Origin of the sequence: uncultured Stenotrophomonas sp., assembly GCF_963519125.1 — a bacterium.
Lineage (GTDB): Bacteria > Pseudomonadota > Gammaproteobacteria > Xanthomonadales > Xanthomonadaceae > Stenotrophomonas.
The window spans coordinates 1-115,343 of sequence record NZ_CAUQLJ010000010.1 but is presented as its reverse complement, the minus strand read 5'-3'; the positions used below and the strand labels follow the sequence as shown (position 1 = coordinate 115,343).

Here is a 115,343-nt window from a genome sequence, read left to right as displayed (position 1 = left end):
AAGAATCCTCGGCGTATGACGCCAAGGGCCAGTCCAGCACGCTGCATACCCGGCGCCCGCTCGCGGTCGCCTGAGCGGTCAACACGGATATAGTGGGCGCTCTGTTCCAGCGGCCCTGATCTGACCGTGACCCTGTCCTCTACGTTTGTCACCGCACCGCTGCCGCCGCAGCCGGTCCTGCTTGCGCTGTTCGAGCGCATCAATGAAGGCGTGCTGCTGTTCCGCGAAGACGGTACCGTGGCCGTGGCCAATGCGACGGTGCGGGCGATGCTCGGCCAGGCCGAAACCGATGGCGACGCCGGATCCAGCACCGGACTCGACCCGGCGCAGTGGCTGCGGCAACTGCTGCCGCCCGATGCGATGGAGCACGCCCGCCAGCACGGCCACTGGAACGGCAGCCTGCCGGTGGGCGAGCGCATGGTCATCGTGCACCTGTACGAACAGGAAGATGCCGGCCGCCGCCACTATCTGGCACTGTTCCGCCGCATCGAAGGCCAGGAAGACTACGAACGCGAACTGCAGCAGCGCCACGCCGAGCTGCGCCAGGCGTACCTGCGATTGAACGGCACCCAGGAAAAGCTGCTGCAGTCCGAAAAGATGGCCTCGATCGGTCAGCTGGCGGCAGGCGTGGCGCATGAGATCAACAACCCCATCGGCTACGTGCATTCGAACCTGGGCAGCCTGCAGGAATACCTGCGCAGCCTGTTCACCGTGATCGAAGCCTACGAACGCGCCCTGCGTGCGCCGGACCCGAAGGCGTTGATTCCGGAAATCGACGACATCCGTACCCGCTTCGACATCGACTTCATCAGCCGCGACCTGCCGCAGCTGATGGCCGAATCGCGCGAAGGCATCGAGCGGGTGACCCGGATCGTGCGCGACCTGAAGGACTTCTCGTATTCGGGCCGGGACGAGTCGTGGAAGCTGGTCGACCTGCACGCCGGGTTGGAGTCGACCATCAACATCATCTGGAACGAGCTGAAGTACAAGGCGGAACTCAAGCGCGAATTCGGCCAGCTGCCGCTGGTGGAATGCCTGCCGTCCGAGCTCAACCAGGTCTACATGAACCTGCTGCTCAACGCCGGCCACGCCATCGCCGAACGCGGCACGATCACCGTGCGCACCGGCGTGGATGGTGAGAATGTGTGGGTGGAATTCGAAGACACCGGCGGCGGCATCTCGCCGGAGCTGCGCCAGCGGATTTTCGACCCGTTCTTCACCACCAAGCCGGTGGGGAGTGGAACGGGTCTGGGGTTGTCCATTTCCTACAGCATCATCAACAAGCACCACGGCCGCATCGACCTCGACAGCACCCCGGGCGTGGGCTCGACCTTCCGCCTGGTCCTGCCGATCAAACAACCGCGTTGATGCGTTGCCGGGCAGAGCCCGGCACTACGGCTCAGGCGTCCGGAGATCCGGATACGTCCGGAGCAGCCACCGGTGGAGCGGTATTAGCGCGACGCTGTTCCTCATGCGTGCGGAACGCCTGGTGGATGTGCTTGCGCAGTTCGTCGTCGTTCCACGGCTTGGTCAGGAAACGATAGATCGCGCCGCGGTTGATCGCGTCGGTGACGGTGTTCAGATCGGTATACCCGGACAGCACCAGCCGGATCGTGTCGGGGTACAGCATCTTCACCCGGCCCAGGAACTCGGTGCCGCTCATGTCGCTCATGCGCTGGTCGGACAGGATCACCTGTACGTCGTTGATCGCCAGCAGGTCGAACGCGTCGCGCACGTTGCCCGCCGCCAGGATCCGGTAGCCGTCGCGCCGGAACAGGCGTACCAGCGAGCGCAGCACGTTCTCTTCATCGTCCAGCAGCAGCAGGGTCCGGTCCGGGCGGGTCTCGGCGAATGCCTCCGGGCGCAGGTAGCGGCGGCGCAGCGTCATTCCGGCCGCGTCGGCCGACATCGGTTCCCCGAACAGGTAGCCCTGGAACACGTCGCAGTCGTTGCGGCGGAGGAAGCCCAGCTGCGCCTGCGATTCGACCCCGTTGGCGATCACGGTCATGCCCAGCTGGTGGCCCATGGCAATGATCGCGCGTGCGATCGCCGCCTCGCGGTTGCCGGCCGGCGCGCTCTTGATGAAGCTGCGGTCGATCTTCAGCTTGTCCACCGGGTAACGCACCAGTGCACTCAGGCTGGAGTCGCCGGTACCGAAATTGTCCAGGCTCAGGCTGATGCCTTCGTTGCGCAGGTTCACCAGCGTTTCGTGCACGAAATTGACGTTGTTGGTCAGCGCGCTTTCGTTGATTTCCAGCGTCAGCATGTGCGCCGGTACACCGGCCGCCTGCATCAGCGACATCACCTCGGCGAAGAAGTTCGGGCGCAGCAGCTGCAGGGTCGAGACATTCACCGCAATGCTGAAGTCATCGAAACCCTGGTCGCGCCACAGTCGAGCCTGCTTCAACGCGCCTTCCAGCACCCAGGTGCCGATCTGCACGATGATGCCCAGCCGTTCGGCGGTGCGCATGAAGCGCTCCGGCACCAGCATCCCCAGGGTCGGCGACTGCCAGCGCAGCAGCGCTTCCATGCCCACCACGTGTCCATCGCGGGCGCTGACCAGCGGCTGGTAACGCAGCTTCAGCTCGCCATTGGGAATGGCGTCCACGATCTGCCGGGCGATGATGCTCTCGCTGTGCGCGCTCGACGGCGTGTTGACCGCATGGATGCGGACCGCGTTGCCGCCCTCGCGCGCGGCCTGGTAGAGCGCATCCTCGGCGTGGTCGAGCAACCGCGACACGTCGGTGGCGTGCTCCGGGCACAGGCTGACGCCCAGCTTGCCGGTCATGAACAACGTATACGGCAACACCGACAGGGGCAGCTCGAGCTGCTGGCGGATTTCTTCGGCCAGGTCATCGGGCAGCGGCATGTCGGCCGCGCGCGGCACGGCGATCAGGAACTCATCGCTGCCATGCCGCCACAGCGCGCCGCGCCCACGCAGGTGGTGCTGCAGGCGCTGCGCCACCAGCACCAGCGCCTGGTCGCCGACTTCGGCGCTCATGTTCTCGTTGACCGAGGCGAAGTGGTCGATGTCCACGTGCATCAGCATCAGCGGCGTGCCGCCCGACGCAGCCTCGGCCACCATGGCCTGCAGTTCGGGGTTTCCGGCGCCCAGGCGCGGCGGTGCGTCCTCGATGCTGACCAGGGGCAGGGAAGGGTTCCACATAACGCTAGTGTTCCAATGTGTCGGGGGTGGCCAGGCTGTCGCCGCCGTAGGGCAGGAACAGGTCGACCAGGGTGCCGGCGCCGTGCGCCGACTCGATCTTGAGGGTGCCGCCGGCGCTCTGCGCGCGTTCGCGCATCACAATCAGGCCCAATCCGCGCGGGCCGTCCGGGTCGAACCCTTCGCCATCGTCGCGGATCTGCAGGTGCAGGCCGTGGTCGTGCACGTCGTGCAGCTTGAGATGCACCTGGCTGGCACGCGCGTGGCGCAGCACGTTGGTCAGGCTTTCCTGGGCGATGCGGAAGCAGGCCTGCTCGATGTCGCCCTGCGGCCGGCGCGGCAGCGCGTCGATGTCGGCCAGCAGCTCGATTGGCGAGGAACGGAACAGTACTCCGGCCTGCCAGCGCAACGCGGCTTCCAGGCCGAGCGCGTCCAGCTGCGGCGGGCGCAGCAGGGTCGAGATGTCGCGCAGCTTGCCCACGGTAGTGTCGGCCAGCTGGATGATCTGCTCCAGGTCCTCGCCGCGCCGCTGCGGGTCGCTCTCGTCCTGCGCCGCGTACGCGGAAAGCTTCATCGCAGTGATCGCCTGGCCGATGTCGTCGTGCAGGTCGCGCGAGATTGCCCGGCGTTCATCCTCCTGCAGCGAGAACAGCCGCCCGGCCATGGCCTGCAGCTCGCGGTTGCTCGTTTCCAGCGCCTCCCGGATGCGCTCGGGCTCGCTGAGGTCGCGCACGATCAGCAGCTTGCAGTTGCGCCCGCCGTAGCGCACGTCGCCCGCCGCCAGACCGGCCTGGAAGCACACGCCATCCAGCCGGCGCATGCCGACCACCTCGCTGCCGCTGCTGGGGAGCGGAATGCTGGCGAACAGCTGCGCGCGCACCCTGGCCAGGTCGCCGGCCACGACCAGCGCCGCCAGCGGCTCGCCGAGCAGGGTGTGCTGGCCGTAGCCGAACTGCGCGGCGGCGCAGGCGTTGGCGTACAGCACGTGCTCCTCGGACAGGATCACCACGCCGTCGGGCAGCACCCGCACCAGTTCGCGGAACTGCTCTTCGCGTTCGCGCAGCAGGCGTCGCGACTGTTCGCGTTCGGTCACGTCCTGCAAGGTGCCGACCACCAACGGGCGGCCGGCGTCGTCGCTGCCCTGCTCGGCGCGCAGGTGCACCATCAGCGCGCGACCGTCCATGGCCAGCAGCGGCAGCAACACGTCGATCTGCACCTGCTCGCCGCGCATGTCCTGCAGCAGCTGTTCGGTGAGCGCGGCGGTGGCCGGGTCGGCCGGCACCAGCAGCTCCTCGAAGCGGTGCCAGCGCCGCGCCTCGGGTGGGCGCCGGCCCAGCAGCTGGTAGACCTGGTTGGAGTAGCGGCCCATGCCGGTGGCCGGGTCTACTTCCCAGGCACCGATCCGCGCCATTTCGTGCGCTTCCTCGACCCGGGTCAGGGCCTGGTCGCGGCGACGCAGCGCCTGGTCCTCGCGGGTGCGGTCGATGGCTATCAGCAGCCGTGCCGGGCGCCCGGCGTAATCCAGGTAGTTGCTGCGCATCTCGATGCTGCGCGCCGTGCCGTCCTTGAGCTGCAGGTCGGCGGTGATCTCGCAGAGCTGCCCGGGCTGGGCCCGGATCTGCTCGAGCTTGGCGGCCAGCGCGGGCTCATCGCCAGGCGGCCACAGCGCGGTCATCGGCAGCGCGGTGAATTCCTCACGGGTCCATCCGAACAGGCTGCAGGCAGCTGGGTTGACGTCCAGGATCTCCAGCGTGTCCAGGTCGTAGACCAGGATCGGCCCCGGATTGCCTTCGAACAGCTGGCGGTGGCGCTGCTCGGAGTGTTCCAGCTGCAGGTGGGTCTGCAGTACGTGGTGCGCCAGCGGGCGCAGCAGCAGGTAGATCACGGCGCCGCTGAGGATGACGAAGAAGGCGCCCTTGGCGGTCTGCCAGCGCGCGGCGGTGCCCAGGTCAGCGGTGAGCACCTGCACGGCGGCGTCGCTGCACAGGATCCAGACCAGCGCCAGCACCAGGTAGCCGAGCACCACCCGCCAGCGGTCGCGGCGCAGCGCGCGGGCGAGCGGGTGGTCACGACGGTGCTGGGCAGGCGGGCCGGGCGGGGCGACTGGCATGGGGCGCGACAGGTCCGGGGTCGAAGGGGCGGTCCATAGTAGTAGGTGCGGCCCCTCTGGCGCACGCGGCACTCAACTATCGGCCGCATCCGCCGCTAACGATTACGTTCCCGGCTGTCGGGTGCGTTATCGGAGTCATACCGCGTGGACCAAGGCATCATCGCGAGTCTGCTGCAGCACCCCCTGGCGTCGGCCCTGGTGATCCTGGACCGGAGCGGGCGCCCGCTGGCGGCCAACCCGGCCGCGCGCGAGGTCGGGTTGCCGGCCACGGTGGCGGCCTATGGCGAGCTGCTCGAGGACCTGCGCCTGCTGGCCGCCGACGGCGGCCTGGTGCCCTGCCCATTGCCGGGCGGACCGCACGGCTGCTTCGACGGCTGGATGCGCGCGGTGCATGACATCGACGGCAACCTGCTGGCGTTCACCCTGAGCGTGCCCGAGCCGGTCGCTGCGGAACGCCGCAGCAGTGCGACCGACCTGCAGTCGCAGGCGCAGATGGAAGCCCTGCTGCTCGAGCAGCAGGTGCAGCTGCGCGAAGCCCAGCGGATCGCCAGCATGGGCAGCTGGTCGTGGGACCCGGAAAGCCGCCAGTTCTGGTGGTCGCCGGAGTTCCGGGCGCTGCTTGGCGCGGGCGATGCGCCGCTGGGCGGCCGCCGGCACTGGTTGCGGCGGCTGGAACCGCGGTCGCGTGGCCTGCTGCGACAGGCGTGGCGGCGTATGCTGCGCGACGGCAAGCCGAGCATGCTGGCCCTGGAGCTGCCACGGGGTGCCGATGGCACGCTGCACCTGCGGCTGTGGCTGCAACCGCTGCAGGGCCCGGACGGGCACATCCAGCGCGTGCTGGGCCAGGTCCAGGACATCACCGAACAGCACCAGACCGACGCGCTGATCCGCTGGCGCACCGAACTGCTCAACCGCGTCTCGGCCCTCGGCCGGATCGGCGGTTGCGAAATCGACGTGCTCACCCGGCACACGCAATGGACCGAGGAGTGCTACCGCATCCACGGCCTGCGCAAGGAGCCCATTACCCTCGATCAGGCCCTGGCGCTGTACACCCAGGACTCGCGCGACGCCTTCGAGGCGGCGCTGGCGCGGATCGCGGCCGGTGGCCTGCCCGAACAGCTGGACCTGTGCTTCTACCGCCAGTCCGGCCTGCGTGTCTGGGTCCAGGTGCTGATCGAACTGGACCACCGCGACGGCCTGCCGACCCGCTACGTGGTGCTGTTCCGTGACATCACCCGCGAGCGCGAAGCCAGCGAGCGGATCGAGCTGCTGGCCCATTACGACCTGCTCACCGGCCTGCCCAACCGCATGCTGCTGCGCGAGCAGACCGCCGACGCCATCGAAGAAGCGCGGGACCGCGGCGCGGCCCTGGCGATGCTCTTCATCGACCTGGACGGCTTCAAGACCATCAACGACACCTTCGGCCACGCCACCGGCGACGCGCTGCTCAAGGCCGCGGCAGCGCGGCTGCACCAGAACCTGCGCACTGCCGACCTGTTCGGCCGCTTCAATGGCGACGAGTTCATCGTGGTGCTGCGCGACCTGGCCGACCCGGAAGATGCCGGCCACGTGGCGCGCAAGCTGATCGCCTCGCTGGCCGAACCGCTGCAGCGTGGCGACACCACATTGAAGGTGGGCGCCAGCGTGGGCATTGCGATGCTGGATGACGAACACGGCGATTTCGATACGCTGTTGCGTGCCGCCGATGCCGCGATGTACGCGGCCAAGGAAGCCGGGCGCAACACCTACCAGTATTACAGCCAGGACGCCCTGCTGCGGATCCAGCGTAGGCTGGAGATCGAGCACGCGTTGCTGGGCGCGATCGAGCGCGAAGAGTTCAGCCTGGCCTACCAGCCGCTGTTGCACGCCGCGCACGACCAACCGCCGGCCATCGAGGCGCTGCTGCGCTGGCATCGCCCGGGCATCGGCTATTGCAGCCCGGCGGAGTTCATACCGATTGCCGAGAAGTGCGGCGAGATCGTGCGGATCGGCGACTGGGTGCTGGCCGAGGCCTGCCGCCAGGCAGCGGCGTGGGACCGCGCCGGCCTGCAGTTCGACCGTATCGCGGTGAATGTATCGGCCGTGCAGCTGCGCGACCGGGGCTTTGCCGAACGGGTGATCGACACCTGCCATGCGCACGGCTGGCCGCCGCAGCGGCTGGAGCTGGAACTGACCGAATCGGCATTGATCCGCGACACCGACGTGCTGCGGCATTGTTTCGACGTGCTGGAACGGCACGGCGTGCCGTTGGCGGTGGACGACTTCGGCACCGGGTTCTCCAACCTGCATTACCTCAACCGTTTCCCGGTCGGCCGCCTGAAGATCGACCGCAGCTTCGTGCAGGGCATGCTGCACGACACCGGTACCGCCGAGGTAACCCAGGCGATCGTGCACCTGGGCCATGCCCTGGGCATGAAGGTGGTGGCCGAGGGCGTGGAAACCGAGCAGGAAGAGGCGATGCTGCGCCGCCAGGGCTGCGATGAAATACAGGGCTACCTGTATTCCCGGCCGTTGACCCCGCGGGACCTGGCGCAATGGTTGCGGCAGGGTGGGGCGCAGGGGCAATTGTCGTTGCCCGCGACCGCGGTGGATGCCGCGCGGATTCCGGTTTCTCCGTAAACAAAACGCGCACGCACGGGGACTGATCCGCGCGGCGCCGTAGCGCCGGGCTCTGCCCGGCGGCTCTCGAGCCGCGCTGGGCGCGGTTGACCACGAATTGTTACGTCACGTTCGTAGATACAGAGCCCGCAATATCGGCTCCGGACAGGCCCATGTCCCATCCGAGCAAAGCCAATGCTGGATCCAGGGGCCGTTCGGATACCGTCGCGCCCATCATCCCCACCAATTCCGCCTGCGCCATCTGTTCCAGGACCGTCAGCAATGCCCGCCCGCTTTGCGGCGCCACCGGCGCCGGGGCAGGGCGGGGCACGTCGGCAGGCGCATCGCTCGCGCCGCCTGGCATTACGTGATGGGGATCGGTGTTCAACAGCATCGGTCAATCATCTACACAAAGACGGGAAGGTCACACACACGAAAGCCCCGGCACTGCCGGGGCTTCGCGTTTCGCCGTTGCCGGCAACCCACATCAATCAGAACAGCTCCACCGCACCGGCGGCCATGCTCTGCTGGCTCACCGGCTTGTGCGGTGGGCGCTCCCACTCGCTGCGCATGTCGCGCAGGCGGTTGCCGGTGCGCTGCAGGGCAGTGGCCACTTCGGCGTCGAACACGCCGCCATTCCTGTGCAGCAGTTCCTGCAGGCCCACCGCTTCGCGGTTGATCGAGGTCAGGCGGTCCAGGTGGGTGTGCACGCCGCCCAGGGCCTGGGTGGCGATGTCTTCGAACTGCAGGGCGCGCACCGCTTCGGCGACGCTGCTGTCGATGGCGCGGCCGCACTCGGAGATCTCGCGCATGCCGTCGCCCAGCGAGGCGTTGATCTGGGCCACGTTGTCCAGCATTGCCGCCGCTTCGTGGCGCGCTTCGCGGGAGCGGTCCATGTCGCGCGAGGCCATGTTGGAGACCGTTTCACGGACCTTGGCGATGGCGTCCTTGGAGCTGTGGGCCAGCTTGCGGATCTGTTCGTTGAAGGTGGTCGAGCGCTCGGACAGGTTGCGTACTTCGTCGGCGACCACCGCGAAGCCGCGGCCGGCTTCACCGGCACGGGCCGCTTCGATGGCCGCGTTCAGCGCCAGCAGGTTGGTCTGGTCGGCGATCGACTTGACGTCCTCCAGCAGCGAGAAGATGCCGTCCAGGTGCTGCGCCATCTGGTCGATGTGCTGCACGGTGGTGCTGCTCTGGCCGCTCACCTGCTCCAGCGCTTCCACCAGCTGCTCCATGCGCTGGCTGGCGTGCTGGGCGAAGCGGGCCACGTCGACGCCGGCGCCGCCGTCTTCACCGGCACGGTCGACGATGCGGGCCAATGCCTGGCTCTGCTGGCGCGACTTGCGGTTCATGGCGTCGAAACTGCCGCCCAGGCCGGCTACCGCCTGGCGGATCAGGTCACGGGCGCGTTCGATCTCGCCGCGCGAACCGTCGATCTCGTTGCCGACGAAGGTGCGCAGCTCGGTCAGCAGCTGGTCCTGTTCGCGCATCATGCGGGCATGTTCGGGCGAACGCTGGGCCTGGGCGCGGACGGTCCACCAGGCGAAGCCCAGCCAGCTGAGCGTCATCGTGGTCAGGATGGCCCAGGTCAGGGCCGCCGGCCAGCCGAGGCCGATGGCGAAGGGAAGCAGCAGGGTCAGGACCAGCGGGGCGGCCAGACTAGCGAAAAGGCGTGAGTACATAAACGTTCTCGGGGAGGTGCACGGAGAATGTATCGGCCGTGCCCCCCGGAGCTTTAGCGTTTACCGCAACTGGCGATCCACCGCGTCGATCATCGCCTTGCGCGAGATCAGGAAGTCCCAGTACTGGCCGCCGGTCTGGCGCCACAGCACCGCAGAGCGCACCGCCGCCAGCAGCAGCGCGCGGATCTCGGCCACCACACCCGCCTGGCCCAGGTAGTGCGGGTTGCCCTGTACCATCACGCGCGGCTTGAGGTGGCTGATGGTGTCGGCATACAGGCCGCCCAGGCTGCCGAGGACATCCGGGTGGGCACTGTCGTTCAGTTCCAGCGCCTGGCGCCGCGCGCGGGCGATACCCTGGCTGACCTGCTCGACCACCGCGTGCTCGCGCACGAAGCGGCGCTCCAGCTGCAGTACCGCCAGCGCCAGCCGCGGCAGGATCTCGTCCTGGCCCTGGCTGCGGAAATAGTTGTGCAGCAGGCGCAGGCCCGGCGCCACGTTGGCCGCGCTGCCGTAAACGGCCTGCGGGCTGTCGGCGTCGATCCGGAACACGCTGTCGATCGCGGTGCGGACCACGCTGGCCTCGGAATGGCCGGTTTCGGCGATGCGGCGCACCTGCTGCAGCGCCTGGGCGATGCCAGCCAAGGCAAGGACGCGGTCGTCGATCGAAAAACTCATGCAGCAGATACCTCGAAGGGGGAAGGGGCGGTGCGCAGGCGCTGTTCCAGCGGCGCGTCGGTGGCGGCGATCACCGCGCCACCCAGGCAGACCTCGTCGTCATACAGCACCAGGGATTGACCGGGGGTGACGGCGCGCTGCGGTCGGGCGAAGCGCACGTCCAGGCTGCCATCATCGCGTACCCGCACCGTGCAGGGCTCGTCGGGCTGGCGGTAGCGGGTCTGCGCGGTGCAGGCGAACTCCCGCGCGGGCGGGGCGCCGGCGATCCAGTGCGCGGTCTCCGAGTGCAGCCGGGTCGACTGCAGCCATGGGCTTTCGCGGTCCTGGTCGACGTACAGCACGTTACTGGCCACGTCCTTGCCCACCACGTACCACGGCGCTGCCGGGCGGCCGCGCACGCCGCCGATGTTCAGGCCCTCGCGCTGGCCCAGGGTGAAATAGAACACGCCCGGATGCTCGGCAATCACCGTGCCGTCCGGGTCCTGGATCTGGCCGCTGCGGGCCGGCAGGTAGCGGCCCAGGAACTCGCGGAAGTCGCGTTCGCCGATGAAGCAGATGCCGGTGGAGTCCTTCTTGGCATGCGTGGGCAGGCGCGCGTCGCGCGCGATCCGGCGCAGGTCGTTCTTCTGCAGGTCGCCGATCGGGAACAGGGTCGCCGCCAGCTGGGCCTGGCCCAGCTGGTGCAGGAAATAGCTCTGGTCCTTGCTGCGGTCGGCGCCGCGCAGCAGCGCCCAGTGCCCGCCAATCTTGCCCACGCGGGCGTAGTGGCCGGTGGCGATGCGTTCGGCGCCCAGTTCGCGGGCCGCGTCCAGGAAGTGCTTGAACTTCACTTCGCGGTTGCACAGCACGTCCGGATTCGGCGTGCGACCGGCGGCGTACTCGGCCAGGAAGTGCTCGAACACGCCCTGCCAGTATTCGCTGGAAAAGTCGCGGAAATGGAACGGGATGTCGAGCAGGCCGCACACCGCGACCGCGTCGCGGCGGTCGTCCTCGGCGCGGCAGTCGCCACTGCCGTCATCGGCCCAGTTCTGCATGAACAACCCGGCCACCGGCTCGCCCTGCTGGACCAGCCGCCAGGCCGCGACCGACGAGTCCACGCCACCGGAAACGCCGACCATGATGCGCGGGGTGCTCATGCGATCTCCTTGACGATGGAAAGGGGGTGGCGCTGCCCGGCCAGGAAGTCGGCAACGACCTCCCAGACCAGCGGACTGCGCAGCCGGGCCGGATCGGCCCGCAGCTGGGCCGGGTCCAGCCACAGCGCACGCAGGATGCCGGTGTCCAGCGGCAGCGCCGGGTCATGGGTGACCGGTTCGGCCGCGTAGGCGAAGCGCAGGAACGGGGTGCCGTCCGGTGCGGTCCACTGGTAGGTGCCGATGAACGCGGTCAGGCGCACCGTCCAGCCGGTTTCTTCCAGGGTTTCGCGCAGCGCGGCGGCGGCCAGGCTTTCGCCAGGTTCCAAGTGGCCGGCCGGCTGGTTGAGCACCGCGCGACCGTCGATGGCTTCTTCCACCAGCAACAGCTGCCCGTCGCGTACCACCACGGTGGCCACGGTCACATGCGGCGTCCAGCGGGTGTCCTGCGCTGCGTTCACGTCAGTATTCGTCCGTTCCAGTCAGCTCGGCTTCCATTGCATCGGCGGTGTTCGTGGCAGCCTCGATGGCATCGCCCAGTGCCTGCGCACCGGCGTTGGCGTCCACCTTCACCACGAACATCGCCAGCGTGTCCTGTTTGACCCAGCCGCCCAGCTTGGCATCCTGCGAATCCTCCAGCAGGCGGTTGGCGACCTCGGCCGGGAACGCGCCGGATGCCGCCTTGTAACCGGGCGACCAGACCTCGCGGATCCGGTGCTGGCCGTACGTTTCCACCGCCGAGCGCACGAACACCAGCTGGGTACGGCCGCCTTCCACGTCGAACACCAGCTTGTAATCGCCGTCCTCGTCGATCTCGTAGGGGTATTTGAGCGTGTCCAGCACCTTGCCGATGGACGGATCCGGCGTGGCCGCATGGGCGCCGGACATGGCGGTGGCCAGCAGCAGCGCGGCGGCGGTCGATGTCATGAAAACCTTGTGAATGTCTCGTTGCATGCGGGGATTGTGACGGGGGCAGGGGGCCAACGTCCAATCCGGCGGGGCGGGCGGCTATAATGTCTCGATGCCCCGCGAGCCCTCCCAAGACCCCCATCACGACCACGGCGTAGCGCTGGAACCGGCCCGGCCGGAGGTCGCGCCGCCGCCGTTCTACCAGGTGATGCTGTTGAACGACGATTACACCCCGATGGATTTCGTGGTGACCGTGCTCCAGCACTTCTTCTCCATGGACCTTGAAAAGGCCACCCAGGTGATGCTCAACGTGCACACCCGCGGCCGTGGGGTGTGCGGGGTATTCACCCGCGAGGTCGCCGAATCGAAGGTGGCCCAGGTGAACGAGTTTTCGCGCATGAACCAGCATCCGCTGCTGTGCACGATGGAAAAGGCCGGGTAATTGAGCCTTTAGGGCGGTTCCGGTCGTTTCTAAACGTCGGTGGGATTGTCCCATCCGAGGCCATGTGGCTGCGGACGCTTGAGCCGCGCTGCGCGCGGTGTCCGGCCAGCGGCCGGACCTACGAATTCTTCCGAACGGTATAGGATCGGGACACGTCGGTACGGGCCCATCCGGATTGCGCGGCCCGCATGGCCGGTTCCATCCCCGGCGAGCGTCTTTCGGGTAACGGCACCGGGGCTCTGGGGAGCGTCCGCGTGAGTACTAACGCCGTCTGAACGCACTGATCCGCTAGGATGATGGAAATCGAGCAGGTAGGCCGCATATTGTTCACAACTGCCGCCGGAGTAGAACATGTTCAGTAAAGACCTCGAACACACCATCGGTCAGTGCTACAAGCGCGCCCGTGAGGCCCGCCATGAGTTCATGACGGTGGAACACCTGCTGCTGGCACTGCTCGACAACCCGTCCGCCCAGGCCGTGCTCAAGGCCTGCGGCGCCGACGCCGAGCGCCTGCGCCAGGAACTGGAGCAGGCCATCGAGGCCTCCGTCTCGCGCCTGGCCGAAGATGACGGCCGCGACACCCAGCCGACCCTGGGCTTCCAGCGCGTGCTGCAGCGGGCGGTCTACCACGTGCAGTCCTCGGGCAAGAAGGAGGTCACCGGCGCCAACGTGCTGGTGGCGATCTTCGGCGAGAAGGACTCGCACGCCGTGTATTACCTCAACCAGCAGGACGTGACCCGGCTGGATATCGTCAACTACCTCTCCCATGGCATCGCCAAGCTGGGCGAGGAGGGCGAAGTGCCGCCGTCGTCGGACGCCGAAGGGCGCGCCGAGGGTGGCGACGGCGAAGGCAAGGGCGACGCCCTGGCCGAATTCGCCAGCAACCTCAACGACGCCGCGCGCGCGGGCCGGATCGACCCACTGGTCGGCCGCCGCGATGAGATCGAGCGCACCATCCAGGTCCTGTGCCGCCGCCGCAAGAACAACCCGCTGTACGTGGGCGAGGCCGGCGTGGGCAAGACCGCCATCGCCGAAGGGCTGGCCAAGCGGATCGTGGAAGGCTCGGTGCCCGATGTGCTGGCCGACGCGGTGATCTACTCGCTCGACCTGGGCGCGCTGGTGGCCGGTACCAAGTATCGCGGCGATTTCGAGAAGCGCCTCAAGGGCGTGCTTACCGCGCTGAAGAAGATGCCCAACGCGGTGCTGTTCATCGACGAGATCCACACCATCATCGGTGCAGGTTCTGCGTCGGGCGGGACCATGGACGCCTCCAACCTGATCAAGCCGGCGCTGGCCTCCGGTGAGCTGCGCTGCATCGGCTCGACCACCTTCCAGGAGTACCGTGGCATCTTCGAGAAGGACCGTGCGTTGGCACGCCGCTTCCAGAAGATCGACATCGTCGAACCGACCGTGGGCGAAACCTACGAGATCCTGCAGGGGCTCAAGCCGAAGTACGAAGCGCACCACGGCGTGACCTACGCCGATGATGCGCTGCAGGCGGCGGTGGACCTGTCGGTCAAGCATATCGGCGACCGCCTGCTGCCGGACAAGGCCATCGACGTGATCGACGAAGCCGGCGCCCGCCAGCGGCTGCTGCCGGAAGGCGAGCGCAAGGAGCTGATCGACATCGAGGAAATCGAGACCATCGTGGCCAAGATGGCGCGGATTCCGGCCAAGCAGGTCAGCGCCACCGACAAGGACGTGCTGCAGCACCTGGAGCGCAACCTGAAGATGGTGATCTTCGGCCAGGACCCGGCCATCGAAACGCTGTCTTCGGCGATCAAGCTGGCCCGCTCGGGCCTGGCCAATCCGGAAAAGCCGATCGGCAACTTCCTGTTCGCCGGCCCCACCGGCGTGGGCAAGACCGAGGTGACCAAGCAGCTCGCGCTGCAGCTGGGCATCGAACTGGTCCGCTTCGACATGAGCGAATACATGGAGCCGCATTCGATCAGCCGCCTGATCGGTGCGCCCCCGGGCTATGTTGGTTTCGACCAGGGCGGTCTGCTCACCGAGAAAATCGTCAAGACCCCGCACTGCGTGCTGTTGCTGGACGAGGTGGAAAAGGCCCACCCGGACATCTTCAATATCCTGCTGCAGGTCATGGACCGTGGCGTGCTCACCGACACCAACGGGCGCGAAGCGAACTTCAAGAACGTGGTGCTGGTGATGACCACCAACGCCGGCGCGGCGCAGGCCTCGCGGCGTTCGATCGGGTTCACCCGGCAGGACCACGCTACGGACGCGATGGAGATCATCCGCAAGAGCTTCACGCCGGAATTCCGCAACCGTCTCGACGCGGTGGTGCAGTTCCAGCCGCTGGGCTTCGAGCACATCCTGCGCGTGGTGGACAAGTTCCTGATCGAGCTGGAAATGCTGCTGCAGGAAAAGCACGTCAGCCTGTCGGCCACGCCGACCGCGCGCGACTGGCTGGCCCGCCACGGCTTCGACCCGCTGATGGGTGCCCGCCCGATGGCCCGTGTGATCCAGGACAAGATCAAGCGTCCGCTGGCCGACGAGCTGCTGTTCGGCAAGCTGGTCAACGGGGGCCGGGTCAGCATCGACGTCCGCGACGACGAGCTGTTCGTGGAAACCCAGGCCGAGCCGGAGCGGTTGCTGCCGGCAACGGTGGAGTAACCGGGCTGCAGTAAATGTTGTTGAAGAACGCCCCTGACGGGGCGTTCTTCGTTTCCGGGCTCAGCGCCGCGCGCGGCTGGCGAAGGATTCGGCGCTGATCGGCTCGAGGCTGGCCACGTCGCAGCTGCCGGAATCGGTCCTGAGCTTGCTGGCGCGGGCGCCGCACAGCTGGCCTTCGTTGTTGGGCGTTTCAAACGCCAGCTTCTTCGAGAAGGCGGCCTGGCTGCAGGAGCCCTGGAAATGCACGATGTAGTGGTCGGTGCCACTGCGCAGCAGCATGCTGCGGTCAACGCCCTTGCGGATCAGTTGCTGGTCGGCGGACAGCGCAACGCAGTCCGACCCTGCGGGGGCGGGCGCGGTCTGGGCGGTCGCCGTGCCGACAACGCTGGACACCATCAACAGGCAAAGCGGAATCAGGATCTTCATGGCGGGGGCCAAGGCGGTAGCGGTCCGGAGTGGACCGGGAGCCACTGTGCGCGCTGGCCGGCTGCCGCGAATCTGCATCAAGGCAGGCTGACTGATGTCAGGGTGAAGGGAGGCAGGGTGACTCCCGGCCTACCCAGTCAGCCTGAATTGCGCCCACGCAAAAAGGCCAGCGCAGGGCCGGCCTTTGAACGCGTCTTCCGCAGAAGCCGCCCTGCCGCTTACTTCATGCGGTAGGTGATGCGACCCTTGGTCAGGTCGTACGGCGTCATTTCAACCTTGACGCGGTCGCCGGTCAGGATGCGGATGTAGTTCTTGCGCATGCGGCCGGAGATGTGGGCGATGATTTCATGCCCATTTTCCAGTCGAACGCGGAAAGTGGTGTTCGGCAGCGTCTCGCTGACGGTGCCTTCGAACTCAATGGAGTCGTCTTTCGACATGTAGTCCTGTGCAGGTCTATAAACGGCCGAGCTGGCCTTAAGAGCGGGCATTTTACGCAGGTTGGCCCCGGGATGCAAAGTTTGCGTTAACCGCCGGCCCGTTTCACCCCAATGACGCCGCTATCTGCGTGCCGAACCGGTCGCTCCAGCTGCCGGGCGCTTCGGGCGCCTGTACCTGCTCCCGCACCAGCCCAAGAAAGCGCTCCCTGGGCCAATGCTCGGCGCCCATGCTGAGTAGATGGTCGTTTTCAACCTGCGCATCGATCAGCGGCCAGCCTTGCTGATGCAGGTAGCGCGCCAGCCCGGCCAACGCCACCTTGGAGCCGCCACTCTCCTGGCTGAACATGCTCTCGCCGAAGAACATCCGGCCGATCGCCACGCCGTAGATACCGCCCACCAGCCGCTCGCCGTCCAGCACCTCGATGGAATGGGCGTACCCCAGCGCATGCAGGGCCACATAGGCCTCGACCATCTCGCGGGTGATCCACGTGCCGTCCTGCCCGGGTCGCGGGCTGCCCGCACAGGCCTCGATCACCTCCCGGAACCACGTGTCCGCGCGCAGGGTCCAGCCGCTGCCGCGCAGGCTGCGCCGGAATCGTGACGACAGGCGCACGCCATCGGTGCGGAACACCATGCGCGGGTCCGGCGACCACCACAGCAGCGGCTGGCCCTCCGAGAACCACGGAAAGATGCCGCTCGCGTAGGCGTTCAGCAGCCGCACCGGCGTCAGGTCGCCGCCCAGCGCCAGCAGCCCTTCCGGCTCGCGAAGAGCGCTTTCGGCCGGCGGAAATGGCGCGTCGGAGCGGTCTTCCAGCCGCCACGGCAGGTGTCGGGTCATGTCGGGTCGCTCTCCTTGAACGGGCTGTGCCCGGCCAGCACCTCCGCATAGCGGCGCACGTCGGCGCGTTCCTGTTCGCACCAGCCGGCCAATGCTTCGGCGAACGCCGGCTCACCGATCCAGTGGCGGCTGCGCACCGTCCTCGGCAGGAAGCCCCGGGCCAGCTTGTGCTCGCCCTGCGCGCCGGGTTCGAACCGCGCCAGGCTTTCGCGCAGGCAGTACTCGATGCCCTGGTAGTAGCAGGTTTCAAAGTGCAGGCCGGGCAGGGTGGCGCCACCCCAGTAGCGGCCGTACAGCGTGTCGGCGCCGCGCAGGCACAGCGCGCCGGCCACCGGCTGCTCGTCCAGCATCGCCAGGAAGATCACCAGCTGGCGCGGCATCGTTTCGGCCAGGTGTTTCAGGAAGGGCAGCGTCAACGCCGGCGAATTGCCGTATTCGCTGAAGGTCTGCAGGTAGAACTGGTGCATGGCCTGCAGGTCGGCGGTGCTGGCTTCGTCGCCATGCACGATCCGATAGGTGACGCCGGTGCGGGCCAGTTTGGCGCGTTCCTGACGGATGTTCTTGCGGTGCTTGTGGTCCATCGCGGCCAGGAAGCCGCTGAAGTCGGTCCAGTCGCCGCGGTTGTACCACTGGAACTGGATGTCCTCGCGCAGCAGCCACTCGGGCTCGAATGCGGCGTCGTCGTCGGCCCGATGGAAGTTCACGTGTGCCGACGACCAGCCCATCCGCCCGACCTCGTCGCGCAGGGTATCGACCAGCATGCTCGCGGATTCGCCATCCCGGGCTAGCAGGCGCGGCCCGGTCACCGGCGAGTAGGGCACCGCGCCGAGCCACTTCGGGAAGTAATCCAGCCCATGCCGTGCATAGGCATTGGCCCAGGCATGGTCGAACACGAACTCGCCATGCGAGTTGTCCTTCAGGTAGCCCGGCACCGCGCCGATCAGCTGGCCACCTTCCCACAGCGTGAAGTGGCGCGGCCGCCACCCCCACTCCGGCCGAAGGCAGCCGTGCTCTTCCAGCCCCGCCAGGAAGGCATGGCTGACAAACGGGTTGCACCCGTCATGCAGGGCATCCCAGTCGGCAGCGGGAAGGTCGGCGAGGCGATGAAGAAAGCGTGTATCGGGCATGCCCAAAGGATAGGGCATAAAAAAAGACCGGCGTTGGACGCCGGTCTTTCGGATGATTCAGGTGTAACGGGCTCAGCCCAGTTCGCCCTTCGCGTCCAGATAACGCTCGGCGTCCAGCGCGGCCATGCAGCCGAAGCCGGCCGAGGTGATCGCCTGGCGATAGTGCTGGTCGGCGACGTCGCCGGCGGCGAAGACGCCTTCCACCGAGGTCTGGGTGGCGTTGCCGCCCAGGCCCGAGCGGATGTCCAGGTAACCGTTGTTCATGGTCAGCTGGCCGTCGAACAGGCTGGTGTTGGGGTGGTGGCCGATGGCGACGAAGAAGCCGTGGGCGTCGATGTCGCGGGTGCTGCCGTCCAGGGTGGACTTCACACGCACGCCGGTGACGCCGGCCTCATTGCCCAGCACTTCTTCGACCTGGTGGTGCCACACGGTTTCGATCTTGCCGTGGGCGACCTTGGCGAACAACTTGTCCTGCATGATCTTTTCCGCCTTGAGGGTGTCGCGGCGGTGGACCAGGTAGACCTTGCGGGCGATGTTGGACAGGTACAGGGCCTCTTCCACGGCGGTGTTGCCGCCGCCGACCACGACCACGTCCTGGTCGCGGTAGAAGAAGCCGTCGCAGGTGGCGCAGGCCGACACGCCACGGCCCTTGAACGCCTCTTCGCTCGGAATGCCCAGGTACTTGGCCGTGGCGCCGGTGGCGATGATCAGGGCGTCGCAGGTGTACTCGGCGCTGTCGCCGATCAGCTTGAACGGGCGCTGCTGCAGGTCGGCGGTGTGGATGTGGTCGAAGATCACTTCGGTCTCGAAGCGCTCGGCGTGGGCCTGCATGCGCGCCATCAGGTCCGGACCCATCAGGCCGTGGGCGTCGCCCGGCCAGTTGTCCACCTCGGTGGTGGTCATCAGCTGGCCGCCCTGCTGCAGGCCGGTGATCACCACCGGCTTCAGGTTGGCGCGCGCGGCGTAGACGGCGGCGGTCCAGCCGGCCGGGCCGGAACCGAGGATGACCAGCTTCTGGTGGCGGGAAGGCTTGGAATTGCTCATGTAGACTCGCAAAGAGATGATGGGGCGGGGCGCTGGCGATGCATTGCCCGGCGTCCAAGACAGGTCATAGAGTGGCGGCTGGGGGCGGCTGATTCAAGGCGAGCAGCGGAACGCGGTGAGCCAGCAGGGCATTCGCAACCGTTGCGCCGGAGAATTGGCGCACAACCCTACCGGCGGTGGCATCAGTCGTTTATTATCAAGGACTAACAGTGCATTCCCAAGGTCTGGTCTAAGGTGGCGAAGCAGGTCCCGGAACGATCCAAGTCTGCCGACGGCAAAGCGGCTTCGCGCCGTGCCGCAGCTGCGGCGCCGGTCGACAACCCGCGCAAACAACGCCTGTGGCGTGATCTCGGCCTGATCGCGATCGCCCCGGCGCTGCTCTATCTGATTGCCAGTCTGTTCACCTATTCGGCCTCGGACCCGGGCTGGTCGCACACCGGCAGCGTAGTCGCGCCGATCCAGAACATGGGCGGGCGGGTAGGGGCGTGGGTGGCCGATGTGCTGCTGCAGCTGTTCGGCTACATGGCCTTCCTGCTCCCGATCGTGCTCGGCGCGCTGGCCTGGTTTGCGATGTTCGGGCTCAAGCGTGAGAGCAAGGGCGAGCACGACCTGGATCCAGCGCTGCGCCTGGTCGGGCTGGTCGGGTTCCTGATTGCCGGCACCGGCTTCCTGCATCTGCGCCTGTTCAACGGCGATGTCGGCCATGCCGGCGGCATCCTGGGCCGACTGGTTGGCAATTCGCTCAGTGCCGGCTTCGGCGCGCTGGGCGCGAACATGTTCGTGCTGGTGCTGCTGCTGGCCTCGATCACCCTGGCTACCGGCATTTCCTGGTTCGTGGTGATGGAGAAGATCGGTCGCGCCGTGCTGGCCTTGCCGCCGCTGCTCAGCAAGAAGAAGGAGCAGGCCAGCGAATGGCAGCAGACCCGCGCCATGCGCGAGGAGCGTCAGGAAGTGCGCAAGGTCGACGCCGAAGTGCGCGCCAAGCGCGAGCCGGTCAAGATCGAGCCGCGCCCGGAACCGGTGCTGGAAAAGAGCGACCGCGCCAAGCGCGAGACCCAGATCCCGATGTTCCGCGGCGTCAATGGCGACGGTTCCGATCTGCCGCCGCTGGCCCTGCTGGACGATCCCAAGCCGCAGCCCAAGGGCTACGACGAGACCACGCTGGAAACGCTGTCGCGCCAGATCGAGTTCAAGCTCAAGGACTTCCGCATCGACGCACAGGTGGTCGGCGCCTACCCGGGGCCGGTGATCACCCGCTTCGAGATCGAGCCGGCACCGGGCATCAAGGTCAGCCAGATCAGCTCGCTGGACAAGGACATCGCACGCGGCCTGTCGGTGAAGTCGGTGCGCGTCGTCGACGTGATTCCGGGCAAGTCGGTGGTGGGCCTGGAGATCCCCAACGTCACCCGTGAAATGATCTACCTGTCCGAACTGCTGCGCTCCAAGGAGTACGACAAGTCGGCCAGTCCGCTGACCCTGGCGCTGGGCAAGGACATTGCCGGGCGCCCGACCGTGGCCGACCTGGCGCGCATGCCGCACCTGCTGGTGGCCGGTACCACCGGTTCGGGCAAGTCGGTGGCGGTCAATGCGATGGTGCTGAGCCTGCTGTTCAAGGCCTCGCCGAAAGACCTGCGGATGCTGATGATCGACCCGAAGATGCTCGAGCTGAGCGTCTACCAGGGCATTCCGCACCTGCTGGCGCCGGTGGTCACCGACATGAAGGAGGCCGCCAACGGCCTGCGCTGGTGCGTGGCCGAGATGGAGCGCCGCTACAAGCTGATGAGCGCGGTGGGCGTGCGCAACCTGGCCGGCTTCAACAAGAAGGTGAAGGAAGCGCAGGATGCCGGCCAGCCGCTGATGGACCCGCTGTTCAAGCCGAACCCGGAGCTGGGCGAAGCCCCGCGGCCACTGGAAACGCTGCCGTTCATCGTGATCTTCATCGACGAATTCGCCGACATGATGATGATCGTCGGCAAGAAGGTCGAAGAGCTGATCGCGCGCCTGGCGCAGAAGGCACGCGCGGCCGGCATCCATCTGATCCTGGCTACCCAGCGCCCGTCGGTGGACGTCATCACCGGCCTGATCAAGGCCAACATCCCGACCCGTATCGGCTTCCAGGTCAGCTCCAAGATCGACTCGCGCACCATCCTGGACCAGTCCGGCGCGGAAACGCTGCTCGGCCACGGCGACATGCTGTACCTGCCGCCGGGCACTGCGCTGCCAGACCGTGTGCATGGCGCGTTCGTGTCCGACGAGGAAGTGCATCGCGTGGTCGAACACCTCAAGGCCAGTGGGCCGGCCGATTACATCAGCGGCGTGCTCGACGAAGTACAGATGATGGGCGATGGCGTGGTGGTGGGCGCGGGCGGCCTGCCCGAGACCAGTGCCGCGGCCGGCGACGAGTCCGACCCGCTGTACGACGAAGCGGTACGGATCGTGACCGAAACCCGCCGCGCCTCGATCTCCGGCGTGCAGCGCCGGCTCAAGATTGGCTACAACCGCGCGGCGCGACTGATCGAAGCAATGGAAAACGCCGGCGTGGTCAGCCCGCCCGAACACAACGGCGACCGCAGCGTACTGGCACCCCCACCGCCAAAGTAACGACTGTGTGCTGCGGTAGAGCCACGCCCGGCGTGGCCGCACGGCGACCATGACGCAACGGACAACCAAGGAACGACGATGATTCGCATGTCATGGATTGCCGCGTGCGCACTGGCCTGGGCGCCCCTGCAGGCCGGCGCCCAGGCTGCCGCCCCGGTGCCGGCTCCGGTCCCCGCCATCGCGCCCACCTCGGCCCCTGCGTCCAACGACACCCAGGCCAGCAACAACTTCAGTTTCGTGACCTACCGTGCCGACTACGAAGTGCGTGCCGATGCCAGCAACGTGCAGACCGAGTCCTACGACATCCTGCTCAAGACCAAGGCGGCGGTGGAGCAGTTCAGCCAGGTGCGGCTGAGCTACAGCGAGAAGATGGAAACCCTCGAGGTGCTTTCGGCCTACACGCTGACCGCCGACGGCCAGCGCCGCGACGTGCCGGCCGACCGCATCTACACCCAGGAAAGCTACTCCAGCGCGGCCGCGGCGATGTACGCCGACCGCAAGGTCAAGGTGGTGGTGTTCCCCAACCTGGCTCCCGGCACCCGGGTGGTCTACCAGACCCGTCGCACCCAGAACGTGCCGTACTTCCCCGGCTACTTCAGCCTGTGGGAGACCTTCAACGTGTTCCAGCAGTACGACGACGCGCAGGTGACCCTGACCGCGCCGGCGTCGCTGCCGATGTACGTGCAGCAGCGCGGCGTGCAGGGCAGCCAGGCGCCAACCGTGCGCGACGGCCAGGCGCGCTGGGCATGGAAATACCGTCGCAGCGAACCGATGCCGGTGCAGAACTGGACCGCACAACCCTGGGAGTTCAGCCCGACCATCATGGCCAGCACCTACCGCGACTGGGCGCAGGTGGCCTCGGCCTACCAGCTCAAGGGCGGCGAGGCCGCAAAAGTGACCCCGGGCATCCAGGCGCTGGCCCACGAGGTCACACGCGGCATCGTCGATCGGCGCGAACAGGCCGCCGCGCTGTATCGCTGGGTGTCGCAGAACATCCGTTACGTGGCGGTGTACCTGGGCAACGGCGGGCTGGAGCCGAACCCGGCGCAGAGCATCCTCGACAACCACTACGGCGACTGCAAGGACCACGTGGTGATCCTGGAAGCGCTGCTGGCCGCGCGCGGCATCGACAGTACCCCGGTGCTGATCGGCGCTGGCGGCGGGCCGACCCTGCCCGCGATTCCGATGCTGGGCCGGTTCAACCACGCCATCACCTACGTGCCCGAGTTCGACCTGTACCTGGACTCGACCAGCGCCTACGCGCGCTTCGGCCAACTGCCCGACGCCGACCTCGGTGCGCCGGTGCTGCACACCCGCCAGGCGACAGTGGCACGTACGCCGGACAACGACGCGGCGCGCAATGGCTCCGGCTTCGAGGTGACGTTCCAGTTCTCGCCCAGCGGAGACGTGCAGGGCCGCACCGTGCAGCAACCGCGCGACGTCAGCGAGATCGGCATGCGCGGCGCGTTCGCCCGCCTCAACGCGCAGAACCGGGCGCGGGTGGAGGAGTCGATCATGGCCTCGTCGGGGTTCGACGGCAGCGGCACCCTGACCCTGCTGGGCGACCCGCAGGACCTCACCCGACCGTTCAACTACCGCTACGATTTCCACGCCACCGACTACGTGGACTTCGGCGTGGTCGGCGGCATGGTCCTGCCGGACCCGCCGGGCGGCGAGTCGTTCCGCGACATCTACACCACCACCTCGGCGCCCGACAACGCCACCCCGTTCTACTGCAACGACAGCCTGCGCGAAGAGACCTACCGGCTGCAGTACCCGGCCGGGGTGCCGATCGTGGCGATGCCGCGCGACGTGGACTTCCACAACGCCGCCGGCGAATACCAGCTGCAATGGCGGCGCGAAGGGCAGGCCATCGTGGCCCGGCACCGCCTGCACCAGCGGGCGGTACGCGGCGCGCAGGCGCTTTGCCAGCCCGGCGACTATGCCTCCTTCCGTGAGCTGTACCAGCAGGTGCGGCGAGGATTCCGCGGACAGGTCGTGTACGGTGACCTGCGCAGCGTACAGTCGGCCCCCTGATCCCCCATTCAGGATGTTCCGGGCACACTGCCTGGCATCCTCCAAATTTTGCCTGGATACCCGCATGAACAGCACCTTCCGCCGCTCCCTCGTTGCCGCCACGCTGCTTGTTGCCAGCGTTGGTTCGGCTACCGCCTGGGCCGGTGCCCGCGATGAACTGAACAAGTTCACCAAGGACCTCAAGGGCCTGGACGGGCAGTTCAGCCAGCAGGTGTTCGACAGCAAGGGCAAGGTCAAGGAGTCCACCAGCGGGACGCTGGCGCTGTCGGCGCCGCGCCAGTTCCGCTGGGAATATCTCAAGCCGCACGAGCAGTTGATCATCGCCGACGGCAAGAATGTCTGGGTCTATGAGAAGGACCTGGAGCAGGCGACCAAGCGTGCGCAGGGGGCCGAAGAACAGAACAGCCCGCTGACCGCGCTGATCAATCCGAAGCTGCTGGACCAGCAGTACGACGTCAGCGAGGAAGCCGCGCCGCGCGATGGCCTGCAGTGGCTCTCGCTGAGCCCGAAGCGCGAGACCGAGACCTCGTTCCAGTACGCCGCACTGGGCTTCAACGCACAGGGCCTGGCGCGGATGGAAGTGACCGACGCGGTCAACCAGCGCACCGTGATCAGCTTCAGCGGGTGGAAGCGCAATCCGGCGTTCAAGGCGGATACGTTCAAGTTCACGCCGCCCAAGGGCACCGACGTCATCGGTAACTGACGGATAGCCGGGCAGGGCCCGGCTCTACCCCGGCTGCACGTCTTTCGGCCCTACAATACGAGGGTGGCCAGAAACCGAACGACATCCCCAGGCCCCGATCTGCTGAGCGTGGATCGGGACAACATGCGCCCGCTTGCCGAGCGGATGCGCCCGCAGACCCTTGATGAGATGGTCGGGCAGAAGCGCCTGCTCGCACCGGGCAGTGCGCTGCGGCGCGCGGTCGAGTCCGGGCACGTGCATTCGATGATCCTGTGGGGCCCGCCCGGCTGCGGGAAGACCACGCTCTCGCTGCTGCTTGCGCATTACGCCGACGCCGAATTCCGCGCAATTTCAGCGGTACTGTCGGGCCTGCCGGAAGTGCGCGTGGTACTGGCGGAAGCGGCCCAGCGCTTCGCCGAAGGGCGGCGCACGGTGTTGTTCGTCGACGAAGTGCACCGCTTCAACAAGGCCCAGCAGGACGCGTTCCTGCCCCATATCGAGCGCGGCACCATCGTGTTCGTCGGCGCCACCACCGAAAATCCCTCGTTCGAACTGAACTCCGCGCTGCTCTCGCGTTGCCGCGTGCACGTGCTCGAAGCCGTCTCGCCGGCCGACATCGTCGAAGCACTGGAGCGGGCGCTGCACGACAGCGAGCGCGGCCTGGGCGGCGAATCGTTGCAGGTCACGCCCGAGGCACTGCTGGAAATCGCCACCGCCGCCGATGGCGATGTGCGGCGTGGCCTGACCCTGCTGGAGATCGCGGCCGAGCTGGCCGGCGGCGAAGGCGGGCGGATCAGCCCGGAGATGCTGGTGCAGGTGCTGGCCGACCGCACCCGCCGCTTCGACAAGGGCGGCGAGCAGTTCTACGACCAGATCTCGGCCCTGCACAAGTCGGTGCGCAGCTCCAACCCGGACGCGGCGCTGTATTGGCTCACCCGCATGCTCGATGGCGGCTGCGACCCCTCCTACCTGGCGCGACGCCTGACCCGCATGGCGATCGAGGACATCGGCCTGGCCGATCCGCGTGCGCAGTCGATGGCGCTGGAAGCCTGGGACATCTACGAACGGCTGGGCAGCCCGGAAGGCGAGCTGGCCTTCGCCCAGCTGGTGCTGTACCTGGCCAGCACCGCCAAGTCGAATGCCGGCTACGCGGCCTTCAACCTGGCAAAGCAGGAAGTGCGCGCGACCGGCACCCAGGAAGTACCGCTGCATCTGCGCAACGCACCGACCAAGCTGATGAAAGAGCTGGGGTATGGCGCGACCTACCAGTACGACCACGACGCCGAAGGCGGCATCGCGCTGGACCAGACCGGCTTCCCGGACGCGATGGGCGAGCGCGTGTACTACCAGCCGGTGGCGCGAGGGCTGGAGATCAAGCTCAAGGAAAAGCTGGACCGCCTGCGCGCGGAGCGCGAGCAGGCCCGGGCACGCAAGGGGGAGTCGTGATCGGCGGATTCGGTACCTGGTGGCAGCAGCTCGGCCTGGTGATGCTGGGCGGCGCGCTCGGTGCAGCGTTGCGCTTCATCATCGGCGACGCCATGTGGCGCCAGTTCGGCAGCAGCTTTCCGTGGGGCACGTTGACCGCGAACCTGATTGGTGCCTTCGCCATCGGTTACATCGCGGTGTGGCTGCAGACCAGAGGCAACGCGGCGGTGTATTGGCGGGCGTTTGCCATCGTCGGCATCATCGGCGGCCTGACCACGTTTTCTTCGATGATGCTGGAAGCCGTGCTGCTGGTGCGCAACGGCAAGGGCTGGGTAATGCCAACGTACATCGGCATCAGCCTCGTCGCAGGTTTCGCACTTGTATGGCTTGGCGCCCGAATCGCCGAAGCTTCAGTCGCTCGCTGACCCAACGATAAGGGAGCCCCCTTCTTGTTGAAGGGGGCGCGCCGAAGGCGCGGGTTTAAGGTGGCATGCCCGTCAAGCCAGCGGCGTAGCCGATGGCGGGAAATCCAGCGGTTACGCTGGATTTACGTGCCGGATCACGATATTGTTTCGCCCCCGTTTGCGCCGCCACCGCCCCCGTCATGCGTGATGAAGAAGATCCCGGCACCCTGGAACTGATGCTGCCGCGCAAGCGCGGCCGTCCGCCCACGTTCGGCTACGCCATGACCGATGCGCAGCGCGCCGCCCGCTACCGCGCCCGACGGGCAGGGCAGGCCGACCATGCCGATGTGCGCACCTGCAGTGACATGGTGCTGCTGGACAAAATCCGCGCCTCGATCACCGCGAAGGACGCCGAGCTCACGGGGTTTCTGGTGCACGTGCTGTGGCAGCGCTATCCGCTGCAGTTGAAGTAAGCGCGCCGCGCACCAGTTCGGCAACGGCCGGGCGCAGGTAGCCGAGCAGCCGTTCGGCCTCGATCCAGCCGGTCGCATCGTCAAGATCCAGCTCGTGCAGGTCGTCGGCAATGGAGGCCAGGGCAGATTGCCCCAGCATGCGCAGAACCCCAGACAGGCGGTGCGCATGGTGGCGAAGCCGGTTACCGGCCTGCCGCCGCAACGCATCGTTCAGACCCATCAGCTCGTCCTGCAGCGACTGCAAGAAACGGTTCCAGAACGATTCCGGGGCCGGCGCCTGTTCCGCATCCAGATCGCTGTCGGCGTCACTATCGTCCAGTTGCAGCACGTCCAGAAGCTGCCGCACTTCCAGCGGTTTGCACAGCACTGCGTCCATGCCGCAGCTGCGGCAGCGCTCCACATGCCCCGGCGAATCGTTGGCCGACACCGCTACCAGCGTCGCCGGAGTCCGCGCATGGCGTCGTTCCATGCCGCGCAGCTGCACGGCCAGCTCGTAGCCGCTCATGTCGTCCAGCACGCAATCGAGCAGCACGATCCCGCACGGCTCGGTGGCTTGGCTGCGCAGCGCGCTGGCGCCGTCGCCGCAGGCCGTGACCGAAGCGCCCAGCACCTCGAGCTGGCGGGCCAGGACAGTGCGGTTGAGCGCGTGGTCCTCGACCAGCAGCAGGGTGCGGCCGGCAAGCGGCTGCTCGCGCGCGGCCTGGCCATCGCCTTCAACCACCACCGGCAATCGCACCTCGAAACAGCTGCCTTCGCCCGGCGCGCTGCGCAGCTGCAGCTGACCTCCCATGCCGCGCACCAGGTCCTGGCAGATCGACAATCCCAGCCCGGCGCCGCCCAGGTCGCGTGACCGCTTGTCGTGGGCCTGCGCAAACGGTTTGAACACGGTGGCATGCTGATCTGCGGGTATGCCGATGCCGGTGTCGCGCACCTCCACCACCAGCTGCGCGGCGTCCTCGCCGGGCACAAGCGCTACGGTGACCTCGACCTCGCCCACGTCAGTGAACTTGATCGCGTTGCCGAGCAGGTTGGCCAGCACCTGGCGCAGTGCGTCGCCGTCGAACCACATGCGCGGCAGAGGGTCGGTCTGCTGCAGCAGCGTCAGGGCCAGGCCCTTGGCATCCGCAGCCGGGCGAACCACTGCGATGCAGTCGCGCGCCAGCTGGCGCATGTCCTGCCAGCCCGGAAGGGGCAGGTAGCTGCCAGTGGCCGAACGCGAGTAGTCCAGCGCGTGGCCCAGCAGATGACGCAGGCCCGCACCGGCCGAGCGCGCGGCATTGACCAGCTGCCGTTGGCCTTGGTCCAGCGCCGACTGGTGCAGCAGGTCGACCGAGGTCACCAGCGCCTGCGCGGCGTTGCGCACCTCATGGCTCATGGTGGCGATGAAGCGCGCCTGTTGGCGATGGCTGCGCCGTGCCGACTGCTGCGCCCGGTACATCCATCCACCGGCGCCGAGCAGCAGTGCCAGGGTCAGGCCCATGGACAACAGCTCCCATTGGAAGTGGCGCGACATCACGCGCAGCGACGGTCCGCTCAGATAGGTGGCCTTGGTCCACCGCTGCATCAGCATTGCGTGTTCCTGGGGGCTGATCGAACGCATCGCCTGGTGGATCTGGTCCAGCATGGGGCGGTCACGGTGGCGCACCACCAGATGCAGGCTGCCGGGCAGGCTGGCCGGTCCGCCATGCAGCAGCAGGCTGTCACCGAACTCGCGGCGGGCCAGTGGCCGCATCGCCACGTCCAGTTCCATGGCCACATCGACGACACCAGCTTCCACGGCAGCGAGGGTTTCGCGCAGGGTAGGCAGGCCGATCACCTGCAGGTGCGGATGATAGGCGGCCAGCCATTCGGAAAGGCGGCTGCCGCGCACCACCGCCACCCGGCGCAGGTGTGCGAACTCAGGTGGCTGCGCATGGATATGTCGGCTGGCCAGCAGGGTCTGCCCCCGGTAATACGCCGGCGAGGCCGCCAGCGCCGTACACGGGGCATTGTCCAGCGGACCCAGCAGCAGCATCAGATCCGCACGTCCGTCGCACAGCGCCTCCAGCGCCGCGGTCGTCGACTCCACCGGTTGCTCCTGGAAGCGCATGCCGGTCTGTTCCGAGACCAGCTGCGCATAGCCGCTGATCAGGTTGGCGTCGCGCGCGGCGCGGCTGTCGACGGCCAGCAGCCGGTGTTGGGTGGGGTCGGTGGCCACGCGCACCAGGCGCGGTTCCGGCTGCGCGAACGCTACGGGCAACAGAGCAACTGAAAGCACCCCGGCCAACGTGCCGGCGCCGATGCGATCGCCGCTCACCACACCGCCAGCTGGTGACGCAGGGTGAACAGGTCGCGATCGGTGCGCAGGCCCAGTTTGCGGAACGCGGCATGCTTCTGGGTACTGATGGTCTTGATGCTGCGGTGGCGCTGCAGCGCGATATCGGTCACGGTCATCCCACTCAGGCACAACTGCAGCACTTCGCGCTCGGCCTGCGAGAGCCGGTGCTCGGCGTGCTCATCCCGGTAGTTGAGTGGCACATGGTCATGGCCGGCGGCCACCCGGCAGATCGCCCTTGCCAGCTCATCCAGCGTTTCGCCCTTGGAGATCACGCCTGCGGCGCCGGCTGCCAGTGTGTTGGAAATCATCACGTGATGGACGTTGGCCGAGAACATCAGCACCCGCACCCGGGGAAAGCGACGCCGCAGCATGCGCAGCAGTTCCATGCCCTGCAGGTCGCCTTCGGCCAGGGTGTAGTCCACCACTGCCACGTCGACCAGATGGTGCAGCAGCGTGTTGACCAGCGCCCGGGTGGTGGCATGGTTGCCGATAACGTGGAACCGTGGGTCATTGGAAAGATGGACGTAGCTGCCGTGGCGCACCACGTCGTGATCATCGAGCAGCGCGATGTTCACGACGGTGGGCTGCAGGGGTCCGTAAAGATGGCCTGGATGGCGTCGGGACAAAGGAGGCACGCAATCATGGGATTTGCGCCATTCTTACTGCTTCCCCCTGCCGCGGAGATACTCTGATGTCAGATTAGGACTATTCCTATGCTCGGTACGAGAGCTCCGTCACTTTCTGCGCGCATCCGACGGCGCCCTTCGGCGCCCGGCGGAGAAAACCTCATCAGCGGCGTTCGCGGTCGAGCAGGCGTGCGAACTGGGACGCCAGGTCGACCACCAGCGGATCGGCCGTCGGTCGGTGCAGCAGGGCTATCTCGATGCTGTCGATCGGTGTCAGTCCGTGCCTGGCAGTGAGCACGCGATGCTCCCGGGTCACCGCGCGTGCCGGCAACAGACTGATGCCCATGCCGTCGGCCACTGCGCCCTGGATGCCGCCCAGGCTGGAACTGGTGAAGCCGATCCGCCAGCGTCGTCCCAGCCCCTCCACAGCCGCGATCAGCTCGTCGCGGTACAGCCCGCGCGGCGGAAAGGTCACCAGCGGCACCGGATCCAGCGCGATGCAGGGGCTGCGCGCGCTGTCCACCCAGCGCATCGGTTCGGCCCAGCATGCTGTTGCCTGACGGCTGTTGCGGCGCTGCTTGACCAGCACCAGATCCAGTTCGCCGTGATCGTAGCCGGCGGCCAGGTCGCGACTGAGCCCGCTGGTGACTTCCAGCTTCACCTGCGGGTGGCGTCGGGTGAAGCGGCCGAGCAATGCGGTGATCCGCGGATTGACGAAATCCTCCGGCACGCCGAGCCGCACCGTCACCGCCACGGTGGCGCCGGCCAGCGCCTCGGCCATCTGGTCGTTCAGTGCCAGCATCTGCCGGGCGATGCCGAGCAGCGAGTGGCCGGCATCGGTGGGGTGCACGTCGCGGTTGCCGCGCACCAGCAGAGGCTGACCGGCCAGCTGCTCCAGGCGCCGGATCTTCTGGCTCACCGTGGACTGGGTGGAATGCAGGCGCGCGGCTGCCGTGGTGAAGCTGCCACAGTCGGCGACCGTGACCATCGCGCGCAACAGGTCCAGCTCGAACAGCGTGCGGTGCGAAGCGGCACTCGCGGGCATGGCGCTATCCAGAAAACGAATACGGAAGGTGCAGCATAGTCAGTCCGCGACCACTGCGCTTGCGCGGGCCAGGCTGCGCGCCACCCGGGCGCCGGCGTCGCGCATCATCACATGCAGCGCGGGCGGCCCCAGTACCTCGAACTCCAGCTCGAGTGCGAGCAGCCAGTACACCACTGCGCCCTGCGGATGGGCGCCGCAGCGCAGCAGGCAGCGCTGCGCGTCCAGCGCTTCGAGCACGCCGGCCGAGCCGGGCATGCGCTCGCGCACGGTTTCGATCGGCGCGTGCAGGATCACCCGCGCTTCGTCGCCGTGTGGGCCCAGTGTCAGCGACTGGCTGACGAAGGCGCGCAGGTCGCCGTTGGCCGGGGACGGGCGGGGCCGGAAATGCACGCCGACGTCGGGCGTGCTGGTCATGCGGTCGATGCGGAAGGTGCGCCAGTCGCTGCGCGTGGTGTCCCAGGCCACCAGGTACCAGCGCCGTTCGGCATGCACCACGCCCTGCGGTTCCACCTGTCGGTGGCTGGGCTGGCCCTGGCGGTCGGCGTAGTCGAAGCGCAGCTGCAGTTGATCGCGGCAGGCCCCGGCCAGTGTCGCCAGGAGCCTTGCATCGACCAGTGGTCCGCTCTGGTCGATTGGAAGGATCGCGGTGCGCAGTGCATCCAGGCGGCGACGCAGCCGCGCCGGCATCACCTGTTCCATTTTCACCAGCGCGGTGATCGCGGTCTGTTCGATGCCGCTGATGGTGCCGCTCACCGCCATGCGCAGGGCCAGTGCAGCGGCCAACGCTTCCTCATCGTCGAGCAGCAGGGGTGGCAACGCGCGTCCGGCCCGGAAGGCATAGCCGCCGGCAACGCCGCTGCTCGCCTGGATCGGATAACCGAGCTCGCGCAGGCGTTCTATATCGCGGCGCAGCGTGCGCGGGTGCACGCCGATGTCGGTGGCCAGCGTGTTGCCCGGCCAATGCGGGCGGGATTGCAGCAGCGCCAGCAGGCGCAACAGACGGGCGGAGGTCGTAAGCATGGCGGCAGGGTCGCGCCTGTCGAGGACAGGATCTGTCCGCAATGGTGGCTAGCCTGTGTCCACGGTGCAAGGGCCTTCCGGCGCACCTCTTCCCCCGACACCTACAAGGAGTACTGCATGTCCCTCGTCTTCTATTGGCACCCGATGTCCAGCGCCACCCCGGTGGCGTGCGCGCTCGCCGAGCTGGGCGTGGCGCATGACCGGGTACGGATCGACATCCGCAACGGTGAGCAGCGCACCCCGGAGTACCTGGCGATCAATCCCAACGGCAAAGTGCCTTGCCTGGTGGTCGACGGCACCCCGATCTTCGAAGGGCTGGCCATCCACTTGTGGCTGGGCGACCGTTTCGGCGTCGCACGCGGACTTTGGCCGGCGGCTGACACGCCGGAGCGCCTGCAGGCGCTGTCCTGGTGCGCATGGGCCTATGTGACCTACGCGGCGGTGATCAATCGGATGTTCCTGGCAGGCAGCGACGGCCCCCTGCGCGACGCCACCCAGGCCGCCGCCGCAGGTGAGTCGGCCCAGCAGTTGCTGGCACTGCTGGAGGACCGCCTGTCCGCGCAGCCGTGGATGGTGGGCAGCGTCTTTTCGCTGGTCGACCTGGTGGTGGCGCAGGTCGTGGGCTATGGCACCTACGTGGGCGCCAGCGTAGCGGCCTACCCGGCGGTGGCGGCGTGGCTGGCTACCGTACAGGCACGGCCGGCGATGCAGGGTGAGGTCTGAGCGGCATTTGGATATCGAATGCAGGGCATTCCTAAATTTAACTGGTGAATGGAGGCCGCCGCACCGTATGGTGCGGTGGTCCTTCCGCTAGTGCGTCCTGCCATGAAATCCATCGTGCTGTCTGCGTTTCCGCTGCTGCTTGCGCTTGCCCCTTCCGCCCTGGCGGCCGAGCAGGCCGACCTGATCATCCGCCACGCCACCGTGGTAGACGTCGAACATGCAACGACCGTGGCCGACCAGGCGGTGGTGGTGCGTGGCGACGATATCGTGGCCGTGGGCGATGACCGCGCCATTGCCAAGGCCTGGACCGCAGCGCGGAAGATCGACGGCAAGGGCCGCTACCTGATCCCGGGCCTGTGGGACATGCACGTCCATTTTGGCGGCGGCCCCGAGCTGATCGAAGAGAACAAGGCGCTGCTGCCGCTGTACATCGCCCATGGCATCACCACCATCCGCGACTGCTCCGGCGACCTGCCCGAGCAGGTGCTGCAGTGGCGCGGGCAGATTGCCGACGGCAGCCTGGAAGGCCCGCAACTGTTCAGCTCCGGCGCCAAGATCGAAGGCATCAAGCCGGTCTGGAAGGGCACGATTGAAGTGGGCAGCCAGGCTGACCTCGACGCGGCCTTCGTCAAGCTCAAGCGCGACCGGGTCGACTTCGTGAAGATCACCGACAGCACCCTGACCCCGCCGCTGTTCCTGGACGCCGTGCGCGGCGCGCGCGCCAATGGGCTGCGCGCTTCGGGCCACATTCCGATGGCGCTGACCGTGCAGCAGGCGGTGGACGCCGGGATCAGTTCGATCGAACACCTGGACTACGCGTACAAGGCCGGGGTCAAGGATGAAGGGGCCATCGCCGCCGACTTCGCCGCCAAGCGGATCGACCGCGCCGAGGCCAACCGCCGCCTGGATGCCGGCTTCGACCATGGCACTGCGATGGCCGCGTACCGCGGTTTCGCGTCGAAGGGCGTGTATGTCACCCCGACCCTCAACGGCGGGCGCATCCTGGACTTCCTGGACCAGGACAACCATGCCAACGACCCGTACCTCGCCTACATCGGTCCCAAGCTGCAGGCCACCTACCAGTGGCGCGTGGAGCGTGCGGCCAAGGCCAGCCGGGAGCAGATCGCGCAGCGCCACCAGCAGTATCATCAGGTGGCGGCCGTGCTGCCGATGCTGCAGGAAGCAGGCGTGACCGTGATGGCGGGCACCGACGCTGGCTTCCTCAATTCGTTCAATTACCCGGGCATCGGCCTGCACGACGAGCTCAGCCTGTTCGTCAAGGAAGGCCTGACCCCGGCGCAGGCGCTGTCCTCGGCGACCCGCGCCGGTCCATCGTGGTTCGGCACGCTGGACCGCTACGGTGGTGTGGCTGAAGGCAAGGCAGCGGATCTGGTGCTGCTTGACGCCAACCCGCTGCAGGACATCCAGGCCACCCGTGCAATCCATATGGTGGTGCTGCGGGGGCAGGTATACGACCGCAGGGCGTTGGATGCGCTGCTGGCGCAGACACGCGAGAAGGTTGCGCAGTGGCAGCAGGCGGCGAAACAGTAACGCCCGCCACACTGCATTGATAAGAGAGAAATCCGGCGCCCCGCATCTGCGGGGCGCTTTCGTATACGCGTTCCTGCAACAAATTGCAGTGGTGCATTGATGAAAATTGAATGTGCCGCGTTGCAGCACAAATCTACGATGCGCACCTGCTCAACGCGGACCTGCATTTCGGCATCGCAAATCACCCAATCCATCGACTTTTGCAACTTGTTGTAGTGCCACTTGAAAAAAGTTGCATGGGGCGACCGGCGGCTGACGCCTACGCTGCGCACTCGATTGAAGGCAGTTATGACAACTGGCCTTCGCATTCACCCCGTTAATCACAGGAGCATCTTCGATGAAGCGTCTGATGACCGCGCTGGCGGTAGCCATGGCTGTTGCGATGTCGGCATCGCCTCATTCGGCCCAGGCCGCCGCACCCAACATCCATGTGGGCGCGATGTACGAGTACGCCGAGCCGGGCAAGGGCGCGCTGCTGAAGCGTGTTCGCAACACCGGCGATGCCACCGCCTTCGTGCGCGTGCAGATCAGCGAAGTGCGCTATGCCGCAGACGGCAGCCACCAGGAAATCCCGGTCGACACCGCAGCCGGTGCCCAGGCCGGGCTGGTCGCCAGCCCGTCGCGGATGATCGTGCCCGCCCAGGGCCAGCAGGCCACGCGCCTGCTGGTGCAGGGCGACCGCAGCACCGAGCGCTACTACCGCGTGCGCTTCGTACCGGTGCTGCCGCAGTCCGAGGACGAATTCGCCCTGACCGACGCGCAGCGCGACGACTACCGCAAGGAGCTCTCGGCCGGCGTCAACGTGCTGACCGGCTACGGCGTGTTCGTGATCGTGCACCCGGACCAGGCCCGCTACGACGTGCAGACCGAAACCACCGGCGAGCACGTGCAGCTGCGCAACGCGGGCAACACCACGGTACTGCTGGACGACGTGCGCCAGTGCAGCGCGGCCGACAAGGCCGCCACGTGCTCGCCCACCCGGAAGATCCACCTGCTTCCGGAGCGCACCGAGCGCTTCGCGCGCAGTGCCGACCACGTGCACCGCTTCCAGATCGTTGAGGGGGACACCCGCAAGGACGTCCTGCTCAGCCCCTAGGTTCCGCCCGGAACCGCCGTCCCGTCGCCGGACTCCAGGCGACACCTTCCCCTTTGGAGATATGAAGCAATGAACCTCAAGACCACCGTCCTGGCCGCTGCGGCTGCCCTGATCCTGACCCCGGCCGCTGCCATGGCCGCCACCGAGCAGTTCCCGATCCAGGTGACGGTTGAAGCCACCGTTCCGTCGGCCAACGGCCTGCAGATCTCGCCGGTTGGCGACTGGGCCGGCCAGACCCAGCAGATGCGCTGGAACATCGCGACCCAGAGCCTGGCGCCGATCCAGCAGCAGGTCGACATGAAGAGCGGCCTGGGCGCCATCAACGCCTACCTGACCACCGAAGCCATGCTGACCAGCGCCGGCAACGCCATCGACCTCGCGGTCAATGTCGCCGGCCAGGAGCTGAAGGTCGGTGCCGGCAATGCCGTTGAAGTCGCCACCTCGACCGAAGCCGCTGCCAGCAAGCGCGCCCAGGTTGCCATCACCGCAGCTCCGGCGACCGGTGGCGGCTACGTGCATGGCACCTACCAGGGCAACGTTTTCATGATGTTCGAAAGCGGCACCCCGTAAGCGTTTCAGTTGTTACCCGAGGGGCGCTCCCGCGCCCCTCTTTTTCTTCGAGGAATGTCCATGTCGCGCCTGCTTCCGATCGCCACCGCCGTGATGCTCTACTGCAGCAGTGCTGCAGCATCCGCTGCGCCTGCCGCTCTGGAGAGCCTGACCCTGCTCGACCAGGCCGGGGGGCTGCCCGACGACTTCCGCGACCATTTCTTCGACGTCCCCCTGGTGGTACGCGTTGAACGCGATGGCCAGTTCCTGGGTGATGCCCGGGCGTTGCTGACCCGCGAAAATACCTTGTCGTTGCTGGAGTTCACCGACAGCCACGACAGCTCCGAACCGGCCGCCGAACGTGCGCGCTGGCTGCAGGTGCTGGACACGCCGCGTCCGCTGGGCGCGTGCGCCGCGTCCTGCGAGGCCGGGCTGGTGCGCCTGCACTACAGTCTTGAAAGTTCACTGCTGTCCATCGCCACCGAAAACGGCGGCCGCAGCGCGAACGACGTACGCCACCATGCGCTGCCTGAAGGTGGTAGCCGTGGCCTGATCCTGCGCCATCAGCTCAACGCCTATGCAGGGGAGGGCATGGACGCGTCTGGCCGCTACGCACTCGACCTGCAGGGCAGCCTGGGCCAATGGACCCTTGCCGGCAATTACCAGGTCGACCGCAGCGGCGATCTGGAGGGCGAGCTGCGCCACTCGGTGCAGAGCCTGTACGCACAGCGCGAATTCCGCGACAACTTCCTGCGCGCGGGTTACTTCCTGCCCAACTTCCAGGGCGTCACCCGGCAGCCGCGCGCGGCCGGGTCGGTCAACCACACCACCGTGGGCCTGATGGCTGGCTCGTCGGACAGCCTCGTGATCGACGCCCGAGCGCCGAGCCTGTACCCCGTATACGTGACCGCCAACCGCGAGGGCACCGTAGAGGTATTCCGCGATGGCAGCCTGATCCTCACCCAGCCGCTGCAGCCCGGCCTGCAGGAGCTGGATACCCGACGCCTGCCGGGTGGCATCTACGAGGTAGAGCTGCGGGTCATCGAGGATGGCCGCGAGAGCTCGCGCGAAACCACCGTGATCCACAAGCCCGGCAACTGGCGCGACCCGAGCCGCCGCTGGCGCTACAGCGTCTTCGCCGGCATGCAGCAAACGCTGCTGGACAGCATTGACGACCCGAACGCGGGTGCGTTTGCGGCGGGCGGCATCATCAATTACCTGGCGCACCCGCGAGCGGTGGTCGGCCTGTCCGCGCAACACCTGGATGGCGCTAATGCGTTCGCCGGGTCGGTGGACTGGCAGATCAACGACAGCGCGAACCTGTTTACCAATGCCTACACCAGCGACCACGGGCGCGGGGTCGATCTGCAGGGCTTGTGGCGCTATCGCAACGGCACCGTGATCCTCTCGCATAACCGTACCTGGCAGGAGCGCCGTCGCCCGTGGGACGAGGGCTATGCGCCGTACCCGCCCGATGCCGAGGTGCCAGAGACCCGTGCAGGCTGGTTGCAGACCAGCGCGCTGAGCGTGAACCATCGCGTGGGCGACAGCAGCCACGTGGCCGCACGCGTTTCGCACAACCGCGGCGTGAGCGACGGCGTTGGCGTGGATTTGTCGTTCAGTCGTCGGCAGACGCTTTTCGGGAGCGACGCCAGCTGGCGCGCTTCGGTCTTTGACCGCCCCGCCAACAGCAGCAGCGGCATGCGCCGCAACCGGGGGGTGGACTTCGCGCTGAACATTGCGCTCGGCGACGACGGCCGCCGCTACACCGGCAGCCTGGGCAGCCGCACTGCCACCGACGGCGGGCGCAGCCTGTATGCCAGCGCCGGTGCGCAGCAGAGCTTCGAGCAGGGCGTGCTGCGCAGCATCGGCGGCCAAGCCACCGCCGACAGCGATGGTCTGGGCCTGAGCGGCATGGCGCTGTTCGAGCATCCCGCGCTGCGCGGCGACGTACATGCGCAGCGTTCCTCGCTGGGCGGCCAGCTCAGCGGTGGCGTGAACCTGGAAAGCACCATGGCGATCGGCGGCGGCAAGCTCGCGATCGCGGGTGCGGCTCAGGTAGGCAGCACCAGCACCGGCATGATCGTGGACGTAACGTCCGAACTGCCGGACGTGGAGCTGCGCGCACACGACAGCCGGGGCGGCTCCTACGTATTGCATCCGGGTCGCAACTTCCTGCCGGTCACCGCCTACCGCACCGGCTCGCTGCAGATCGACTTCCATGGTCGTGCCGCGCCGGCAGCTACGATCCAGCCGGCCAGTCTGGACTACCACCTCAACAAGGGTGGGGTTTCCTACGGCAGGGTCGAGGTGCTCAACACCTTTACCGTGATGGGCCACGTGAAGGACGCCAACGGCAAGCCACTCGCCGGCGCGCATGTGATCAACCATGCCGGCCGCAGCGTTGCGGAGGCCGACGGCTTCTTCGCGCTGGAAATGAGCGCCCGTGCGCCGAGCATGGAAGTGCGCCATCCCACCGTGACCGGGTGCAGCTTCCAGCTCGACGGAACGACCACGCGCCCTGAAGGCGATACCTGGCTGGCTGGTGTTCTGCAGTGTCCGTCGACTTCCCTGACCACGGCGCAGTCGGATGCGACGGCGTCGGCTTCCGGAGCAATGCCATGATTCGCCACTCACTCTCGACCGGGTTGCAGCGTCTCCTGCGGCAAGGGCTTTGCGCGCTGGCGCTGGTCGCAGGCGTGGGCAGCGTCCATGCGGCGGACATCTACATAAGCGCCGAATTCAAGCCTGACGTCAGCGACCCGGACAAGCGCGAGTTCACCAACACGACACCGTGGTCGGGGGTGTGCGACAGCGTGCACCTGCAGGTCTGCATCAACAACGAATGGTGGAGCATCGATACCAAGGTGCGCGGTACCAAGCAGGGGGTCTACGCTCCCGACTGGGGGCCGGGCGGCTTCTACATCGGCATGCCCCCATCACGGACCGTCACCGTGGTGTCGGACGATGGATTGAGCACGTTCGACCTGGGCGTGAACATCATTGGCGCTGCCATGCGCATCACCGACCTGGACGGAGACGGTCCGAGGGAGCCCGCATCTACGGGTAATCCCAATGGCTGCAGTCTGGCGCTCAAGAACACCAATGCGTCCAACCGGTCCGTCATGCGCATGTTCCTGCGTCGCGATGGTGGCGAGGGTGTTGCGATCTGTTCGCTGCACTGGTTGCACGAAAACAACTATGCGATCCAGGAGTTCGACTTCACCTACAAGCTGACCACGCCAGCGCCGTTGGCGATGCGTAGCGGTGTGTACCGCGGCATGACCACCTACAGGGTGGGGGGTACGGGTGAGGGCGCCGACTTCGATCTGGGCGATGGTGTCGCCCTGGAGGACAACATCGTCAACGTGCATTTCGAGCTGAAGGTCGAACATGCCTTCCAGCTGGATCTCCCGCCTGGCAGCGAGCGCGCGGTGCTGGCGCCCAGAGGCGGGTGGGCGCAATGGAGCGACCACGGCATCGTGCCAAAGTCACTCGAACGCGACGTGCCATTCAGCCTGAGCAGCTCGGGGCAGTTCGAGGTATCGCTGCAGTGCCAGCATCCGTTGGCAGACGGTCGCTGTGCGATTCGCAACGTCGCCGAGGCAGCCGACGAGGTGCCGCTGGATATCCAGCTGACCCTGCCGGGCTTCCGCGACTCGGCCACAGGTGTCGATGTGGTAGGAATGCCGCTGACCACGACGATGCTGGCGCCGGTGCTGACTGCAGATGTATTCATCATCCGGCGGCCGTCGAAGTTGAATTTCGCAGTCAATGGCGACGCAGTGCGCAGCATGTTGGATCATCCCGGCAGCCATTATCGCGGTGACGTCACCGTGATCTTCGACGCAAGCCCGTAGCAGGGCGGCGTCATGCGCACGCGACAGCAGCGTGACGGTGGCGATGTCAGCGCTGAACTGTTTACCGACATGCGCGGTGCGTCTACGCATAGAGGGTTTCGCGCACGTCGTGGTAACGCGGAAATCCCTACGGTGGGGTCACCGGCCTCACTTCGATGTCGGGCACTCGGAGACACGACATGGGTAACCAGCAGAATCCGCAGCAGGGCCAGCAGAAGCAGCAGGGCCAGCAGAACCAGCAGGACCAGAAGGATCAGCAGCGCCAGGGCCAGCAGCAGCAACAGCAGGACCAGAAGCGCGAGCGCAACCAGCAGGGCGGCCAGGACGAAGAAGAATAAGGTCCTGCCCCAACGGAATAACCCAAAGCCCGGCCCTGCGGCCGGGCTTTTTGCTTGCCCGGCCAGGTTCGGCAAGTGATACCCATTCGCATTTGAGGTACACTGGGGCGATCGCCTTGCCCTGAGTCGTGCCAGCCGTGCTTTCCAGCCTGATTTCTTCGTTCTCCCCCTGGTTGCGCAATGTGGGCGCGGTAGCGGTACTTGGCATGGCTGCGGCCGCGCCGGTCGCCGCCCAGCAACGCAACCCGCTGCAGAAGGTGGGCGAGACCGTGCTGGACCAGCCTGCGCAGAGCTACCGCTTCGAACGCTTCGTGGTTGAAAGTGGCGAGCCGGCACGCAGATGGCGGGTCAATCTCGGCGTTCCGACCAAAGCGTCCACGACGCCGGCGCCGGTGCTGTACATGCTGGACGCAAATGCCGCGGCCATGGTCTTCGACCAGTCGCTTTTGAGCGACCTGGCGGCACACGCCGCGCCGGTGCTGGTGTTCATCGGCTACGACAACGACCTGCGCATCGATTCGGCCGCGCGTACGCTGGACTACACCGCGTGGGTGGACACCGCCGACGATGAGAACGGCACGCCGCAGTCCAGTGGTGGTGGCGCGCAGGCGTTTCTCAACGTGATCCAGCAGAAGATCAAACCCGAAGTGGAACGTCGCGCCCGCGTGGACACTGCGCAGCAGTCGCTGTGGGGGCATTCGCTGGGCGGGCTGTTCGTACTGAGCACCCTGTATACCCAGCCGAGCGCCTTCCAGAATTACGTGAGCGCCAGCCCGTCGCTGTGGTGGAGCCAGGGCGCGCCGCAGGGTGCGATGGAACAGGCATTCTTCGCCAAACCCAAACCGGCCAACGTGTGGCTGATGCTCGGGGGCGACGAACGCAGCGGCAACCGCGGCGTGCGCGACATGAACAACCCGCGCGTGGTCGCGCATCTGCGCCGGATTGGCGGCGCCACCCCGGACGCGGCGCACGTGCTGAGCGAACGCCTCGCCAAGCTCCCGGGTGTGCAGGTCTCCTACCGCGAATTTGCGGGGCTCGGCCATGGGCCGATGCTGCCGGCCTCGTTGAAGGCGACGCTTGCGGCGCTGTATGGCGCCGAAGATCGCAGTGGCCCCGCGCCGTCGGGCGCCGCCGATGCCGCCGCCGAGTGACCGTTCTTTCCCTTACCCAGGCGGCTACGCCAAGGCAACCCTTGTGACACGCGCCGCTGGCGCGCCCCTACAGAAGGAGTCTGCTATGTCCCGTTTCGTTTCCCTGCCGCGTCTTGCCGGCCTTGCACTGGCAATGTCGCTGATCACCGGCGCGGTGTCGGCCGAGCCGGTGTTCGACGCGCCGGCCAATGGCTTCCGTGGCCAGGTCAGTGCCCGCAATGAGAACGTGGTGCCGGGCAGCACCGCCGAAGTCACCGGCCGCGCGTTCGTGCCGGGCCAGCAGGTAACCCTGCTGCGCGGTGCCACCGTGCTCAACGACACCCCGTACGTGGTCGACGCGCAGGGCAACTTCAAGGCCAGCGTGCAGGTGCCTGCCGATGCCGTGCCGGGCCAGCAGCCGCTGGTGGTGCGCGCCAGCAATCCGGCCGCCGCCGCGGTGGTGGCGCTGCGGGTCTCGCCGCACCTGCCGCTGAGCGGGCAGCAGGCGTTCCAGCAGACCTCGGGCAAGCTGGTGCAGGGCCTGTATCAGAGCGCCTACAGCGCGGGCAGCAACGCGTTGTTCGTCACCTCGGCCGTGGGCCGTCCGCCGGTGACCCAGTCGCAGCTGCTGAAGGTGGACCCGAAAACGCTGAAGGTGGTCAAGGCGATCACGCCGGCGCAGGTGCCCGATGCCAAGGGCGGCAGCGTGTTTGCCGTGTATGGCGTGGGCGTGGACGACGCCAACGGCAACGTGTGGGTAAGCAACACCCGCCAGGACACGGTGGCGGTGTACCGCCAGTCCGACCTGTCGCTGGTGCACCAGTTCCCGGTTGGCGCGGTGCCGCATGCCCGCGACGTGGTGGTCGATGCGAAGCACGGCAAGGTATTCGCCTCGGCGGCTGGCGAAGACCATCTTTCGGTGTTCGACGCGAAGACCTTCAAGGCCCTGGAACCGATCACCCTGGCCTCTGGCGTGGACGATGAGAAGTTCGTGCCGATGAGCCTGGTGCTGGACGAGGCCAGCGGCAAGCTGTTCACGGTGAGCATCGGCACGCCGGAAGCAGCGGTGATCGATGTGGCCAGTGGCAAGGTCGACAAGGTGATCGACCTGGGCAACGCGATCAGCGCCTCGGGCGTGGCTTTCGACGCGAAGCAGAACCGCCTGTATGTGGCCTCGCAGGGCACCGACAACCTGCTGATCGTGGACGTCGCCAGCGGCAAGGTGCTGCATGACGTACCGGTGGGCGCCGGTGCGCTGAACGTGGCGTTCGAGCCGGTCTCCGGCCTGGCCTATGTGACCAATCGCGGCGCCGGTACGGTGACCGTGGTGGATGGCGACGGCAAGGTAGTAGGCAACCTGGACGGCGGCACCTTCCCCAACCACGTACGTGAAGACGGCAAGGGCAATGTGTTTGCGGTCAACAAGTCGCGCGGTGCAGAAGATCCGAAGGGCGACCGCGTCACCCGCATCACCTCGACCCGCCGTTGATGACCTGCGCGCGCAGGGCTGCGGTCCTGCGCGCGCCTGATTGGAGCGATACATGTTGAATTCCCTGTCCCTGCGGCGAAGCGCGCTGGTGCTGGCCATGACGGTTGCGCTGGTGGCGTGTGGTGGAAAGCCGGCCGAGCCGTCGGCACCCGCTGCCGCGCCTGGCGCGGCCGACGTGGCGCCGGATGCGGCTGCCGGCGCGTTGCCGACGGGCTGGCTGCGCCTGGCTGGCACCGACGTGCCGTCCAGTAGCCAGCTGAGCGCTTCGCTGCCGGTCACCGTCACCTCCGACGACGGCGAGCAGGTCACGGTGAAGGACACCTCGCGGATCGTCGCCGGTGGTGACGATGTCATCGCCGTCATCGAGGCGCTGGGCATGGGCGCTCAGGTGTACGCCGCGCCGCTGCGGTCGGCTACCGAGGCCGGGCGCAACGCGCCGAAGCAGTTCCTGTTCAACCGCACGACCGGCGTTGAGGGCGTGTTGAGCCTGGAAGGCACGCTGTTCCTGGGCAACAGCCTGCGCCGGCACACGGAACTGGCAAAGAAGCTGCGCGGCGCCGGCGAAGCCGCAGTGGTGATCGACGACCTGCAGCCGGCACCGGACAAGGTGCGCAAGGTGGCCGCCGCACTCGGCGTGGCCGACGCGGGGGCGCAGCTCGCCGCGCAGGTGCAGGCGCAGTTGGACGAAGCGGCGGCGGTTGCGGCGGCCAGCAAGGTGCACCCGCGGGTCATCCACCTCTCGGCCACCGGTGCCGGCGGCGCACCGACCGTGGCGGGCGCGGACAGCGCCTCGGGCAAGCTGATCGGGCTGGCCGGTGGAATCAACATCGGCACCGAAGCGGGCGTGGCCAACTACTCGGCGTTGAGCAATGAAGGCGTGGTTGCGGCGGCGCCGGACGTGATCCTGGTGACGGAGAACGACCTGCAGCTGTTTGGCGGCGAAGCCGGGCTATGGAAGGCGTATCCCACCCTCAAGCAGACCCCGGCGGGTGCGGCCAACCGGGTCTGGGTGATGCCGGACGTGCAGCTCAAGTCCGCCAGTGTGGGCTCGGGCAGCGGCGCGCTGGCCCTGGCCAAGGCGTTGGCTGCACTGCCGTCGCCGTGAGCCGGGGAACGTGATGCCGCGGACAACGCGTCGCCGTGCCGGCGGCTGGGTGCTTGCCGCGATGGCGCTGGCACTGCTGGGCGCGATCCTGGCTTCGTTCGCGGTCGGACCGCTGCGCCTGCCTCCATTGGAAGTGGTGCAGGCAGTAGCGGTGAAGCTGGGGCTGCTGGACCCGTCGCAGGTCAGCACGCGCGACATGGCGGTGGTGTGGAACCTGCGCATTCCGCGTGCGCTGCTGGGCGCGGTGGTAGGAGCATCGCTGGCGATGGCCGGGGCCAGCCTGCAGGGGCTGTTCGGCAATCCGCTGGCCGACCCGGGCATCGTGGGGGTGACGCAGGGGGCGGCACTCGGCGCGGTGGCCGCCATCGTGCTGGGCGCCGGCAGCGTGGGGGGCTGGACGTTGCCGCTGGCCGCGTTTGCCGGGGGTGCGGCGGCAATCGGCCTGACCTATGCGCTGGCGCGGCCGGGGCGCAACACCGGCACCGCGACGCTGCTGCTGGTGGGCATTGCGATGGCCGCATTCTGCTCGGCGGCGATTGGTTTCCTTACCTACATCGCCAGCGAAAGCGAACTGCAATCCCTGGTGTTCTGGCAGATGGGCTCGCTGGCGCAGGCGGACTGGGCGGACGTGGCGGCAGCGCTGCCGGTGTTCGTGCTGGGTACGGTGGCATTGCTGCGGCTGGCCACGCCGCTGGACATGCTGGCGCTGGGGGAGCGCCAGGCCCAGCACCTGGGATTGGACGTGAAGCGCACGCGGCTGAAGCTGATCGCGTTCAGCGCGCTGCTGGTGGGCGCGGCGGTGGCATTCGCTGGATCCATCGGCTTCGTCGGGTTGGTCGTGCCGCACGTGGTGCGCATGCTGGTTGGCCCGGGACACCGCTGGCTGTTGCCGGTGTCTGCGGTGACCGGCGCGCTGCTGATCGTGGTGGCCGACACCGCGGCACGCACGCTCGACCCGCCGGCGGAGATTCCACTGGGCCTGTTCTCGGCGGCGCTGGGGGCGCCGTTCTTCCTGTGGCTGGTGCTGCATCAGCGCCGGAGTGGCACGGTATGAGTACGCCGTTCCTGCAGCTCGACGGGGTAGGGGTGCGCTTCGGGGAGCGCCGCATCCTGCACGACATCCACCTAGGTTTCGTGCCCGGCACGGTAACCGCGCTGGTCGGCCCGAACGGGGCAGGCAAATCAACCCTGCTGGCGGTGGCGAGCGGCGACGTGGCGGGCGATGCGGGGCAGGTGATCCTGCACGACCAGCCCATCGCGCACTGGAAGGCGATGGCATTGGCCCGCGAGCGCGCGGTGATGCCGCAGGACCATGCCGTGCGCTTCGCCTTCACGGTGGAAGAAGTGGTGGCGATGGGGCGGCTGCCGCACCCCGCCGACGCGCTGCGCGATGCAGCGCTGGTGGAGCAGGCGCTGGGCCAGGCGGAGATGGTAGGCCTGCGTGCGCGGGAAGTGCAGACCCTGTCAGGCGGCGAGGCGGCGCGCGCCACCTTCGCCCGGGTGCTGACCCAAGGCACGCCGTTGCTGCTGCTGGACGAACCCACTGCCGCCCTGGACCTGCGCCATCAGGAACGCACGCTCAAAGCAGTGCGCGCACTTGCCGACGACGGTGCCTGCGTGATCGTGGTCCTGCACGACCTGAATCTGGCGGCCGGCTACGCCGACCGGATCGTATTGCTCGAACAGGGCAGGGTGGCCGCAGATGGCACCCCCGACCAGGTATTGACCCGCGAGCACATCGAACGTGTCTACCAGCAGGCGGTTCTAGTCCTGCGCCACCCCCAGCGGAACGTCCCGCTCGTAGTAGTCACGTAGCGCCGGGCTCTGCCCGGCCGCACCCGCGCCCGGTGCAATGAGCGTGCTAGCACAGCGTCTCCGCCGATGGCGGCGAAAAGCGACCGCGGTGTGCATTCCGGCCCAGGAAGTCAAACAAAACCCCTACAAATAGCCCAGTTCCGCGCAAAGCACTGGCTAGCCGTGCCGTGTCGCTTCCAGCGCGAATGCAATTTATTGCACCCCGTTTTGAACAAAGTTGCATGTGGTGTGGCGCAATCGGCCCGTAGTCTTTGCGGCGTTCCACAAGGGTCAATCAAGCACTCGCTGTCGATTGACCAAATCGATTGTTTGACAACCCACTACGAGGAATTACTCCATGAAGTTCACCACCACTCTGATTTCCCTGGCCATCGCTACTTCGGCCGCCATCGCTCCGACCGCCTTCGCGCAGTCGGCTGACCTGTCCATCGCTGGCAGGATCTTCCCCGGCGCCTGCATCGTCGACTTGGGTAACGGCGGCGTCGCCGACCTGGGCAACATTCGCAAGGACAGCCTCAACGTCGACCAACCTACGCTGCTCGAGCCTGTGATGCTGCCGGCGTCTGTCTCCTGCGAGTCGGAAGTTCGCTTCGCACTGCAGGCGATCGACAATGCTGCAGATTCGTCGGTCAGTCCGAGCCACTACGGGATTGGCATGACGCCTGCCGACGAGAAGATTGGCCGTATGACCGTCGGCTTCGCGGACACCCTGGTAGACGGCGGTCCTGCGTTCAGGACCCGCTCCTCCAACGATGGCCAGAGCTGGACGTCCGCCTCTTTCGATACCCTTTACAACTTTGACCGTGCCGACTTCATTGGCTTTACCAAGTCGTCTGGCGGCATCGTGGGGCCGGACCCGATCAAGGATCTGACTGCCAACCTCCGGGTCATTGCGCGGATCGAACCGGCCAGCACGCTGACCATCTCCGATGACGTGCCGATCAATGGCAGTGTCACCATCAACCTCCACTATCTGTAAGCACTCCATGGGCTTCGGGGCACCGCAGCGTGCGGCGCCCGAGTTGACCCTTGACCATATTGGAAACCATGACCATGAACTTCACCAAGACCTTGTTTGCCCTCGCGCTTGTCGCGACCGCTCCGGCCGCCTTCGCGCAGTCGGCTGACCTCTCCGTTGCTGGCAAGCTGTATCCCGGCACCTGCAGCGTCGACCTCGGCAACGCCGGTGTTGCCGACTTCGGCGACATCCGTTCCAACGCGTTGAACGCTGATCAGGTCACCCTGCTGGACCCGGTCACACTGCCGCTGACTGTGGCCTGCGACGGCGAAGTCCGCTTTGCCTTCGAGGGCGTGGACAACGCGAGCAGCAGCTCAACCCAGTCGGATCGTTATGGCCTCGGTTTCACCGCGGCGGACGAGAAGATCGGCAATGCCAACCTGTTCGTTGCCGATGTCACGGCTGACGGCGTGCCCGGGTACGGTACGCGTTCCGATGACAATGGCATCACCTGGGGCGACAGCAATCCGGGTGGCAATTACAGCCTGGCAATGCACGACCTGGTGGGTTTCGCCAAGGACGAAGCGGTTGGCACGGGCCCGGCGCCCATTGAGAACCTGCAGGGTAGCCTGAAGGTCTGGGCGCAGATCCAGCCGACCGATGAGCTGACCATCACCGAAGATGTGCAGATCAATGGCAGCGCGTCCCTCAACATCGTGTATCTGTAACGGCTCCACCGGCGCCGACGCATCGCACATCGCGGTGCGTCGGCGTCACTCCTTCACCATCACTTCACGGCCGCAGGCGCATGAATGCGCCAGCAAGGCAACAGCATCGCTCCGGCAACTGACCGGGGAGCTTGTGAATCGGGGGATTCATCGGCTGCGCAGTGCTTACTCCATCGCGCAAGCAGTACGCAGCCAGGACACCCTTGAGGAGCTGGTCCCATGGCTATTGCACGATTCGCTGTTCCCGCCCTTGTCGCGGGCCTGGTGGTGTTGGGCAGCGCGCAGACCGTCTGCGCCGACGGGATGAAGCCCGAAAAGTCGATCGTGATCGTAGCGACCGACACCCCCACCACGATGACGGTCACCAATACCGGCGAGACCACCGACATGCTGCTGGTGGACATCCTGCCCATTGACGAAGACACGTCTGAGATCGTCACCGTCTCCCCGCCCTCGGGCACCATGCGCCTCAAGCCGGGACAGAAGCAGCTGCTGACATTCACCGTATTGGACGGTGCCCGGGATTCCAAGGTGCAGCGCCTGCGCCGGGTCGTGTTCGAAGGCGCCAAGGGCACGCCGTCGCGCTCGAAGAAGCGCAACGAAGTGGGCGTGACCGTGCGCCAGAACCTGCCGTTGATCATCCATCCTGCAGGCCTGAAGCTGGAACGGGAGCCGTGGAAGCTGCTGAAATGGAGCGAATCCGGCGATGACCTGACCGTGAAGAACGACAGCCCCTACGTGGTGCGCCTGTCGCAGGAGTTCGAGTCGCTGCCGTCCAAGACCGTGCTGGGTCTGTCCCGCTCCTACGTGCTGCCGAACCAGCGGCTGACCGTGAAGCTGCCAGCGGCGGCGGCGAACGACAGCAATATCCGCATCCACCCGGCGACGGTGTATGGGTTCCAGACCGATCACTACGAAGCGCCGGTTACGCACGGCGACTGACGGCCGGGCAGTTGGGGATCGCATCGAAGGCGGCGCAGACACAACACCTTGCACTCATTTTTGAAAGAAGTTGCATGTGGCGTGGCGCAATCGACCCGTAATCTTTGCCGCGATCCATAGGGTCGATCAAGCATGCGCTTGCGATTGACCAACCCAATTGTTTGCCCATCTCGTTACGAGGACTACGTCATGAAACTCACTACCACACTGTTGGGCCTGGCGATGGCGTCGGCGGCCGCCTTCGCACCCCACGCATCTGCGCAGTCGACCGATCTGATCATCACCGGCAAGATCCTGCCGGGCGCATGCAACGTCGCGCTCAGCAACGGCGGGGTTGCCGACTTCGGCGACATCCGTTCGAATTCGCTGGAAACGGACACCAGCACCGTGCTCGGTCCGGTCGACCTGACCATGACCGTAACCTGCGATTCGGCGGTGCGTTTCGCGATGCAGGGCGTCGACAATACCGGCGACACCTCGTTCGTCGCCAACCGCTACGGCCTGGGTCGTACCGACAACGACGAAAAGATCGGCAGTGCGACCATCGGCCTGAAGGGCGTCAGCGTCGACAGCGCCAGCGGCTTTGCCACCACTTCCTACAACCAGGGGGAAACCTGGTCGGAGAGCGTCACCCCCAATCCGTCTCCGATCCCGCGCGACGGCATGATCGGGTTCGCGACCACGCAGGGCGTGACCACCGGGCCTGACGCGGTCAAGGACATGCAGGGCACGCTCGAGGTCAAGGCGTACATCGCACCGACCGATGGCCTGACCATCACCGGCGAGGTTCCGCTCAAGGGCAACGCCACCATCAACGTGATGTACCTGTAAGGCCCCGCACCGCACGTCCTTTCCAGCAGAGGTTGCGATGAAGCGCTCCACCCACGCCTTGATGACGCTCGCACTGCTCCTGGCCGCCCCGCGTGCCAGTGCGCAGTCTGCCGAGCTGACCATCGTCGGAAACCTCCTGCCCGGCGCCTGCACCACCGTGCTGGAAGGCGGTGGCGTGGTGGACCTGGGCACGACACTCATGGAGAAGCTGAGCACCACCGAGGAAACCTCGCTGGGCTCGGTGCGGGTCCCGATGACAGTGAGCTGCCAGGTGCCCGTGCGGTTCGCCTTCATGGGCATCGACAATACCGGCGACAGCGCGTCCGTAGCGACCCGCTATGGGCTTGGGCTGTCACCGGATGGCGAAAAGATCGGCGGTGCGGTGATCAGTTTCAAGGATCCGGACACCGCGGGGACGCCCGTCCACTACACCCGCTCGGAAGACGGCGGCCAGCAATGGGAGCCCAGCGGGAATGAAGGTTCCACCTGGCTGGGCAAAGTGTCGATCAATGGCTTTTCCGCCGCCTCGGGCGTGGTGACCGGCCCGGACCCGCTCGCGTCGCTGCAGGTCGACCTGGAAATCCGCACCTACATACAACCTACCAATGCACTCACCATCGACGACAACGTGCCGATCCATGGCAGTGCCACCATCGACCTGATCTACCTGTAAGCACTCCTACCGCAAGAGGATGCCGTCATGAAGTTGGTCACGACCCTGCTTGGCCTGGCGCTTGTTGCCGCTGCCCCGACTGCGTTTGCGCAGTCGACCGACGTCTCCGTTACCGGGGTAATTCATCCCGGGTCGTGCGACGTCCAGCTGGGCAGTGGCGGCACCGTGGATCTGGGCACGCTCAATACCGCGAACCTCAACGCCGACAAACCCACCGACCTGGCGCCGGTGTCGATGACGCTGGGGGTGACCTGCGATTCGCCGATGCGATTCGCACTGGAAGGCATCGACAACCGGAACGAAAGCTCCGCGTTTACCCAGATGTTCGGTCTTGGAGTGACCCCGGAAACGGTGCGGATCGGCGGCGCCGAACTCAGCGTCGGCGATGCCAAGGCTGACGACGTAACCGCGTACGGCACACAGTCGTTGGACAGTGGTACCACCTGGGATGCATCCAACCCGGCTCCTTTGAGCCCGATCATTCCCGACGCCCTGCGCGGTTTCACCAAGGAACAGGGGGTGTCGACCGGACCGTCGCCCATTACCACGTTGCAGGGCAACCTGGTGGTGGGTGTCAGGATCCAGCCGACCGACGTGATGCGCCTGACCGGTGAAGTGGATATCACGGGCAATGTCACGCTCAATGTGATTTACCTGTAAGCGACGGTTGCGTGGTAACGCCGCAAACCGCCATTCGAGCGCTTGCGGTGGCGGGTGAATCGGGGGATTCATGGCAGCAGGCACGGGGCGATGGGCCGGACACCGACCGTTCAAGCGGCGACATGGATGAGCGGCCTGCTGCTGTGCGGCTGCCTGCTGGTGACGCCCGCGCGCGCCCAGGACGTGCCGACCGCGGAGCCGGAGGAAGCACCCGTCGACGAAGACGAGGAACTGGTGTTCGACGCCGAGCTGCTGCGCCAGCGCGGCCTGGATCCAAAACTCGGCGAGTACCTCAGTCGCGGCGCGCGCTTCACGCCCGGCAGGCAGACCGTCACGCTGATCGTCAACAACCAGCGGATCGGCGAGGCCGGGGTCAGCTTCGACCAGGAGGGGAAGCTCTGCATGGACGAGGCGCTGCTGGAACGCGCCGGTCTGAAAATTCCCAAGGCCACGGCACCGGACGGCGCGCTCGCCTGCGACGACTTCCGCAAGGCGTACCCGGCAACGGTGATCGACAAGGATCCGGCGATGCGCACGGTGACCCTGCTGGTGCCCGGCGATGCACGCCAGCCCGGCCGCGAGGGGGTGGGTGGCTTCGTAGAGGGCGGCGTCGGCGGCCTGTTCAACTACAGCGTGATGACCACCCGCAGCGACGGCAGCAACGGCGCGAGCACGTACGTGGCCGCCATCACCGAAGCCGGCTTCAACGCTGGCGACTGGATCTTCCGCAGCCGCCAGAGTTACACGCGCTCGGAGGAAAAGACCACGCTGGATATCACCCAGAGTTACGCCCAGCGCACGTTCACCCGGTGGAAGACGGTGCTGCAGCTGGGCGAGCTGGACATGTTGACGCCGGTACTGCCCGGCACCTCGATCACCGGCATCCAAGTGCTCCCCGAAGCAGCACTGCAGGTAGGCGATGGCCCGGTGATCACCGGCATCGCCAACTCCAATGCGCGGGTCGAAGTGCGCCAGCGCGATGTGCTGCTGTACGTGACGGTGGTGGAGGCGGGACGTTTCACCTTGTCCGGATTGCCGGCGCTGTCCGCCCTTACCGACGTGGACGTGAAGGTGATCGAGGCAGACGGCAGCGAGCATGGCTTCACCGTGCCGGCCGTGGCCCTGGCGGGTCTGGTTCGACCGAAGAGCGGCTACACCTTCGCGGTGGGGGAGGTGCGCAACGTGGAACTGGCGCCGGGGCGGCAAGGGTGGGTGGCCAGCGCCAGCTGGAGCGGCGCTCTCGGCGGCTGGGGCATCGGCAGCCTCGCGGCGATGGCGGCTCAGGACTACACCGCACTGGGCGGCAGCGGATTCGTGGGGTGGCGCCATGGCACCTCGCTGAGTCCCTACGTGCTGCTCTCGCATGCGAAGGACGCGGACGGCACGCGCCGTGGCTGGCATGCCGGACTTGGGTTGCAGCAGACTCTGGGCAGCCAGCTGTCGGTCAATGCGGGCGTGGCGACGCAGTCGCGTGATTACCGCGAGCTGGTCGACGTGCTGTCGGCCACCACCGATGATGCGACCCGCGCGCGCTATCGGGAGCAGGCCCACCTGTCGCTGAGCTGGTCCACGGCCTGGCTGGGCTCGATCACGGCGGGATACTCGCGCGCCATCGTGTTCTACGGGCGCCCCACATCGCGCGCGTCGTTGTCGTGGGGGCGCAATTTCCGCTGGGCAACCGTATCGCTGAATGCCGAGCGCGACCTGGCGCAGCGCGACGTGCCGGACAGCCGCAACGACACTGTCGAGGGCGATGCGTACCGTGTGTACCTCAGCGTGAGCGTGCCGCTGGGCGAACGTCGCCGCGCGCGGACCAACGTGCAGCATGATCGCTCCGGCGAGCGGATCGGGGTGTCCTACACCGACGCGCCCAGCACCACCCTGAGCTACCGGCTGGGCGTCGACCACGATTCGTGGACCGGCAGGACCGACACCAGTGCCTCGGCGGCGTGGCTACCACGCTATCTGCAGACCAGTGTCTCGTATACCCGATCCAGCCTGGGCAATTCGTCCAGCTCGGTGCTGCTGGGGGGCGGGGTGGCGATGCACGGGCGCGGCGTGACCCTGTCCCCGTACCCCATCCAGGACACGTTCGGCATCGTCGCGCTGAGCGACCGAATCGCCGGCGTGGAGATCAGCACGCCTTACGGGCCGGTCTGGACCGACCCGTGGGGCAAGGCGGTGGTGGCGCAGCTCACGCCTTATGCGACCAGCATGGTGGAGGTGGAGACCGGGAGCCTGCCGCGCAACATGCTGTTGGACAATGGCGTGATGACGCTGGAGGCGGGGCGAGGCGCGGTGGCCCAGCTCGATCTTGCAACCCGTTTCAGTCGACGCATCCAGCTGCTGCCGATGCATCCGGATGGCAGCCCGTTGCCGCGCGGCACCACCGCCTTCCGCACCAACGACGACCTGGTCGGGATGGTCACCGCTGCGGGTTCGCTGTTCGTCTACGACGCGGTGGACGGAGAAACGCTGGAGCTGCACTTGCCCGATGAACGCGTGTGCACGCTCCGCTACCCGCTGGACGAGCAGGAGGATGAAAACGTGACGATGCCCGTTGCAACGGTGACCTGCAGGCCTGGCGCAGCGGAGGCCGCCCCATGAGCATGCAGGGACGAATGGCGTGCCTGCTGCTGTGCGCGCTGCTGCTGATGGGCCTGCCGCCGGCGCAGGCGCGGATCGACCCGCTCAAGCGCTGCACGATGACCTTGTCTCCGGGAATGATCGACTACGGGCAGCTCAGTCGCGTGCAGGCGTCCACCCGCCCGCTGGGGCCGGGGCAGGGGCCGGGCCTGGCGCGCGGGCCCGGTCTGATCCGGCCCACCGGGATGGCGCTGCCTTCGCACACGCTGTTCCTCAACCTGGTCTGCCCACAACCGATCAACCTGACCATGCTGTTCCATGCGCCGTCGCGCGACCCGTCGAGCTTCGATCTGGGCGGCGCGGGCTTCTACACCCTGCGCGTGCATGACGTACGGGTGGACGAACAGCCGGTGGAGATCGGCCTGGTGACCGTACCCGGCGAGCCGCCCAGCACCATTGCCGAACTGCTGGAGTGGGTGCCCGAACATGCGTGGGTGCCGATGCGCGCCGGCATGCAGGTACCGGGCAGCCGGTTGTCGGCGCAGATCGACGTGCAGGCCTGGGTGACTGCGGACCTGACGTCGGTACGCGACGCCCTGGCGTGGGAAGCGGAGGGCATCATCGACGCCGAGGACGCCCGCCAGTTCGTGGCGCTGGGGCTGCGCGCGCAGGCCATGCCAGGTGCGTGCACGCCGCGGCTGAGCCCGTCCACGCTCGACCTGGGCACGGTGCCGCGCGACAGCCTGCGTGCGGAGGCAGCTAGCGCCCTGGCGCCGCGCACGGTGCAGCTGCAACTGAACTGCAATGGGCCGACCCTGCTCGCCGTGAAGCTGCTGGACAACCGCGCCGGCGCTGATGCCGTCGGGTGGGCGGCTGGCTTGGCCGAACCGGCGCGCTTTGCACTGGCACCGCGCGAAGGAGGGGTGGTCGGCGTGTATGAGCTTTCGTTCGGCGCGGTCAGCAACGACGGTCAGGTGATGCAGGTGGTGCAGGGCAACGGCGAGCGGGCCAGCAACTGGAGTGCGCACGCGGAGGGTGCACCCCTGCAGCGCTTCGGTGCGCAGTCGGCCGTATACGCCTTCGCCACTCCCGGGCATGGGATGCCTGCTGCGGTGGACAACCTGAGCGCACCGTTGCAGGTGGAGGTGCAGCTGGCGCCGGCCTCCTCGCTGGAGAGCAGCGAGGAAACAGTGCTGGATGGCTCGGTGACCATCGAGATCGTTTACCTGTGACGCCATGCGGCAACTGAACGTTCCGTCCGCACGCATTGACATATCGAGAAATCCCGATACATTGACGGCATGGAACTGCTCGACATCTTCAAAGCGCTCTCCAACCGCACCCGCCTTGAGATCCTGAAGGGATTGAAGGATCCGGAAAAGCACTTCCCTCCGCAGGACGAGGGGGATGTGCGTGTGGTTGGCGTCTGCGTGAGCAGTATCCAGGAAGGGGTGGGTCTGTCGCAGTCGACGGTTTCGGACTACCTGGCAACCCTGCAACGCGCTGGATTGGTCGAGGTCAGGCGTATCGGGCAGTGGACGTACTACAAGCGCAATGAAGCAACCCTGCGGGCTCTTGCCGAGATCATCGGGAAAGAGCTGTGAGCATTTACCCAAGGATATCGGTAATTCCCGATATTGCGATGTAATCAATCCAGGATATGACATGAAAGCAGTTGTACTGACGTCGTTTGGTGGGCCGGAAGCCTTCGACCTGAGCGAGGTGCCGGTGCCGGTGCCGCCTGCTGGGCACGTGCTGGTGCGCGTGCAGGCCACCTCGATCAATCCCTTGGACTACCAGGTGCGGCGCGGCGACTACGCCGGGCTGGTGCCGTTGCCGGCGATCACTGGCCACGACGTTTCTGGCGTGGTCGAGGCGGTGGGGCCGGGCGTTTCATCCTTCAGTGTGGGCGACGAGGTCTGGTATACGCCGCAAATCTTCCAGGGCCCCGGCAGCTACGCGGAGTACCACGTCGTTGCGGAAGGCATCATCGGTTTGAAGCCGCCGTCATTGACGCACCTGGAAGCGGCAAGCCTGACCCTGGTCGGTGGTACGGCGTGGGAAGCGCTGACGGTGCGTGCTGGACTTCGGGTCGGCGAGAGCATCCTGGTGCATGGTGGCGCGGGCGGCGTGGGCCATGTGGGGATCCAGCTGGCCAAGGCCATCGGGGCGCGCGTATACACAACAGTGCGCGCAAGCCAGTTCGACTTTGCCCGCGAACGTGGCGCAGACGTGCTGATCGATTTCGAGAACGAGGACTACGTGGACGTGATCCAGCGCGAGACGGATGGCCGCGGGGTGGACGTGGTGTTCGACACGGTGGGCGGAGACACGCTCGCGCGTAGTGCGGACGTGCTTGCACAGCTGGGTCGGGTGGTGTCGATCGTGGACATCGCACAGCCGCAGAACCTGATCCAGGCATGGGGAAAGAACGCGAGCTACCACTTCGTGTTTACCCGTCAGAACCGGAGCAAGCTGGACGAACTGAGCGCCCTTGTCGAGCGCGGCCAGCTGCGCCCGCATGTGGGCGCCGTGTTTCCGCTGGCGGAGATCGCGGTTGCGCATGCGTTCCTGCAACGTCCGGACAATGGGCTGCTGGGTAAGGTCGCCATCGCAGTGGGGCCATTGGCGGGCACCGTGGGGCGTGCCGCGTGATCCACGAGATCGCGGTACTGCCGGTGCGAACGGAGGGTGTGGATGACTTTCGCGCCGCGTTCGATGCCGTTGCGCCGCTGCTGCGCCGGGCTGAGGGTTACCTTGGGCACGTGCTGGGGCAGGGGGTTGAATCGCAGCAGACGTTCACCCTGATCGTGCGTTGGCGGTCGCTGCACGATCACACGCCGGTGTTCGAAGCCAGCGAGGACCACCGTCTCTTCATGCTCGGCTTGCAGGACCTGTTGTCGGGCGAACCGACGGTGCAGCACATCGAGGGAAATTTCCTCATGTGAACCGAGCGGGGGTGCCGCGCAGTGCGTGGCACCCCAACTAGAGAACTGGTTGGTTACCAGCCGAACGTGGCGGTGGCCATTACCGTGCGGCCGCTGCCGTAGTAGCAGGACGAGACGCCGGTGCAGGTGGAGACGTAGCGCTTGTCGGCCAGGTTGCTGGCGTTGAGTGCGAGCTTGACGCCGGTGCCGCCGAACTGGCCCAGGTCGTAACGGATCGCCGCGTCGAACAGGGTGTAGGACGGTATGCGGTACAGGTTCGCGCTGTCGCCATAGCTGTCGCCGTTGTAGCGGGCGCCGGCGGCCAGGCTCAGCCCGCGCAGGGCGCCCGCCTGGACGGTGTAGTCGGCCCAGAACGATGCGGTGAGGTCCGGCACCATGGCCAGCTGTTTGCCACCGTACGCACTTGAACGCAACATTTCAGAGTCCATTCGCGAGGCAGCGCCGATCAGGCTCAGGCCGGCGATGGGGGTGATGCGGCCTTCCAGTTCGATGCCGCGCACGCGGCCTTCGTCGCCCTGGATGGAGCAGACGGCGGTGCCGGTGGCGCCGCAGTTGCGGTGGCTGGCAATCGGGTCGTCGACGATCATGTTTTCCTGGCGCAGGTCGTACACGGCCAGGGTGACCAGGCCATCCACGTTGGCCGGCTGGTACTTCAGGCCTGCTTCCCATTGTGAACCAGTGACCGGCTCGAACGCGGTGCCGGTGAAGCTGTCCAGCGGTGATTTGGTGGCCGGCAGGAACGATTCGGCATAGCTGACGTACGGCGTCAGCCCGTTCTCGAACACATACAACAGGCCACCGCGACCGGTGAACGCTTCGTTCTTGATCACGTTGTGCGGGCCCGGCTGGGAGATGCCGGTGGCGATGTTGCGGGTGGCGCTGAGGGTGTCGTCCTTGGTCCAGTCGTAGCGACCGCCCAGGGTGAGCCGCCAGTTGCCGGCCGCCAGCTGGTCCTGCAGATAGATGCCGCTCTGGCGGTTGATGCCGCTGGTCGGGGTTTCGCTGGTGATGGTGGGTGCGTACGGGGAGTACACCGGGTTGAAGATGTCGATGGGACGCGGGTTGCTCATCGCGCTGCGCACGCCTTCCCAGTCGGCCCGCTGCCAGTCCCAGCCGAGCAGCACGGTGTGGTCGACCGCGCCGGTGGCGAAGCGCGCCTGCAGGCGGGTGTCGAAGGTGTCGCCGTCCGAGTCGCCGGTGCCCTGCACGCCGCGGCGGTTCTGGGTGCGGCCGTCGGCATTGAGCGCGCCGAAGGTGACCACGCCGCGATACAGTGAATCCACGTGGGTGCGGCGCGCGTTCTGGGTGAGGGTGAGGTGCTCGTTGAACGCGTGTTCGAACATCCAGCCGGCCGTCCACAGCGTGCGGTCGAAGGTGTTCCAGTCCGGTTGGCCGATGAAGGTGCTGTTCTTCATGTAGCCGTACTGCGTGGGGTTCAACGTGCCGGCCATCGGCAAGAACTGGTAGGTCGAACCGCCGTCGTCCTTCTGGTACATGCCGAGCAGGGTGAGGCGGGTGCGTTCGGCGATCTGCCAGGTGTAGCTGGGCGCCAGGAACCAGTGTTCCTGCGCGGTGTGTTTGATCTGTGTGTTGCCGTCGCGGTAAAGACCGACCAGGCGGCCCAGGTGGGCGTTGTCATCGGTTCCGGCCCCCACATCGAACGCGGCGCTGTACTGGCCGTTTGCATCGACGCCGAGGCGCAGTTGCTGCGCTTGATCCGGGGTGGGGGTCTTGCTGACCTGGTTGACCATGCCGCCTGGAGCGACCTGGCCGTACATGACCGCAGAGGGACCCTTCAGCACTTCGACCCGGTCCAGGTTCCAGCTGTCGAACATGCTGCGGTTCCATTGGCTGCCCTGCGGGGCGCGCATGCCGTCCAGGGTCACGTTGTTGGCCCAGCTGCCGGCGTCGAAACCCCGGATGCGGAAGTCATCCACGCGGTTGTCGATGCCGCTGCTTTCCAGGCTGACACCGGCGACGTAGCGCATGGCGTCATTGAGCGACTGCACGCCGCGCGCGTCCAGCTCGGCGCGCTCGATTACCGCGATGGATTGCGGGGTTTCGGCGATGGCGGTGTTGGTCTTGGTGGCGCCGCTGGTGCTGTTGGCGGCGCGGTAGGCGTTGACCTGGACGGCGTCGAGGTCGGTGGCCGACTGAGCCAGCGCGGGCGGTGCGAGGGCCAGGCAGCAGGCGAGGGTGAGCAGGTGGCGCGGGACGCCTCGGAACGGGGCAGGGGAACGATTCATGCCGGTATTTTCCGGGACTTGAACATTCAATGCAATTGCGACCTATTCGCATGTGACGCTTTGTCGCGGGTTATGGGCAACGGTCGTTACCTGCCAGGTCGTTTCGCATGTAGATTGATTGGCGGATGCATTGCTTCAGCGTTCCATGGATGTGCGCAAAAACTGCTTGCGCCCCGCCGCCACAGGTCTAGAATGCGCGGCACACCTTCCTGATACACCGTGATGACTTCGATGCCGCTCCTGACGTTCTTTACTCGTAACCGCGCTTGCGCGGAACGGGCGCGTCTGCCTCGCGGCTCCACGGGCGGCTGATCGATCCACGATCACCGCAGGACCCCAGACAGAGCGCCCACAGGGCGCTCTTTTCGTTTCCGCTTCCCAAACCCGCTCCACAACCGTTCGAAGGAGAACGTGCCATGCACCAGATCGCCGAGCCCCAAACCTGGCCGCACGCCCGATAGCCAACGGCGGCGTGCGGCTCCCCCAAGTTGGCAGCGAGATTCAAACCATGAACACCCAGACCCGAAACCTCCGTCGCAACCTCGGCATCATTGCCCACATCGACGCCGGCAAAACCACGCTCACCGAGCGCCTGCTGTGGAAAACCGGTGAAATCCACCGCGTCGGCGAAGTCCATGATGGCGCCGCCACCACCGACTTCTCGGCGATCGAGCGCGAGCGCGGCATTACCATCGGCGCGGCCGCCGTGCAGGCGCACTGGGCGCCGCGCGACGAACCGACCCATCACCTGACCCTGATCGACACGCCCGGGCATATCGACTTCGCCATCGAAGTGGAACGCTCGTTGCGCGTGCTCGACGGCGCGGTGGCGGTGTTCTCGGCCGTGGACGGCGTGCAGCCGCAATCCGAAACCGTGTGGCACCAGGCGCGTCGCCATGGCGTGCCGCTGATTGCGTTCGTCAACAAGATGGACCGCATCGGTGCCTCCTTCGAGCGCGTGCTGGCGCAACTGCAGGACAAACTGCAGGCGCGTCCGTGGGCGATCGGCTGGCCGCTAGGCGCGGAAAGCGATTTCCACGGCTGGGTCGACCTGGTCGACCGCAGCACCGTTCTCTGGGACGACGCCGGGCAGCCGACGCGCAGTGCGTGGACGCCCGCCGAACACGAACAGTGGGAACCGCGCCGCGAGGAACTGGTGGAAGCGGTAGCCGACCATGACGAGCTGCTGGCCGAAGCCTGGCTGGCGGGTGAGGCGGTGGAGCCTGCGGCGCTACGTGCGGCGTTGCGCCGGGCCACGCTGGCCGGTGCAGGCGTGCCGGTACTGGCCGGGGCGGCGTTCAAGAGCAAGGGCATCGAAACCCTGCTCGACGCCGTTGTGGATTACCTGCCTGCGCCGGAAGACCGGCCGGCGGTGGTCGCCACCGCGGAGGAGGGCGAGGTCAGCCTGCCACCGGACCCGAACGGCCCGCTGGCGGCGCTGTTGTTCAAGATCACCCACCAGAACCATGGTGCGTTGAGTTTCGTGCGGGTGTATTCGGGCACGCTGAAGGTGGGCGATGCGTTGGCCAGTTCGCAGCATGCGCAGGGACGCCGGGTCAGCCGGCTGGTGCGCGTGCAGGCCGACCAGATCCACGACATCAAGCAGGCGGTAGCCGGCGACATCGTGGCGGTGCTGGGCTGGAAGGACGCGGTGAGCGGCGAAACGCTCAGCGCGCCGTCGCGCCCGCTGCTGCTCGATGCGATCCGGGCGCAGCAGGCGGTGCTGGCGTGGCGGTTGACCGCGGAAAAGGCGGCCGACCTGATCCGCATTGCGCAGGGCCTGTCCAGCCTGGCCCAGGAAGATCCGTCGTTCCGCGTCGAAACTGAAGCGGACAGCGGTGAAACCCTGGTGTGGGGCATGGGCGAGCTGCACCTGGAGGTGATGGTGGAGCGGCTGCGCACCGAATGGAACGTCAACGTGCGGACTGGCGCACCGCGCGTGGCCTACCAGGAAACCCTGCGGCAGGCGCTGCGCGGCGTGGAAGGCAAGGTGGTCAAGCAGACCGGCGGCCAGGGCCAGTACGCACGGGTGGTGCTGGATGTCAGCCCACGCGAGGACGGGGAGGTGCATTTCGTCGACCGCACGGTCGGTGGGGTGATTCCGCGCGGGTTCGTGGCGGCGGTGGAGAAAGGCGTGCGCAGCGCGCTGCTGGAAGGTCCGCGTGGCCATCCGGTGGTGGGCATCGAGGTGGCGCTGGTCGACGGGCAGACCCATGCCAAGGATTCGTCGGACATGGCCTTCCACCGTGCCGGTGCCGAAGCGGTGAAGGCCGCGCTGGTGCAGGCCGGGACCACGCTGCTGGAGCCGGTGATGGAAGTGGCCATCCACGTGCCGTCGGTGAATGTCGGCGACGTGGTCGGCGACCTCAATCGCCGAAGCGGTCGCATCGCGTCCATCGAGGACCAGGGCGGTCGTGCGGAAGTGGTGGGCTACGCGCCGTTGGCGCAGCTGTCCGGTTACACCACCTCGCTGCGCTCGTTGACCCAGGGCCGCGCGTCCAGCGACATGCGCTTCACCGGGTATGAAGAGGTGCAGGCCGCATGACGTTGTAAAAAGGCGAGGGGGCCGGCATTGCCGGCCCCCTTTATACTGGGCGCACCTGTTTCCGGAGCGCCGCATGAACACCCCCCATTTCTATCCCGTCGGCACGCCCGGCCAGCCGTGGGGCGATGCCGAACGCGCGACGTGGCGCGCACGCCAGAGCGTGCAGCGCAGCTACACCGACGACGTGGTGGCCGTACTGAACGCGCTGCCCGACGCATTCACCGTCGTCCAGTACGGCGAACTGCAGGCCGGCACCGACCGCTACCCGCTGCTGCTGGCCATGACCCGCAACTGGAATCCCGCGCTGCCCACCGCGCTGGTCACCGGTGGTGTCCACGGTTATGAAACCAGCGGCGTGCACGGTGCGCTGGAGTTCCTGCGCGACCACGCTGCCACCTATGCCGGCCGTTTCAACCTGATCGTGGCGCCGTGCGTCTGCCCGTGGGGCTACGAGCGCATCCAGCGCTGGAACCACGATGCGTTCGACCCGAACCGCAGCTTCCGCGACGGTGGCCTGATCGCCGAATCGGCCGCGCTGATGGCCTGGATCGCCGCCCGCAACGATGATCTGCGGGTGCACATCGACCTGCACGAAACCACCGACAGCGACGCGCATGAATTCGACCCGGCACTGGCCTCGCGCGATGGCAAGGCGTGGGTGCCTGAATCCATTCCGGACGGGTTCTACGTGATCGGCAACAGCGAGAACCCGGAACCCGCGTTCCAGCAGGCCCTGATCGCCGCCGTGGCCCCGATCACCCATATCGCCCCGGCCGATGCGCACGGCAACCTGGTCGGCCTGCCGCTGCAGTCCAACGGCGTGGTCTGGGGCGAGTCGCGTTCGATCGGCGCCTGCGCCGGTTTCACCGATGCGCGGTTTGCCACCACCACTGAGGTCTACCCGGACAGCCCGCGCACCACCCCGGCGCAGTGCAATGCGGCGCAGGTGGCAGCGGTGTGTGCGGGGCTGGATTTTGCATTGTCATCACCGTCACAACCGTAGGGTTGCTGCTTTAGGGTAGGCGGCAACGCAGAAGGATGAACCGGTGCACGAGCGAGCTGCCCCTGGCGAAACCCCGCTCACCGACGGCTTCGGTCGTCGCTTTCCCTACCTCCGCCTGTCGCTCACCGAGGCCTGCAACTTCTCGTGCAGTTACTGCCTGCCGGACGGCTACGCAGCGGAGGGGCGCCCGCGCTTCCTGGAGGTGGACGAGATCGGGCGGCTGGTCAGCGCCTTCGCCACGCTGGGCATGCACAAGATCCGCCTGACCGGCGGTGAGCCCAGCCTGCGCAAGGACCTGGACGTCATCATCCAACGCGTTGCCGACGTACCGGGCATCCGCAAGGTGGCGATCACCACCAATGGCACCCTGTTGCCACGGCGCCTGCCGGGCTGGCATCGCGCCGGGCTCACGGCGTTGAACGTGAGCATGGACAGCCTTTGCCGCGAGCGTTTCCACGCGATCACCGGGCATGACCGGCTGCCGGAGATACTGGAAGGGCTGGCACTGGCACAGGCGCTCGGCATGGAATCGGTGAAGCTCAACGCGGTGCTGCTGCGCGGACTCAACGACGACGAGTTGCCGGCATGGATGGCCTTCCTGCGCGAGCGCCCGATCAGCGTGCGCTTCATCGAGCTCATGCGCACGGGCGACAACGCCGACTATTTCGAACGCCACCACCTTCGCGCCAGTGTGGTGGTGGAGCAATTGCAGGCCGCCGGCTGGCGGCTGCGCCCGCGTGCCCCTGACGCGGGCCCTGCGCGGGAATACACCCATCCCGATCATCGCGGCTGCATAGGCGTGATTGCGCCGTACTCGAAGGATTTCTGCCAGGGCTGCAACCGCCTGCGTGTGACTGCACGCGGCGACCTGCGGCTGTGCCTGTTCGGCGAGTTCGGGGTGCCGCTGCGCGCGCTTCTGCAACACGACGACGACCGCGACGCGCTGCTGGCCCGCATCACGACCCAGCTCGGGCTGAAGGCCGCCGGGCACGGCCTGCACCAGGGCCAGACTGGCCTGGTCCCGAACCTGGCATCGATTGGAGGATGAGCACCATATGAGTGGCGATACGTCCGCAGCGTTCCACATGGCCGATGTGCGCGACAAGCGCGTGACCCGGCGGCGCGCGGTCGCTGTCGGCGAGCTGCTTGCCGGCCCGGTGGCCTACCCGCTGATCGTCGAACGCCGGCTGCCCAAGGGCGATGCGCTGGTGATGGCCGAGATTGCCGGACTGCAGGGCGCCAAGATGGCCTCGGCGCTGATGCCGCTGTGCCACCCCTTGCCACTGGAACTGGTGCGCGTGTACTGCGCGCCGGTGCCGGAGCGGCAGGCGATCCGGGTCTGGTGCGAGTGCGCGAGCGAAGCGCGTACCGGGGTGGAAATGGAAGCCTTGGCCGGCGTGAATGCCGCGCTGCTGACCCTGTACGACCTGAGCAAGCCGGTGGAACCCGCGTTGGAGATCGGCGCGGTGCGCCTGCTGTTCAAGGAAGGCGGCAAGCGTGGGCTGTGGGTCCATCCCAAGGGAATGGACGATGCCGAGCGCGCGCGTTACCAGCCTCGGGCGCCACGCGATCTGCACGGTGTGGCGTGTGCGGTGATCACCCTGAGCGACCGTGCCAGCGACGGCAGCTACGAAGACCGTTCCGGCCCGCTTCTGGTGGAGGGTCTGCAGGCGCTGGGCGGCAGCGTGAGCGCGGCCGAGGTGCTGCCCGATGGCGTGCAGCCGTTGGCGCGCCGACTGCAGGCGCTGGAAATTGCCGGGGTAAGGCTCTGCCTGTGCACTGGCGGCACCGGCCTGGGGCCGCGTGACCTGACCCCCGAAGCGCTGCTCTCGGTGGGCGGTCGCCGCGTGGAGGGACTGGCACAGATGGTGCGCAGCCTGAGCGCGCAGCACACACCAATGGCGTGGCTGAGCCGTGCCGAAGTGGTGCAGCTGGGCCAGATGCTGGTATTCGCATTGCCGGGCAGCCCGCGCGCCGCGGCGCAATGCCTGGAGATCCTGTCTCCGGTGCTGGGCCACGCGTTGGCCATGGTTGAAGGAGCCGACCACCGATGATCGAGTACGCCGAAGCGCTGCGACGAATGCTCGCCTGTGCCGACGTGCTGCCCGCTGAAACGATTCCGCTGGATAACGCACACGGCCGCGTCCTGGCACGTGATGTCACCAGTCCGCAGTGCCTGCCGCCGTTCGACAATTCGGCCATGGATGGGTTCGCGCTGCGCTGCGCGGGAGCGCCGATGCCGGCCGGCACGATAGTGCAGGTGCAGGGTTCGCAGGCGGCCGGTGATGGAGCCAGCCAGGGCGGGAGTGGCGCGTGGGAAATCATGACCGGGGCACGCATGCCTGACGGTCTGGACAGCGTGATTCCGGTCGAGCAGGTGCGGGTGTTGTCGCGCGCCGACGGGTGCCCGCAACGCATTGAACTGCTGAACGCGGTAGCGCCGGGCCAGTTCGTGCGGCAGCGCGGTCAGGACGTGCGAACCGGCGAGCTGCTGCTCGCGGCGGGCGGTACGCTGGCGACCAACGCGCTCACCGCTCTCCACGCCACGGGCGTAGCCGAGGTGGAAGTGCGCCAGCAACCGCGCGTGGCGGTGATCACCACCGGCCGCGAACTGGTGGCCGACGCCGGCCAGGCGTTGGATGACGGGCAGATTCGCGACAGCAATCGCCCCTATCTGCTCGAACGGCTGCAGCAGGCGGGGGCGGTGGTGGTCTGGCACGGCGTCGTGGGTGACGAAGCCAGCGCCTTCGGCGCCGCCGTAGAGGCCGCGCTGGCGGCAGGTGCGCAGCTGGTGGTCAGCACCGGTGCCGTGTCGCAGGGGCGTTACGACTTCATCCCGGAGGCGCTGCGTGCGCGCGGCGCCACCATCCACTTCCACAAGGTCGCGATCCGGCCGGGCAAGCCGCTGCTGTTTGCGCAGCTGTCGGGCGGCGCGTTGTATTTCGGCTTGCCCGGCAACCCGGTGTCGGCCGCCGTAGGCCAGCGTTTCTTCATCGAGCCGGTGTTGCGCCAGCAGCTGGGGATGCTGCCCGAGCCCTCGGTGCAGGTGCCGTTGCAGGCAGATACGCGAAAGCCGCCGGGCCTGCGCTTTCATGCACGGGCGCGGGTCGAACTGGACGGAACTGGCCAGGTGTCGGCACGCGTGCTGGCAGGGCAGGAGTCGTTCCGGCTGATGACAACGCTGCAGGCGAATGGCTGGGTGGTGCTGGAGATCGATGGCGACGAGGTGGCCCGCGCGGGCACGCCGGTGCAGGTTGTAGGGTGGGGGCACCGGGAGCCGGTGCAGCTGGTAGCGAGGGAGGAGGCATGAAGACGATCGAGGTGCAGCTGTTCGGCGCGTTCTCCGAACTGGTGCCTGAGCGGGTGCTGCAGGTGGACGTGGAGGGTGATCTGGTGGGGGACCTGCGCAGGGCGATGCAGGTGCAGCTGATGGAGGGCTGGCCTTCGTTCCGCAATGGACTGCTGGCCTACAGTGCGTTTGCTGATGAGCGGCGGGTGCTGCGCGACGGCGAGCGGTTGCCGGAAGACGGGCGGGTGGCGGTACTGCCGCCGGTGAGTGGCGGATGAGCGCGCATGCCCGACAGAGCCTGCACGTCGTGGAACGCGCCGACGCCGCCCTGGACCCGTCTGACGCCATCGGTTTCGTGTCAGACCCGGGTTTTGGCGGCATTGACGTGTTCATCGGCAAGGTGCGCGACCTCAATCACGGGCGCGCGGTGCAGGGCATCACCTATGATCTGTTCGTGCCGCTGGTGTTGAACACGTTCCAGCAGCTTGCCGATGAGGTCGAGGCGGAATTCGGTCCCCGGCTCAAGCTGTATGTGGCCCATGCGAAGGGCCGACTCGCAGTGGGCGATGTGGCGGTGGTGGTGGCCGCAGGCAGTCCCCACCGGGATGAGGCATTCCGGGCGTGCCGTGCCCTCATTGAAGCCGTCAAGCATCGCTCGCCGATCTGGAAGCAGGAGCATTACGAGGACGGCGACAGTGTGTGGAGCGAAGGGTGTTCCCTGTGCGACCCTGCTACGCTTCCGGAATGACGACGTCTTCCATGCTGACCCCGGGCCGTTCCGGCCGCTCCACCCCGAACCCGGCGGCGGCCGACGATGGCGATGCGCTGCATTTCTGCAGCACCTGCGCGTTTTCCGATGCGTGCATGTCGCAGGGCTACGACAAGACCGCGCTCAACGAGCTGCATGTCCTGGTCGACCACGTGGGCCCGTTCCACGCCGGCGATTACATCTTCCGTGCCGGTGAACCGTTCGATGCGATCGCGGCGGTGCGCGCCGGCATGGTCAAGACCTTCGTGGATGACAGCCAGGGCAGCGAGCAGGTACTGGGCTTCAGCCTGCCCGGTGAAGTGATCGGGCTCAACGCCATCCATGGTGCGCGCTATCCCTGCAATGCGGTGGCGCTGGACACCGTGCACCTGTGCCGCATTTCGTTCCCGAAGATGAGCCAGCTGGCCAGCCGCATGCCGGGCCTGCAGGCCAAGCTGTTCAGCCTGCTCAGCGCCGAGATCGGCAAGGTGGCGTTGCTGGCGGCCAATCACCGCACCGAAGAGCGCATGGCCGCGTTCCTGATGGACATGTCCGAACGCTACGCGCGGCGCGGCTTTTCGGCGGTGCGCTTCAACCTGACCATGGCGCGCACGGAGATCGCCAACTACCTGCGCATGGCGCCGGAAACCGCCAGCCGCGTGTTGCGCCGGTTGGTGGATGACGGGGTGATCGCGGTCAACCAGCGCGAGATCCTGCTCCTGCAACCCGAACGGCTGGCCGCGATGGCCGCGGCAGTCGATACCGATTCCAACGAACCAAGGACCGCATCATGATTCGTGCCCTGCGTAGTGTGCTTTGCCTGGCGGTGTTGGCGACCGCGCTGCCGGCCGGCGCCGCCGGGCTCACGGTCTCGGCCGCATCGAGCCTGACCGAGAGTTTCCGTGACATCGCCAGTGCGTACGAAAGCGCGCACCCCGGTACCAAGGTAGACCTGAACTTCGCCGCGTCCGGGGTGCTGCTGCAGCAGGTGGCACGAGGGGCGCCGGTGGACGTGCTGGCCACGGCGGACACCAAGACCATGGACCAGGCCGCGCAGCAGAACCTGTTGGCGGCCGACACCCGGCAGCTGTTCGCCAGCAACCAGCTGGTGGTGGTGGTGCCGAAGGATGCTCGCACTGCGCCGACCTCGCTGGCTGCACTGGGCGGGGCCGGCGTGAAGCGGGTGGCGATCGGCAATCCGGACAGTGTGCCGGTGGGTCGCTACGCGCAGGCGGCGTTGCAGGATGCCGGGCTTTGGGAGGCCATGAAAGCCAAGACCATCTCCACCCAGAATGTGCGCCAGTCGCTGGACTACGTGGCGCGTGGCGAGGTGGATGCGGGTTTCGTGTACTCCAGCGACGTGCGCGCCGGCGGCGACCGGGTGCGGCAGGCGTTTGCGGTACCGCTGAAGACGCCGATCACCTATCCACTGGCGGTCATCAAGGACAGTGCGAACGCGGCCGAGGCCAAGCGGTTCGTGGCGTTCGTGCGCTCGCCGCAGGGTCTGGCAATCCTGAAGAAGCACGGTTTCGGCGCGCCCTGATTCATGGCGCTGGACTGGACCGCGTTGTGGTTGTCGCTGAAGGTGGCGGGCTGGGCCACGGCGATCAACCTGGTGGTGGGCGTGGCCCTGGGCGCGCTGCTGGCGCGCCGCCGCTTCCCCGGGCGTGAGCTGCTGGACACGCTGCTGACCCTGCCCATGGTGCTGCCGCCGACCGTGCTGGGCTATTACCTGCTGGTGGTGATCGGCCGCAACGGGCCGCTCGGTGCGTGGTTGCAGTCCACCTTCGGCATCAACCTGGTGTTTACCTGGCAGGCCGCCGTGATCGCCGCGGCGGTAGCCTCGCTGCCGCTGGTCTTCAAGCCGGCACGCGCCGCCTTCGAAGCGGTGGACGGGCAGCTGGAGCAGGCGGCGCGCACGCTGGGTGTTTCCGAGTTCGCGCTGTTCCTGCGGGTCAGCCTGCCGCTGGCGTGGCGCGGGATCCTGGCCGGCCTGCTGCTGGCGTTCGCGCGGTCGATGGGCGAGTTCGGCGCCACGCTGATGGTGGCCGGCAGCATTCCGGGGCGCACCCAGACGCTGTCGATCGCGATCTACGAAGCGGTGCAGGCCGGGCAGGACAGCAAGGCCAACGGCCTGGTGATCCTGACCTCGGTGGTGTGCATCGTGATCCTGCTCGCCGCGGCGCGGCTGGTGGGTCGTCGGCAGGAGGTGCGCGATGTGGCTTGACCTGGACATCCGCCGCCGTTTCAGTGCCCCGGGCCAGCAGTTCGAGCTGGACGTGCAGCTGCAGTGTACGCAACGCCAGGTGGTGCTGTTCGGGCCTTCGGGCGCGGGCAAGAGCCTGACCCTGAAGGCCATTGCGGGGCTGTTGAGGCCGGAGGCTGGCCACGTCCGGTTGGGCGGAATGAACCTGTTCGATGCAGGGCAGGGCGTGAACCTGCCGCCGCAGCAACGGCGGCTCGGGTACCTGTTCCAGGACTACGCGCTGTTTCCGCACCTGACCGTGCGCCAGAACATCGCGTTCGGGTTGCGACGGGGCTGGTTCAATCCTTCGCGTCGTGAACAGGATCCCGAGGTGGAACGCTGGATGGCGGCGCTGCGCATCGAACACCTGGCGCAGATGCTGCCGGCGCAGCTCTCGGGTGGGCAACGCCAGCGCACGGCACTGGCCCGTTCGCTGGTGACGCGCCCGCAGGCCCTGCTGCTGGACGAGCCGTTCGCCGCACTCGACCACGACCTGCGCGCGCACCTGCGCCAGGAACTGCAGGAGGTTCTGGATGCCACCGACGTGCCGTTGCTGCTGATCAGCCATGACCCGGCGGACGTGGCGATGTTCGGCCAGCAGGTGGTGGAACTGGCGGACGGGAAAGTCACGCGCCCTTGAGTGGGGCGCCGCGGATCAATACAGTTCGCAGTGCAGGCGCTCCTGCTCGCGCAGGCTTGACCAGATACTGGTTCCGGTAGCTGCGTGGTCCGGATCAAGATGGTTGATGGCCTGCTGGACCGCGCCTTCCAGATGCTGCTTGTTGCCGCACAGGTACAGATGCGCGCCGCGTTCAAGTAGATCGCGTATGTGCCCGGCGTGCTCTGCCAACGCGTGCTGCACGTAGTACTTCTCCACGCCGTCGCGCGAGAACGCGGTTCGCAGCGAGGTCAATCGCCCTTCGTCGTGCCACCGCTCCAGCTCCTGCTGGTAGAGGAAGTCGTGGGCGCGGTGCTTCTCGCCAAACAGCAGGTGCACCTCGCGCGGGCTGCTGCTGGCCTGCAGCTCATGCACCAGCCCCATCAACGGCGCGATACCGGTGCCGGTGCCCACCAGCAGCAGCGGCGCGTCCGGTTCGGCCGGCAGGTGGAAGCCGGGGTTGGAGCGGCAGTAGATGCGTACGCCGTGGTCGGATGCCAGCAGCCAGCCGGTGGCCGTGCCGCGACGCTTCCGGCCGCGATGGACGTAGGCAACCTCGCGGATGCACAGGCTGACCGTGTCGCCGAACGCAGAGGCGATGGAGTACGCGCGGGGCAGGCACGGCGACAGCAGTTCGGCCAGCTGCGATACAGGCACGCTCTCGGGCGCCGCATGATCCTCCAGCACGTCGAGCAGGTCACTGCCGTGCAGGTAGCTCTCCAAGGCGTGCCGCTGACTGACCTTGAGCAGGCCCTTCAACGCATCGCTGCCACCCAGCCGGGCCAGCTCACGCAGCACGGTTTTGTTGAGCAGCCGCAGTTCCTTGTGCCGCAGCAGCTCTGTGGCCTGCGGGTCGCCGTACCACGCGGCCAACGCATCCAGCAGCGTGGGGTCGTTCGGCGCAAGCACATGCAGGGTGTCGCCGGCGCGGTAGACGATGCCGCTGCCGCGCAGGTCCAGGGTGACATGCCAGGCGGCGGGGGTGCTGCCGCTCAGCCGGCGCCGTTCGATGACCGGTGCGTTGAACGCATTGTCCTCGCCGTACGCGGTGACCTGCAGGTGCAGGTTGCGACCGGCCTCGGGTTCGCCGTTGAGCACGCTGCCCAGCACCGGCGCCCAGCGCTCGAAGAAGGTTTCGTAACAGGCGTCGGCGTCGACGCGGTTCATGATCGGGCGCGCCTGGCGCTCGCCGAGCAGCGTGTCCAGCGCCTTGGTGAAACCGCAGAAGCGCGGGTAGCCGGTGTCGCCCAGCCCGAACACTGCATAGCGCAGGCCGGGCAGGGCAGGGGCGAGCCGCAGCGCTTCGGCGAAGTGCTCGCCGTTGGCCGGCGGTTCGCCGTCGCCGAACGAGCTGGACAGGGCCAGCAGTACATCGCCGGCGCCCAGGCTGCTTACGTCGATCTCGTTGAAGGGCAACACCTGCGGCGCGTGCGCCTGCAGGGCCGGAAACGCGCCCAGGCGGTGGGCCAGGGCGCGGGCGTTGCCGGATTCGGAGCCGTAGCCCACCAGCACGCGTTGGATGGGGGTCGGGGCGTTCACGCGGCCTCGTAGAACGCGTCGAACTTCTCCTTGCTGAACTCCACCGCCTCGAAGTTGCCCATCAGGTCGTTCACCACGCGGCGGATGCTGATGTAGGAGGTGATCTGCCCGGCCTCGTCGAACAGCGGCTGCACGGTGGTGTCGACCACATACAGCACACCGCCCTTGCCCAGGTTCGGCACGATCCCGGTCCAGGTCTTGCCCGCCTTGATGGTGTCCCACATGTCCTTGTAGACGGCCTTGGGCACGTCCGGGTGACGGACCATGCTGTGCGGCTGGCCGATCAGCTCTTCGCGCTTGAAGCCGGTGAGGGTGCAGAACAGGTCGTTGGCGTAGGTGATGTTTCCCTGCAGGTCGGTGGTGGAGATCACCATCACGTTCTCGAGGGCGTTCAACAGCTGGGCGGTATCGGGGCGGTAGGACATGGTCGTTTCCAGTGGTGGTTCGGGTTCGTGAACAGCTTCCGCCTGCGTCCGCCGCCACGCCCTGACATTGGTCAAGCCGCGGGATGCATCGGGTGCGACCGGGTGTCGCAGCCGGTAAATACGGCGGCATGTCGGCAATCGGATAGTCCACCTGCGTCTCACGCCTCATTTACGAAATCCTCTCCATCCTGAACCCTCCAACCGAGCCGGGTGCAGACCATGTCCACCACCGTCGTGAAGATGACCCGGATGCAGCTCACCGCCATGGTGGTGGGCGGCATGATCGGGGCAGGGATCTTCTCGTTGCCGCGCACATTCGCCGGCGCGACCGGACCGCTGGGCGCGGTAGTGGCCTGGACCATCGCCGGGCTGGGTATGTACACGCTGGCACGGGTGTTCCAGCTGCTGGCCGAGCGCAAACCGGCCCTGGACGCCGGTGTGTTCGCCTACGCGAAGGAGGGCTTCGGCGACTATCCCGGCTTCCTGTCTGCCTTCGGCTACTGGATCGGCAGCTGCATCGGCAACGTGTCTTACTGGGTGCTGATCAAGTCGACCCTGGGCGCGTTCTTCCCGATCTTCGGCGACGGCAATACGGTGGTGGCGATCCTGGTCGCCTCGGCCGGAATATGGCTGTTCCATTTCATGATCCTGCGCGGCGTGCAGCAGGCGGCGGCGATCAACAAGATCGTCACGATTGCCAAGGTCATTCCGATCATCGTGTTCCTGGTGATCATCGCATTTGCGATGAAGATGGACGTGTTCCGCTTCAACTTCTACGGCGGCGACCTCTCCGGCAGCATCTTCGAACAGGTGCGCGCCACCATGCTGGTCACCGTGTTCGTGTTCCTGGGCATCGAAGGCGCCAGCGTATATTCGCGCTATGCCAAAGACCGCAAGGACGTGGGTGCGGCCACCATCACCGGCTTCCTGGTGGTGACCACGCTGATGGTGCTGGTGACCCTGTTGCCGTTCGCGGTGATGGAGCGTGCTGACATCGCCGGCATGCGCCAGCCCTCCATGGCGGCGGTGCTGGAGGCGGTGGTCGGGCGATGGGGCGCGATCTTCGTCAGTGTCGGCCTGCTGGTCTCGGTACTGGGTGCCTACCTGACCTGGTCGCTGATCTGCGCCGAGGTACTCTCCGCGGCGGCCCGGACCAAGGACATGCCGGCGCTGTTCGCGCGCGAGAACGCCAACGGCGTGCCGTCGGCGGCGTTGTGGGCCACCAACATCATCATCCAGTTGATCGTGATCAGCACCTACTGGTCGCGCGACGCGTTCTCGCTGATGCTCAACCTGACCAGCGCGATGTCGCTGATTCCATTCCTGCTGGTCGCCGCCTATGGACTGCAGCTCACCAAGCGCGGTGAGACCTACACCGAACGGCCGAACGAACGTGGCCGCGACATGGTGCTGGCGCTTCTCGCCACGATCTACACCGTATTCCTGCTTTACGCAGGCGGCATCAAGTTCATCGTGCTCTCGGCGGTGCTGTACGCCCCGGGCAGCCTGCTGTACTTCTGGGCGCGGCGCGAGCAGGGCGGGAAGATCTTCACCAAGGCGTCGGACTTCATCATCCTGGGCGTGGCCGTGGTTGCCGCCGTGGTCGGCGTCTACTGGATCGCGACCGGCTACATCCAGATCTGATTGGCCATGGCCAACGCTGCAGGCGACCGCAAGCTGTCCCTGCTGGAGCTGACCGCGCTGGTGGTCGGCTCGATGATCGGTTCGGGCATCTTCGCGCTGCCGGGCGCGTTCGGCACCACCACGGGGGTCTACGGCGCGCTGTTGGCCTGGGTGATCGCCGGCACCGGCATGCTGATGCTGGCGTTCGTGTTCCAGTCGCTGTCGCGGCTGAAGCCCGAGCTGGACACCGGTATTTACGCTTACGCCAAGGCCGGCTTCGGCGACTACGCCGGCCTGCTGTCCGCGGTCGGCTACTGGCTCGGTTGCTGCCTGGCCGACGTGGCGTGCCTGATCCTGATCAAGGCGACCCTGGGCCAGTACGTTCCGGCGCTGGGCGATGGCACCACGGTGATTGCGATCCTGTCGGCATCGGTGCTGCTGTGGGGCTTCCACTTCCTGATCCTGCGCGGGATCAAGGAGGCCGCGTTGATCAATACCATCGCCACGGTGGCCAAGCTGGTGCCACTGGCGGTGTTCGTGGTGTTCCTGTTCGTCGGCTTCCGCGCCGACGTGTTCGCGCTCAACCTGTGGGGGTTCGAGCTGCCCGGTGCGTCCACTTTGTGGCAGCAGACCCGCGGTACGCTGCTGTTGACGGTGTTCGTGTTCGTGGGCATCGAGGGCGCCAGCGTGTATTCGCGCTATGCGCGTCGCCGCGAGGACGTGGGCATCGCCACCGTGGCGGGCTTCCTCGGCGTGCTGTGCCTGCTGGTGATGGTCACCATTCTGTCCTATGGCGTGCTGCTGCGCCCGGAGCTGGCTGCGCTGGCCACGCCGTCGATGGCCGGGGTGATGGAGGCGATCGCCGGGCGCTGGGGTGCGTTGTTCATCAGCATCGGCCTTCTGGTTTCGGTGCTGGGCAACTATCTTTCGTGGTCGCTGCTGGCGGCTGAGGTGCTGCATTCGGCTGCGTTGAACAATGCGATGCCGCGTGCACTGGCGCGCGAGAACGCCGCGGGTGTGCCCGACGCGGCGCTGTGGCTCACCAATGGCGTGATCCAGGCGTTCCTGCTGGTCAGCTGGTTCGCCGACTACGCCTTTACCCTGGCCCTGAAGATGACCAGCGCGATGACGCTGGTGCCGTACCTGCTGGTGGCCGCCTACCAGCTGAAGCTGTCGCTGGCAGGCGAGGGCGGTCATGCGCGGATGCGCTGGATCGCCGGCATCGCCACGGCGTATGCGGTGGGCATGCTGCTGGCCGGGGGCAGCCGTTACCTGTTGCTTTCCAGCCTGCTGTACGTACCGGGCTCGATCCTGTTCTGGGTGTGGCAGCGGCAGCGGGGCATTGCCTTCCGCCCGCTCGAACTGCTTGTGCTGGCAGCCCTGTGTACGATGGCGGTGGTCGCATTGGTTGGGATGGGCAGCGGATGGTTGAGGTTGTGAAAAGGCGCGTGTTGGACCGACTCACCGCACCGTACCGGGGGCCGTTGTGCCGCACCGGGCAGGTGATTGGCGCACTGTTCTTCATCGCCTCCCTGACCCCCAGCCTGGTGCCGCGCGGGTATGTGGCGCAGGGCCTGTTGAGCGGTGTGTGCTTCGCCCTGGGCTACCTGCTGGGCGTTGCGCTGGCGGGATTGTGGCGCCGGCTGATGTTGCCCGAGCTGGGCGCCGGCCGGCTGCAGAGGTTGCTGCGCTGGCTGCCATGGGTCAGCCTGCTGGCCTGCGTACTGACCGCCTGGTGGGTGCGTCCGTGGCAGGATTCGGTGCGTGCGGTAATGGGGTTGCCGCCGATGGACGAAGGGTTCTCGCTGCGCCTGTTGGCGATCGCGCTGCTGGTGTTCGGCGTGCTGCTTCTGGTGGGTCGCGCCTTCCTGTGGGTGGCGCGGCGGGTGGGCGCCCTGTCGCGGCGCGTGATGCCGGCGCCGGTGGCGCGTCTGCTGGGGATCGTGGTGGCCGCCGTGCTGTTCTTCAATATCGCCAACGGGGTGCTGCTGCGCGGTGCGCTGCATCTGGCCGACGCGTCGTTCCGCAAGGCCGATGCCTTGATTCCACCCGACGCTACCGCACCGACGCGACCGGGCAGCACCGGCGGGCCGGGGTCGCTGGTGGCGTGGGAACAGATGGGCCGCGCAGGGCGCGACTACGTGCGCAACGCTCCGGACGCAGCGCAGATTGCCGCCTTCACCGGCAAGCCGGCGCTGCAGCCCATTCGGGTCTATGCGGGCCTGCCCTCTGCCAGCGACGCGCGTGCGCGCGCACGGTTGGCGCTGCGCGAGCTGCAGCGGCAGGGCGGTTTCGAGCGCGCGAACCTGGTGGTGATCACGCCCACCGGCACCGGCTGGGTCGACCCCGCGGCGGCCGACAGCCTGGAGTACCTGCTGCATGGCGACGTGGCCAGCGTTGCCGTGCAGTACTCGTATCTTTCCAGCCCGCTGTCCCTGCTGGTCGAACCCGAGTATGGCGAGGAGACTTCACGCCTGCTGTTCGCCGAAGTCTACGCGTACTGGCGCACGCTGCCGGCGCAGTCCCGGCCGCGCCTGTTCGTGCATGGGCTGAGCCTGGGCGCGATGAACTCGGAGCGCTCGGTCAACCTGTTCGACATGATCGACACGCCCATCGACGGCGCACTGTGGAGCGGCCCGCCGTTCGCCACGCGCACGTGGCGGCAGACCACCAACCAGCGCAACGTGGGCTCGCCCGAGTGGTTGCCGGTGTTCCGCGACAGCCGCTCGGTGCGGTTCATGAACCAGCACGGCGCGCCGGTACCTGCCGATGCGCCGTGGGGCCGGATGCGCGTGGTGTATCTCCAGTACGCCAGCGACCCGATCACCTTCTTCACGCCATACGATGCGTGGCGGCAACCGGACTGGATGGCCGAGCCGCGCGCGCCGGACGTATCCAGCGAGGTGCGCTGGTATCCGCTGGTGAGCATGCTGCAGCTGGCACTGGACATGCTGCTCGCCGACCGCGCGCCGATGGGGTATGGCCACGTCTTCGCGCCGGCGCACTACGTGGCCGGCTGGCAGGCGGTGCTGGGACAGGGCGACTGGAACGCGGTCGACACGCGTCGCCTGCAGGACCTGTTGGACCCGCTCCGCCGCCAGGAGATCGAGCGTCGACGGGGTACCAGCGGCGGCTGAGTCAGGACGGTGGTGGCACGTTTGGCGGAGGCTCTGCCGGAAGCGGCAGGCGATGCCGGGCCAGTCGCTCGGTCACCGCCAGGACCAGTGCCGAAAGCAGCAGCATGCCGTGGATGGCCGACATCCAGCGCAGCGTTTCCGGATCGATCCGGCTGCCTTCCTCCAGTTTCATGAAGATCCGCAGCAGGGCGATGGCCGAGATGGCGATGATCGACCCCATCAGCTTGTTCTTCATCGCCGCGAAGTCGACCATGCCCATCCACTGCGGGCGCCGCTCGCCACGGGAATCGATCCGGGTCACGAAGTTTTCGTAGCCGGCCAGGGTGACGATCAGCAGGAGGTTGGCCACCAGCGACAGGTCGATCAGCGACAACGCCATCAGCACCGCGTCGGCGGCGCCCAGGTCGGTGATGCGAAGCGCATAGTTGACCAGCTGGCGCAGGAACACGAACAGCAGCAGCAACAACGCCACCACCAACCCGAAGTAAAACGGTGCCATCAGCCAGCGCGCATCGAACAGACTGCGCGATACGTTGCGGCGGATCAGGCTGCGCAGCTTTTCCATTCGTGTTCCTGCCGCCGATCAGTCGACCGGCCGGTCGGTGATGTCTGGACCGGTGTCTTCCACCAGGTCGGCCGGGCGGTCGCCGTAGATCGTGTTGCGCATCTCCCGTCGCGCGTCGCGGATCGCGGTGCCATCCAGCGGGCGGATCCGGATGATCCGGCAGGACTGCGGCATGGCCACGCTGGCAGTGCGTGGAATCACGCTGTCCCAGCGTGCGTTGACGGTGCCGAACGAATTGGTGATTTCCACCGTATGTGCGATCGACAGCCCAGTGCAGCGGCCACGCAGCTCCAGCAGGTGACCCACGCTCTGGCTGGTCCAGACCGCCAATGCACGGTCGCCTAGTGGGGTCCACTGGGTCTGGCGTACGAAGCGTGCAAGGCGGAATGACGCCACGGGAGGGCCTGCGTGCTGCACGTACAGGTTGAAGCGGTCCTGGGTACTCAGGGTGGGCGAGGTGGCGCACCCGACCAGGGTGGTCACGGTCACGGCAAGCAGTACGGTCAGCAGGCGGCGCATGGCGGTTCCCTCACATCAATGCTGCAGTGGGTCGCCCGTCCGTGGGGGACGGGCCAGCCCTTGGGTGTCGCCCCCGGTTCAGCGGGTGACGCGGGTGGTGGAGCCATCGCTGGAGACGCGCACGCGGTCGCCCACGCGGTAATCGTTGGCGTTGCCGTCCTGGACCACGGCTACCGTGCGGCCGTTCTCGAGCTGTACGGTGATCTCGACGCCGTTGCGCGCATTGCGCGACAGCGCATTGCCTGCGGCGCCACCCGCTGCGGCACCGGCGATCGCGCCGACCGCGTTGGCACGGCTGCCGCCGCCGATGGTGCTGCCAGCGACGCCGCCGATGGCCGCTCCGACCAGGGTGGGCACACCACGCGAGTCGTTCTGGATCTGTACGGCACGGATCGACTGGACGGTGCCCATCTGCACGTCCTGGGCTCGTCCGACTTCTGAGCGGTTGAAGGTGCTGGGGGTGGTGTGGGTAGCGCAGCCTGCCATGAACAGGGCAGACGCCAGCAGCGCCGTGGCAACGCCTGCATGAGGAAGTTTCATTGTGTGTCTCCATCGAGTGGATGCGCGGAACACTGAAGGGAATGCCGCCGTCCGTGCGCATGAATCGGGTCCTTGCAGCAGCGATTAACTACGCACCCGGTAACGCGAACGTGAAGATCCACGCAATGCCTAGGGCGGCAACCGATTGCGGATTCAGGCCTGTTTTCAGCGACTATCCAGAAACCGTCGTTCACGCACGCATTACCTTTTCAGGGCTACTTCTTCACGCACGCTAAGCACGCCAACGGCCTACCGCGACGGCACGCGGGGCCACGTCGTCCCCACGTTTTTTTCGTGATCGAGAGAGGCCCTCCCATGTCCACTGCACCGGTGTATGGCGTTCATTCCGAAGTTGGCGTACTCAGGAAAGTGATGGTCTGTTCCCCGGGCATGGCACACAGCCGCCTGACCCCGCGCAACAAGGACGACCTGCTGTTCGACGACGTGATCTGGGTCGACAACGCCAAACGCGACCACTTCGATTTCATGTCCAAGATGCGCGCCCGAGGCGTCGACGTCGTGGAGATGCACGACCTGCTCACCGAGACGCTGGAGATCGAGGACGCACGCAACTGATTTTGGACCACCAGATCAACGCCAACGAAGTAGGCGTGGAATTCATGGCCGAAGTGCGCGCCTACCTGCAGGGCATGCCCGCGCGGCAACTGGCCGAAACCCTGATCGGCGGCCTGAGCGTGCTGGACCTGCCGGACGACTTCGCTGGCCCGACCCTGCAGAAGGTGCGCGAGGTGCCCGACCTGGTCGGTTACCTGCTGCCGCCGCTGCCCAACACCCTGTACACCCGCGACACCACCTGCTGGATCTACCAGGGCGTGACCCTGAATCCGCTTTACTGGCCGGCGCGGCATGAGGAGACCATCCTCACCACGGCCATCTACAAGTTCCATCCCGATTTCACCAAGGCCGACTTCCCGATCTGGTTCGGCGACCCGACCGTGGACTACGGCAACGCTACCCTGGAAGGCGGCGACGTGCTGATTCCCGGCAACGGCATCGTGCTGGTGGGCATGAGCGAGCGCTCGTCGCGCACCGCGATCACCCAGCTGGCGCAGTCGCTGTTCAAGAATGGTGCGGCCAAGCGGGTGATCGTTGCGGTGATGCCCAAACTGCGCTCGGCCATGCACCTGGACACGGTGTTCACCTTCGCCGACCGCGATGTGGTGACCGTGTTCCCGGGTATCGTCGCCCAGATCCGCACGGTCTCGCTGTACCCCAGCGACAAGGATCCCGGCTTCGAGATCGTGTTCGAAACCAAGCACTTCAACGATGTGGTCGCGGAGGCACTGGGCTTCAAGCAGCTGCGCATCGTCGAGTCCGGCGGCGACCGGTATGCGGCCGAGCGGTCGCAGTGGGACAGCGGCAACAACCTGGTGGCGATGGCGCCGGGCGTGGTGGTTGCCTACGACCGCAGCACCCAGACCAACACCGACCTGCGCAAGCAGGGCATTGAAGTGATCAGCATCGTGGGGGCCGAACTGGGGCGGGGGCGCGGCGGCGGACACTGCATGACCTGTCCGCTGATCCGGGACGCGGTGACGTTCTAGTTCCTGCATTGCAGACGTACACCGCACTACGGAGGCCGGAAGGATGCAATTTCCTGGGTGGATGGCGCGTGCATCGGTACTGGCGGCGGTAGCGCTGGGAATGGCCGCCTGCGGGCGGGGTGGTGGGCCGGAGGGCGGTGCACGGCCGCCGACCCTCGTGGCGGTGGAAGTGGTGAAGGCACAGAGCGTGCCCAACATGGTGGAACTTCCGGGGCGGGTGGAAGCCAGCCGCTCGGCAGAGGTACGTGCGCGTGCTGACGGCATCGTGGAGCGCCAGTTGTACGTGGACGGTACCGAAGTAGAGGCCAACGCGCCGCTTTTCCAGATCGACCCGCGCGACCTGCAGGCACGTGTCCAGCAGGCGCGCGCCTCGCTGGCCTCGGCCCGTGCAGCCAAGGCACAGACCTCTTCGCTGCGCGCACGCCTGTCGACGCTGGTGCAACGCAAGGCGGTCAGCGTGCAGGAGTACGAATCGGCGCAGGCCTCGTTCCGCCAGGCCGACGCCGCACTGATGGAAGCGCAGGCAGCGGTTGCGCGTGCCCAGCTGCAGCTGGACCACGCCACCGTGCGCGCACCGATCAAAGGCCGGACCGGGCGCGCGCAGGTCAGCGAGGGTGCATTGGTCAGTGCGGCGGCGGCCACGCTCATGACCCGGATAGACCAGGTCGACCCGGCGTTCGTGATCTTCAATCCGTCCAACATCTCGATGAACGAGCTGCAGCGCGGCGTAGCCGAGGGCCGCATCGACGTGGGCGACAACAAGCAGGTAAAGGTCACGATCCTGCTCGATGGCGGTGAACGCCTGCCCACGACCGGCGTGGTGGACTTCAGCGAGACCGCGATCGATCCGGCCACCGGCAGCCGTACGCTGCGTGCGCGCTTCGCCAATCCAGATGGCCGTCTGTTGCCGGGGCAGTTCGTGCGCGGGATCCTGCAGATTGGCAGCATCCGCAACGGCACCAGCCTGCCGGAGCGCGCGATCCAGGTCGGAGAGGACGAGGCCAGCGTGATGCTGGTCAACGATGAGAACGTGGCGGTACGGCGCGCGGTGACGCTCGCAGGCCAGGCCGATGGACGCTGGGTCGTGCAGAGCGGCCTGACACCCGGCGACAGGGTAATCGTGGACGGCTGGCACAAGATCCAGCCGGGCCAGCCGGTGGCGATCCAGTCCGAGCCGATTCCCAAGGCGAAGGCCAAGGCTCCATGAGCGGCTATTTCGTCTACCGTCCGGTCCTGGCGTGGGTCATCGCGCTGTTCGCGATCCTGTTCGGCGGCATCGCGCTGAGCACGCTTCCGGTGGAACAGTACCCCGACGTGGCGCCGCCCAGCCTGAGCATCTCGGCCACCTTCGTCGGTGCCGACGCGCAAACCCTGGACCGCACCGTGACCTCGGTGATCGAGAACGAGCTGAGCGGCGTGGACGACTTCCTGTTCATGACCTCCACCAGCCGCGCCAACGGCACGGCACAGATCCGGGTGACCTTTCGCAGCGGCACCGACCTGGATATCGCGCGTTCGCAGGTGCAGGACCGCCTGGCACGGGTCGAACCGCTTCTCCCTGACGAAGTTCGGCAGATGGGCGTACGCGTGACCCAGGCCAGCAACGGCTTCCTGATGCTGATCTCGCTGCAGTCGGACAAGGGCCGCTATTCGGCGCTGGAACTGGGCGACTACGCCAACAGCAACATCGCCGACGAGCTGCGCCGCGTGCACGGTGTGGGCGATGTGACCCTGTTCGGTTCCAGCTACGCCATGCGGATCTGGCTGGACCGCGAGAAGCTGGTCAGTTACGGCATCTCGCCGGGTGAGGTGATGGCGGCGGTGCGCGAGCAGAACGCGCAGACCGCGGGCGGTGGCCTTGGCCTGCAGCCGACCACGCCCTCGACGGAAACCACCGCGCAGATCGTGATGCGGGGTCGCTTCAGCACCCCTGAACAGTTCCGCCAGGTCATCATCCGCGCCACGCCCGGTGCAGCGACGGTGCGGTTGGGCGACGTGGCACGGGTAGAGCTGGGCAACGACAACTACGCCTTCAACCTGCGTTTGAACGGACAGGAGAACGCCGGCCTGGCGGTATCGCTGGCGACCGGCGCCAATGCGTTGTCCACGGCAACGGCGGTGCGCGAGCGCATGCAGGAGCTTGAATCGAGTTTCCCGGACGGCATGCAGTGGAGCACGCCGTTCGACACCACGCCCTTCATCGTGGAGTCGGTCAACGGTGTGGCAGTAACCATGCTGCAGTCGCTGGTGCTGGTCTCCATCGTGGTGCTGCTGTTCCTGCAGAGCTGGCGCGCGGTGTTCCTGCCGACCATCGTGGTGCCGGTGTCGCTGCTCGGCGCCTGCCTGGGCCTGCTCGCATTCGGGGTCTCGATCAACCTGCTGTCGCTGTTCGCGATGGTGGTGGCGATCGGCATCCTCAACGACGACGCCATCGTGATCGTGGAAAGCGTCGAGCGGATCATGCGCGAAGAAGACCTGCCACCGCGCGAGGCCACCGCCAAGGCGATGGGCCAGCTGTCCGGCGCGATCATCGCGACCACGCTGGTGCTGCTGGCGGTGTTCATCCCGATGGGGTTCTTTCCCGGATCGGCGGGTGGCATCTACCGCCAGTTCGCGGTGACGCTCAGCGTCTCGCTGGTGGTTTCCACGATCCTTTCGTTGACCCTCGCCCCGGCGATCTGCGGCGCGATGCTGCGCCCGGCCAAGGAACAGGTGGGCAAGGGAGGGCCGGGGCGGCGTCTGTTCAGTGCAATCAACACCGGGTTGGACCGCAGCAGCCGCCGCTACGCCGGCTGGGTTGGCAGCATGCTGGTGCGGCCGTGGTTGTGGATCGGCGTGTTCGCGGTGGTGACCCTGCTCACTGGCCTGCTGTATGCGCGCCTGCCCGGCGGCTTCCTGCCCACCGAGGACCAGGGCTACATCTTCGTGGCCTACAACGCCGCGCCCGGCGCGACCATGGAACGCACCCGCGCTGCCGCCGAGCAGGCCGAGGCGATCCTGCGCCAGCAGCCGGAAGTGCGCAACGTGGCCACCGTGATCGGCTTCAGCTTCTTCGGCCAGGGCCAGGCCGTGGGCATGTCCTTCGTCGACCTGCACCCGTGGGCCGAGCGCAGCGGCAGCGACCACAGCGCGATGTCGCTGGCCGCGCGCATGAGTGCGGCGTTCACCCGCATTCCGCAGGCGCAGGTATTCGCCCTCAATCCACCGGCGATCCAGTCGCTGGGCAATGCCTCGGGCTTCAGCATGAAGATCGAAGACCGCAGCGGTGTGGGCGGGCAGGGGCTGACGGCGGCAGCCATGGGCATCACCGCCCGCGCCGCCGCCAGCGACCGGCTCACCGGCGTGCGCCCGGAAGGCATGCCACGCGCGCCGCAGCTGTTCGTGGACATCGACCGAACCCAGGCCCGTGCGCTGGGCGTGCAGCTCTCGCAGGTCAACCAGGCGCTGGGGATCATGTTCGGCTCGGCCTACGTGAATGACTTCGTGCGCCAGGGCAACGTGCTGCGGGTGTTCATCCAGGGCGACGCCGAACAGCGCATGCGTGCCGAGGATGTCTCCGACCTGCGCGTGATCGGCAACAACGGGCAGTCGGTACCGTTCTCTGCGTTCGCCACCACGCGCTGGACCGTGGGCGAGCAGCAGGTGGAGCGCTACAACGGCTTCCTTTCGGCCACGGTTTCGGGGCAGGGCGCGCCGGGCGTGTCCAGCGGCGCGGCCCTGGTGGAGATGGAGCGCATCGCCGACGACGTGCTGCCGCCCGGCATGCGCCATGAATGGACCGGCACCGCACGCGAAGAGCGCGAGGCCTCCGGCCAGGTCGGCATGCTGTTGGGCCTGGCCTTCATCGTGGCCTTCCTGCTGCTGGCCGCGCTGTATGAGAGCTGGGTGACCCCGGTGATCGTGCTGCTGGTGGTGCCGCTGGGCATCCTCGGCGCGGTGGTGTTCACCGCAGCACGCGGCATGTCGGCCGACGTTTACTTCACGGTAGGCCTGGTGACCATCATCGGCCTGGCCGCGAAGAACGCGATCCTGATCGTGCAGTTCGGCCTGGACGAGGAGTCGCGCGGCGTACCGGTGCGCGATGCGATCCTGCAGGCCGCGCAGCAGCGCCTGCGCCCGATCCTGATGACCAGCCTGACTTTCATCGTCGGCATGGTGCCGCTGGTGATCGCCACCGGTGCTGGTGCGGCCAGCCGCCAGGCGGTAGGTACCGGCGTGCTGGGCAGCATGCTCAGCGCCACCGTGTTCGGCATCTTCTTTACACCGCTGTTCTATTACGTGTTGCGTCGGCGTGCGCGTGCAAGGCAGGCGGAGCCGGCGGTCGCTGCCCCGGTGAAGAGCGGGGACGACCATGCATAAGCGCGTGCTCGGGCGGGCAGCAGCAGTGCTGGTGGCGTGCCAGCTGTGCGCGTGCAACCTGGCGCCGACCTATGAGCGCCCCGATGCACCGGTGCCTGCCACGTTCCCGCCATCGGCCGCCGAGGGCCGCGCCGCGCCATCGATTCCGTGGCAGACCTACTTTCACGACCCGGTACTGCGCGACCTGATCGGCCAGTCGCTGGCGTACAACCGCGACCTTGCAGGTGCCGCCGCACGGATCGAGCAGGCGCGCGCCCAGTTCCGGATCCAGCGCAGCCAGCGCCTGCCCGGGCTCGACGCCAGCGCATCGGGCCAGCGCCAGCGCGGGCCGCTCAGCCCGGCCGACAACGCGCCCCGGGTCACGCTGGAGAGTTACGGCGTGCAGGTGGGCATTCCCTCGTTCGAACTCGACTTCTGGGGACGCGTGGCCAACCTCAGCGAGGTCGCGCGGCGCCAGTACCTGGCGACGGTGGAAGCGCGCAACATCGCCGAACTTTCGCTGGTGGCGAACGTCGCCGCGAGTTACTACGCCGTGCGGGCCAGCCAGGAAGGCATCGTGCTGGCCGAGCGGTCGTTGACCAGCCGCAATGAAACCCTGGAGCTGGCGCAGCTGCGCATGGATGCCGGGCTGACCTCGTCGATCGACTTCAACCAGTCCTACGCGCTGGTGACCCAGACCGAGCTGCAGCTGGCGCAGCTGCGCCGCAGCCAGGGCCAGGCACTGCAGCTGCTGCAGTTCCTGATCGGGACGCCGTTGCCGTCGACGCTGCCGGTCGGGCTGCCGCTCGATCCCGACGCCCAGCTGACCCGGCTCGACCCCGGCCTGCCTTCGGCCCTGCTGGAAGCGCGCCCGGACGTGCGCCTGGCCGAACACCAGCTTCGCGCGGCCAACGCCAACATCGGCGTGGCCCGGGCGCTGTACTTCCCGATCATCGCGCTGACCGGCGCGGGCGGGTATGCGTCCAACGAACTCTCCGGGCTGGTCTCGGACAGCAACCGGGTCTGGTCGTTCGGTGCCGGTGCGGTGCTGCCGCTGCTCGACTGGGGTGCCCGCCGCGCGCGCGTGGATGCGGCCAACGCCGGACGCGACGAACGCGAAGTGGCCTACCAGTCCACCGTGCAGAACGCCTTCCGCGAAGTCGCCAGTGGGCTGGTCGCCGCAGAACAGAACGACCTGCAGATCGCCGCGCAGGTGCGTGCGGTGGAAGTGCAGCAGGCGCTGGTAGTGACCGCGCACGACCGCTACGACGTGGGCCTTACCCCCTACCTGGAAGTCCTTGATGCCGAGCGCAACCATTTCGCTGCCGAACAGAACCTGCTGCAGCTGCGTGCCGCCGCGCTGCAGGACGCGGTGAATCTGTACGCCGCACTCGGCGGCGGCCAGGACCTGCGGGAGCGACCCACAGACTGAACGTGCAGTGCACCCGTGATCCGCAACTCCAGCGAGGTACGCCTTCCATGCGCATTCCCACCCGATCGCTCTGCCTGGCCGCCGTACTGCTGCCCGGCGTCGTTGCCGCCCAGACCCATGACGCGAGCCAGGATGCGGAGATCCAGCGACTGCGCCAGACCGTGGAGCTGCTGACTGCGCGTATCCAGGCGTTGGAGAGCGGGCAAGGTTCATCGCTTTCGGCTGCAACGGCACCCGCCACTCCCGCACCCGTGGCCGTCGTCCCCAGCACACCCGGCACGGTGAGCGTACCGGCGGCACCCCTGCAGGCGGCCACGCCGACCGCGCTGACCGTACCGGAGTCGCCGCTGCCGCAACGGGACACCTTCGATGAAGACGACCAGGCCACCGCCCGCGTCGACAACGAAGTGCCCCCGGGCGATGACCTCGACGGCTTCTTCGTGATTCCCGGCACCGGCACCTGGCTGCGGTTGGGAGGCTACGCCAAGCTGGACGCGATGTTCGACAGTGGCGACGCCGGTGTCACCGATGAGTTCGTGCCGTCTTCCATACCCGTGGACGGCGGACGCGATAGCAGCCGCTTCAACATGCACGCGCGACAGACCCGACTTACGATCGAAGGCCGGCGAGACACCGGCGCCGGGCAGCTGCGGTTCCTGGTCCAGAACGATTTCTTCGGCTCCGGTGGCAGCTACGGTTATCGCCTACGCCACGCCTGGGGCCAGCTGGGGAACACCTACGTGGGCTTTGGCTGGTCGGCGTTCATGGATCTCGATTCCGGCCCGGACACCCTCGATTTTGCAGGCCCGCCCGCATCGCCCTTCGCTCGCCTCGCCAGCGTCCGCCAGTATTTCCCGTTGGGAAATGGCAACCAGATCATCCTGGCCGCCGAGCACCGCGCGCCGGAACTGCAATTCAGCGGCGTCACCCAGCGCTCACGAACGGCCGCCCCCAACCTGGTGCTCGCGGCGCGTCATGAAGCCGGGTGGGGCAGCCTGCAGGCGTCGGGCCTGCTGCGCTACCTGGCCTACGACTCGGCCCAGGACAGCAACGAGGGCAGCGACAGCGCGACGGCAGGCGGCCTGGCCCTGAGCGGTACCTGGGGTGGCGGCGATAACGGCGATTACGTGGTGTTCGGTGCGGTCGGCGGCGAGGGGATCGCCGCGTTCCTCGGCGACCTCGGCGGGCTGAACCTGGACGGCATCGTCGACCCGCAGGGCGAACTGAAGCTGCTGCAGCAGTACGGCGGCTGGGTCGGTTACACCCACCATTGGTCGCAGCGCTGGCGCTCCACGCTGACCTACAGCCGGCTGTACCTGGAGCGGGAAGACCTGCTCGACCCGAGCGTGTTCCGACGCAGCGACTATGCCGCGGCCAACATCGTGTGGCAGCCCGCGCCGAGCTGGAGCTGGGGCGCCGAACTGCTGTACGGCAAGCTGCAGGAACAGAGTCGTGACAGTGGCGATGTGTTCCGCCTGCAGACCGCGCTCAAGTACGACTTCGTGAAGTAGGAGGCCGCATGTCCGCTCGCACTCCATCGTCAAGCACGTGTGCCCGCCGCTGGCAGCCTGCGTTGTTGGCTGTGGCACTGGCCGCGTCGGCGCCACTGGCCGCGCAGGACGCCATGCTCGGCACCATCCTGGAGGAACCCGGCGCTGCCGGGCTGGGCTTCCTGAGCCGGATCGAGTCGTCACCTTACAAGGGCGCCGATGACCGTGTGGACCTGATGCCGCTGTACCTGTACGAAGGCGAGCGTTTCTTCCTCCGTTCCAATGCGGCGGGTGTGCGCTTTGCCACACAGGAGAACCAGGGGTTGGAGCTGTTCGTTGAACGGCGACTGGAAGGGTATCCCGAAGACGAAACCCCGGACATCCTCGAGGGGATGGAAACCCGCAACAGCGAAGCGGACATCGGGGCGCGCTACTACTTCAAGCACAACGAGCATGCGCTGGATCTCAGCGTACGCCAGGACCTCTCCAACAACTCCAACGGCACCGAGATCCGCGCCGCCTACGGGCACACCTGGCGCGGCGACCGCTGGGCCCTGCAGCCGGTCATCAGCCTGAACTGGCGCAGTTCCAAGCTCAACGACTACTACTTTGGCGTGGAAGACCATGAAGTCACGCCCGAGCGCAGCGCCTATTCGGCAGGCAGCGGCGTGGACGTCGTTGGCGGGCTGTACGGCCGTTACCGCATACTGGAAAACTGGAGCCTGCTCGGGGGCGTGTACGCCAAGCGGTATTCCAGCCAGGTGCGCAACAGCCCGCTGGTGGACAGCAACCTCGAATGGGGCGGCATGGTCGGCGCGGCATACGACTTCGGCAACGGCCAGGTCCGCTGGGACGACGACCACACGCCGACCTACGTGAAAGTATTCTACGGCCGCGACTCTGCCGATGGCTGCCACCTGGTCAAGATCATGACCTTCAGCTGCGTCAGCCTCAACGATGACGACCCTACCGACATCTGGGGCGTGCACGTGGGCCGGCCGTTCGTGTCGGGGCTCAACGGCTGGCCGCTGGACCTGGTCGGCTATGTGGGCATCCTGCGCCACAACGAACGCGGCCACCAGCCCGATGCCTGGCAGATCGACGCGTACATGAAGGGCTTCTACTACGGTTTCCCGTGGTCGCACCGGGTCAAGACCCGGATCGGCTTCGGCTTCGGCGTGTCCTATGCCGAGCGCGTGCCCTACGCGGAAGTGCAGGCGCAGGCGCAGCGGGAACGCAACACCTCCAAGGTGTTGAACTACCTCGATCCGAGCATCGACGTAAGCCTGGGCGACATCTTCGGCAGCGAGCGCTGGCGCGAGCTGTACTTCGGCTTCGGCGTCTCGCACCGCTCCGGCATTTTCGGCTCGGCGCAGATGCTCGGTACCGTCGACGGCGGTTCCAACTACATCTACACCTATCTGGAAGGCGCGTTCTGATGCCGGGTCCGGGACTAGCCGGGGTCGCGGTCCTGGCGGAACAACAGGGCGATGGCGATGTAGGCTGCGCCCATGGCCACCAGTGCCAGCCCCACGCCCCACGAGGCCGAGGCACGCCCGGCCCAGGCGACGCCGCTCACGCAGACCACGGCCGCCACCAGTGCGACCAGGCCGGAGACCAGCGATATCCAGCGCTTCCCGCCGGGCTTGAAGCGGAATGCCAGGCTGATCTGGGCGATCGCCTGCACCACCAGCACCGCGGCCACCGTGGTGGCCACCGCGTAGGCGGCCCACTCGGGATGGGTGTAGATGGCAATGCCGCCGATGATCTGCGCCGCGCCCAGGGCAATGGTCATGGCGAAGCTGGGCAGGCCATGCAGCAGGAAGGCCTCGGTGAGTTGCAGCGCACCGGCGATCACCAGCAGGCCGGCGATCAGCACGGTCATGGTGCGCACCATGAAGGACGAGGCGTAGATGCCGAAGGCGCCCAGCGCCAGCAGCAGCACGCCGACGATGAGCAGGCGCGGCCAGCTGGATTTCATTGCCATGCCGATGGAGCCGGGATCCTTGCCAAGACGGGAGAGCACGGTCATCACGGTCGCTCCAGGGGGGACCGCTCAATTACCTCCCGGCCTGCGTTATGCGTTGGTGAAATGGCGACCAGTAAATCCCGCAGTGCGGTGCACGCTACACATCGCAGTAACGCCACCGCTCCTATACCCAACAGACAACCGCTACGGGGGAGTAGTGCCATGCTGAACCGACTGTCCTTCTGCATCCTGGGCGTTGCGCTGTCGCTCGGGCTGGCGACGCCAACCTCCGCGCATTCGGTCATCCAGCAGGATCCCGTTGGCGCGTCGGCAGAGCCGGCAGCTGCACCTCCGCCGGCCGTACTGTTCACCAACGTGCGGATTTTCGACGGTACCCATGCGCGCCTGTCCGGGCCCAGCAACGTGCTGGTGCAGGGGCATACCATCACCCGCATATCCACCGGCCCCATCGACGCAGGCGGCGCACGCGTGATCGACGGCCGTGGCCGCACCCTGATGCCCGGGCTGATCGACATGCACTGGCACAGCATGTTTGCCGGCATTCCGATCCAGTCGCTGATGACCGCCGATACCGGCTACGTCAACATCGTGGCCGGCGCCGAATCGCGCAAGACGCTGATGCGCGGCTTCACCACCGTGCGCGACGTCGGTGGCGCCGTGTGGGGCCTGAAGGCCGCGGTGGATGCCGGGCAGGTCGAAGGGCCTCGGATATTCCCGTCCGGCGCAATGATCACCGTCACCAGCGGCCATGGCGATTTCCGTGAGGCGTCGGACCTGCCGCGCACGCTGGGCGCGCCTGGCTCGCGTCACGATGTGATCGGCGACAGCGCCATTGCCGATACCCCCGACGAACTGCGCGTGCGCGTGCGTGAGCAGCTGATGCGCGGCGCCAGCCAGATCAAGCTCACTGCCGGCGGGGGAGTGTCATCGCCGCACAGCCCGCTCGACGTGGTGACGTTCACCGAACCGGAGGTGCGCGCGGCGGTGGAGGCGGCCACCGACTGGGGCACCTACGTGACGGTACACGCCTACACCCCCGAAGCGATCCAGCGTGCGATCCGGGCCGGGGTGAAGTGCATCGAACACGGCAGCCTGATGGACGACGCCACCGCGCGCCGCATCCGTGACACCGGCACCTGGCTCAGCACCCAGCCGTTCCCGCCGGAGCTGGCCAACGCCTTCCCGCCGGGTTCGGAGCAGTGGGAGAAGGCGCAGGAGGTGTTCGCCGGCACCGACCAGACCTATAAATTCGCGATCAAGTACAAGCTCAAGACCGCATTCGGCACCGACGTGCTGTTCTCCAGCGCGCTGGCCAGCCAGCAGAACCGCATCCTCGCCAGCCTGACCCGCTGGTACACCCCGGCCGAGACCCTGATCATGGCCACCGGCACCAACGCCCAGCTGCTGGCCCTGTCCGGCAAGCGCAGCCCTTACGCCGGCCGCCTGGGCGTAGTGGAAGAGGGCGCCCTGGCCGACCTGTTGCTGGTCAACGGCGACCCGCTGTCGGATATCGCCGTCATCACCAACCCCGACACCAATTTCAACGTCATCATGAAAGACGGCAGGATCTACAAGGAAGACCGCTAACCCGCCACCACGCCGGCCAAACTCAGTTTCCCATCCCCATCCCACCCCCCGCCTTGAAATTCAAAACCAGCAGAACCACCCGCCAGAAAATAAACGCATACGCCGCACACAACAGGATCTGCAGCACCAGGTGCGACTTCATCCGGCTCAACCGCCACAGCCCATCCATCAGGTTCAGTAGCAGCAGCGTGCCGCCGATCGCGGCGACCACGTACCCGACCAGGGTCGGGTTGACCAGATCCAGCTCGCCCGGTCCCTCCCGCACCACCTCCAGCCCGGCGGCGGTAATCAGCGTGGACACCGCCATGTTGCGGGTATTTTCGAAGATCAGGCGCAGCACGCCGTTGTCGAACAGTTGAACGGCGATACGCCTGATCGAAGCAGGAAGCATGGCTCACCCCTTGCCGGCGCGCGTGCCGGGTCAGGCACAGGGTTGTCCGCACCCCATTAAGCCCGCGTGGACGCCCTGCGTGCACCGTATGTGACTAGGTAGCTTTACTGATGCGCGAACGCCCCCCGCCGGCCCAGACTTTACCAAGGTGATCGGTAAGGGGCAGGGCACATGGCCAGGGCAGCGTCGAACCGGGTGTTGTATACGTCGATGGAGTCCTCGGCCGGACCTCAGCCGGGCGCGCTGTGCGGGATCTCCGATCTGGGATCGCGGCGGTACAGCCGATATCCCACCACCCGCGCGGTGCGGTATGCGACCGAGTCCGGCAGCCCGCCGGAAGGCGAGGGTGCAAGTGATGGGACCGAGCCGCCCGGCGGACAGCCGCCTTCCGCGCCCGTTGCCAGCGCCACTTTGGACGGAAGTTACCGCGGTGCCGCTTACCGGGTCACTGCGTGGCAGCCCCGGGGCAAGCCGGCGTTCGTGTTCCTGCTTGCGGTGGGCGAACGGAAATTCCTGCAGCCCAACATCCCCGAAGGCGCCGATTTCGACGAGGTCATGCGGCATGCGGCGGCCTATGTCGAGCAGCTTCTGGACGAAGACGAAGCCTGACAAGCCTGACGCGTTACGACGAAAAGGCGGCACTACCCACGTTCAGGAGCGCCCCCATGTCCCCTCAGCACACTCCGCCGATGCCTGCAGGCCCCGTGCCCGGCACCCCGCTCACCGAAGCCTTCGTGCGCGACGTCGCGCGGCTGGCCTACGTGTGGGGCTGGCCGATGGTCAATCTCCACAATCGCCGCGTGGTCTTTTCGAAGGTGCCGGGCTTCGGGTTGGGCGAGGGGATCCTACCGATGGCACCGATCAACCGGCTGACCATGCTCACCGACTACATCAAACCGGAAGAGCGCGCGGTGGCCACGCCCAACCAGGACGTTGCCTATGGGTTCGGTCTGCTGGACCTGACTGCGGAGCCCGTGGTGTTCCAGGTGCCGGACTTCGGCGGGCGCTACTGGGTGTACCAGACTGGCGACCAACGTACCGACTCGCTCGGCGGCGTCGGCAGAATGTACGGTGCGCAGGCCGGATTCCACATGATTGCCGGCCCGGGCTGGAACGGAGAAACGCCCGAGGGCATCGCACAGGTGCTGAGGTCGGCCACCAACCTGGCCTACATCATTCCCCGCGCCTTCATGGACGACACCGCCGACGACCGTGCCGCGATCCAACCGGTGTTGAACCAGATCCTGGCGTATCCCCTGAGCGAGTTCGACGGTACCACCCGGGTGCAGGACTGGAAGGGCATCCCCACGCTTTCCGACCCCTCCGGCAGCAGCCAGGGGGGCGGGGGAGAGACGCAGTGGGTGAAGCCGGAGGCGTTCTTCGCCGAACTGCCGACCATCCTCGCCGAAGTGCCGCCGCAGCCGGGCGAGGAGGCACTGTATGGCTTGTTCCAGTCGGTGCTGGATGCCGCCGGAAAAGACCCGAAGCTGGCCGCAGTGCTGCAGCAGGCCGCGGTGGATGCCGATCGCGAGCTCATGCAGCCCCTGCACAGCTATTCCTACGCCGGCGTGCCGACTGCCAACGGCTGGATCAGCCCGCGCAACGGTGCAGAGTTCGGGACCGACTACTACAGCCGCGCCGCTGCCGCGAAGGCCAACATCTTCGTCAACCCGCGCCGTGAATCAGCGTACTTCGGCAAGGAATACGACAGCGAAGGCCAACGCCTCAACGGCGCGCACGCTTACACCCTGACATTCCCGAGAAACGGGCTGCCGCCGGTAGACGGATTCTGGTCGCTGACCCTGTACGACGAGAACCACTTCTTCGCGCCCAACGCGATCAACCGCTACTCGCTGGGAACCAAGAACAAGGATCTCGCGCTGAACGACGACGGCTCATTGACCTTGCATGTGCAGCATGAACGGCCGGAAGGCGCCAAGGCCAGCAACTGGTTGCCCGCGCCCGTCGGTGACTTCGAATTGTTCCTGCGTGCGTATGGCCCTTCGGCGGCGATCCTGGACGACACGTGGGCACCGCCTCCGGTACTGCGCGTCGCCTGACGCGCGGTACCGCAGGACATGCTCATTCCGGAAACAGGAAGGTGAGGGTGGCCCGCACGCCCCAGTCGGGACCGCCACGCGGCTTGTCCAGATAGCCGCGCACGCCGCCCTGGTAACTGACCATCTGCGAGCCGATTTTCGAGACTTTGCTGTAAAACAGGTTGAGCGGCACCGTCCACTGTTTCGCTTCCCAGTCGTAGGTCGACTCGATGTTTGCCCCGACGGTACGGCCCTGGCCGAGGCCGCGGGTGACGAACGGCTGCAGGAACGTGGAACTGATGTCGACGCGATGCCTGCCGCCGCCGACGTCGACGATATGGTTGGCCAATGCCCCGTAACTCCACACGCCGTCCTGTTTCAGCAGGACGATGGTCGGCCCCAGGCCCCAGGTGTCCGCACCCAGGTCATCGGTGCCGGTGGGCAGCAGCATCGCCGGGCCGATGCCCCAGACCAGGCCGCCGTCGGTAGGCTTCTTCGGCGAAAAGAAGAAGCTCTGGGTAATGTCCCCGATGCCGGCTTGGTCGGTACCGGGGATGATGTCCTTCTGGTACACCACCGGCAGGATCGTCCGCGAAATCACGTTCCAGTGGTCGGAAATGGAAAACGGCGCCACCGGCTGGATGTTCAGCTGATGTCGATACCCATCCTCGCCCCAGATTTCGTCGTAGTTGTACTGCAGCGGCACGCTGATCAGCGCGGCCACCGGATTGGACAGCTGCTTCGCCAGTTCGTCGGCATCGCGCTGCTGGGCAACCGCACTGGTCGACAGCGCGCACAGCGCCAGACCCAACGGAATCTTCGGAGTCGTCATGTCAGTTCGCACCTATGGTCAGGACGGGCGCCGGCGCCGAGGTGCCCGTTTCAGCAAGCGAGAAGAACACCATCATGAAGGCGAAGGCGCGCTTGGAATTCATGTCGGTATCGTCCACCCAGTACCAGGTGTTGCGGTAGCGGACGGCCGCGTAGGCATCCTCCGGCGCCGCGCTGCCGCTGTGGATGGTGGCCAAGCGGCGCGTCGCATTGGCCTGCCCGGGCGGATAGCCGGGGAAGGCACGGCCCTGCGCGATATGCTCCGCCGGCACCTCCACGCAGTTGGAGAAATCCAGCAGAATTTCCAGCATCGAGCGGGTGAGCAGGGCGATTTCGGTGTCGTTGCGGGCAGTAGCGCCGTAGACCAGATTGAACTCCGGCGACTTGCGGATGCCGAGCAGATCGCGCACCCGCGCCACCTCCTGATCCAGCTGCGGTTCCGCCTGGCCGCGGAAGAAGAGCAGGGTGGCGTCGCCGTTTTCGCGGCGCTCGATGCGCATGCCCAGGCCTTCGGCACGCTGCACGTGGCGCAGTCGATCGGTCAGTTCGGAGAATTCGGCATCCGCCTCACGCGCGTTCACTCCCGACGAGCGGTTGTAGTGGCCATTGATGGCGCGCGTGGTGGCGCCCAGGATGAAATCGGCCGGGTAGCCCGCCTGGATCATCTGGAACACAGACGCCGGCGCGATGAGCCGCAGCAGGCTCTGCGCGAACTTGTCGCCGGTCAGTGGCGCGTAGGAGATGGTGGGCTTGGTGGTGAAACGACCGTAGCCACCCAGCGTGGGCGTGGCGCTGGCGTGGGGCGGGAAGGTCACCGAGCCGTCGACCTGGCCCTCGGCCGCGTACGAGGCCACGATGGAAGACACATCCAGGAATACCGGCGCGTCGGCGTAGCGCAGGCGCACGATGTTGAGCAGGGTCTGCTCTTTCCAGGATTCGCCAATGGCGTAGGAGTAACCCTGGCGGTCACGCGGGATGCTCTGCGGGCCCATGGTGGTGCAGCCGGCCGCCACGGCCAGCAGGGCCAACCCTGCGATCCTGATGACGCCCCGGCAGAGTCGGCCGGTACTCATGACGGCTGCAGGGTGAACCGGAAGACGGATCGACAGAAGGTGGCCATGAGCGCGTCGCCAGGAGGGAGTACGGCGCTCAGTTCAGCATGCGGGCCGGGCGGTGGCCTCTGTATTGTTACTGGGTTGCGGCCAGTAGTTGTCCGGTCGATCCATGCACGCACACGTGTCACGATGGGTATTATCGTGACGCATCACATCCGGGCCGGGTGGGCTGGTTACAATCCGGGCATCGTTCCGCGAAAGGCCGTCCATGCCAGCTGATGCTCTGGGGATGAATGCCAGAAGCCTTCTCATGAAGGACGGCCAAGCCATTCTGGACGCGCTCCCCGCCAAGACCGACCAGAACGACGCCATCCATGCTGCCCGAAAGGCGATCCGGCGCATGCGGGCATTGCTGGCGCTGGTGGTTGCCGACGACCTTGACCTGGACCGCGAAGACTTCGCGCTGAGGCGGCTTGGCAAAGGGTTGTCGGACATGCGCGACGCCCATGTGGTGGTCGAGACCGCCAGGCGGTTGCAGAGCCTGCATCCTGACCCCGGCTGGCAGCCCATCATCGAGGCGTTGGAGCTGCGACGTACGCGAATTCTGCAGCGTTCGCTGGCCGTAGACCCCGGATTTTTGAAGAGACGGAACGTAATCGAACGCGTTCTGGATCGAATCGGGGCGCAGCCGTGGGAGACGTTGCGGAAACGGACAATCCGGGCGGCATTGGCGAGCAGCGAACGCCGTGCCAAGAGAGCTGCAGAGCGAGCCGCACACCATGACGATCCGGAAATCGTGCACCGTTGGCGCCGGAAGGTTCGACGCTTGCGGATGCAGCTGGATGCGGCTCAGGAACTGGGCGCCATCCATGGGCATGGCGACGAACATGCGGCGGTGGCCCGCAAGGCGCTGCACAAGATCAGCGACCGGCTGGGCTGGAGCCAGGACGTGAGGCTGTTGCGGAACCTGGTGCGGAACATGCCGGCAAGTGAGGGCAAGCAGGCTGTGATGAGGTTGATGGATCGGGAGTTGCCGGCGGTTGGGGACTGAGGGTCTGGGTCGCACCTTCTGTTGTTACATAATATACATTATGCGAAATGCCGTAATCGGAACGCTGCAGCGCCCGAGAACATAAAGCCTCCCCTTCGGGCATTAGGCTTGTGTTCGTCATCAGACAATTCTGCCCCGTTGAGGTAGAGATTCTGGTTCGCGAGGCAGACATTGTTGGACCGCCGTAAGCCATCGCAGATATTTCTGGGTGTTAGTTGTCTGGATGAACAAAGTTCCGCCCTTTGATCGCCTGGGTGCGCCGGGTTCAAATGCAGCTGTCTGACGCGGACAAGTTGCCCCTTTCACAGCTGAAACTGCCCCATTCTGCTCCGGAAACCCGCCCATCTTTCCGCGAGTCTTCGGACAAGCCGCCCCTAATTTGGCGGAACTACGCATTACTTGCCCCGAATTCTTCTGGAGCTCGTTGGTCGCAGGACCTCCAAGTAGCTGCCTTGCTGTGGGCCAGCTTTCAGATGCAGCCATATCGCCCGCAGAGTTCAGCCATAGAGCCCTCAGCCTACGTTAGATCGGGTGCCTTTCCGGATAAATTTCCTGCAAGTTCTTCCGATTTGGGGGCTAAAATTGTAGTGCGACATCGTCTTGGTCTTCCTAGTGGGCAATGCAATGAATTCCCTGTCTACCTTGCAACAGATGAGCATCGTCGCAGGCGTCTTGGTGGCGCTTGTTGTTTCCATTACCGTGGCAGCAGTCTGGCTGGCCAACCGCCAAAACGCAGCATACGATCGAGAACTGGCAGGAGGGAAATGCCCTTGTTGCGGCAAACCGCTGGATGCCTGACGTTCAAGCGACGTTTCCCCCACAGGTTGCCTTAGTAGAGCGTGTGGCATCCTTGTGGGAGCTGTTCATTTACCAGGCAGGCATTCTATGCGCGGGCATATACCTTCGGAAACATCTGCCTTCGCTCAGGCCAGATCGAACGCCGCGCGGGATTGGCTCGATATGGCGGCGTTCGAAGCGATACTGAGCCCGAGTGCCGTCCAGGGCCGCACCCTGACGCAGTGCCTGCAATCTGGGAGCGTTCTGGGCGTGTGGATTGGGGAACTGAAGCTGTTTCTCTTTCCTCCATGGCAGCTGGACGCTACTGGGATGCCTTTGCCAGTGCTCTCGGAGGTACTGTCGCTACTGCGTGGCCCATATGGCGTTTCAGCCGGCGGCCCGACGTCAGGTTGGGAGGAAATCGAATGGCTGATCGCTCCGCATGCTCGATTGTGCGGAGGCAGTCCAGCAGAGGCTCTTGCCCTACATCCAGCGCTCGTGCTGGAGGCGGCGAAGCAAGATTTTTCCTCCTGGAGCGATGACGCACGCTGGTAGGCTCGCGGGAACTCAACTGCCAGCTAACCCGGAATCGCGACGTGTCCCCCATGCATATGGAGAAAGCAGCTGAGGGTTCGAGGATAACCCTGCTTCTTCAGGCCTGCTTGATGACGTCTCTTTGCTGGAGTAGGATCGGCCAAGGCAGGGAAACGCTTTTAAGATCAATGCGTTAATTCGCATAACGTAGCTTATGTTAACGGCCGCCGCCATCAGACCTCTGCTTACGCGGTGCCCATAACTTGGCCACCCAACGATCCACGTTTGCACCTCAAGGCTGCGGTGGCACGGGTGCCCATCAACCGCTCTCTGGCGATAGCGCCGCCACCGAAGATGACGCCCAGATTTGGGCCTTCTGCGGTCAACCCGCAGCGAGCCCAAGTTAATTCGCGCCGGCGCAATCACCAGCTGCACCCAGGAACGGCCAGCGTGGCGGCTGCATATACAGCACCGGTCCGCTCCCGCGAGCCAATCAGATCCCGCGAGGTGGCGTAGACGATTCTCATGGCGCGATTATTTTGCCTGCGTGCGAAGAATCAGGCCGCCGTATACCGGTGTGCGATGCCTGCACGGTGCACCATGCCCTGACTTCTTCCAATTACATCGGGTCGGTCCTGTCTAGGCGCTTCGCCGGCCTGAAGCAAAAACAAAGGGGGGGCGAGACTGGGAGTACCTTGGACGTCGTAAAACACGCAAACATGTTCGTTCTGGTTGACAGTCTGTCGTTAATGCGGGGTATATGTTGCGATTTAGATCCAATATGGTAGGGCTTGATCCCTCCCCTCCCCTTTCTCTCATGCTGCAAAAAACGCTGCTTTATCTATTCGACCCGTGGTGCGGGTTGTGCTACGCCGCCGCTCCGGCGCTCGACGCGCTGACTAACGACTCCTCTATCGAACTGATGTTATTGCCAAGCGGTCTATTCACAGGCCGTGGTGCTCGCCCGCAGAATCGGGAATGGGCAGAGTACGCGTGGGCTAACGATCAGAGGATTGAAGCACTGACCGGGCAGGTATTCAGCGAGGCGTACCGTCAGCAGGTGTTGCTCGGTCCGCATGGCAGCTTCGATTCGGGTCCGATGACCCGTGCACTGACCTTGGCGCGCGGCCTCGACAGACGCCTGGAGCTACCGCTGCTCCACCACTTCCAGCGGCAGCGGTACATCGACGGCCGGGAGACCAGCAGCGCGAGGGTCGCTGCGGCCATCACGTCCGGCTTCCTTGAGCGGCATGGATACGCTTCTGACCCAGTGGTGTTTGCCGAGCAGCTCAACGCTGACGATGCGCTGGCCCTTTTGGCTTGCGAACGCATCGATGAAACTCAGCGCATGATGGAGAGTGAACAGGTCCGGGGCGTTCTAAAGCTGTATCTCCAGACTGCTGGCCAGCTGCAGCCGGTGAGCTCTGAAGTCCTCTATCAGGGAGCGGATGCCGTTCTCGAAGCCATCGCCGTGATGCGGCAAATGCCTGCATAGATCGATAGCTGATATCTAGCACTTCGGTGCCCCTGTCTCCACTGCCCAGCCCTCTCTCACAGCGGCGCCGTCTACACGGCATTCGCCAACAGGAGTACTTATGAAATCAGTCGTAGCCAGTTCATTCGGCCCTGCGCCCACCATGCACATTGAACAACGGCCAGTACCGTCGCCACGTGAGGGCTACACGTTGGTTCGCATGCACGCTGCTACCGTTAACCCACTTTCAAGCCAGGTCCTCGCGCGTATTGTCGAGCACGCACGCGCACCATTGGTGCTGACTAATGACGGTACCGGTATTGTTGAACACAGCGGCGCTTTTGAGCCAGGAACACGCGTGGCCATCTACGGCGGTGCCGCACTCGGCATTACTGAGGATGGCCTGCAGCAGCAGTGGGCATTGGTGCAGGACAAGCGCATCATCCGCCTTCCTGATTCCATCACCCTGGATCAGGGGGCCGCCTTTCCCATCAACTACGTCACCGCCTACCAGGCTTTGACCCGCATTGGACAGGTGAAGGACGGGCAGACAGTGCTGATCTCTTGAGCGTCCGGGTCCGTGGGACACGCACTGATCCAGATGAGCAGAGCGCTGGGAGCCATGCCGAGTGTCGTCGTTTCCTCGGCCGCCGAGGTTGAACGAGCGAAGTGGTCTGGTGCTGAGGTTGTTGTGGATCTGGCCGAAGATGATCTGCGTGCAAGCGTGCTGAGAGGCACCGGCGGGAAAGGTGCAGACCTGGCCTTGGATCCAGTTGGTGGCAAGGTGCTCGGCCGCTCCCGCTCCACCCGCCCGGGCCCGGGCAGAACATGAACAAGCCTCAGCTTGCTGAGAACTATGATGCAAGGTATCTTTCCGGCCACGTCCGTATGGGTCGAAGCAGCACGTGACTTCCCTTGCCATCCACGCCAAGCGCTACGCCTTGGCACTGCTACTTGCAGTGCTGGTAATAGTGCCTGTCGTCGATGCTTCGGTCTGTTTCTCTGAAGAGCAGTCCCATCAGGAAGTAGCAGGGCCAGGCGAGAGGCACTCCGACAAGGCACACCCAGCCTGTGGTCATGGTCATTGCCATCACAGCAGTGCATTCGTGGCGTCTAACGGATTTGCGCCGGGCGAGGCGCCACTGGATGAGGGTGGGCACGTGTTCTACGAGCGGCCCGTGGCGCCCCACACCCCCGACAGGCTGATTAGACCTCCCAGGGCTTGATCGCGACCCAGGCGCTAGGCGCCTGTTCGTCCTTCTGCGATCACCCTTAGCGGATCTTTCCATGATCACATCTTGTTTCTGGGCGCTTTGTGCGTCCGGCCGACGCGTGCCTGCTCGCGCAGTCGCCGAACGGCACCGTGCCGCCTCTAAGAAGGCGGCTTGAATGCCCCTCTCAATATCTACCTACCTCCGAACTCCGCGCGGTCAAGCGGCACTGCTGATGGCAACCGCTACGGTGGTCCTCGGTGCGGGCCTGGGCCTGCGCGACCCTTGGCCTGCCGATGAGCCGAGATTCGCCTTGGTTGCCTCCCAAATGGTGGACAGCGGAAACTGGCTGTTCCCACGCCGCGGTGGAGAGCTGTACGCAGACAAGCCTCCGCTCTTCATGTGGATCCAGGCTGCCCTGCTGCAGCTGACCGGAAATCTCAGGATTGCCTTCCTGCTTCCCTCGGTGCTGTCAGGTATCGCATGTGTGTGGATGACCTACGACCTAGGACGGCGCTTGTGGTCCAAGCAGGCCGGGATCTACGCAGGTTGGGCGCTACTCCTCGCCGTGCAGTTCACTCTGCAGATGAAGCGCGCGCAGATCGATCCCCTGCTGCTTGCATGGGTCACCTTGGCCCACTACGGCCTCATTCGGCACATTGTTCGCGGTCCGGATTGGCGGATGTGGACCGTGGCGTGGTTTGCGGCCGGGTTGGGAGTGATCACCAAGGGCGTGGGAGTGATTGCACTCTTCATGCTGGTTCCAGCCCTGGCGCTGACGTTTTCCAGGAAGATGAGTGCTTCTTGGATAGGTGATCGACGCGCGTGGCTGGGACCCCTGGCCTTGTTGGTCGCGATTGGCATCTGGCTCATTCCGATGCTGATCGCTGTATGGATCCACCCCACCCAAGAGAACCTTGAGTACGCGCGTAACATCCTGTTCCGCCAGACGATCCAGCGTTACGGAAACTCATGGCATCACTTCCAGGCACCGTGGTACTTCCTCGTAGTTATAGCTACGTCGTGGTTGCCAACGATCGCCCTTCTTCCCTGGGCGGGGCCAAGCCTCTACAAAGGGCTTTGTCGCTTTGACGAACGTCTATGGCTTCCGGTCGGCAGCCTCGCCCTGATCGTACTGTTCTTTTCAGTTCCTGCAGGAAAGCGAGACATGTACATCCTCCCCGGCCTGCCGATGCTGTGCTTGGCGCTCGCTGCGTCTCTTCCAGACATTGTCGGAAGAGTCGGAGTACGAAGATTGGCGACCGCGTTTGTCTCGCTCCTGGGTACGGCAACGGCGACCTTGGGGATATGGATGCTCGCTTCCAACCCTCGGTTCGAAGTGAAGCTTCTCACTGAGCGTGGCTCTAGTGAGGACTCGCACTCGATCGCCATCCTGGTCCTCCTCGCCTCGTTGCCCTTGCTGGTTGGTGCGGCTCTCTCACTTTCAGGCAGCGCCTGGAAGGGGCTGCTCACGGGGATGAGTGGTTTTTGGGTCGTCTACGGGTTTGCGGGTCCCAGCGTCCTGAACGAGGCAAGCTCATCCCGGGGGCTCATGGAACAGGTGAGCACACGCATCGGACCTTCGGCGCAACTGGGACTGGTCGGTTGGCGCGAGCAGCAATTGCTCATGTCGCAATCAGCCACGGCGGAGTTCGGCTTCAATCGGCCTGCTAGGCAGCAGCTTGCCACGGCATTGAGTTGGCAGCAGGAGCGCCAGGACGTGCGTTGGCTGCTCATTGAGGGGTCGGTGCTAGAGAACTGCGGTGATCGAAGGCCGGATCCATCCTTGCAGTTTGGAGTAGCCAATCGAAGAACCTGGTGGCTCATTCCGGCTGGAGCTCTATCGACATGCGAAACCTCAATTCGCTAGACCTCGCCGCCGCTTCCGAGTGTCGAGGGCGTCAGGTCCTTTGCACCTGTACTGCCCCTCTGAGCGCCCCTTAAGTAGACCCGCGAGCACAGCGACTTCGGTTTGCACAGCGCCGGCGTACTCGCCATGAGCGCGTCTGCGGGTCCATCAAACGGAAAAACAAATGGACTACTTGAAAAAATGCTTCAGCCGGAGTGATCGGCAAGGCCGAGCTGTCTTAGATCCACTCGGTCGGCTTGGCAGGCATGTCAGGGGACCTCAGCTGGGGATCAGTACTCTGATCATCGTTGTGGCGTTGTACTTCACGTTGTTCCTCAACAACGCCTTCTTTGCAGAGGTCATCGCCAAGAGTGGTGTTGATGGAGCGGCCCGTGCGCTGCTTCTCTTGTCAACGGCAGCGATTCTTACCTCCTTGAACGTACTCATTCTTGGGTTGTTGTGCACTCGATGGACGGTAAAGCCCGTCGTTTCCTTGCTTCTTGTCGTGTCCGCTGCTGCCGCCTACAACTCAGACAATTACAGCGTCTACTTCGATGCAAGCATGGTGCGAAACGTGCTGAAGACTGACAGCGCAGAGGCTGGCGAGCTGCTGACCTGGGGATTCTTCCTTACGGTGTTGATGAAAGGCGTGTTTCCAGCCGTCGTGGCATGTACGGTTCGGATCCGGCGTCCCTCCAGTCTGGCGAGCGCCGTACTTGCTAGAGTCCTTCTGCTCGGCGTTTCTGTCGTGGTCATAACTGGCGCGGCCTTCGCCTCGTTCGACAACCTGTCCTCGCTCATGCGTAACCACAAGCCAGTCAGGTACTTGGCAACACCCGGAAACTATCTTGCTTCCATTGCCAAGGTTGTCCGAGAACAGACGCGAGCCGAACGGGGTCCGATTCAGGTGGTCGGTCCAGACGCCAGAATGAAGCCCCATCCACCAGGTGCGAAGCCACACTTTCTGGTCATAGTCGTAGGCGAGACGGTTCGCGCGCAGAACTGGGGACTGAATGGATATAGCCGGCAGACAACGCCACAGCTGGCGGCATCGGACGTTGTCAACTTCTCGAACGTGACTGCCTGCGGGTCAAATACTGAAGTTTCCGTGCCTTGTATGTTCTCGGTGTATGGAAGGCGAGACTACGATCGAGACAAGATCAGGGGCTCAGAGTCGCTGCTTCATGTGCTTGAGCGAGCTGGCATCAAGACGTTATGGCGGGACAACCAGACAGGTTGTAAGGGGGTTTGCGCGGACCTGGCGTTTGAGTCCTTCCGCGTGCCTATCAAGGATGGGTTGTGCGATGACCAAGCGTGCCGCGATGAGATCATGTTGCGGGGATTGCATGACGCGATCGATGACAATCCGGGTGATGTTGTGGTCGTTCTGCATCAGCTGGGGAACCACGGGCCGAGCTACTACAAGCGATATCCCGAGGGTCTGAGGAGGTTCACGCCTGACTGCCGCAATGCAGATCTGGGCAAGTGCACACGCCAGCAGATCGTCAATGCGTATGACAACGCAGTTCTTGCAACAGATGACTTCTTAGGAAAGGCCATCCGCATGCTTGAGCAGGATCAAAGCCATGACACTGGATTGATCTACGTATCCGACCACGGTGAGTCACTGGGCGAGGCGAACGTCTATCTCCACGGTCTCCCCTATGCCATTGCTCCCGACACTCAGATCAAAGTGCCCATGGTCATGTGGATGTCCGAGGGCATGAAGAGCAGCAACAACCTGGACCTTCAATGTGTCCGGGACCGATCAAAGCGGCCGGCCAGCCACGACAACCTCTTCCATTCTGTACTCGGCCTCATGCAGGTCCGGACGAAGTCGTTGGACGAAAGCCTGAATCTTTTCTCCGGTTGTTCCATCAACTCCGGGTCCACCCCATAACGGGCGACAACGAGCACGCTGCTGGAAGCGCCCAGCAGCGGCTCTTGGGGTCCTAAATTAAGGAAGCAACGCAGTGGCAGATATGTACGGTCATCGTCCGCGGAGCATTGCCCGCGTCTTCAAGGCGCTCCGCTGGTCCCTCCAAGGACTACGATCAGCTTGGCTGCATGAATCCTCGTTTCGACTCGAGGTTGTCGCGGCCGTGGTGGCACTACCGGCAGCGATTCTGCTGGGCCACTCAGCGGTAGAGCGAGCACTTCTAATGGGGAGCGTGCTGGCTGTGCTGGCCTTGGAGCTGCTGAACTCCGCCATCGAAGCGGTTATCGAACGCTACGGCCCAGAGATCCATGAGCTGGCCGGTCGCGCCAAAGACATGGGTTCGGGCGCTGTGTTCGTGGCTCTTTGCAACGTGGCGCTCATTTGGGCCCTGGTTCTGCTGGGTTGACCCTCTAGGCACCCTAACCTGAACAGGACCCGACAGCGCGTCCGGTGTCGTAACTGTAGTATTTCTATGTAATTGTATCCGTCCAGACGAGGTTGCTAGCCTTCCCCCATGCGTCGCTCTCTGCCCGCCATCCGTATGTACCTGATGCTGCTGCTTCTGGCGGTGTTCGTGGTCGTGCCCGTGGCTGAGGCATTGGCATGCGCGCAGGAGGCTCCAGCCACCGTAGGTGACATGCACGGCGTCTCAGGCGAATCGGACCAGGACCCCGGCAAGGGCAAGGATTCGTCTGGCGCCGATGCCTGTGGCCATGGGCATTGCCACCATTCAACGGCAAGCCTGCCAACTGCCGGTCACGATGATCTCTTCGCCGATGGCCGGATCTCGCTGCACAGTACCAAGCACGCGGACGTCTACGCGTTCCGACTCGACGGTCCCATGCGCCCCCCCCGTATCTGATCTGGCTCTGCCCCGCACTTGCGGGTCATTCGCTCAGATAATTTACGGGAGTTTTTATGTCGATTTTGACAGGCCGGTCGCTTTCAGCGACCGGGTTGGCTGTGGCTATTCTGTTGGCGTTGGTGCCAACCGGACATGTGGCTGCTCAAACTGCACCATCTTACGAATCGTTGCTTTCTCGCTTGGACCAGATGCCTGCGACCGTCCAGGGCGTCGCGCTGGCTGAGGCCGCCGAGGCGCGGGTACAACAGGCTCGGGCACTACCCAATCCAACGGTCTCCATCGAAGCGGAAAATGCATACGGCACGGGACCCTATAAAGGCTTTTCCAACGCTGACAGCATTGTCACGCTTTCCCAGCCATTGGAGATCTGGGGTCAACGAGGGGCCCGAGTGCGCGCCGCGCGTGCGGAGGCAGGCGCGGCAGGCTTACGGGGTGATCTGATGCGCAGTGACGCAGCCGGGCGCTTGGCGGCAACATATGCCGAAGCAGAGGCTGCGTTGCGCCGTTATGAACTGGCCAGCGAAGCATTGGCGTTGATTGAACAGGACGCTAAGGCCGTGGCTGCGATGGTCAGCGAGGGCCGTGAGCCCAACCTGCGCGGTGTGCAGGCACGGAGCGAGGTCGCCAATGCGAAGGCAAGCCTGGATGAGGCCGAGGCCTACCGGGATGCGGCGCTTGCGCGCCTGGCCGGGGTGTCCTTGGTGGACAGTCCCCTGACCGACATCGGTGAAAGCCTGCTTGACCGCGTGCCCTCTCACCCAGTCGCTATTGAGGCACCCCCGCTTGCCGTTCGCATTGCACAGGCTGAAGCGGAGGCCTCCGGTCGCCTTATAGATGTCGAGCGCAAGCGTGCCTTGCCACAATTGAGTGCGTCCGTGGCTCAGACGCGCTTCCGCCAAGCAGGCGACCAGGCCTACAACGTGGGCATCAGCCTTTCGATCCCCCTATTTGACCGTAACCGCGGTGCGATCCAGGCCGCCTACGCGGAACAACGTGCTGCCGAAGCGGTTCTGGTTGCTCAGAAGAGTGACAGTGAAGCAGCCCGCTTGGGGGCAGTTGCGAGTCTCAAAGCATCCAACAGCCGCGCACGGGCCGCAGATGAGAGCGTACAAGCTGCAGACGAAGCCTATCGGCTGGCCCGCATCGGATTCGAGGCAGGTCGTATATCGCAATTGGAGCTGCGTAGCACGCGATCAACCCTGATCGCTGCTCGTGGCAGTGCTGTGGATGCCCGTCTTAGCCGGGTGGCAGCAGAAATCGACCTCGCCCGCCTTGAAGGGCGCGCACCGTTTGTGGAGGCAAAATGAACAAGTACGGAAACAAAACGCTCATCGGAGCGACGCTGTTGGCTACCTTGCTGATGACCGGCGGGCTGACCGCATGCAGTGGCGGTGCCCAGGAGGATGCTAAATCCAGTGGTGCCCAGGCAGAGAAGCCGGCTGGCAAGGATGACGGTCACGACGATCACGCAGCTGACGCTAAGCCGGGCTCCGCCGAGGCGCACAGTGAGGGTGATGGCGATGGCGATCACGGCGAAGAGGAGGCCGAGGAAGGTGTAGTCAAGCTGACCCCTGACCAGATCAAGGCTTCTGGCATCGGCGTGGTGGCTGTCGGGCGCGGCGGTGGCGCATCGACCCGCCTAGCTGGGCGCGTCGAGCCGGCCATCGGGGGGCGTGCTGCGATCGCATCAACGGTCACCGGCCGCGTTGAACGCGTGCTTGTTGCACCTGGTACGGCCGTCAAGAGCAACCAGCCCCTGGTGATCGTTGTCAGTGGAGAAGCCGCGACGTTCAAGGCCGCCGCTACTGCCGCAGCGGCGGAGGCCGAAGCCATCCGCCTGGCCTACGGCCGCGATAAATCCCTTGTCGAGCAAGGCGTAGTGGCACGCCAGGAGCTGGAGGCGTCGCGTGCGCGATCTTTGGCCGCGGATGCTGCCGCTAGTGCTGCACGTGCGCAGGTTGCGGCCAGCGGGTCTCCGGACAGTTCCGGCCGGGTGACCATCTCGAGTCCTGTCGCTGGCTTGGTTGGCAACGTCCAAGTGACGCCCGGTGGCGTCGTCTCAGCTGGGACGCTTGTTGCGGAGGTTTCCAATCCCGACATGAATGAACTCGTATTCACTGCGCCGCCAGCACTGGCCACTCTCGCGGTGCCCGGAATGAAGCTGGAAGTGACTGGCCCGGGCGGAAGCTTCGAAGCTGAGGTCATTGCCGCCGCTGCGAATGTGATGCAGCAGGGCGGCACCGCGACCATTCGCGCCAAACCAATTTCGGAGAAGTTGCCACCGGCCGGCTCCCCCGTTTCGGCCGTCATCATCGCCGATGGCGCCGCCGGAGGCATGAGCGTGCCGGCAGATGCGGTCCAAAGCGTTGATGGCAGAAGTGTTGTCTTCGTTGCCGTCGAGGGTGGTTTCAAGGCAACGCCGGTACTCGCTGGCCGTCGTGCAGGTAATCGAATCGAAATCCTTAGCGGCCTGACGGGTAGTGAGCGCCTCGTAGGCGCCAATGCCTTCCTGCTCAAGGCCGAACTGGCCAAGGGTGAAGCCGAGCACGGCCACTAAGGGAACTCATACACCATGTTCAAGATCATCATTGAAGCAGCGGTCAAGTTCCGCTGGCTCGTGGTGTTTCTGGCTGCATTGATTGCCTGCTTTGGCTTGTTCCAACTGAGCAAGCTGCCAGTCGATGCTGTACCAGATATCACCAACCGCCAAGTTCAGATCAATACCATCGCACCTGCCCTTACTCCGGAGCAGATTGAACGCCAGGTTACCTATCCTCTGGAAACGGCCTTGGCCGGAATCCCGGGTCTGAACACCACTCGTTCCCTGTCACGCAATGGCTTCTCTCAGGTCACGGCGATCTTTACTGATCAGACCGACATCTATTTCGCCCGCCAGCAGGTGGCAGAGCGGATGCGGGAGGCTGCCGGAGATCTGCCCGAGGGCGTGTCCCCCATGCTCTCCCCGGTTACAACCGGGCTGGGCGAGGTTCTCATGTGGACGGTGGACTTCAAGCCATTTGACCCCAAGAAGCTAGCCAAGCCCGGCCAGGCTGGCTGGCAAGAAGGTGAGGTTTACCTGACACCAGAGGGCGATCGACTTGGAACCGCCCAGGAGCGCGCAACGTACCTGCGTACTGTCCAGGACTGGATCATCGCACCACAGATGCGCTCCAGCCCCGGCCTGGCCGGTGTTGATACCGTAGGTGGCTACGTCAAGGAATACGGCATCTACCCCGACAGCGCTCGACTGGCGGCATACAACCTGGGTCTGGCCGATTTGGTCCAAGCTCTGGAACGCTCCAACGTCCAGGCTGGTGCCGGTTTCGTCCAGCGTGCGGGCGAAGGACTGGTCGTTCGGGCCGACGGCCTTGCCCTGACGACCGACGACCTGGCTCAGTCGCCGGTTGCCACCAAGGACGGCGTGGTGATCCGGGTGGCCGATGTTGCCGAGGTCGGGATGGGGCGCGCCCCACGGCTTGGTGCAGCTAGCCGAAACGGTCATGAGGCAGTACTGGGCACGGCACTCATGATCGCTGGCGGCAACAGCCGCACCGTCGCTCAAGCTGCTGCTGAGCGTCTGGCACAGGTCAATGAATCCCTACCCGCCGAGATCTTCGCAGAGCCAGTGCTGGACCGTAGTGTGCTGGTTAACTCCACTGTCAAGACTGTCGCCAAGAACCTAACCGAAGGTGCCCTGCTGGTCGTCGTTGTGCTGTTCCTGCTGCTAGGCAACCTGCGTGCGGCAGCCATCACCGCCTTGGTTATTCCGCTGTCGTTCCTGTTCGCTGTTATCGGCATGAACAAGTTCGGTATCAGCGGCAACCTGATGAGCTTGGGAGCGCTGGACTTCGGCATCCTTGTAGATGGCGCGGTAATTGTGATCGAGTCCACCCTGCTGATGCTTGGGAAGCGGCGTGCCGAACTTGGCCGACCCCTCAATGCAATGGAGCGACTGCGTGTGGCCGCCGACTCGGCGAGGAAGATGGCGCGTCCTGCAGCGTTCGGCCAGGTGATCATCCTGTTGGTCTTCGCACCGATCCTTACGTTGGAAGGTGTGGAAGGCAAGACCTTCCACCCGATGGCCGCCACCTTCATGCTCGCCCTCGTTGGCGCGTTCATCTTCTCCTTTACCTTCGTACCGGCGATGGCTGCCCTGCTGGTCAGGGAACCCAAGCTCCATGCGAAGAAGGAGGGACACGAGGGCGACCAGGACGAAGAACATGAGACAGCAATCATCCGCGTCCTGCGCGGCCGTATTGAACCGGCGATCCAAGCGGCGATTCGTAGGCCCAAGGCAGTGTTCGCTAGCGCCCTTTTGATGCTCGGGATGGGCGTGGTCGGCTTTACGATGCTGGGTCGAGAGTTCATGCCAACCCTTGATGAGGGAAACCTCGCCATGCAGGCATTGCGTGTGCCATCGACGTCGCTTGAGCAATCGTTGGCTATGCAGTTGGCGCTGGAGAAGGCTATTGCTGCTGAACCAGAGGTCGTGACGGTCTTCTCGCGGACCGGTACCGCAGAAGCAGCTATCGACCCCATGCCGACCAACATCTCCGACAGTGTGATCGTACTTAAGCCAAGAAAGGAGTGGCCAGACTCTTCCCTGAGCAAGGAGGATCTGATTGCGAGGTTTGAAAAGATCGCCGCCTCGCAGATAGGCAACAGCTTTGAATTCAGCCAGCCCATCGAGCTGCGCTTCAATGAGCTGATCTCAGGTGTACGTACGGACTTGGCCGTCATGATCTACGGCGACAACTTCGAACAACTGCAAGCTGTTGCCGACCAGATCGCGCTGAAGCTAAGAAACGTTCAGGGCTCGGCAGATGTCCGTGTTGAGCAGATTTCCGGCCTACCCACCCTCAATGTGGCGATCGATCATCTTGCAGCAGCGCAGTATGGCCTCACGGCGGCGGACGTAAGCGACGCGCTTTCAACCGGTATTGGCGGCGCCGCGGCAGGCAAGATCTTCGAGGGTGACCGCCGGTTCGATGTTGTTGTTCGCCTCAGCGACGACGCACGCAATGACCCCGATCAGCTCGCATCGCTGCCGATTGCAACGCCTACTGGGGGCATCGTCCCGCTCTCCTCTGTCGCACGCATCGAGATCAGCGAGGGGCCGAACCAGATCAGTCGAAACAACGGAAGCCGCCGTGTCGTGGTGCAGGCAAATGTTCGCGGTCGTGACTTGGGCGGGTTTGTGGGAGAGGCCCAGGCGGCGGTGAAGGACGTACAGCTTCCACCGGGCGCGCACATGACGTGGGGCGGTCAGTTCGAGAACTTGCAGCGGGCTGAAAAGCGACTCATGACAGTTGTTCCGATTGTCTTCCTGCTGATCGGCAGCCTCCTGTTCATGGCATTGGGCAGTGCAAAGGAGGCGGGTTTGGTGTTCACCTGCGTCCCGCTTGCCCTAGTTGGCGGAATTCTCGCATTGCTGGTGCGTGGTATGCCGTTCTCGGTATCGGCCGCTGTCGGATTCATCGCTGTATCGGGTGTTGCGACGCTGAACGGATTGGTGCTCATGCAAGCCATCAGAGAGAGGCTTGATGCTGGTGACAGTCCACTGATCGCGGCAATGAACGGCGCCGGCAGCCGAATTCGCGCTGTCGTGACCACCGCGCTGGTGGCGATCGTCGGCTTCATTCCTATGGCCATTGCCAGTGGGTCTGGCGCTGAGGTGCAGAAGCCTCTCGCGACGGTGGTCATTGGCGGCCTGTTGACCGCCACAGTGCTCACACTGCTTGTGCTGCCGACATTTGCGGGCCGTTTGTCCAAGCCAGATCCCAAAGGGCAACCGGAAACTGCCCACTGATTGATGGAATGTTTGGGTCCGGCAGCGCATCTGCCTGCCGGACTTCCCGATCCATTCTTATGACGTTGGAGGGAACACATGAACCTGACCACAGAAATCGAACTGCCGCTACTACTCCCAGGCGTCGCTCGCGACGACAGCTGCGTGCAGAGGCTGGTCGATGGCCTTGAGGAAATGAACGGAGTATCGCGCGTGCACGCGTGCGAGGGTGGCGAGGGAGCTCTCGGAATGCTCTGCATTCATTACAACCCCGAGATCGTCTCGCTTCAGCGAGTGCGAGAGGTGGCGGCATCCATGGGCGTTGAGTTGGGTGATCGGTATGGCCACCTTTTCTTGGAGCTTGGTTCGGCCGTTCACGCACGAAAGGCAAGGACAATTGCGGCGCAAGTGCAGGCCGTACCAGGCGTCATTGAAGCCACCACCAGCCCAGCTGGCGGCATAAGTATCGAGTACGAGAGAGCCAAGACAGGCGAGGCGGAGCTGAGAGCGAAGCTTGACGCGCTGGGTGTAGCGCAAGAGCCACCGAGTCCGAGGGGAGATTTGAAGGATCAGCGCGAAGGACACGATCACAAGGACGGACAGGACCCCGGTCATTCCCACGGGGGCCTCCTGGGTGGCAATAGTGAGCTGATCTTCTCACTTGCTTGCGGCCTGCTCCTGATCGTGGGATTTGCGATTGAAAAGCTTGGGTTGACCCAAACGCCCTGGATTCCCACAGCGTTTTACGTAGCAGCCTACGTCTTTGGCGGCTGGTTCACGCTTGGCGAGGCGATCGGGAATATCAAGCTAAAGCGCTTTGAGATCGATACGCTGATGCTGGTTGCAGCGGCAGGCGCAGCCGCGCTCGGCGCATGGGCCGAAGGCGCTTTGCTTCTGTTCCTCTTCAGTCTCGGTCACGCCCTTGAACATTACGCGATGGGCCGGGCGAAGCGTGCGATCGAAGCTCTCGCCAAGCTTGCCCCCGAGACCGCCAAGGTACTGAGGGATGGACGGGTGGTTGAAGTCCGGGTTGAAGCCTTGATACCTGGAGACGTCGTGGTCGTACGTCCCAATGACCGGATGCCGGCGGACGGATTCGTTATCAAAGGGGCTAGCAGCGTTGACCAAGCCCCTGTCACCGGGGAAAGCATCCCGGTCGATAAGCTGGCAGTCAGTGACCCTGCCCTGGCACGGGTTCGGTCTGATTCGGTGGCAATGGAGTCACGTGTTTTCGCCGGCACTATCAATGGCTCTGGCGCCTTGGAGGTTGAAGTCACGCGTAGATCAGGGGAATCCGCCCTCGCTCGCGTCGTCAAGATGGTAAGTGAGGCTGAGACGAGGAAGTCGCCCACGCAGCGCTTTACGGACAAGTTCGAGAGAGTGTTCGTTCCTGCGGTATTGATTCTGGCTGCACTCCTTCTCTTCTCCTGGGTTGTGGTTGATGAGCCATTCCGTGACAGCTTCTATCGTGCTATGGCAGTTTTGGTAGCAGCGAGCCCCTGCGCACTGGCCATAGCCACGCCAAGTGCTGTTCTGGCGGGGATCGCAAGAGCCGCACGTGGTGGTGTACTCATCAAAGGTGGAGCGCCGCTCGAAGAGTTAGGAATGATCCGCGCCATCGCGTTTGACAAGACCGGAACGCTCACCCAAGGCAAGCCGCGCATCACCGATATCAAGGTCATGCAGGGGGCAACGGAGAAAGAGTTGCTCCAAATTGCGGTGGCCGTAGAGGCCCTCAGTGACCACCCGTTAGCTGCAGCCATCGTTCGCGACGGGAGCGCTCGACTGGGCGACATCCAGGTGACGGGCGCGACGGATCTTACGAACTTTGCGGGGAGCGGCGTTCAGGCAAAAGTGAACGGCATCAGCGCCTGGATCGGAAAAGCAGAGATGTTCGGTAACGGTAGCATTGGAGCTCTCACCACTGACGCGCAGTCTGCTATCGATGTACTGCGCGAAGCTGGGAGAACGACCATGGCGGTTCGCCTGGGCGACCGGGACCTGGGCATCATCGGGCTGATGGACACGCCGCGCCCAGAGGCACGTGAGGCATTGGAAAAGTTACGGAGCTTGGGCATCCAGCGGATGATCATGATCTCCGGTGACCATCAGACTGTTGCCCAAGCTGTAGCAAGGGACGTCGGTTTGGACGAGGCATGGGGCAATCTCATGCCCGACGATAAGGTAAAGGCGATCCGTCAATTAAAAGAGACGGAGCGGGTGGCGATGGTGGGCGACGGCGTAAATGACGCACCTGCAATGGCCAGTGCAAGTGTGGGTATTGCGATGGGAGCGGCCTCTTCCGATGTCGCGCTGGAGACTGCTGATGTTGCCCTCATGTCCGAGGACCTGAAACAGGTTGCCTTCGCTGTGGAGCTCAGTCGTCGCACCCGAGGGGTGATCCGTCAGAACGTCTATGTCAGCCTTGGCGTTGTCGCACTGCTCGTTCCAGCCACAATCATGGGTCTTGGCATTGGTCCCGCCGTAGCCGTGCACGAGGGCTCGACGTTGCTGGTGGTGTTCAATGCCCTTCGGCTTCTCGGCTACCGTCAGTCCTGACATGCGCCTTCTTGTCATTGACCGTGATCTCCGGGTTGCCAAGGCGATTTTCGAGTATTTCGAGTGCAGGGGGCATCAGCTCGATGCTGCGGGAGACGGCGTCACAGGGCTGCACCTTGCAGTGTCTAATACCTATGACGCAGTCGTCTTGGATTGGACGTTGCCGCGTATCGAAGGCCCTGATCTGATCAGCAAGCTGCGGTCTGAGCATGGTGTATCGGTACCAGTTCTGATGCTTACTGACAGGCGGGAGCTGTCCGATAAAATTCGTGCCTTCCGTTCTGGGGCGGATGACTATGTAACCAAGCCATTTGACATCCCGGAATTGGAAGTCCGGCTTCAGGCGATAGTAAACCGCGCCCAAGGGCGTCCGGCCACCAGACGGCTGACAGTCGGTGGCCTTACTCTCGATCTGGCAACGTTGATAGCGACCAGGGAAGGAAGGCAGCTGCGGCTCTACCCTGGATCCCGAAAGTTGCTACAAGTTCTGATGCGGGCGAGCCCTTCGGCTGTGAGTCGCCAAGAGCTGGAGCACGCTTTATGGGGGGACGATCCGCCAGATCGGGACCTGCTCCGATCTCATATGTCCGCCCTCAGACGAAGCGTTGATGGGGGGTTCGACGAGAGGTTGATACATACGCTGCCACGCTTTGGCTATCGATTGGGGGCCGAGATGATCGTTTCGGGCTCGCCAAGAAGAGCCTGCACGTCGGATGTAGCAGCTCTATGCGAAAAGTAAGCCAAGCTGTATGGCCTATCGTGTCGTTCCTTGCGATGGCCACCTGGGGCGTGGTGGCTATGGAGCCTTTCGCGCCGGGACCGGAGGAGAGGATGCTCTGGATCCCAGCCTGTATCACGCTATCCAGCATGGCCGCAATGACGGTGGCTAGCCTTATTCAGGACATGTTTGCATTAGCCCGAAGAAGTTGGGGGCAGTTCCTGAGGAGATATCCCAGCGTGTGCCTTGAGGCACTGGTCTTGTTGGCGGCTCCATTCCTTCTTTACACGCAGCAGTCTGGTTGCCAGCTTCTGTGCCCCGCATTAACGGCAAGCCTTTTACTGATTCTTCTGTCGGCTGTAGAAACGCTTTCCACCTCGGTTGTCTTCAGGGTTCGCACTTCGCCGACGTCGTTGATAATGCTGGCGCATTCCGGTGCAGGCATGTTTGCGACGTATATGTTTACCAAGGGGCTGAAGGTTACCTCGCCCATTAGTCATTTCTGGTTCTTTGGCTCCGTCCTTATGAGTGGCGTGCTGTCTTTTCTCATTGCTCGGTTCTGGACCAACCTGCTCAGAGGTGCGACGGTGGGGTATTCAACTGTAGTTGAAAGGATCATTAGGACCTTCAGCGCGGAACCGTCTGCTGCCCAGTGGATTACAAGGCATGTGGTGACAGGGGGTAGGAAGCAGAAGGCAGCGAAAGGCCGATGCAGAACCATAAAACGCAAAAAGTAGCCAGACGTACGTCTCATCTGACGGCGTAACGGATGGCTCTCGTGAGGGCCGTTTAGCCGCCTGAGCCTTTTTTCTGCTTTCATCAACTGCGAACAATTATCATGGGCACAAAGGTTCTCATTGGACCGGCCAAGATTTCGTAGACATCTCAGAGCCATAAGCAATGGAAGCCAGAGAGGTGTCTATGGCGAGCAAGCAGTACACGGATGAGTTCAATGCCGAAGCGGTCAAGCAGGTTACCCAAAGGGGCTTTGCTGTAGCCTAGGTTGCGAAGCGGCTGGGGGTCTCATCCCACAGCCTTTACCAATGGCTCCGCAAGGCCAAGAGCGAGGCCTTGGCGGGCACACCAGAGGGGTCGATGTTGCCCACGCCCAAGGACTCAGCCGAGGTGCGTCGGTTGAAGGCCGAGGTGAAACGTCTGACTGAGGAGCGCGATCACTCCAATTAGAGAAGACATATGAAAATGCTGTCCCTTACACTTGGCACGCTTTCGGCGCTAGGCCTCCAGAGCAACGCAGATGCTGCAGGCGTCTCGGGCGCGACGACGTCGTTCCAGCAGATACGCAATGCCACGGCTAAGATTACGTATGGCGAAACCGTATTGCTGGTGGACCCTATGCTGGCCTCTAAAGGCGCCTATCCAGGCTTCCCGGAAACGTATCGCAATGAATTGCGCAACCCGACCGTCGAACTTCCCTTCGACACCGGTCAGGTGCTCAAGGGAGTGGATGCGGTGCTTGTGACACATACCGAGGGTTGGCAGGGAATCGTTACGAACACGGCCAGATCTTCGCTAACCGATTGATGGATCGGTGAATTCTACCCTCGGCGCACTTCCAGGCTCGGCCCTCCCCGGGAAGCTGTGGCACCATTCAATCATGGCCACCACGTACTACTTCTTGGACACCGAGTGGGCCGATATAACGGGCAGCGAGCTCGTGAGTCTGGCGCTGGTGAACGAAGGTGGAGACCGCCTTTTCTACGCCGAGCGAGCCGATCTGCCCGAAAGCCCTACCGATTTCGTTCGTCAAAGCGTCTACCCGCTGCTAGACCGCGGCGACGCAGCCCTGCCGGATGCCGCCCTGACTACCGAGCTGCGCGCCTTCCTCAGCGAGGCCGACGCGCCGGCGGTAATGGCAGATTTCCCGAACGATCTTCAGTTGCTGCGGTATGCCCTGGATGGGTTTGAGCTTCCCGATGATCAGGTTGCTGCATGCGGACCCCGGCCGGCCCCGGTCATGACATGCATGTCGAAGGAAGGCCTTCCTGGGCTGCTGGTCGAGGACTGGTTCGCAGCCCATCCGGAACATAGGGCCAGGCGCCACCATGCGTTGGTGGACGCGCAGGCCTTGCGGATGGCCTGGCTGGTGGCGACCGGCCGGATCTCTGCTCCGGCGTGGGCCCACTCCTACCGCCGCGCCCGGGGATAGCGGCATAGCGTCCATCCCCGGTATGCTTGCCCCATGAACCGCCTGAGCCAGCTCGACCCTCGAATACCGGCGTGATCGCATCGATCGATCACGCCCCTGTTGCTCATGATGGTCAGAGCGCCGGCCTTATACCCCGGTGAGAGCACGCGCCAGATAAGCGCGTACACGTCGGTTCGATTCCGACCAGGGGCACCACCGTCAACGACGGAAAAATGCTTCTACTTGAGGGTCGGCAGGGATTCGTGAGAAAAACAGCCGAATCGGCTCTATCGCCATGATTCAACGAGGAAACACCCCTCGACGTCAACAGTTCGTGGATTACAGAGCTAGGCTTGATCGAACCAGAAGTCGCGTGACAGAGGCATTGCGGAAGTACTGCTCAGGCACGCGTGCCCTTCTTGAATATTGGATTCAAGAGTTTCCACGCTCCTGACCCAACGGAAACCCTCAACAAGAAGGCTCCGACAGTCGCCTGACCCATTGCAGTAGTTCCTAGTGCGGGATCGTCCGTCCAGCGTCGACGTCGGCCAAACCCTCGCGGGTCTGCCGATCCTTCTCCTCCTCGGTCAATTCCGGTATGTGATCGCCGCCGTGCTCCCTTCTGAGGCCGACACGCCAGCCGCCCCGGCCGCATCCCCCTGCTGCGGCGGATGCCACCGCTGAGTCCGCGCGATGGCTTGATCGTGATCAATGCCAGTCGGCCCCAAGAGGGCTAGACTGGCAATTATGAGAGCTCGCACGTCCCCTGCCCTGATCTGCCCAGCGTCCGCAGGCGCTGCTT

Annotated in this window: 101 protein-coding genes, 1 tRNA gene and 1 pseudogene (1 of these 103 running past the window's edge); 76 read left to right on the top strand and 27 right to left on the bottom strand. The window is 65.6% G+C overall.

Annotation, left to right across the window (positions count from 1 at the left end):
* Both RYM47_RS10700 and RYM47_RS10695 read left to right on the top strand, forming a co-directional pair.
* On the top strand, window positions 1-74 hold the 3' end of the coding sequence (locus RYM47_RS10700) for a flagellar protein FlgN (RefSeq protein ID WP_315387865.1). 259 nt of this gene lie to the left of the window's left edge; the window shows 74 of its 333 coding nt (coding positions 260-333); its start codon lies off the left edge, out of view; the stop codon is at window positions 72-74.
* 52 nt (window positions 75-126) lie between these two features.
* Window positions 127-1,368, top strand: coding sequence for an ATP-binding protein (locus tag RYM47_RS10695; RefSeq protein ID WP_315387791.1), 1,242 nt, complete (start codon window positions 127-129; stop codon window positions 1,366-1,368).
* Between the two features lie 31 nt (window positions 1,369-1,399).
* On the opposite strand, the gene RYM47_RS10690 is transcribed toward RYM47_RS10695, so the two are convergent.
* Together RYM47_RS10690 and RYM47_RS10685 are read right to left on the bottom strand one after the other, a co-directional pair.
* Complete coding sequence (locus RYM47_RS10690) at window positions 1,400-3,166, bottom strand: EAL domain-containing protein (RefSeq protein ID WP_315387789.1); 1,767 nt, start codon at window positions 3,164-3,166, stop codon at window positions 1,400-1,402.
* A 4-nt stretch (window positions 3,167-3,170) separates the two neighbouring features.
* Window positions 3,171-5,273, bottom strand: coding sequence for a PAS domain S-box protein (locus RYM47_RS10685; protein ID WP_315387787.1), 2,103 nt, complete (start codon window positions 5,271-5,273; stop codon window positions 3,171-3,173).
* 144 nt (window positions 5,274-5,417) lie between these two features.
* Between RYM47_RS10685 and RYM47_RS10680 the strand changes: the two genes are divergently transcribed.
* Window positions 5,418-7,892, top strand: coding sequence for an EAL domain-containing protein (locus tag RYM47_RS10680; protein WP_315387786.1), 2,475 nt, complete (start codon window positions 5,418-5,420; stop codon window positions 7,890-7,892).
* A gap of 100 nt (window positions 7,893-7,992) precedes the next feature.
* Here RYM47_RS10680 and RYM47_RS10675 read toward each other — a convergent pair whose 3' ends face one another.
* The 6 genes from RYM47_RS10675 to RYM47_RS10650 all read right to left on the bottom strand — a co-directional run bounded on the left by RYM47_RS10675 (window position 7,993) and on the right by RYM47_RS10650 (window position 12,288).
* Complete coding sequence (locus RYM47_RS10675) at window positions 7,993-8,265, bottom strand: hypothetical protein (protein ID WP_315387785.1); 273 nt, start codon at window positions 8,263-8,265, stop codon at window positions 7,993-7,995.
* 97 nt (window positions 8,266-8,362) lie between these two features.
* The gene (locus tag RYM47_RS10670; protein WP_315387783.1) at window positions 8,363-9,553 is read right to left on the bottom strand and encodes a methyl-accepting chemotaxis protein; all 1,191 of its coding nucleotides are present in this window, start codon (window positions 9,551-9,553) and stop codon (window positions 8,363-8,365) included.
* Between the two features lie 60 nt (window positions 9,554-9,613).
* The gene (hflD, locus tag RYM47_RS10665; RefSeq protein ID WP_315387781.1) at window positions 9,614-10,228 is read right to left on the bottom strand and encodes a high frequency lysogenization protein HflD; all 615 of its coding nucleotides are present in this window, start codon (window positions 10,226-10,228) and stop codon (window positions 9,614-9,616) included.
* Window positions 10,225-11,364, bottom strand: a complete 1,140-nt coding sequence (gene mnmA / locus RYM47_RS10660) for a tRNA 2-thiouridine(34) synthase MnmA (protein WP_315387779.1) — start codon at window positions 11,362-11,364, stop codon at window positions 10,225-10,227. The genes hflD and mnmA overlap by 4 nt, the downstream gene beginning before the upstream one ends.
* Window positions 11,361-11,822: an NUDIX hydrolase gene (locus RYM47_RS10655; RefSeq protein ID WP_315387777.1), complete on the bottom strand. Its 462-nt coding sequence runs from the start codon at window positions 11,820-11,822 to the stop codon at window positions 11,361-11,363. The genes mnmA and RYM47_RS10655 overlap by 4 nt, the downstream gene beginning before the upstream one ends.
* Window position 11,823: 1 nt before the next feature.
* On the bottom strand, window positions 11,824-12,288 hold the full coding sequence (locus tag RYM47_RS10650; protein ID WP_315387776.1) for a hypothetical protein: 465 nt from the start codon (window positions 12,286-12,288) through the stop codon (window positions 11,824-11,826).
* 94 nt (window positions 12,289-12,382) lie between these two features.
* Between RYM47_RS10650 and clpS the strand changes: the two genes are divergently transcribed.
* The gene (gene clpS, locus RYM47_RS10645) at window positions 12,383-12,712 is read left to right on the top strand and encodes an ATP-dependent Clp protease adapter ClpS (protein ID WP_070208114.1); all 330 of its coding nucleotides are present in this window, start codon (window positions 12,383-12,385) and stop codon (window positions 12,710-12,712) included.
* A gap of 351 nt (window positions 12,713-13,063) precedes the next feature.
* Window positions 13,064-15,346 carry an ATP-dependent Clp protease ATP-binding subunit ClpA gene (gene clpA / locus RYM47_RS10640; protein WP_070208115.1) on the top strand — a complete coding sequence of 761 codons (2,283 nt, stop codon included), beginning with the start codon at window positions 13,064-13,066 and terminating at the stop codon, window positions 15,344-15,346.
* A 60-nt stretch (window positions 15,347-15,406) separates the two neighbouring features.
* Here the strand turns inward: clpA and RYM47_RS10635 are convergent, their stop codons facing one another.
* The 5 genes from RYM47_RS10635 to trxB form a co-directional block, all read right to left on the bottom strand.
* Window positions 15,407-15,772, bottom strand: a complete 366-nt coding sequence (locus RYM47_RS10635; protein ID WP_315387772.1) for a hypothetical protein — start codon at window positions 15,770-15,772, stop codon at window positions 15,407-15,409.
* A 218-nt stretch (window positions 15,773-15,990) separates the two neighbouring features.
* On the bottom strand, window positions 15,991-16,209 hold the full coding sequence (gene infA, locus RYM47_RS10630; RefSeq protein WP_005409596.1) for a translation initiation factor IF-1: 219 nt from the start codon (window positions 16,207-16,209) through the stop codon (window positions 15,991-15,993).
* 103 nt (window positions 16,210-16,312) lie between these two features.
* Complete coding sequence (gene aat, locus RYM47_RS10625) at window positions 16,313-17,047, bottom strand: leucyl/phenylalanyl-tRNA--protein transferase (RefSeq protein WP_315387769.1); 735 nt, start codon at window positions 17,045-17,047, stop codon at window positions 16,313-16,315.
* Window positions 17,044-18,174: a GNAT family N-acetyltransferase gene (locus RYM47_RS10620; protein WP_315387767.1), complete on the bottom strand. Its 1,131-nt coding sequence runs from the start codon at window positions 18,172-18,174 to the stop codon at window positions 17,044-17,046. The genes aat and RYM47_RS10620 overlap by 4 nt, the downstream gene beginning before the upstream one ends.
* Before the next feature lie 72 nt (window positions 18,175-18,246).
* On the bottom strand, window positions 18,247-19,218 hold the full coding sequence (gene trxB, locus RYM47_RS10615; RefSeq protein WP_070207995.1) for a thioredoxin-disulfide reductase: 972 nt from the start codon (window positions 19,216-19,218) through the stop codon (window positions 18,247-18,249).
* A gap of 234 nt (window positions 19,219-19,452) precedes the next feature.
* Here trxB and RYM47_RS10610 point away from each other — a divergent pair, with 234 nt between their 5' ends.
* The 6 genes from RYM47_RS10610 (at window position 19,453) to RYM47_RS10585 (ending at window position 26,840) form a co-directional block, all read left to right on the top strand.
* Window positions 19,453-21,819, top strand: coding sequence for a DNA translocase FtsK 4TM domain-containing protein (locus RYM47_RS10610; RefSeq protein ID WP_315387765.1), 2,367 nt, complete (start codon window positions 19,453-19,455; stop codon window positions 21,817-21,819).
* 78 nt (window positions 21,820-21,897) lie between these two features.
* Entirely contained in the window at window positions 21,898-23,856 is a 1,959-nt protein-coding gene (locus tag RYM47_RS10605) for a DUF3857 domain-containing protein (protein ID WP_315387764.1), read from the top strand.
* 64 nt (window positions 23,857-23,920) lie between these two features.
* Window positions 23,921-24,559, top strand: coding sequence for an outer membrane lipoprotein chaperone LolA (gene lolA, locus RYM47_RS10600; protein ID WP_315387762.1), 639 nt, complete (start codon window positions 23,921-23,923; stop codon window positions 24,557-24,559).
* A 123-nt stretch (window positions 24,560-24,682) separates the two neighbouring features.
* Window positions 24,683-25,984 (top strand): replication-associated recombination protein A, encoded by a 1,302-nt coding sequence (locus RYM47_RS10595; RefSeq protein WP_315387760.1) that lies wholly within the window; start codon window positions 24,683-24,685, stop codon window positions 25,982-25,984.
* A complete protein-coding gene (gene crcB / locus RYM47_RS10590; protein WP_315387864.1) occupies window positions 25,984-26,388 on the top strand; it encodes a fluoride efflux transporter CrcB in 405 nt (134 codons plus the stop codon). The genes RYM47_RS10595 and crcB overlap by 1 nt, the downstream gene beginning before the upstream one ends.
* A gap of 179 nt (window positions 26,389-26,567) precedes the next feature.
* Window positions 26,568-26,840, top strand: coding sequence for a hypothetical protein (locus RYM47_RS10585; RefSeq protein ID WP_070207989.1), 273 nt, complete (start codon window positions 26,568-26,570; stop codon window positions 26,838-26,840).
* Here RYM47_RS10585 and RYM47_RS10580 read toward each other — a convergent pair.
* The 4 genes from RYM47_RS10580 to RYM47_RS10565 all read right to left on the bottom strand — a co-directional run bounded on the left by RYM47_RS10580 (window position 26,785) and on the right by RYM47_RS10565 (window position 31,848).
* Window positions 26,785-29,136, bottom strand: a complete 2,352-nt coding sequence (locus RYM47_RS10580) for an ATP-binding protein (protein WP_315387755.1) — start codon at window positions 29,134-29,136, stop codon at window positions 26,785-26,787. The two genes, RYM47_RS10585 and RYM47_RS10580, sit on opposite strands and share 56 nt — an antisense overlap.
* Window positions 29,133-29,732 (bottom strand): response regulator transcription factor, encoded by a 600-nt coding sequence (locus RYM47_RS10575; RefSeq protein WP_315387753.1) that lies wholly within the window; start codon window positions 29,730-29,732, stop codon window positions 29,133-29,135. Before RYM47_RS10575 ends, RYM47_RS10580 begins: the two co-directional genes overlap by 4 nt.
* A gap of 214 nt (window positions 29,733-29,946) precedes the next feature.
* Window positions 29,947-30,828 (bottom strand): LysR substrate-binding domain-containing protein, encoded by an 882-nt coding sequence (locus RYM47_RS10570; RefSeq protein ID WP_315387751.1) that lies wholly within the window; start codon window positions 30,826-30,828, stop codon window positions 29,947-29,949.
* A gap of 39 nt (window positions 30,829-30,867) precedes the next feature.
* Entirely contained in the window at window positions 30,868-31,848 is a 981-nt protein-coding gene (locus RYM47_RS10565; protein WP_315387749.1) for a WYL domain-containing protein, read from the bottom strand.
* 117 nt (window positions 31,849-31,965) lie between these two features.
* On the opposite strand from RYM47_RS10565, the gene RYM47_RS10560 reads away from it, so the two are divergent.
* From RYM47_RS10560 to RYM47_RS10450, 23 genes are all read left to right on the top strand, one after another.
* A complete protein-coding gene (locus RYM47_RS10560) occupies window positions 31,966-32,571 on the top strand; it encodes a glutathione S-transferase family protein (RefSeq protein ID WP_315387747.1) in 606 nt (201 codons plus the stop codon).
* A 102-nt stretch (window positions 32,572-32,673) separates the two neighbouring features.
* On the top strand, window positions 32,674-34,122 hold the full coding sequence (locus RYM47_RS10555) for an amidohydrolase family protein (protein WP_315387745.1): 1,449 nt from the start codon (window positions 32,674-32,676) through the stop codon (window positions 34,120-34,122).
* Between the two features lie 337 nt (window positions 34,123-34,459).
* Window positions 34,460-35,218 carry a CS1 fimbrial subunit B flags: Precursor gene (locus RYM47_RS10550; protein ID WP_315387744.1) on the top strand — a complete coding sequence of 253 codons (759 nt, stop codon included), beginning with the start codon at window positions 34,460-34,462 and terminating at the stop codon, window positions 35,216-35,218.
* 69 nt (window positions 35,219-35,287) lie between these two features.
* A complete protein-coding gene (locus RYM47_RS10545) occupies window positions 35,288-35,788 on the top strand; it encodes a CS1 type fimbrial major subunit (protein WP_315387743.1) in 501 nt (166 codons plus the stop codon).
* A 60-nt stretch (window positions 35,789-35,848) separates the two neighbouring features.
* The gene (locus RYM47_RS10540; protein ID WP_315387741.1) at window positions 35,849-38,392 is read left to right on the top strand and encodes a TcfC E-set like domain-containing protein; all 2,544 of its coding nucleotides are present in this window, start codon (window positions 35,849-35,851) and stop codon (window positions 38,390-38,392) included.
* Window positions 38,389-39,627 (top strand): hypothetical protein, encoded by a 1,239-nt coding sequence (locus tag RYM47_RS10535; protein WP_315387739.1) that lies wholly within the window; start codon window positions 38,389-38,391, stop codon window positions 39,625-39,627. The genes RYM47_RS10540 and RYM47_RS10535 overlap by 4 nt, the downstream gene beginning before the upstream one ends.
* Before the next feature lie 179 nt (window positions 39,628-39,806).
* On the top strand, window positions 39,807-39,965 hold the full coding sequence (locus RYM47_RS10530; RefSeq protein WP_315387737.1) for a hypothetical protein: 159 nt from the start codon (window positions 39,807-39,809) through the stop codon (window positions 39,963-39,965).
* 137 nt (window positions 39,966-40,102) lie between these two features.
* Complete coding sequence (locus tag RYM47_RS10525; RefSeq protein WP_315387736.1) at window positions 40,103-41,116, top strand: alpha/beta hydrolase-fold protein; 1,014 nt, start codon at window positions 40,103-40,105, stop codon at window positions 41,114-41,116.
* Window positions 41,117-41,249: 133 nt separating this feature from the next.
* Window positions 41,250-42,584, top strand: coding sequence for an ATP-binding protein (locus RYM47_RS10520; RefSeq protein ID WP_315387863.1), 1,335 nt, complete (start codon window positions 41,250-41,252; stop codon window positions 42,582-42,584).
* A 55-nt stretch (window positions 42,585-42,639) separates the two neighbouring features.
* Window positions 42,640-43,689, top strand: coding sequence for an ABC transporter substrate-binding protein (locus RYM47_RS10515; RefSeq protein ID WP_315387862.1), 1,050 nt, complete (start codon window positions 42,640-42,642; stop codon window positions 43,687-43,689).
* A gap of 13 nt (window positions 43,690-43,702) precedes the next feature.
* Complete coding sequence (locus tag RYM47_RS10510) at window positions 43,703-44,743, top strand: iron ABC transporter permease (protein WP_315387734.1); 1,041 nt, start codon at window positions 43,703-43,705, stop codon at window positions 44,741-44,743.
* Window positions 44,740-45,504 (top strand): heme ABC transporter ATP-binding protein, encoded by a 765-nt coding sequence (locus RYM47_RS10505; RefSeq protein ID WP_315387732.1) that lies wholly within the window; start codon window positions 44,740-44,742, stop codon window positions 45,502-45,504. The genes RYM47_RS10510 and RYM47_RS10505 overlap by 4 nt, the downstream gene beginning before the upstream one ends.
* A gap of 337 nt (window positions 45,505-45,841) precedes the next feature.
* Window positions 45,842-46,483, top strand: a complete 642-nt coding sequence (locus RYM47_RS10500) for a DUF1120 domain-containing protein (RefSeq protein WP_315387730.1) — start codon at window positions 45,842-45,844, stop codon at window positions 46,481-46,483.
* Window positions 46,484-46,557: 74 nt separating this feature from the next.
* Complete coding sequence (locus RYM47_RS10495) at window positions 46,558-47,190, top strand: DUF1120 domain-containing protein (RefSeq protein WP_315387729.1); 633 nt, start codon at window positions 46,558-46,560, stop codon at window positions 47,188-47,190.
* A gap of 219 nt (window positions 47,191-47,409) precedes the next feature.
* Window positions 47,410-48,132 carry a fimbria/pilus chaperone family protein gene (locus tag RYM47_RS10490; protein WP_315387728.1) on the top strand — a complete coding sequence of 241 codons (723 nt, stop codon included), beginning with the start codon at window positions 47,410-47,412 and terminating at the stop codon, window positions 48,130-48,132.
* Between the two features lie 189 nt (window positions 48,133-48,321).
* A complete protein-coding gene (locus tag RYM47_RS10485; protein WP_315387726.1) occupies window positions 48,322-48,963 on the top strand; it encodes a DUF1120 domain-containing protein in 642 nt (213 codons plus the stop codon).
* Window positions 48,964-49,000: 37 nt separating this feature from the next.
* Window positions 49,001-49,636 (top strand): DUF1120 domain-containing protein, encoded by a 636-nt coding sequence (locus tag RYM47_RS10480; RefSeq protein ID WP_315387725.1) that lies wholly within the window; start codon window positions 49,001-49,003, stop codon window positions 49,634-49,636.
* Between the two features lie 27 nt (window positions 49,637-49,663).
* Window positions 49,664-50,296 (top strand): DUF1120 domain-containing protein, encoded by a 633-nt coding sequence (locus tag RYM47_RS10475; protein ID WP_315387724.1) that lies wholly within the window; start codon window positions 49,664-49,666, stop codon window positions 50,294-50,296.
* A gap of 126 nt (window positions 50,297-50,422) precedes the next feature.
* Complete coding sequence (locus RYM47_RS10470) at window positions 50,423-52,903, top strand: fimbria/pilus outer membrane usher protein (RefSeq protein ID WP_315387723.1); 2,481 nt, start codon at window positions 50,423-50,425, stop codon at window positions 52,901-52,903.
* A complete protein-coding gene (locus tag RYM47_RS10465; protein WP_315387722.1) occupies window positions 52,900-54,114 on the top strand; it encodes a DUF1120 domain-containing protein in 1,215 nt (404 codons plus the stop codon). The genes RYM47_RS10470 and RYM47_RS10465 overlap by 4 nt, the downstream gene beginning before the upstream one ends.
* Window positions 54,115-54,183: 69 nt before the next feature.
* Window positions 54,184-54,486 (top strand): metalloregulator ArsR/SmtB family transcription factor, encoded by a 303-nt coding sequence (locus tag RYM47_RS10460; protein WP_315387721.1) that lies wholly within the window; start codon window positions 54,184-54,186, stop codon window positions 54,484-54,486.
* A gap of 61 nt (window positions 54,487-54,547) precedes the next feature.
* Window positions 54,548-55,537 (top strand): zinc-dependent alcohol dehydrogenase family protein, encoded by a 990-nt coding sequence (locus RYM47_RS10455; RefSeq protein ID WP_315387720.1) that lies wholly within the window; start codon window positions 54,548-54,550, stop codon window positions 55,535-55,537.
* The gene (locus RYM47_RS10450; protein WP_315387718.1) at window positions 55,534-55,830 is read left to right on the top strand and encodes an antibiotic biosynthesis monooxygenase; all 297 of its coding nucleotides are present in this window, start codon (window positions 55,534-55,536) and stop codon (window positions 55,828-55,830) included. Before RYM47_RS10455 ends, RYM47_RS10450 begins: the two co-directional genes overlap by 4 nt.
* A gap of 53 nt (window positions 55,831-55,883) precedes the next feature.
* On the opposite strand, the gene RYM47_RS10445 is transcribed toward RYM47_RS10450, so the two are convergent.
* Window positions 55,884-58,076: a TonB-dependent siderophore receptor gene (locus RYM47_RS10445; protein WP_315387717.1), complete on the bottom strand. Its 2,193-nt coding sequence runs from the start codon at window positions 58,074-58,076 to the stop codon at window positions 55,884-55,886.
* 508 nt (window positions 58,077-58,584) lie between these two features.
* Between RYM47_RS10445 and fusA the strand changes: the two genes are divergently transcribed.
* The 11 genes from fusA to RYM47_RS10390 all read left to right on the top strand — a co-directional run bounded on the left by fusA (window position 58,585) and on the right by RYM47_RS10390 (window position 68,546).
* Window positions 58,585-60,621: an elongation factor G gene (fusA, locus tag RYM47_RS10440; protein ID WP_315387716.1), complete on the top strand. Its 2,037-nt coding sequence runs from the start codon at window positions 58,585-58,587 to the stop codon at window positions 60,619-60,621.
* Between the two features lie 73 nt (window positions 60,622-60,694).
* Entirely contained in the window at window positions 60,695-61,624 is a 930-nt protein-coding gene (locus RYM47_RS10435) for a M14 family metallocarboxypeptidase (protein ID WP_315387715.1), read from the top strand.
* A gap of 43 nt (window positions 61,625-61,667) precedes the next feature.
* Window positions 61,668-62,672 (top strand): GTP 3',8-cyclase MoaA, encoded by a 1,005-nt coding sequence (moaA, locus tag RYM47_RS10430; protein WP_315387714.1) that lies wholly within the window; start codon window positions 61,668-61,670, stop codon window positions 62,670-62,672.
* Window positions 62,673-62,679: 7 nt separating this feature from the next.
* A complete protein-coding gene (gene moaCB, locus RYM47_RS10425) occupies window positions 62,680-63,678 on the top strand; it encodes a bifunctional molybdenum cofactor biosynthesis protein MoaC/MoaB (RefSeq protein WP_315387712.1) in 999 nt (332 codons plus the stop codon).
* Window positions 63,675-64,934: a gephyrin-like molybdotransferase Glp gene (gene glp / locus RYM47_RS10420; protein WP_315387710.1), complete on the top strand. Its 1,260-nt coding sequence runs from the start codon at window positions 63,675-63,677 to the stop codon at window positions 64,932-64,934. Before moaCB ends, glp begins: the two co-directional genes overlap by 4 nt.
* Window positions 64,931-65,191: a MoaD/ThiS family protein gene (locus tag RYM47_RS10415; protein WP_315387709.1), complete on the top strand. Its 261-nt coding sequence runs from the start codon at window positions 64,931-64,933 to the stop codon at window positions 65,189-65,191. Before glp ends, RYM47_RS10415 begins: the two co-directional genes overlap by 4 nt.
* Window positions 65,188-65,661: a molybdenum cofactor biosynthesis protein MoaE gene (locus RYM47_RS10410; protein WP_315387707.1), complete on the top strand. Its 474-nt coding sequence runs from the start codon at window positions 65,188-65,190 to the stop codon at window positions 65,659-65,661. The genes RYM47_RS10415 and RYM47_RS10410 overlap by 4 nt, the downstream gene beginning before the upstream one ends.
* Window positions 65,662-65,672: 11 nt before the next feature.
* Entirely contained in the window at window positions 65,673-66,455 is a 783-nt protein-coding gene (locus RYM47_RS10405; RefSeq protein WP_315387861.1) for a cyclic nucleotide-binding domain-containing protein, read from the top strand.
* Window positions 66,452-67,204: a molybdate ABC transporter substrate-binding protein gene (gene modA, locus RYM47_RS10400; RefSeq protein ID WP_315387705.1), complete on the top strand. Its 753-nt coding sequence runs from the start codon at window positions 66,452-66,454 to the stop codon at window positions 67,202-67,204. Before RYM47_RS10405 ends, modA begins: the two co-directional genes overlap by 4 nt.
* A gap of 3 nt (window positions 67,205-67,207) precedes the next feature.
* Window positions 67,208-67,888 (top strand): molybdate ABC transporter permease subunit, encoded by a 681-nt coding sequence (gene modB / locus RYM47_RS10395; RefSeq protein WP_315387704.1) that lies wholly within the window; start codon window positions 67,208-67,210, stop codon window positions 67,886-67,888.
* Window positions 67,878-68,546, top strand: a complete 669-nt coding sequence (locus tag RYM47_RS10390) for an ATP-binding cassette domain-containing protein (RefSeq protein ID WP_315387702.1) — start codon at window positions 67,878-67,880, stop codon at window positions 68,544-68,546. The genes modB and RYM47_RS10390 overlap by 11 nt, the downstream gene beginning before the upstream one ends.
* A gap of 15 nt (window positions 68,547-68,561) precedes the next feature.
* On the opposite strand, the gene RYM47_RS10385 is transcribed toward RYM47_RS10390, so the two are convergent.
* Both RYM47_RS10385 and RYM47_RS10380 read right to left on the bottom strand, forming a co-directional pair.
* Complete coding sequence (locus RYM47_RS10385; protein WP_315387700.1) at window positions 68,562-70,103, bottom strand: sulfite reductase flavoprotein subunit alpha; 1,542 nt, start codon at window positions 70,101-70,103, stop codon at window positions 68,562-68,564.
* Entirely contained in the window at window positions 70,100-70,528 is a 429-nt protein-coding gene (locus tag RYM47_RS10380) for a PAS domain-containing protein (protein WP_315387698.1), read from the bottom strand. Before RYM47_RS10380 ends, RYM47_RS10385 begins: the two co-directional genes overlap by 4 nt.
* 219 nt (window positions 70,529-70,747) lie before the next feature.
* Here RYM47_RS10380 and RYM47_RS10375 point away from each other — a divergent pair, with 219 nt between their 5' ends.
* Genes RYM47_RS10375 through RYM47_RS10365 form a run of 3 tightly spaced genes read left to right on the top strand, consistent with a single transcriptional unit; the run spans window position 70,748 to window position 75,288 of the window.
* The gene (locus RYM47_RS10375; protein ID WP_315387696.1) at window positions 70,748-72,172 is read left to right on the top strand and encodes a basic amino acid/polyamine antiporter; all 1,425 of its coding nucleotides are present in this window, start codon (window positions 70,748-70,750) and stop codon (window positions 72,170-72,172) included.
* Between the two features lie 6 nt (window positions 72,173-72,178).
* Window positions 72,179-73,591, top strand: coding sequence for a basic amino acid/polyamine antiporter (locus tag RYM47_RS10370; protein ID WP_315387694.1), 1,413 nt, complete (start codon window positions 72,179-72,181; stop codon window positions 73,589-73,591).
* Between the two features lie 8 nt (window positions 73,592-73,599).
* On the top strand, window positions 73,600-75,288 hold the full coding sequence (locus tag RYM47_RS10365) for an alpha/beta-hydrolase family protein (protein WP_315387693.1): 1,689 nt from the start codon (window positions 73,600-73,602) through the stop codon (window positions 75,286-75,288).
* Window position 75,289: 1 nt separating this feature from the next.
* Here RYM47_RS10365 and RYM47_RS10360 read toward each other — a convergent pair whose 3' ends face one another.
* The 3 genes from RYM47_RS10360 to RYM47_RS10350 form a co-directional block, all read right to left on the bottom strand.
* Window positions 75,290-75,853: a TIGR00645 family protein gene (locus RYM47_RS10360; protein WP_315387692.1), complete on the bottom strand. Its 564-nt coding sequence runs from the start codon at window positions 75,851-75,853 to the stop codon at window positions 75,290-75,292.
* A gap of 18 nt (window positions 75,854-75,871) precedes the next feature.
* Window positions 75,872-76,372 carry a DUF6491 family protein gene (locus RYM47_RS10355; protein ID WP_315387690.1) on the bottom strand — a complete coding sequence of 167 codons (501 nt, stop codon included), beginning with the start codon at window positions 76,370-76,372 and terminating at the stop codon, window positions 75,872-75,874.
* A gap of 78 nt (window positions 76,373-76,450) precedes the next feature.
* A complete protein-coding gene (locus RYM47_RS10350) occupies window positions 76,451-76,912 on the bottom strand; it encodes a glycine zipper 2TM domain-containing protein (protein WP_315387689.1) in 462 nt (153 codons plus the stop codon).
* Window positions 76,913-77,227: 315 nt separating this feature from the next.
* Between RYM47_RS10350 and RYM47_RS10345 the strand changes: the two genes are divergently transcribed.
* The 7 genes from RYM47_RS10345 to RYM47_RS10315 are packed head-to-tail and all read left to right on the top strand — an operon-like array spanning window position 77,228 to window position 87,176.
* Entirely contained in the window at window positions 77,228-77,488 is a 261-nt protein-coding gene (locus RYM47_RS10345; RefSeq protein ID WP_315387688.1) for an arginine deiminase family protein, read from the top strand.
* Between the two features lie 2 nt (window positions 77,489-77,490).
* The gene (locus RYM47_RS10340) at window positions 77,491-78,477 is read left to right on the top strand and encodes an arginine deiminase (protein WP_315387687.1); all 987 of its coding nucleotides are present in this window, start codon (window positions 77,491-77,493) and stop codon (window positions 78,475-78,477) included.
* 43 nt (window positions 78,478-78,520) lie between these two features.
* Window positions 78,521-79,684 (top strand): efflux RND transporter periplasmic adaptor subunit, encoded by a 1,164-nt coding sequence (locus RYM47_RS10335; RefSeq protein ID WP_315387686.1) that lies wholly within the window; start codon window positions 78,521-78,523, stop codon window positions 79,682-79,684.
* Window positions 79,681-82,836 carry a multidrug efflux RND transporter permease subunit gene (locus tag RYM47_RS10330; protein WP_315387685.1) on the top strand — a complete coding sequence of 1,052 codons (3,156 nt, stop codon included), beginning with the start codon at window positions 79,681-79,683 and terminating at the stop codon, window positions 82,834-82,836. The genes RYM47_RS10335 and RYM47_RS10330 overlap by 4 nt, the downstream gene beginning before the upstream one ends.
* A complete protein-coding gene (locus RYM47_RS10325; protein ID WP_315387684.1) occupies window positions 82,829-84,247 on the top strand; it encodes an efflux transporter outer membrane subunit in 1,419 nt (472 codons plus the stop codon). Before RYM47_RS10330 ends, RYM47_RS10325 begins: the two co-directional genes overlap by 8 nt.
* A gap of 47 nt (window positions 84,248-84,294) precedes the next feature.
* Window positions 84,295-85,758: a DcaP family trimeric outer membrane transporter gene (locus RYM47_RS10320; RefSeq protein WP_315387683.1), complete on the top strand. Its 1,464-nt coding sequence runs from the start codon at window positions 84,295-84,297 to the stop codon at window positions 85,756-85,758.
* Between the two features lie 8 nt (window positions 85,759-85,766).
* Window positions 85,767-87,176, top strand: a complete 1,410-nt coding sequence (locus RYM47_RS10315) for a MipA/OmpV family protein (RefSeq protein WP_315387682.1) — start codon at window positions 85,767-85,769, stop codon at window positions 87,174-87,176.
* A 14-nt stretch (window positions 87,177-87,190) separates the two neighbouring features.
* Here RYM47_RS10315 and RYM47_RS10310 read toward each other — a convergent pair whose 3' ends face one another.
* Window positions 87,191-87,769 carry a DUF308 domain-containing protein gene (locus RYM47_RS10310; RefSeq protein ID WP_315387680.1) on the bottom strand — a complete coding sequence of 193 codons (579 nt, stop codon included), beginning with the start codon at window positions 87,767-87,769 and terminating at the stop codon, window positions 87,191-87,193.
* Between the two features lie 159 nt (window positions 87,770-87,928).
* Between RYM47_RS10310 and RYM47_RS10305 the strand changes: the two genes are divergently transcribed.
* Window positions 87,929-89,314 (top strand): amidohydrolase family protein, encoded by a 1,386-nt coding sequence (locus RYM47_RS10305; RefSeq protein ID WP_315387678.1) that lies wholly within the window; start codon window positions 87,929-87,931, stop codon window positions 89,312-89,314.
* Window positions 89,315-89,336: 22 nt separating this feature from the next.
* Here RYM47_RS10305 and RYM47_RS10300 read toward each other — a convergent pair whose 3' ends face one another.
* A complete protein-coding gene (locus RYM47_RS10300) occupies window positions 89,337-89,705 on the bottom strand; it encodes a hypothetical protein (protein WP_315387677.1) in 369 nt (122 codons plus the stop codon).
* A gap of 171 nt (window positions 89,706-89,876) precedes the next feature.
* Here RYM47_RS10300 and RYM47_RS10295 point away from each other — a divergent pair, with 171 nt between their 5' ends.
* A complete protein-coding gene (locus tag RYM47_RS10295) occupies window positions 89,877-90,314 on the top strand; it encodes a hypothetical protein (RefSeq protein WP_315387675.1) in 438 nt (145 codons plus the stop codon).
* 80 nt (window positions 90,315-90,394) lie between these two features.
* A complete protein-coding gene (locus RYM47_RS10290) occupies window positions 90,395-91,765 on the top strand; it encodes a DUF1214 domain-containing protein (RefSeq protein WP_315387674.1) in 1,371 nt (456 codons plus the stop codon).
* A gap of 22 nt (window positions 91,766-91,787) precedes the next feature.
* Here RYM47_RS10290 and RYM47_RS10285 read toward each other — a convergent pair whose 3' ends face one another.
* The gene (locus tag RYM47_RS10285) at window positions 91,788-92,576 is read right to left on the bottom strand and encodes a transporter (protein WP_315387671.1); all 789 of its coding nucleotides are present in this window, start codon (window positions 92,574-92,576) and stop codon (window positions 91,788-91,790) included.
* 1 nt (window position 92,577) lies between these two features.
* The gene (locus tag RYM47_RS10280; RefSeq protein WP_315387669.1) at window positions 92,578-93,648 is read right to left on the bottom strand and encodes a hypothetical protein; all 1,071 of its coding nucleotides are present in this window, start codon (window positions 93,646-93,648) and stop codon (window positions 92,578-92,580) included.
* Window positions 93,649-93,940: 292 nt separating this feature from the next.
* On the opposite strand from RYM47_RS10280, the gene RYM47_RS10275 reads away from it, so the two are divergent.
* The 18 genes and pseudogenes from RYM47_RS10275 (at window position 93,941) to RYM47_RS10190 (ending at window position 114,757) form a co-directional block, all read left to right on the top strand.
* Window positions 93,941-94,681, top strand: a complete 741-nt coding sequence (locus tag RYM47_RS10275) for a CHAD domain-containing protein (RefSeq protein ID WP_315387668.1) — start codon at window positions 93,941-93,943, stop codon at window positions 94,679-94,681.
* Window positions 94,682-95,305: 624 nt separating this feature from the next.
* On the top strand, window positions 95,306-95,479 hold the full coding sequence (locus tag RYM47_RS10270) for a hypothetical protein (RefSeq protein ID WP_167390418.1): 174 nt from the start codon (window positions 95,306-95,308) through the stop codon (window positions 95,477-95,479).
* A 1,330-nt stretch (window positions 95,480-96,809) separates the two neighbouring features.
* A complete protein-coding gene (locus tag RYM47_RS10265; RefSeq protein ID WP_182338198.1) occupies window positions 96,810-97,487 on the top strand; it encodes a hypothetical protein in 678 nt (225 codons plus the stop codon).
* A 100-nt stretch (window positions 97,488-97,587) separates the two neighbouring features.
* Window positions 97,588-98,034 carry a zinc-binding alcohol dehydrogenase family protein gene (locus RYM47_RS10260; protein WP_315387666.1) on the top strand — a complete coding sequence of 149 codons (447 nt, stop codon included), beginning with the start codon at window positions 97,588-97,590 and terminating at the stop codon, window positions 98,032-98,034.
* A gap of 878 nt (window positions 98,035-98,912) precedes the next feature.
* The gene (locus RYM47_RS10255) at window positions 98,913-100,547 is read left to right on the top strand and encodes a glycosyltransferase family 39 protein (RefSeq protein ID WP_167390411.1); all 1,635 of its coding nucleotides are present in this window, start codon (window positions 98,913-98,915) and stop codon (window positions 100,545-100,547) included.
* Window positions 100,548-100,710: 163 nt separating this feature from the next.
* Complete coding sequence (locus RYM47_RS10250; RefSeq protein WP_315387665.1) at window positions 100,711-102,426, top strand: phosphoethanolamine--lipid A transferase; 1,716 nt, start codon at window positions 100,711-100,713, stop codon at window positions 102,424-102,426.
* A gap of 73 nt (window positions 102,427-102,499) precedes the next feature.
* Window positions 102,500-102,871 (top strand): diacylglycerol kinase, encoded by a 372-nt coding sequence (locus RYM47_RS10245; RefSeq protein ID WP_101098476.1) that lies wholly within the window; start codon window positions 102,500-102,502, stop codon window positions 102,869-102,871.
* 108 nt (window positions 102,872-102,979) lie between these two features.
* On the top strand, window positions 102,980-103,327 hold the full coding sequence (locus tag RYM47_RS10240) for a hypothetical protein (protein ID WP_046272799.1): 348 nt from the start codon (window positions 102,980-102,982) through the stop codon (window positions 103,325-103,327).
* A gap of 56 nt (window positions 103,328-103,383) precedes the next feature.
* The gene (locus tag RYM47_RS10235; protein WP_182338194.1) at window positions 103,384-104,637 is read left to right on the top strand and encodes a TolC family protein; all 1,254 of its coding nucleotides are present in this window, start codon (window positions 103,384-103,386) and stop codon (window positions 104,635-104,637) included.
* Window positions 104,638-104,690: 53 nt separating this feature from the next.
* Complete coding sequence (locus RYM47_RS10230; RefSeq protein ID WP_315387860.1) at window positions 104,691-105,887, top strand: efflux RND transporter periplasmic adaptor subunit; 1,197 nt, start codon at window positions 104,691-104,693, stop codon at window positions 105,885-105,887.
* A gap of 15 nt (window positions 105,888-105,902) precedes the next feature.
* Window positions 105,903-109,139 (top strand): CusA/CzcA family heavy metal efflux RND transporter, encoded by a 3,237-nt coding sequence (locus tag RYM47_RS10225; protein ID WP_101098472.1) that lies wholly within the window; start codon window positions 105,903-105,905, stop codon window positions 109,137-109,139.
* A 78-nt stretch (window positions 109,140-109,217) separates the two neighbouring features.
* Window positions 109,218-111,677: a heavy metal translocating P-type ATPase gene (locus tag RYM47_RS10220; RefSeq protein WP_102789636.1), complete on the top strand. Its 2,460-nt coding sequence runs from the start codon at window positions 109,218-109,220 to the stop codon at window positions 111,675-111,677.
* Between the two features lies 1 nt (window position 111,678).
* Window positions 111,679-112,416, top strand: a complete 738-nt coding sequence (locus tag RYM47_RS10215) for a response regulator transcription factor (RefSeq protein ID WP_315387662.1) — start codon at window positions 111,679-111,681, stop codon at window positions 112,414-112,416.
* A gap of 35 nt (window positions 112,417-112,451) precedes the next feature.
* Window positions 112,452-113,132, top strand: a complete 681-nt coding sequence (locus RYM47_RS10210; protein WP_101098470.1) for a hypothetical protein — start codon at window positions 112,452-112,454, stop codon at window positions 113,130-113,132.
* A 184-nt stretch (window positions 113,133-113,316) separates the two neighbouring features.
* Window positions 113,317-113,568, top strand: a pseudogene (locus RYM47_RS10205) (transposase); the annotation flags it as partial.
* Between the two features lie 21 nt (window positions 113,569-113,589).
* On the top strand, window positions 113,590-113,937 hold the full coding sequence (locus RYM47_RS10200; RefSeq protein WP_315387659.1) for a hypothetical protein: 348 nt from the start codon (window positions 113,590-113,592) through the stop codon (window positions 113,935-113,937).
* Window positions 113,938-114,010: 73 nt separating this feature from the next.
* The gene (locus RYM47_RS10195) at window positions 114,011-114,562 is read left to right on the top strand and encodes a 3'-5' exoribonuclease (protein ID WP_315387657.1); all 552 of its coding nucleotides are present in this window, start codon (window positions 114,011-114,013) and stop codon (window positions 114,560-114,562) included.
* A 92-nt stretch (window positions 114,563-114,654) separates the two neighbouring features.
* Window positions 114,655-114,757, top strand: a tRNA-Ile gene (locus tag RYM47_RS10190).
* Window positions 114,758-115,343: the final 586 nt, after the last annotated feature.

Bases quoted from the DNA above. Each gene is read 5' to 3' on its own strand.
- RYM47_RS10620 (WP_315387767.1), bottom strand. From the start codon at position 18,174: ATGCCCGATACACGCTTTCTTCATCGCCTCGCCGACCTTCCCGCTGCC.
- hflD (WP_315387781.1), bottom strand. From the start codon at position 10,228: ATGAGTTTTTCGATCGACGACCGCGTCCTTGCCTTGGCTGGCATCGCC.
- RYM47_RS10255 (WP_167390411.1), top strand. From the start codon at position 98,913: ATGGCAACCGCTACGGTGGTCCTCGGTGCGGGCCTGGGCCTGCGCGAC.
- RYM47_RS10355 (WP_315387690.1), bottom strand. From the start codon at position 76,372: ATGCGCCGCCTGCTGACCGTACTGCTTGCCGTGACCGTGACCACCCTG.
- RYM47_RS10480 (WP_315387725.1), top strand. From the start codon at position 49,001: ATGAAGCGCTCCACCCACGCCTTGATGACGCTCGCACTGCTCCTGGCC.
- infA (WP_005409596.1), bottom strand. From the start codon at position 16,209: ATGTCGAAAGACGACTCCATTGAGTTCGAAGGCACCGTCAGCGAGACG.
- RYM47_RS10240 (WP_046272799.1), top strand. From the start codon at position 102,980: ATGCGTCGCTCTCTGCCCGCCATCCGTATGTACCTGATGCTGCTGCTT.
- RYM47_RS10350 (WP_315387689.1), bottom strand. From the start codon at position 76,912: ATGAAACTTCCTCATGCAGGCGTTGCCACGGCGCTGCTGGCGTCTGCC.
- modB (WP_315387704.1), top strand. From the start codon at position 67,208: ATGGCGCTGGACTGGACCGCGTTGTGGTTGTCGCTGAAGGTGGCGGGC.
- RYM47_RS10470 (WP_315387723.1), top strand. From the start codon at position 50,423: ATGAGCGGCCTGCTGCTGTGCGGCTGCCTGCTGGTGACGCCCGCGCGC.
- RYM47_RS10475 (WP_315387724.1), top strand. From the start codon at position 49,664: ATGAAGTTGGTCACGACCCTGCTTGGCCTGGCGCTTGTTGCCGCTGCC.
- RYM47_RS10270 (WP_167390418.1), top strand. From the start codon at position 95,306: ATGAATTCCCTGTCTACCTTGCAACAGATGAGCATCGTCGCAGGCGTC.
- RYM47_RS10650 (WP_315387776.1), bottom strand. From the start codon at position 12,288: ATGACATCGACCGCCGCCGCGCTGCTGCTGGCCACCGCCATGTCCGGC.
- glp (WP_315387710.1), top strand. From the start codon at position 63,675: ATGATCGAGTACGCCGAAGCGCTGCGACGAATGCTCGCCTGTGCCGAC.
- RYM47_RS10500 (WP_315387730.1), top strand. From the start codon at position 45,842: ATGAAGTTCACCACCACTCTGATTTCCCTGGCCATCGCTACTTCGGCC.
- RYM47_RS10200 (WP_315387659.1), top strand. From the start codon at position 113,590: ATGAAAATGCTGTCCCTTACACTTGGCACGCTTTCGGCGCTAGGCCTC.
- RYM47_RS10495 (WP_315387729.1), top strand. From the start codon at position 46,558: ATGAACTTCACCAAGACCTTGTTTGCCCTCGCGCTTGTCGCGACCGCT.
- RYM47_RS10490 (WP_315387728.1), top strand. From the start codon at position 47,410: ATGGCTATTGCACGATTCGCTGTTCCCGCCCTTGTCGCGGGCCTGGTG.
- lolA (WP_315387762.1), top strand. From the start codon at position 23,921: ATGAACAGCACCTTCCGCCGCTCCCTCGTTGCCGCCACGCTGCTTGTT.
- fusA (WP_315387716.1), top strand. From the start codon at position 58,585: ATGAACACCCAGACCCGAAACCTCCGTCGCAACCTCGGCATCATTGCC.
- RYM47_RS10215 (WP_315387662.1), top strand. From the start codon at position 111,679: ATGCGCCTTCTTGTCATTGACCGTGATCTCCGGGTTGCCAAGGCGATT.
- RYM47_RS10520 (WP_315387863.1), top strand. From the start codon at position 41,250: ATGTCGCTGATCACCGGCGCGGTGTCGGCCGAGCCGGTGTTCGACGCG.
- RYM47_RS10260 (WP_315387666.1), top strand. From the start codon at position 97,588: ATGAAATCAGTCGTAGCCAGTTCATTCGGCCCTGCGCCCACCATGCAC.
- RYM47_RS10295 (WP_315387675.1), top strand. From the start codon at position 89,877: ATGGCCAGGGCAGCGTCGAACCGGGTGTTGTATACGTCGATGGAGTCC.
- RYM47_RS10435 (WP_315387715.1), top strand. From the start codon at position 60,695: ATGAACACCCCCCATTTCTATCCCGTCGGCACGCCCGGCCAGCCGTGG.
- RYM47_RS10550 (WP_315387744.1), top strand. From the start codon at position 34,460: ATGAAGCGTCTGATGACCGCGCTGGCGGTAGCCATGGCTGTTGCGATG.
- RYM47_RS10380 (WP_315387698.1), bottom strand. From the start codon at position 70,528: ATGTCCTACCGCCCCGATACCGCCCAGCTGTTGAACGCCCTCGAGAAC.
- RYM47_RS10265 (WP_182338198.1), top strand. From the start codon at position 96,810: ATGCTGCAAAAAACGCTGCTTTATCTATTCGACCCGTGGTGCGGGTTG.
- RYM47_RS10530 (WP_315387737.1), top strand. From the start codon at position 39,807: ATGGGTAACCAGCAGAATCCGCAGCAGGGCCAGCAGAAGCAGCAGGGC.
- RYM47_RS10330 (WP_315387685.1), top strand. From the start codon at position 79,681: ATGAGCGGCTATTTCGTCTACCGTCCGGTCCTGGCGTGGGTCATCGCG.
- RYM47_RS10280 (WP_315387669.1), bottom strand. From the start codon at position 93,648: ATGAGTACCGGCCGACTCTGCCGGGGCGTCATCAGGATCGCAGGGTTG.
- RYM47_RS10235 (WP_182338194.1), top strand. From the start codon at position 103,384: ATGTCGATTTTGACAGGCCGGTCGCTTTCAGCGACCGGGTTGGCTGTG.
- RYM47_RS10325 (WP_315387684.1), top strand. From the start codon at position 82,829: ATGCATAAGCGCGTGCTCGGGCGGGCAGCAGCAGTGCTGGTGGCGTGC.
- RYM47_RS10670 (WP_315387783.1), bottom strand. From the start codon at position 9,553: ATGTACTCACGCCTTTTCGCTAGTCTGGCCGCCCCGCTGGTCCTGACC.
- RYM47_RS10210 (WP_101098470.1), top strand. From the start codon at position 112,452: ATGGCCACCTGGGGCGTGGTGGCTATGGAGCCTTTCGCGCCGGGACCG.
- RYM47_RS10225 (WP_101098472.1), top strand. From the start codon at position 105,903: ATGTTCAAGATCATCATTGAAGCAGCGGTCAAGTTCCGCTGGCTCGTG.
- RYM47_RS10445 (WP_315387717.1), bottom strand. From the start codon at position 58,076: ATGAATCGTTCCCCTGCCCCGTTCCGAGGCGTCCCGCGCCACCTGCTC.
- RYM47_RS10285 (WP_315387671.1), bottom strand. From the start codon at position 92,576: ATGACGACTCCGAAGATTCCGTTGGGTCTGGCGCTGTGCGCGCTGTCG.
- RYM47_RS10485 (WP_315387726.1), top strand. From the start codon at position 48,322: ATGAAACTCACTACCACACTGTTGGGCCTGGCGATGGCGTCGGCGGCC.
- RYM47_RS10230 (WP_315387860.1), top strand. From the start codon at position 104,691: ATGACCGGCGGGCTGACCGCATGCAGTGGCGGTGCCCAGGAGGATGCT.
- RYM47_RS10540 (WP_315387741.1), top strand. From the start codon at position 35,849: ATGTCGCGCCTGCTTCCGATCGCCACCGCCGTGATGCTCTACTGCAGC.
- clpA (WP_070208115.1), top strand. From the start codon at position 13,064: ATGTTCAGTAAAGACCTCGAACACACCATCGGTCAGTGCTACAAGCGC.
- RYM47_RS10635 (WP_315387772.1), bottom strand. From the start codon at position 15,772: ATGAAGATCCTGATTCCGCTTTGCCTGTTGATGGTGTCCAGCGTTGTC.
- RYM47_RS10415 (WP_315387709.1), top strand. From the start codon at position 64,931: ATGAAGACGATCGAGGTGCAGCTGTTCGGCGCGTTCTCCGAACTGGTG.
- RYM47_RS10605 (WP_315387764.1), top strand. From the start codon at position 21,898: ATGATTCGCATGTCATGGATTGCCGCGTGCGCACTGGCCTGGGCGCCC.
- RYM47_RS10545 (WP_315387743.1), top strand. From the start codon at position 35,288: ATGAACCTCAAGACCACCGTCCTGGCCGCTGCGGCTGCCCTGATCCTG.
- RYM47_RS10250 (WP_315387665.1), top strand. From the start codon at position 100,711: ATGGACTACTTGAAAAAATGCTTCAGCCGGAGTGATCGGCAAGGCCGA.
- RYM47_RS10685 (WP_315387787.1), bottom strand. From the start codon at position 5,273: ATGCCAGTCGCCCCGCCCGGCCCGCCTGCCCAGCACCGTCGTGACCAC.
- RYM47_RS10375 (WP_315387696.1), top strand. From the start codon at position 70,748: ATGTCCACCACCGTCGTGAAGATGACCCGGATGCAGCTCACCGCCATG.
- RYM47_RS10535 (WP_315387739.1), top strand. From the start codon at position 38,389: ATGATTCGCCACTCACTCTCGACCGGGTTGCAGCGTCTCCTGCGGCAA.
- aat (WP_315387769.1), bottom strand. From the start codon at position 17,047: ATGACCCGACACCTGCCGTGGCGGCTGGAAGACCGCTCCGACGCGCCA.
- RYM47_RS10460 (WP_315387721.1), top strand. From the start codon at position 54,184: ATGGAACTGCTCGACATCTTCAAAGCGCTCTCCAACCGCACCCGCCTT.
- RYM47_RS10360 (WP_315387692.1), bottom strand. From the start codon at position 75,853: ATGGAAAAGCTGCGCAGCCTGATCCGCCGCAACGTATCGCGCAGTCTG.
- RYM47_RS10690 (WP_315387789.1), bottom strand. From the start codon at position 3,166: ATGTGGAACCCTTCCCTGCCCCTGGTCAGCATCGAGGACGCACCGCCG.
- clpS (WP_070208114.1), top strand. From the start codon at position 12,383: ATGCCCCGCGAGCCCTCCCAAGACCCCCATCACGACCACGGCGTAGCG.
- RYM47_RS10300 (WP_315387677.1), bottom strand. From the start codon at position 89,705: ATGCTTCCTGCTTCGATCAGGCGTATCGCCGTTCAACTGTTCGACAAC.
- RYM47_RS10405 (WP_315387861.1), top strand. From the start codon at position 65,673: ATGCTGACCCCGGGCCGTTCCGGCCGCTCCACCCCGAACCCGGCGGCG.
- RYM47_RS10510 (WP_315387734.1), top strand. From the start codon at position 43,703: ATGCCGCGGACAACGCGTCGCCGTGCCGGCGGCTGGGTGCTTGCCGCG.
- RYM47_RS10320 (WP_315387683.1), top strand. From the start codon at position 84,295: ATGCGCATTCCCACCCGATCGCTCTGCCTGGCCGCCGTACTGCTGCCC.
- RYM47_RS10345 (WP_315387688.1), top strand. From the start codon at position 77,228: ATGTCCACTGCACCGGTGTATGGCGTTCATTCCGAAGTTGGCGTACTC.
- RYM47_RS10390 (WP_315387702.1), top strand. From the start codon at position 67,878: ATGTGGCTTGACCTGGACATCCGCCGCCGTTTCAGTGCCCCGGGCCAG.
- RYM47_RS10220 (WP_102789636.1), top strand. From the start codon at position 109,218: ATGAACCTGACCACAGAAATCGAACTGCCGCTACTACTCCCAGGCGTC.
- RYM47_RS10570 (WP_315387751.1), bottom strand. From the start codon at position 30,828: ATGCCCGCGAGTGCCGCTTCGCACCGCACGCTGTTCGAGCTGGACCTG.
- modA (WP_315387705.1), top strand. From the start codon at position 66,452: ATGATTCGTGCCCTGCGTAGTGTGCTTTGCCTGGCGGTGTTGGCGACC.
- RYM47_RS10555 (WP_315387745.1), top strand. From the start codon at position 32,674: ATGAAATCCATCGTGCTGTCTGCGTTTCCGCTGCTGCTTGCGCTTGCC.
- RYM47_RS10315 (WP_315387682.1), top strand. From the start codon at position 85,767: ATGTCCGCTCGCACTCCATCGTCAAGCACGTGTGCCCGCCGCTGGCAG.
- RYM47_RS10370 (WP_315387694.1), top strand. From the start codon at position 72,179: ATGGCCAACGCTGCAGGCGACCGCAAGCTGTCCCTGCTGGAGCTGACC.
- RYM47_RS10455 (WP_315387720.1), top strand. From the start codon at position 54,548: ATGAAAGCAGTTGTACTGACGTCGTTTGGTGGGCCGGAAGCCTTCGAC.
- RYM47_RS10560 (WP_315387747.1), top strand. From the start codon at position 31,966: ATGTCCCTCGTCTTCTATTGGCACCCGATGTCCAGCGCCACCCCGGTG.
- RYM47_RS10585 (WP_070207989.1), top strand. From the start codon at position 26,568: ATGCGTGATGAAGAAGATCCCGGCACCCTGGAACTGATGCTGCCGCGC.
- RYM47_RS10195 (WP_315387657.1), top strand. From the start codon at position 114,011: ATGGCCACCACGTACTACTTCTTGGACACCGAGTGGGCCGATATAACG.
- RYM47_RS10290 (WP_315387674.1), top strand. From the start codon at position 90,395: ATGCCTGCAGGCCCCGTGCCCGGCACCCCGCTCACCGAAGCCTTCGTG.
- trxB (WP_070207995.1), bottom strand. From the start codon at position 19,218: ATGAGCAATTCCAAGCCTTCCCGCCACCAGAAGCTGGTCATCCTCGGT.
- RYM47_RS10595 (WP_315387760.1), top strand. From the start codon at position 24,683: ATGCGCCCGCTTGCCGAGCGGATGCGCCCGCAGACCCTTGATGAGATG.
- RYM47_RS10565 (WP_315387749.1), bottom strand. From the start codon at position 31,848: ATGCTTACGACCTCCGCCCGTCTGTTGCGCCTGCTGGCGCTGCTGCAA.
- RYM47_RS10410 (WP_315387707.1), top strand. From the start codon at position 65,188: ATGAGCGCGCATGCCCGACAGAGCCTGCACGTCGTGGAACGCGCCGAC.
- RYM47_RS10305 (WP_315387678.1), top strand. From the start codon at position 87,929: ATGCTGAACCGACTGTCCTTCTGCATCCTGGGCGTTGCGCTGTCGCTC.
- RYM47_RS10310 (WP_315387680.1), bottom strand. From the start codon at position 87,769: ATGACCGTGCTCTCCCGTCTTGGCAAGGATCCCGGCTCCATCGGCATG.
- RYM47_RS10675 (WP_315387785.1), bottom strand. From the start codon at position 8,265: ATGCTGTTGAACACCGATCCCCATCACGTAATGCCAGGCGGCGCGAGC.
- mnmA (WP_315387779.1), bottom strand. From the start codon at position 11,364: ATGAGCACCCCGCGCATCATGGTCGGCGTTTCCGGTGGCGTGGACTCG.
- RYM47_RS10335 (WP_315387686.1), top strand. From the start codon at position 78,521: ATGCAATTTCCTGGGTGGATGGCGCGTGCATCGGTACTGGCGGCGGTA.
- RYM47_RS10505 (WP_315387732.1), top strand. From the start codon at position 44,740: ATGAGTACGCCGTTCCTGCAGCTCGACGGGGTAGGGGTGCGCTTCGGG.
- RYM47_RS10465 (WP_315387722.1), top strand. From the start codon at position 52,900: ATGAGCATGCAGGGACGAATGGCGTGCCTGCTGCTGTGCGCGCTGCTG.
- RYM47_RS10275 (WP_315387668.1), top strand. From the start codon at position 93,941: ATGAAGGACGGCCAAGCCATTCTGGACGCGCTCCCCGCCAAGACCGAC.
- moaCB (WP_315387712.1), top strand. From the start codon at position 62,680: ATGAGTGGCGATACGTCCGCAGCGTTCCACATGGCCGATGTGCGCGAC.